Raw genomic sequence first — 112,797 nt, forward strand, 5'->3', positions numbered from 1 at the left:
CTGATGGATCGTCTTCGGTGGCTCGGCATTGACTTGTTAGGGGCTCGCAACGCAGCCTTGCGAGAACTGGTCACGCAGGTCCCGCCGCCGGTCGTAGCCGAAATGCTCGGATATAGCGATCAAGTCGTGCACAGGCATGCGAGTCTGATCGCCCAACCCTGGGGTCGATATACGCACCCAGCCGACTCGCCCCAAGGGGGTCTCAAATGACAACCTATCTCGAGATGTTGGAAGTGTAAGTGTTTATCGAACAACTGCAGGTCGAGTCAGAAGGCTCTCCAGCTCGGAAACTCGGCCATGCGTGATCTTGGGCTTGATCCCGAGTCTTTTATCGGCGTGGTTACGAGTTCTCAACAGTCCGACTATTTAGTGGTCAGGATGTCGGCTGGATTCGCCGCGAAGCTTAGCCCCGATCTGGGCATCGCCTTCCGGCGGTGTTATGTCACAGACGGTGCGATCGACCAGCGGGTGACGGAGACGGGGGCAACGAGACGCGAGATCGTCGAAGTAAAGCTCCCTGATCGCGGCTCGGTCATGGCCGGAGATTTCGGGGAAATCCTCACGTCGTTGGTGCAGGCCGTCGAAGACCATCAAAGTGAGTTACTTGACCCAAGGAAGTGGCGGCTCAAGAACGATCGCACCAAGGCAGCGCCTCGATCTGACGTGGTGCAGTTCGTCTTGCCCGAGTGGCCCGAGGCGTCCGCCAATGATCGCCTGATCTGTTCGGAGGTGAAGACCAAATCAACCAAGGGCGAGCATTCTCCGATCCTGCAGGCTATAACCGATTCCGAGAAAGACAGTGACGGCAGGTTGATCAAGACGCTGGTCTGGCTACGCGAACGAGCATTAGACACAGGTCTAGAGACGGTCTCTGTTGGCCAGCTGGACCGGTTCATCAAAGCGGTGGACTACCCGGCAGCGACCCATGAATTTCGGGCGGTCGCAGTAGTCTGCGCGGACCTAATCGAGTCTGAACTCAAAGACATCGAACTGCCCGACTTGGAAGGCCGGGCATTGATGGTGCTCGTAGTTCCCGATCTGAAAGACACCTACGAGTCTGTGTACGACTCGATTCTAGAGACTGTGGCAGACGGCTCGAGCACGCCATGAGAGACATACTCCGGCGGTGGATAGCTGATTCTGACACTCGTCTGGCCATCGACGACTTCCGACTTCGACTGCAGCTGAGCGAGATTGCCTATCTTGACGGCCGTACAAGCGATCTGTACTACGCCCTAGTCGGTGAGCTCTTCGACACTCTGCGAGCAGATGTCGCGGACCGCGACTCGTGGGCGGCGTTGGGGAGAGCTTTATCGTCGATCAGCCGCGATCTGCAACGTGAAGCGAAACGCGATGCGCTATTTTTCGGCGCCGTCGCCTTCTACTGTGGAGGTTTCCCCGCGTCGGCGACGCTAACGATGCGCCAGACCCAGCCCGCCGACTGGAACGATGACGTTCACTTAACCTGCTTTGAGCTGCTCACGCGCCGTCGTCGTCCCGCCTCGGCAAGGATCGAGGATCTGTTATCCAGTGTCCGCGCCGGCTCAATCGACGCCATTACAGAGCTAGTCGCCCAGGCTGACCAAGAAGCCCTATCCGCATTGCAGGAGGGCCCCGACGAGTGGGTTCCACACCGTCTACAGGCCGCACTACTCCGCGCATTCCAGACATCGAATCTTCGGGCAGTGTTGCCGGATGGCGCGAATTCTCAATGGAATTCACTTGTGACCTCATTCCTAGATCGAGCACAACCGGTATGGGACTTCTTTCCATCCCAGATCGAAGCCATAGAGGCAGGGCTACTCACAAGTCCAGACACCTTCACCATCCAGATGCCAACCGGAGCCGGCAAAACCGCGCTCGCGGAGACCCTCCTCTTCAGCCACCTATCCAGCAACCCGGCGTCCAAAGCCGTCTTACTCGTTCCCTATCGCGCACTTGCGCGCGAATTGCGTCATTCAGTTGGACGGCATCTAACCCAGATGGGCATGCAGACCCGGACCGTCTACGGAGGTACGGTCCCGAGTCCGGAGGAAGGCGAAGACCTTGACTCCGTTCGCGCCATCATCGCAACACCGGAAGCGCTAGTCGGTTTGCTTGGCGCACATCCCGAGATCGCCTCCGAAATATCGCTCGTAGTGTGCGACGAGGGGCACCTCCTCGCCGACGACTCGCGCGGCGTAAGTCTCGAACTCCTGTTAGCGAGGCTGCGCGCCCGAGAATCTGCACCTCGAATCGTGTTTGTGTCAGCCATCGTTCCCAACGTTGAGGAAATCAACGCCTGGCTCGGCGGCAACGACGACACCGTGGTGCGCAGTACGTACAGGCCCGCGATCGCCGAGTACGCCGTGCTGCGGCCAACCGGCAAGGGAAAAGGCCGGACCGTAGGTCTCGAGTTCCAGGAACCTACGACTTCAGTTCCGGCACACACGCTTCCAGGTTTCCTAGCCGCGACGGATTTTGAGTTCATAAACCCGTCCACACGCCGAACCAATACCTACGACTACAGCTCAAAGAAGACACAAGCGATCGCTACGGCGCGCAAAGCACTCGCTATGGGTACAGTGGCTGTCTTCGCAGCGACCAAGACCGGCAAACAAGGCGTCATCGGGCTTGCAGAAGAACTTCTGAAGCAGATCGCCAGCCAAGTGCCGCTCCCGAATCCCCTTGAAGCCATTGAGGATTCCGAAAACCTCGCCGACGCAGTCGAGTACTTCGCTCAGGAATTCGGCTCAGACTGGACAGGAACTCGAGCCCTTCAGGCCGGGGTCGTCGTCCACCACGGGGACCTCCCCCAAGAGACCCGAGAGGTGCTTGAAGAGCTGCTGGCGGAAGGGTATTCCGCAATGGTGCTCTGCACCAGCACCCTGGCGGAAGGCGTCAATCTTCCCATCCGCACCCTAGTCCTCTATTCAGTAACCCGCGGATCCGCGTCCGGAGAATCTACTCCGATGCTCGCGCGCGACATCAAAAACCTCGTGGGCCGCGCAGGACGTGCCGGAAGCTCAACAAGAGGCCTGGTCATTTGCGCTAACGATGGCCAATGGATACACATCCAACCTGTAGCACGGAACGCGCCGGGCGAGCCGGTCGCCGGAGCCCTCATCGAGCTGCTACGGCAGTTGCAGTCCGCGCTAGCCAGACAGGCCGGTGACTTGAATAATGAAGCGTTAGAAGGAACTCCCGAACTGCTCTCTGGTTGACGGAATCGACTCCGCACTAATCGAGCTAATCCACGAAGAAATCGGCGACGAAGAGTTCGCCGCCATCGCCACAACACTTGCGGCACAAACCTTCGCCGCACAACAGGCAGACCCGCTGCAGAGGGACCTGCTCAGACGTGTGTTCCAGGCGCGGGCATCCCGACTATTGGGAATGCGAGCCTCGGGGCGACTCGCGTGGATCCAGGAGACCGGGGCGAGACCGCGTTTGGTCGATTCAGTCATCGCAGATCTGTATCCGAGGTACGCGGGCTGGCTGACGGTCGGTTCGCCGCTGGATGACGGGCTGCTTGATGCGACGCTGAACTGGGCCTTTGAGCAAACAGGTTTTGAAGACATCGTCACTTCCGCGTTTGGCCAGGCAGACATTGCCGAACCCCATGACGTTCTTCGGTCCATTATCGCCGCGTGGCTGGAAGGTCGCCGCTATGTTGAGATTGCCGAGAGCTCTGCGCTCACGGTGGACCAACTACTGCGTATCCACACCCGAGTTGTGTTGTTTGACTTCGTCACATTAGTCGAACAAGCGCTCGCAGTCCTTCAGTATCACCTCGCCCAGCAGGGTGAGGTGATGTCGCCGACAGCTGCAGCGTTCGCTGATCATCTTCGGTATGGGGTGCCCACCCAAACTGCGCGAGATCTGATGGCGAGAGGATTGCGCCATCGCGTAGCGGCTGTCGCGTTAGGAGCAGAGTCCGCGTTCACGTCCAACGCCAACATCTTCGTCACGCCTGAATCGATCGCGCGAGAACTTCTTCAAGACACCGATTTGTGGTCGTCACGTCTCGGGACACTTGTTTACCAAAGAACCGTCTATGACGTGCGAACAGACCGGCCGGCGACCTAAGGTTTCACCATGTCGGCCTAGACTCCGCCGTCGAAGTCACACGTCAGGGGTCGTGACGCACGTCGGACGCGGCGTGCACAACAGGGGCGTCTATCGAAAATCGGCCCCTGACGCAGGCGGGCCGGGGATGCCTGTCCACTTCCCGGACCCGCCCTCCCGGGATTACACCCCGTACGATGTCAAGTTCTAGACTGCGCGTAGTCGACGATTCCAATCCACAAGCGAGGCAAGGTGCTTGGCATTCACGCCGAGCTTCTTCGCGACGGCGGCGACACCGCCGTTCACATCGACCAGGCGGCCGAACAGGCTGCCCGCAACCGGTTCGATCTCTCCGGGCTCGCGCTTGCGCCACTTCGACATCTGGATCTGCAGCGCTCGGTACCGTGAGTCGTCGATGTAGTCCAGTTCGTGAGCGCGATAGATGATCGCGGCAGCGGACATGCCCCACGACCCCTTTAGGCTGATGAAGTGCCTTAATGTGGGCTTGTCAACCATGGCTGCGTCGAAGTCGTCGCGCGGGAACAGCAGGGTACCCGCGAATCGGTTGGCTTCGCTCTCTGTGGTGTCGTGGCGCCGGCTGTGGAACATCAGGTGTCCGCACTCGTGGCCTACAGTGATCCTGAATCGGTCGCCGGTGACGAACGGGTCCGTGCCAATGACCGGGATACCGTTCACCCATGACGACAGTCCGTCGAGGCCGGGGAGATGGGGTATCGGCACTAGACAGACGCCCGCGCGCTCGACGGCCGCGGTGAGGTTACGTATGGGACCGTTATCCTCTTGGCCGAGCAAGGCGCGGAATTCGCCGCTCAATTCATCGATTTCGTTGAGGTCCGACGTGCTGGGGACGCGCTGTAGCAGCACGCGGGGGGCGTTCGGCGTGACATCGAGCAGTTCTCCAAACACTTCACCGGCGAGACGGAGAAGCTCTTTGGCGCGTTTCTTCGCGGCGACGGCGGTGGAGGCGCGGGCGCGGTGGATGGGCTCCGACATGTCTGGCAGGGTGAGGCGGCGTGGGTCGTATCCGATAGCGGTCAGATCGCCGTTGAATGGGCGTCGCCCGCTTTCAATCGCCGAGACCATCGGCACCGACAGGCCGACCAGGCCGGCCAGGTCGGCTTGGTTGAGCCCCTCAATGTCTCGAAATGCTCGCAGCCGGTTCACTGCGGTTCGCCACCCGCTTCGATATCGGGGTTGCCCAGGTCGTCGAACGCGTCGATCTGACCTTGGTCGAACTTTCTGGAGGCGGCCGGGAGATCTTCGAATCGCCAAAGCTGATCGCATGCATTTCGCCGCTGGGGATGAGGCGCTTCGACTTGTTGGTGTGGGTCGTGGCGGACTGCCACAGCGACAGTCCTGGCTTGTCGAACCGGTAGATCAACAGACCGACGTCGACCTTTGGCTTGATGTCGAACAGAGTCCATTCGGTGTGCGACTTCTCGATCGACACGGCCGACATACTGCGCAGCAAGAAGGTCTTCTTGATTTCGTTGTCGGTCACCTGGACCCGCCCAAACTCGACGTACTCCTTGTGGAGTTCGTAGCGCTCGGAGTCGCCGATCTGGGCCTGCACCACAGACCGTAGATGGTGTGCCTTGGCGAGCATCGTGGGCGGAATGTCCCACTCGGACTTGAACTTCCGGCTGTAATCGGCGGTAGCGAGGTACCCCGACATCATGATGTGGGCGAATTCATCGAGGTCAGAAGCCTGCATGGCCGAAATGCTACATTCGATGTAGAAATTTTACAAGGAATGTAGCAATCCGGACTCCCTCGGCGTGTCGCCATCCGGTCCGAATTTCGGAGTCTAGGGGCGGAGTCGATAACCTGCGGTCAGCTCCGGACGTTCGGACAAGAGTGTCTCAAGACGGCTGTCGGGCCAGAGTTCGATGAAGGGCATCTTGCCGTCGCGATTGTGCTTCTCAGCGACCGCCACAGCGTCAGTGGTGAATCGTCCGCTCGTGGCAAGGATTAGCGCTCTGATCGCAGGAGGTTCCCATAGAGAGAGGGTGCTCAATGTGTTTGTGATATCGGTCGGGCTGACCGACTTGGTGCTCCAGTGCTTTGCCTGGACGATGACTCGTTCAATTCGGGTCGTTCCGCCGTCATCCTTTATCACACGTTCTGCAGACAGGTCACGTCCTCGGTCCGGCGCACGCGTTTTCATCAGCCATTCAACATTCTGATAGTTCGGAAACGAGCGCAACAAGTCGTACAGGAGGCGCTCGAATCCGTCGTCATCAAGAGAATCCCACGTCAATCCAACACTCACTCCGCCGGCGGGCCTCGAGGACGCCGCTTCGCCTAGATCTACGTCGGGGACGGGCAGCGGGTCTGATTCCGACAAGTGGGCCGCTTCAATGTCTGCGCGAACGGACGGCCAGTCCATTTCGAGGATGTCGTGCCAGTCGTGGCCCTCGCCGAAGTGAATGTGCCGGTGAAGGTCGTTCCAACGTCCTTTGCGCTCGGTTGTGTCCCCAAGGAGTCGCTCGATCTCGCTGATAGAGTCCGTGATCGCCGGGATTCTGGGGTCGTTGAGTCGTCCCGTCGAATCGTGCGGTATCGATTCGGCGATCCGCGGGAGCGTCTCATTGATGGTTGATGTCAAGTCCATCAGGCGTTCATGTACGGCTTTGCGTCTTGATTGAGCCAACCGGAACCGATACTCGTCGAGTTGATTACCCGGTTCTTCCAGCCGGTTCAAGAGTGCGAAGGGGGACTCCCCAATATCGGCGTAGTCAATGAAGTCCTGGCCAACAGAATCCACGTCGGGAAGCTCTACGCTGACCGTCCAGCCGTGGATCGGCGGCAATCCCGTGCGGAGCGCAGTCCAGGTCCTCCGCAGATCCTCGTATTCCCGGCTCGACCCTCGACTCGGGCCTGAGGGGATCATTGGCTGGGCTCTCTTCCAGACCTGATCGAGTTTGACGAGATTCGCTGCGGCGCGGTCCATCACCTGCAGTAGCTCGTCAAGCGTCACACCTTTGATCGTGTCATCCTCACGGTTTCTGGAAACGTCCGGCCTTCTGGTCGCGACGGGTCCTGGTTACGCTGATCGCGCGAAATCGGAGGTCAGGAGCTACGCGGGCAGTTTTCCTAGATGCCCACGGCGCGTCTACCAGTACTGAGACGGACCGATTATGCAGGAATCGAATATCCAGGGTCACAGTAAACTACTGCGTATTGCTCTGCAGGACAACATATTTCGGCCGATCCCCTATAGGCTGGTGGCTCCTCGCGAACGGGTGGCGTGACGTATGAGTGCCCTCGGTGAGAGCGGTGATTAGCCTAAAATACAGGCGACATATAGTCGCGTCGATCACATGTTCGGGCTTGCGGATCGGCGTTGCTAGTTGCGACGACCGGATTGGCGTGCACCCGTTGGCTCAACCAGGGACCCCAGAGGTCGAACTGCGCCTAGAGCAGCGGCAAGCTCTGGCCGCATCCTGGATGCGACGTCTGCTGGGCGAGGCTGGCTTCGACGTATCACAGGCGAGTATGTCGCCCGAGCACCCGTTCATAATCGGTCCGCAAAACGGTCTGCATGTCACGGTTGCGCCAGTGGATTCGCCGCCGTGGATCGACGCGAAGTCGAGCGATCAAGAATGTCAGGCCGAGGTTGACGCAATAGTCGAGCGGAGCGCCGAGTTGTCCTTCGGCGCCCTGACGGACGAGGACGACTTCGGCGGTGTCATCTGGTATACGTGCACGCTTGCTGATGAAGAACCGAACCTGGCAGAAGCAATGTTCTTCTCCCGAATGCAGCAGATGCTGTACACGCCAGCTCGGGTCGTTGGCTGGCTACGTCTAGGCGCCGGCGTACTGCTCAATTTCCGCGAGGATGACTCAAACCTTCCTGAAGGCGCGCCGGCGGGCGGGACCGTGTTATTCCACCCGAGGGTGTTCATCGATGTCTACATTGCGGTGCCCGGACCAGCTGACGGACCCCTGACCGCGCCTATTGCACGCCAATTCGCCGAGGTGGTCGCCGCGATCTGCACATTTGCACTCGGCCGACCAATTAATCTGCCGCCAATGATAATGCCGCTCCTCGAGATTCACGGTGTGACTGTCGACGAGCTGGACGGACGCCGGAAAGACACCCAGCTCCTGACCTTGGCCCGGCAAGGCATCGCGCTCGACGCGATCTTCGACCTCCCAGTCGCAGACAAGGACAGCTGGCTGCGTATTCGTGGCGCGTTACTTAGCTATGACGCGGCGCTGCGTCAGCAACGCGAGCAAGTCGCCATCATTCTGTTCGTCGCCGCCGCCGAGTGCCTCACGAATCCCTTTCAGCCCTGGAAGAAGGATCGCCTCACGACGAGATTCGTCAAATTCTTCGGTGAGCTGATGCCGGACCATCTCGACCAGATGGTCCAACATGGCAATTTCGAGCAGGCCTTTGGTGTCACTCGCGGGTCGAAGTCGGCGAAGACGTTGCGGCGCATCCTCCTGGAGCGGGTGTACGACTTTCGATCTGAACCCGTCCACGAAGGTCTTGCGATGGCATACGAGGGCTTCGCACACTCGGCCGTGACGGGCCAGCGGCGGATGCTGGCGGCGTGGTTCGCGGAGTATGCGATTCTCTACTACCTCGAGGCGCCTCGGACGAGTCTGATAGGCCACCCTGTCACCGCGCCGAACCCGCCCACCGACTAAAGGGCGGTGTCGGCGCCGGGGGGACCTTCTAGCTGATGGGCTCCAGGGGCGATAACAAACGCGGCAAGAAGCGAAGCACGTAACTCTAGGAGTCGCATCGGCGGCGCACGGCGGACGGTTTACCCCCACGCGCGCTCCCCCGGCCCAGGTTCTCGAGGAATATGCATGAATCGAATATGCAGAGTTACCAGTAAACCACTGCATATTGCACCGCGGCCCAACGGTTCTCGCCTATCGTGCAAGGCCGAGGAATGCCATCATCGCTCGTTCGACCTCGACGACTTGCTCCGCTGTCAGCCGACCGACTCGGGCGTGGACGTTTGACCTTTTGATGGTTGTGAGCTTGTCGATCATCACGTCACTGTCGTGATCAAGTCCGGATAACCGGCCGTGTCCGCCGGCTATCCGGATGCGCATCAACGGCGCATCCAACAGCGTCCTGGACATGGGAGCAACAGTTACGGAACTCGTGGCATCAAAGAGGTCATCCTGAACAATCACCGCGGGACGCGGTTTGGTCGCGTAGACGCCCCCTGCTACGGTCCAGATCTCCCCTCTATTCACTCCTCGTCCCATGGCGTCGAGATGGCCTCAATGAAGTCCTGGTCATCGGTGCTTTCGTCCGCTCGTGCGACCAACGAAGCCTGACGATGTGCCTCGGCGGCAAAACTCTCAGTGCGCACGTCAGGCACCCAGACCTGCAGCGGCCGCAGGCCCCGCTCCCGCATCCGCCGTCGGTACTCGCCGACTCTTTCCCTCACCGCCATGCCGATATGTTACATGTAACGCCGAAGCTAGGCAGCCGGATAGTCAGATGGCGGGGACGGCAAACAAACATCCAAGCCACGGCGTCGCTCGACGGTTCGCCTGAGCTGCCTGCCAGCGCAAAATCATGGAGGCGCAAAGGCCCGGACACCAGCGGTTTTCGGAGGATTTGGTCTGGGCAGGACTCCTTGATAATGTATGACACAGCATATATGCTGTATCATACACATACCAGAAGTGTCCGACCGGCAAGCAAGGAAGCGACTATGACCACCACTGAACCCACCATCGTGACCATCCCGTGCTTCTCGGGAGCGCCGTGGGACGATCGCCAACTCAGCCCGTTCGCCGGCCACGAGGTCCTGACCATGCGGCTGCCCGAAGGGATCAACGATGTTGAGGCCTACGCTGACTTCGTCGCCGCGCAGGTGGGCGACCTCGATTCCTATGTGCTGGTGGGAGATTCCTTCGGCGCGGTGATCGCCCTGACCCTGGCCACCCGCCGGCCTATGGGGCTGGCCGCGTTGGTGTTGTCCGGCGGCTTTGCGGCCAATCCGCTGCCCCGGTGGAAGGGAGTCGCCTCCCGGGCCTCGCGCTTTGCGGGGGGCCCGCTCTACCGGCAGGGCACGCTGCGGTTCCATGCCTTCCAATTGGCCTCGAAGTTCGATGCATCTGCCGAAATCCCCCACACACAGAACGACTATCGGCAGCTGTTCATCGAAAACACCCCGCGACGCAGCTACACCGCGCGCGTCACCTCCGTGATCGACTTCGACGTCCGCGATCGACTGGACCGGGTCAACGTCCCGACGCTGCTCGTGACACCAGAAGACGACAAGCTCGTGGGCGAAGACGCCGCCAAAGACATGCTCGCCGGCATTCCCCGAGCCCGTGAGGTGATACTGCCGAACACGGGTCACATGTTCCGTTTCACCCACCCCGATCTATACGGGCACACCATCGCCGAATTCATCGATGACGCGATCGCGGCCCACGGCCACGCCGCCGAGCCGTCACTGTGACGGCGGTCGATAAGCTGCGCGGGTGAGACCTGGCGAGCACCTGCGGTATCTAGTCCTCGCCGCCCAGCGGGAGGGCAATCGAATGTTCGCTGCGGCGCTCAAGCCGCTCGGGCTCACCCCGGCGTGGGCCGAAACGATCAGCGTGCTCGACGAACGCGAACCGTTGACCATCCGGGAGCTGGGACTGCTATTGGTGTGCGAAGGTGAGCATCCCAGCCGCCTGGTGAACCGGATGGTGTCGGCCGCTCTGCTCACCACAGAGCCGTCACCCGATGATGATCGGGCCCGCTGGATAAAACTCACCCCCGCCGCTCGAGCCCTGCTTCCCAGGGTCCGCGAGATCGAAGACCAACTGCACACCGCAATCGAGACGACGGTCAACTCGACTGACCTTGAGGCGTGCCGAGCTGTCCTGGGGAACTTCGTCGACGGGCTGCCCGCCGGAGAGGCACTCCAGCGACGCGTCTCTCGCTAGCTCAGCCTCGGCCAAACAATCGATTCCCGCGCCTCGAAGTCGGGTAGTGCCGCCCCAGCGGGCTGTCCATGTGTACCCCAACGAAGAAAACCCCACGATTGTGGCGTCCGGGCCGAATTGGCCACGTTGATCGCAGCCGGGAAGCCATCCGTCGTAGTGAACACAATCTGCCCGTTCGGCGAGACAAGCGCACCGCCCGCCCGGGCGGTCGCGGCAGCCGGGAGCCACTATGTGGATCTGACCAACGAGCTGCCGCCCGTTCGGGCGGTGCTGAACCTGGATGCCGAGGCGCCACGCGCGCACGTCACGCTGGACACCGGACGGCCCGCGAGGCACTAGCAAACAATCAAGCGACGTACGCGGCCCGCGCATTCCCAACCGAACCGGCCGTAACCATGCCGGAAAACCGATATCTGACCCCTGCACCGCCCACGGTTCCACGGCGATCACATGAGCAGGAATACGGCGGAATCGAATACGGCGGGTTACCAGTAAAGTACGCCGTATTACACTGCAGCCCAACGGTTATCGCTGTCTATTCTAGGTTTAGTTGTCGGGTTTCAGATAATGATGACAACCTGTCCGGGCAGTGAACTTGCTCTATTTTGTTTCGTTCGGGTGACTGGTATGTACCTGCTCCAGGTACACCGTGCGGTCCTCGACGAAGAACCAGATGCGGGCGGTGCCCTTGAGCGTTGGCTTGTGCTGCCAGCGCTCGTGGATCTTGTCCCCGCGGGCGATCGTGCCGAGTTCGCCGCGCAGCGGGTAGTTGGTTGGTGTCTTGGCCAGAGGGGTTCGCGTCAGAAAGTCCCAGGCCTCCGCGAGGGGATTGCGGATAGTTGCGGCGAGGTCCTGCCAGCCCTTGGCTGCGTCGGCGGTAGCGTAGCGAATCTCGAACTCGAGCTTCTTCGGAGGACGAGGGACCAGTTCGCCGCGCTTGGCGGCCACGGCTACGGCCGCTCTACGACGGCGTCGTCATCGTCCAACCACTCCGGCTCGCCCCGGTTGAGTCCGGCGGCGACGGCGGTCGCGGTCTCTTTCCACGAGGTCAGTTCCGTGAGCACCAGATGAGGCTGGTCAGTGGAGAACGACGCCCGTGCGGCGTCGACGAGGTCCTGGGCGCAGGTGGCCCGGTCGTCGGGTGACAGTGCAAGCATCCACGGAAAGGCCCTGGACATCCGCTCGGCGAGCGGACCGTTGTCGTCCACCGCCACGCCGATGAGCTGCGCGGCGAATTGGAGCATGCGGTTGCGGCTTTCCGCCTCGCGCTGCGACATGAGCACGAGCGCCTCGCCGTCGCGCCGAGTCACCGTGACCGGGTGGTCCTCAGCCTCGGCGAACACCTCTGCGGAGTGCTTGCTCAGGTCCGAGGAGCGGCGCGTGGTGGCGCGGAGGGCTGTCGTGGCCATATCGATATGATATTCGGAACGTGTTCGGAAGTCCACTGTGCGGCGGACCACATCAACTCCCCGTTGATCGAGATGCAAGGCCGTCGCTCCGCTAGCAAACAAGCAACTCCCCTGGACCTCAACCTCGCCGGGGCCTATGCGTGCCGCCGTACTGGCGGTCAACTATGTGGTCGCGAACCGTTCCCACATGGCCCCCGACCCACACCGCAACGCAGGAATACGGCGGAATCGAATATGACGGGTTACCAGTAACCACTGCATATTGCATTGCGCTCCAATTATTTTCATCCGATGCGGCGACGGTAGAGCGCTCAGCGATCGAGGACGATACGCAGTGCCGCATCTACGCGGCGCATCTCGTCGAAGCTGAGGAACCCGACGCTCTTACCGAGCCGGCCCGGGTCGACCGCCGCAGCCTGCTCGGCAAGCACCCGGGTGTTCACGCCGCCGATTTCAACCTCGGGACGAAAGCTGGCGGCACGAGCCGACGTTGACGTTGGCGCAACCAGCCAGGTCGACAGCGGCAGTTGGTCTGACTGGACGACGACGGCGTAGCGGGAACCCGATTGCTCGTGACCGCGGCTCCCCCGCGGGGCATGCAACTGAAAGACCTCACCACGCACGCAGCGTCTCCATATCGCGCAGCACCTGCATGGCCTCAGCGCGATCGGACTCGTCTTCAGCAAGCCTTTCCGCCTCGGCGCGAATCGCCGCACTGGCTTTCCGTCGTGCTGCATCGATGAGAGCAGATCGAACGGCTGCGGACACAGCCGTGCCATCTTTGGTCAAGACCTCCAGCGCCTTCGATGTGTCTTCGTCCGGCCGGAAGGTAATCGTGTCAGCCATAGCAATAGTGTACGACGTTTTGTAAGACAGTCGCTGGATGGGCAAAAGTGACGTTTCGTAGAGCAGCTGCAACTCTCCAGGCGCAGGATGAGCAAGCCGGATCCGTCGCGACGCGACGCCTGCTGCGCCGATTAGGCCAAGTACCCCCGCCGAACTGACCAATCTCAATGATGCGCTCAGGCTCTATTTGGCGCTGTAACGGCGGGAATATACAGCAATCGAATACGCAGAGTTACCAGTAACCTACTGCATATCATGTTGTTGCCCAACGCTTTTCATCGCTAGTTGTCAGTTCCCTGCTGGTGGTACGGGTGGGTGACCGATCGGAGTTCCAGTCGCGGGATTCCTGCGAAGTCGGCGGGATTGCATGTGTATAGCGGCACCGCATGTGCGATTGCGCTGGCTGCGATGAGTGCGTCGTATGCTCGCGCAGCCGGCTTGCGCCCCGACGCGCGCAGTGCCGCCGCTACGCTGCCAAATGCTCGGGCGCAGTCTCCATCGAACGGAAGTACGTCAAAGTCCGCCTCGGCCTGCTGGAGGTGTTGTTGGCGGGCACTGCGCTCGGCATCGTCGCGCGTGACGTGCGGACCTACGGAAAGCTCGGCCAGCGTTATCGCGCTAATCACCGATTCGTCGGGAAGCTCGGTCGGGTCGGATATCTGGCCTAGCAGGATCACAGTGGAGGTATCCAGCATCCCCCGGTCCTGGGCTTCCGTCACAGCGACGGGTCGATCAGGTTGTCGATGTCGCGCCGGAGGGCGTCCGGGTTTACCTGTGGAAGATTCTTACGGCGACGAATCAGTTCCGCTGGGCGGGCGCTGGAACGAGGCAGAGGGCGAAGCTCTGCTACCGGCGTGCCGTCCCGGGTAATGACGATGCGCTCACCGCGCTCCACACGGCGCAGAACTTCTCCTCCGCTGTTCCGGAGTTCGCGCACCGTCACTGTATCCATACCCGCCAGTGTATCACCGGTGAGACGGTGGTGCGGAAGGCGCAACCTGCGCTTCCTCGTGCGGGCGAATATGCAGCAATCGAATAGGCAGGGTTACCAGTAACTCCGCCATGTTCATCCAATGAATCACCCCCGGGTAAAATCCCTGCTGAGCATCAATCGCCGTCCTAATTGCCGAACCGGAATCGGTGATCTAGTCGGTTCGCGGGCGGCTTTCGAGGCCCTAAACGGTCGAAACGGTCACCGCTCGATATCCATTTGGAAACGCACCCGCGTTTCGGCTGGCGCAGGTCTATCGGCAACCGCAGTCACCTCGTTAACATCGCGCGATGCACGATATGCCCCCAACGGCAAGCGATGTGCGATTGCGCACGGTTTCCCGGCGCGACGCGCTGCGTTACGCCACTGCGTTGGCCGGTCTGGGTGCCGTATCAGTAGCCTGCGGCACGCATACGGCGGCCGCCGCTTCTCCACCTCAACTGATCGACTTTGCCGCGCATCAGATTCCGGCGCAGCAGATCCGCGCTGCCGGCTATAGCGGGGTGGTCAATTACGTCTCGCTGTCACGCCCTGGCTCGTCTTTTGGCGCCAAGCCGATCACTCGGTCCTACGCCGACTCATTGAAAGCCGCGGGCTTGGTGATCGTCAGTAACTACCAATACGGCAAGCCAGGTGGGTCGGCACCGTCCGACTTCACGCGGGGCTACGCCGGCGGCATCGCGGACGCGCGCACCGCTTGGCAGCTGCACACCGCGGCGGGCGGCGGCGAGGATGCGCCGATTTTCTTCACGATCGACGAAGGCATCAACCGCGACACCTGGAATCGCGTTGCGCTGCAGTGGTTTCGGGGAATCAACTCGGTTCTCGGCGTTCAACGCACCGGAGTCTACGGGGGCATCGATGTGTGCCAGTGGGCCGCGACCGATGGCGTTATCGGGTCTTCGAGCACAGCTGGCCGCCGGTGGGCCTGGCAAACTCGCGCGTGGTCCGGCAATCGGGTCCACCCCGCCGCTGTTCTCTACCAGCGCGTCGTGAGCACCGCGTCCAATCCCGGCCCACGGGTCGGCGGACTCGAAGTCGACGTCAACGATGTCCTGGCCCCCGATTGCGGCCAGTGGAACCTCCATCGGTCGAGTTATCCGAATGGCGATGTGCGATAGGTCCGATCTCGCCATGAGATCCCGTCGAGCCTGGCACAGCGCAATATGCAGGACTTGAATATGCAGAGTTACCAGTACGCTGTATTACACTGCAACCCAACGGTTCTCGTCTATCGTGCAAGGCCGAGGAATGCCATCATCGCTCGTTCGACCTCGACGACTTGCTCCGCTGTCAGCCGACCGACTCGGGCGTGGACGTTTGACCTTTTGATGGTTGTGAGCTTGTCGATCATCACGTCACTGTCGTGATCAAGTCCGGATAACCGGCCGTGTCCGCCGGCTATCCGGATGCGCATCAACGGCGCATCCAACAGCGTGCTGGACATGGGAGCAACAGTTACGGAACTCGTGGCATCAAAGAGGTCATCCTGCAGGAAACATGGCGGACACCAGAGAGTCACCGCCAACAACGATGAGATCGGCCAGACCCGACGTAACTTCGGGCTAGTTACTCCTCGGTCTACCAGGGAATTCCCAAGCCCTCGACCACCGCCCGGAGTATCACGCCGTATTTAAAGCCGTCGTCCGTGTAGTTGGCCTCCTGCGCTTTAACATCCGCGTCAAACACGTCCCAACTGACTTTCTTGACTTTCAGAGTGGTGAGGACGACGACTACGAAGTCGCACAGCACCTTTCGTGCTTTGGCCAGTGAAGGGTCAGCGGGCACAGGCGCTCTCGGCGCGAACAGCGCGAGAAACGCCTCGTTCGCCTCGTACCACTCTTCGAAATTTGTTGGAACGTTGGGATGAACGCGATCGAACTCCTTCCGTACGTCCCTGGCGAGCTTTATGAAATGCGCGCCAGGAGTCGGTGGGTTCGACAGGTTTGACTGCTGAACGGGCTGGGCGACGGGTGTGATATCCACGTATGCGATAGCTGCAACGTGCTTCTCGATCGCCGGGATGATCCGGAATTGTCCGGAACGGAGTTCGCTGAAGCGATCTCGTGCTTGCTCCTCCGACATGCCTTTGCTTTTCGCGTAGGCCTCGACATACCCATCGTTGGATTTCGCGTTAATCAGCAGATAGGAGCTGATTGCTACGACGTGCTCGTGCTTGGAAGACTGCCGTTTGTCAACGACCTGGGGAAAGGCACCAGTGGTTGCGAGGCTACGCCCGTGCGCGAGCAGGGTGTCAATCTCCTGGTTGCTGAGTGTCAGGATCATGATTGGCTCGTCCTGGCCGGGCTTGGGTTTATCGAAAATGAAGGTGTCCAGGAGCCTTTTGCGGGTCACCTTCGCGTCAATCAGCGCGTCGATGCGGAAAGAACCCGAGTGGACGATCGCGATGTCCGCGTTGGCCTCCCGACGCACAGACTCGGCAGCCAACAGTCCGAAGTCGGTTGGGCGTTCCCGCAATTGCGTGTCGCGAGCATCCAACTGGTCGACATCGTCAGAGAAGTCACAAACGACACGATCCTCGTTCGGCTCGGTGATTTGTTTGAGCGCTCTGCGCACCGCCTTTTCGTCCCGGCGGTCGGCCGAGAGGAAGTCGTCGAATCTCAGAACATGAGATCCCACGTCATAAACGCTGGGTAGGCCTTCGAGGCGATTCACGAGTGCATCATCCGGAATATCGTCATCTCGATCGAAAGTCGATGCCGAGAAGTTGGGAAAGCCCTGGTGCCCACAGGGATCTTTTGCTTCGATCCATTTGCGGAAGACCTGCGCGTCGCAGGGGTGAAGCGGCTCGAGCAGCGCGTCGACGAAGCCCTGTTCATAAGGCGGCGGGACACCACCGTTTCTTTTCTTTAATTCCTGGTAGCTGCACCAGAGCTGATTGAACGCTGCGCCGCTGTCACCCGCCAAGAGCAGCAGGACGCGCACGGATTGAAGGTTAGAACGGTTCTTGTAGAGGATCGGCGGGAAGTCGTCCTCCTGCCAATCGATGTGGTGATCGTGACCACCCAGGAGAACTGTGCGCGGGCACTCTTCGAGCGATGGGCGCATCGCACGATCCTCCTCACGGGTTGCGTGGCTGAGCACCACGTGAAAGGGAACCTTGCTCGCTGTTTGGGCGGAGAACGCTTTAAGTGCAGCGTCTGCGTCAGTGAACGGCCAGTGTTCACCAAAGCTGCTGTGCACACTTTTTGAGACGACGCCGGTGAATGCGACGCTGGGCGACTCCGTGGTTGGCCACAGTGCAAATTCGCTCGCGTTGACCGCCGCCGGGGCGCCGACGTTACAGCAGACGAGCTCGAATTTTGCGCCGGCCACCAGTAACTGGTCTTCAAGCTTTGTTTTCGGGTCGTAGTCAAACTCGTGGTTTCCCGGCACGAAGTATCTCAGCGTGCTGCGATTGAGCATGTCGATCATCGCCGTGCCGTGATCCGCGTTACCCAGCCGGGAGGGCCCAGAAAGTCGCCGCTGTGCACGACGACGACCTTGTCCTGGCCGGTGACCGACCGAACATGCTCGCGGAGTGCTTTAACGGTGGCGATGAGCCGCGGAAACCCCGGTAAGGTCGGCGGCTGCTCATCGATTAGATACGTGTCATTGAGGTGCACAACTGCACATACGAGTCGCCCACCGTACGTCTCGATTACGTCGAAAAGAGTCTGCAATCGCTTACTGAACGACGTGCGCCGATCGCGTGACCTAGGTATACAAAACCTCATGGGGGCTGATGTTACATCCGGCTCTACACATCGCAGATAGCGAAATTCGATTCAAAACATCTAGCCTTAATGGCATTTTTCCAGATGATCTTGACAGCCCACGGCGTGTCGCCCAGTGTCCGGGAGCGTCGCAACCTCAGTAGTGATGCCGGCGGCGCTCTCTCGGCAATGGCCGAGTCTGCCTCGTCGTCCTGGTGTTCAACGTGGTATGCGACCGTTACCGATGCGCTCGGTCCCAGTGACGGCGGCCAATCTTTGGCTGCCATGTGCAGCCCCAGCAGGTCGATGCTCGTCGCCTTGGCGGCACCAGGTTTGAAATTCCGAGCTTTGGATAGACCTCAATCCAGCTGCCGCTCCTGGGCGGCCGGCACATCACGAAGGGAGCCCGACGTGGCGTTCTCACATATTGCATCGAAAACAACGGCAACAACAGCTGTGTTGGCGGCGGTCGGACTCTTCGCGGCGACACCGGCATTCGCCGATCCGCAAGTGCTGCAATTCGGCCAGATGGCAGAGATTTCCAGTATGGGCGGCACCATCGACTACACCGTGAACAATCTGCAGCCCAGCGGCCACAACGACGGCGTGTGGTACTCCGACGTCATGGCTAAAGGTGTAAGCGGTAACGCAACTCCGAACATTGCCGATTTCAACGCTCGGGCCGTCAATAGCTCCACGTTCGCGGTGATGAAGGGCAACCAGACCGACGGTCTTCCTGAGGGACCGCTCCCCCTAGGCAACGCTGTTACGGGGCGCATTTACTTCGACGTTCGCAACGGTACGAACCCCGACAGCGTCGTGTACCGAGACGCCGGAGGCACGGACAAGGTCGTCTGGAAAGGCTAGCAACTCACCTTCCCCGTCGCCGACGCGCTACTCGCCCAATATGCCACTTGATCTCGGCGCGCGGCCCCGGCGAGGTCGAACGCGACCGTCGCGAGCACCTCGTCATCGGAACCTTGCTCTAAGAGCCATTTTTGACGACCATGCCGCCTCATCGGCGAATACGGTTTCTGATCGCATGACGGGGAGGAATACGGCGGGTTACCGGTATAGTACGCCCTATTTCGTTGCACACCAATTGCTTTCATCCGATATGGCGGGTGCAGCGCTCAGAGGCTTTGGCGTCGCCGATTTCGATCGCGGGACGAAAGCTGGCGGCACGAGCCGACGTTGACGTTGGCGCAACCAGCTGGGTCGACGGAGGCAGTTGGTCTGACTGGACGACGACGTAGCGGGAACCGGACTGTTCGTGACCGCGGCTCCCCCGCGGGCCATGCAACTGAAAGACCTCACCACGCACGCAGCGTCTCCATATCGCGCAGCACCTGCATGGCCTCAGCGCGAATGGCCGCGCTGGCCTTCCGTCATGCGGCATCGATGAGAGCAGAGCGAACGGCTGCGGACACAGCCGTGCCATCTTTGGTCAAGACCTCCAGCGCCTTCGCCGTGTCTTTATCAGGTCGGAAGGTAATCGCGTCAGCCATAGCAACAGTGTGTGGCGATTTGTAAGACAGTTCTTCTTCCCGGCCAGCCAGATACACGCCCGCTTCGCGCGCCAAAACCGTCTATAGAGGGCGGTTGAGGCTTTTAGCGGACGCGACCACGGCTGGGTGGTTGAGGTTCAGATGCTCGAGTTCGACGAGCTTGGGCCGTTCCCAACTGGCAATGACTGTCCAGTTCGGCCGATGGAAAGACCACCACTGAATCGCCTGCCATTTTCGGTCGCCGATGGCAGGAGAACGCTGTGACCAGATGCGGTGCGCCCATTCCGAAGTGACGGCAAGGTTGCGGGCCACGATCTGCGTCGGCCTTAGTCCTAGCTCTACCAGGCGGCGCGGGTCATCAAGGTCACAAATGCGCAAGTCGTCGGGCAGCTCATACACCCCGAGCGTCTTGCGTGCGCCAGGTACTGCCGGAAATTCAAACATCGAGTCGGTCCAGCGCGAAAGGTTGCCGAACGCCTCGCCGCACGCGGCTTCGATTTGGCGGCCCACGTACCACACGTAGTAGTCGGGGTGATCAGCGCGGCCACCGCGTTGCGGGCGATGTTCATACAGCGGATGCCCTGGTTCGCCGCGCGAAGCGGTGTCAAGGTAAGGAAAGACGCGATATACCAGCACTCACGCCGCCCCGCCCCACATCTCCGCGTCGAGCGCTTGAAGAACTCGAGCGGGTCCGTCGGTGAGTAGGACATCAAGAGGTCGAGCTCCCCCGAGGAACGCGTTAGCGCTCTCCATCCAGATGCGTGCCGAGTCGCCTCCCCATACCAGGCGCGCGCGCGAATACACGTGTTCGAGATCGATTAGGGCTGGAGCGGCGGCTGGGCCGGGCCGCTCTTCACCTGATGCCCAACGCGACGTCTGTGATGGGCTAACGCCAATCCACTTAGCCAGCTGGGCACGTGAGAACACATCTGCCAGGAACAGAACCCGCTGTTGAGACAGGGGATCGTCCGCGGCGATACGGGCCGCAGCCCCAACTGCGGTCACCTTCCTGGCAGACGCCCTCTTCACCGGAGTTCTGACGACCGCCTTCTTCGATGCACTCTTGGTGACAGCGGTCTTCTTTGGAGTCATATCAAACACTCTACCCAATTTTTTTCGTGGGCAGTCAACGAGTTTGCGATTGGGCGGAAGGTTCCGCCCAATCAGACATCGGCGCTGGCGCTTGGGCTGCGTGCTCGTGTTGCCAGTCCCTCAGATGCTGCCTCGTTCCAACACCCATTGATGCCGGAACGACAGTACTTCGGCAGCGATCTCGAAGTCGGCGTCATAGTGGAGCAGCGTCACGTCATGGGCGTCGGCAAGGGTGGCGATCAGAAGGTCGGCCATGCCGACGGCACGGTGTCGGCCGGTGCTGGCCAACCGCCGTTGCGCGTCCAATGCGGTCTGCCAGTGTTCGTCGTTGGTTGGCAGATACTCGTACGCTAAGCGGCGATCTGACCAAAGCTGCTCGTAGTCCGCAGCGTTTCGGGCGCTGTAGAGCGCCTCGGCGTCAAGCTGAGCCGTGGTCGCGACGAATCCGGCCTCGATGAGCGGGGCAAGCCGGGCGGCGACCTCGGGGTGTGTCATGCGCGCGGCGGCACTCGTGTCGATGAGGTGCCGAGCGATTATCGCCACACTTCACCGCGTTGATCGGGATCAGCCATCTCCCCTAGGCCGCCGGCCTGCAACCATGCGACCTGGCGCACGCGAGCAGACGACGCTGCGGCCTGCTGCAATGCGATGCGGACGGTGTCCGATACCCCGGATGTCTTTAGTTCCCTCTGCGCGGCGGCCAGCAGGTCGTCATCCAGGTCAATCAAGCGCTTTGTCATGCGGCACAACCTTCATCTGTATATATATACTAAACATCGATCGAGTATATACTCACGACCGGCTATCGGCGCATTGACCCTGACGAGATCAAAGACATTCTCCTGGCCCGGCTCGACGTCGCGGGATTGCTCGACGCCCGCCTCGATCACGTTCTCTCCGACGGCAATTCGATTAGCCTCGGCGAACTGGCCGGGTGGGTGCATAGAGCATCTACCGACGCGGCCGACCGTGTCCGCACGGCATCGCTGCAGATCGGGGAGAACTTCGTCATGGAAGGAACACTTTCCTGGCACAAGTTGCCCGTCAGCTACGTCGACGAGCTCGCCCTGGGTGGCTACGAGCGACTCACAGTCCTCGATATCGAGGTTCCGCTCGCGGTGGCGATCGAACAGTCGAAGTGCCGGTGGTGGGAAGGACGACATTCTGGACTTCTGACCCACGGCATGCAGATCGGGGGCCGCTTTATCTCGGAATCGGCGCTCGCCCAGCTGTACTCGGGATCGTGCACAGCTTCAGCATGCGCCACTAACGCGCGAAACCTCTACATTGGCGCCAACGATGCCGGTATCGAATCGGAGATTTTCATCGTCAGCCGGACTGCCACCGGCGCAGAATACAAAGCTCGACTCACACCTGATGGCGACGTCCAGTCCTGGCAGGGTGCTCCACTCGGCGCCGTGTGCATCAACTGCGGAGCAGTGCTCAAGGACCCGCCCGCGCCCACAGGCCGTCGCGCCGCTGACGCTAAGCAGTTTCCTCGCGCTTCTCCCCCGGCGGGGACACGGCGCTTGCGCCCCTGATCGCAGACCGGGGCCAAGGGGTCAGGCGCGCCCGAAGAGGTGCGGTGTGACGTGGATATGACGGTTTGCGTGGCTCAATGCCGTGGCCGTCCTGCAGTTGCGGTAGGTGTGCCTGGTCAAATTCGACTGGTGCTGAGGCGATTACGATACCCAGGTCAAAGCCAACCGGTTATAGCGTTTGTCGATGACGCTGCCCGGTTCGGCGATCGGGCCGGGGTCGGTGCCGTGTGGGTAGGCAGTCACGTGCAGCCCGGCGGTGCCGGGTCGCCCCTGGGCGTTCCAATCGTGAATGTGTCCAACAAGGCGCTGCGCGAGGCGATGGCCTTCTTGGCCGAGAGGGCGGGCACCGAGTTCGAACGGTTGTCCCTCGCCGAGGCGGACCAGTGCGGCAAGCGCGCCGTTTCCGACCAGCACGGTTGTAGCGGTGCCCCGGCCGGGGTATTCGATCAGTGCGGGCACCAGTCCATGGTTTGCTGCCGCGCCGATCGCCGAGAGCCCGGCTATGGCGGGTTCGTGCAGAGCCAGCCAGAGGCCCAGGCCGCGCCGTGCGTCGTCGAGCGTGACATGCACCCCGCTGGGCACGTCCACACCTGGCTGGGCCAGCGCCGCATAAAGAGCGTCGGCGTCGACGGGACGTTGCTCGGCCAGCCCCAGTAACACCCCTTGTTCGGGGCCGAGCTGGTGGATCGATTCGGGACCGGCGAACGCGCCGCGCATACGCATGAACCCACAGAAGACCACCGAGACGCTTTCCAGATGGTTATCGATCGGTTGGAAGGCGATCGAGCGCTGCGGGCCTCGCAGGTCGAGTGGAACGACCAACCGACCCCGTGGGGCGAGCTGAGCCACCCACGCTGGTGAAATGTCCCACGCTCCAACAGTGGCAATAATGCGGTCGTAGGGGGCGTGCTCGGACCAACCCAGACCGCCGTCCCCGCAGACGACGGTGACCTGAGAAACGCCGCACGCGGCCAGGCGCTTACGGGCGTCTGTGACGAGGTCGGCGTCGATGTCCACCGATATCACCGTGCCGGTCTCGCCGACCAGATGGCCCAGCAGCGCCGCGTTGTAGCCAGTGCCCGTTCCGATCTCCAGCACACGTTGTCCGGGCTGCACGTCGAGCTGGTCCAGCATTCTGGCTATGATCGCGGGCTGTGATGAGGAGCTGATTGGAAACCCGCCGTCGTCGTATTTGATCGGAAATGCCTCATCCCGATAGACCCGCTCCGGCTCGATCCCGGGCAGGAAGACATGCCGCGGGACCGTGCGCAACGCCGCGGCCACCCGCTCGCTGGACACATGCCCCGCTAGCTCGAGCCCATCAACCAACCGATCCCGCAAGTCCTGCCAACCCGCGCGCACGCCGTCCACAGCCGCCAGTATCCCCGACCCACCTGTCCGCAGCGCAGCGTCGAACAGCGTGGCGACCGCACTGCCTGGGCATTCCCTTGCACGGGCGATCAGTGGAATACGGCGAGATCAAATATGGAGCGTTGCCGCGTTCCCTGGCTGACTGTGCGACAACAGCTTTCGAGATGCCACGCACGACGAAGTGTGCGGTGTGATTTCTAATGCGTTTCACATCAACGGATTTTGATGGTCCATCATGTGTTAATCGAACTAGTCGGTCTGGCCCGTGCGTTCGTCGGGGGTTGTGATCGGACGCCGCTGGGGCGCCGAGTCTGCGCTGGTGGCATCGAGCCTGCGTTCACGGCTGGCTTTTCCCCTCGGGCGCCGCCACCACCGCAGTCTCGACGCCCCAACGAACAGCGCCCCAGCCGGCGGGATTCGTGAGGGGAACTAGGTGCAAGGGTATTGCCCGTTGAGCACACAATTCGACGGTGGCGAGTAGGAACCGGTCAGCACGCCTCTGAAACCACCCGTGGCTGAACCACCGGGCGCGATGACGCGGTTCCAATTGGCGGGGGTGAGGACATAGTGCGTGCCAGATTGGGTAACGGTGCTATTCCACGCGTGCGAGACGGATTGTCCCATCGGCATGTTGAATTCAAGTTTCCAATCGCTTAGCGGCGCCATGCTCGCGTTGGTGATGGCGAAGTGGGCGATGAAACCGGTCTGCCACGTATGTTCCACCGACAACGTCGCCGTGGCCGCAGCCGCGTGAGCTGTGGGGGTGGTGGCGAGTCCGAGGATGGCAAGCATCAATGCCGACACCGCTACGTGAAGCGCTGTGCGCCAGCGCTTCACGTGATTGTCCAGTCCGGCCATAGCAGCCAACACTAAAGCCAAACAGGCGATATCGGCCCGCGCATCGCGGGTAAGCTGCAGTACCTTTGCTCAACTGAAACCGTCACGAAATTTTTAGCCTCCGATTTAGCCTAACCACGTATCGGCCCGGCCGAACGCGCGAACGCCAGCCGCCGCCCGTTGAGGATGTACGAATGGGCAGCTGAGCATCACAGATCGAGGACAAAGCGAAGCGCTTGGTCAATGGCCCGCATCTGGTCCGGGCCGATCGTTCCCTGGCGAGATGACAGTCGTTCGACAGAGACCACTCGCAGTTGATCGCAGCGAGCGTAGGAGATGTGCTCTAGCCCGCTGCCCTCTGGCTCCAGCTCGACATGGCTTCGCAGCCCATAACTGGCTGTCGTGATGGGGACGACGACCACCAGCCCGCCCGGTCCGTTGTTGAGAATGTCGACCGACACCACGACCGCGGGGCGTCGAAAGGCCGGCTCGTGGCCGACCGGCTGGCCGAGATCGACGTAATAGACCTCCCCGCGCCAGATCAAGCCAGGGCGTCCCACTCGTTACGCTCGGCTAGATACTGCTCCCACAGCTCCGGGTCACTGCGCAGGCGCTGGTAATCCCCGTTGAGTCCGCGGAGGAACTCCTGCCGTTCCAAGGCGTCGATGGCTGCATGAACGACGTCTATGACGGCGGTTTGGCGAGCCTTGGCCAGAGAATGGAGCCGCTCAGAATCTGGCCGGCGGACTCGGACCGTTGTGGTTTCTGCTGCCATGTACCCAGTGTAGACGAAATGTAGACACCAGGCCCATTGCGGATCGGCTCTTGTGTCCAGCAAATGAACGCCCGCCCGCAGGTTTCGGGTACGGCCACTTGCTCGACCGCGTTGGACTGGATGGCGTCCAGCTTTGTATTTGGGTGGCTCCGCCCCGCAGCCATCTCGAGTACCTCGTAGACACAACTAATGTCGTGAAGGAACTGCTCGAGCGGCTTGAGCCAGACGCCCCCGACGTTCCGGAACCTGAGTGACCAACTCTCAAGCCCGCGGGGGCAGCCGGTTTTCAACTACATTGCGATACAACAGCATCCGGCCCTTCGTACTAGCCGGCCGGCGGTAGCGCTGGCGGACGGCATACGTTGGCGCCTGGATCCCACCACCAGCCGTTGTCGCATGCCAGCGGTTGCGGCCCGACGCCGAACGGCCGGCAGACATTAGCCGTCGGGTCCCACCACTGGCCCGGGTCGCATGCCAAGGGTTGCGGCCCGACGCCGAGCGGCCGACAGACCTTGCCCGTCGGGTCCCACCACTCGCCGTCCGCGCAGTCGGCCTTGCTCACCGCCGGCGTCGCGATCGTCACCGCCGCCATCGACGCCAACGCCACCATGACGGCGGAAACAAGGCGGCAAACGAACGTCCTCATTGCGGGTCTCCCCTCGTGGATATTCGTTATCGAACCGAGCCCGGGCATGCGGGTCAAGACCCGGCCGGCGCTCTGGTGCTCCACACTTCGACACGGGCATGGGCAGGACGCACACTTATGGAATGGAGGTATGTCATTTCACCGCCCTCGCGCTGATCGCAGCGCCCCCGCGTCGGGTTCAGGCGTCGACGTCACCACGGCTGGCGTGATCGTGCACGCCGGCGGACCGGAGCCCGGGCCACGCCGCATGCTGAACGGCATCTCGGACGTGCGCGCGTTCTTTCACACCAATACCGTGCCGCTGTACTTCATCTCGCCGACCCCGTTCAACCTGCTAGGCATCGACCGCTGGATACGAAACTTCTTCTACCTCACGTACTTTGACTCTTTCGAGGGCGTACATTCGCGCGTGTTCGTGCCCCGGCGGCGCGACCGCATTGATTTCGGGTGCATGGGGGATGTATGTAACCACCTCCTGCGTGATCCCGAGACACTCGAGTTCATCGCCCAACGAGGGCCCGGCGGCAAGGCCTGCTTTGTGATGCTCGACGAGGAGACCCAGGCCCTCGCGCGCCAGGCGGGTCTTGAGGTCATGCACCCGCCGGCGGAGCTGCGCCACCGCCTGGGCTCCAAGATCGTCATGACGCGCCTTGCCGACGAGGCGGGCGTGCCGAGCGTGCCTCACGTGATCGGACGGGCCGGCTCCTACGACGAGCTGCTGGCGCTCGCGCAAGGCGCCGGGTTGGGAGATGACCTGGTCGTCGAGGCCGCGTACGGCGACGCTGGCAGCGCGACGTTCTTTGTGCGCGGTCAGGGCGACTGGGACCGGCACGCCGGTGATCTGGCCGGGCAACAGGAAGTCAAAGTCATGAAGCGCATCCGCAATGTCGAGGTGTGCCTCGAGGGCGCCGTGACCCGCCACGGCACCGTGATCGGCCCCGCGATGACGAGTCTCGTCGGTTACCCGGAGCTGACTCCCGGCAAGGGCAGCTGGTGCGGCAACGACATCTGGCGCGAGGTGCTGCCGCCGGACCAGACGCACGCCGCGCGAGAGATGGTGCGAAAGCTGGGCGACATCCTGAGCCGCGAGGGGTACCGAGGTTACTTCGAGGTGGACCTTTTGCATGACCTGGACTCCGACGAGCTCTACCTCGGCGAGGTGAACCCGCGCCTGAGCGGGGCCAGCCCGATGACGAACCTGACCACCGAGGCCTACGCCGACATGCCGCTGTTCCTCTTCCACCTGCTCGAGTACATGGACGTGGACTACGAACTCGACATCGACGAGATCAACTCGCGCTGGGAGCGCGGCTATGGCGAGGACGAGGTCTGGGGTCAGGTGATCATCACGGAGACCTCACCGGACGTCGAGCTCTTCACCGCGACGCCACGCACCGGTGTGTGGCGCATCGACGACGACGGGCGCGTAGCCTTTGCGCGCCCGGCCAACGACTGGGCCACGCTGCTCGACGGGTCCGAGGCCTTCTACATGCGTATCGCCGCGCCTGGCGACTTACGCGCCGAGGGCGCCCAACTCGGCGTGCTCGTCACCCGCGGACACCTGCAGACCGACGACTACCAGCTCACCGAGCGCTGCCGGCGCTGGGTCAAGGGCATCAAGGCGAAGTTCGCCTCAACTCCCCTGGCGCCGGCCACACCGATCGTCTCGCGGCTCGTCGCACGAGCGTGAGCGGCCCGGCCGGCATCACGCTGGACAACTGGCTGTCAGCGCCATATGCACAGTGGTCGTTCCAGCACGTCGAAGACTTCGTGCCGACCGCCGTAATCTCGCGCGGGACCGGGCCGGTCGCGGCGCTGCCCACAGCCACTTCTCCCCTGGCCGCGATCCCGGTGACCAGCACTGGCGGGGTGGCCACCACAGTGGGCGCGGTGATGGCCTCCACCGCCACCGACGGGTGGGCCGTCTGTTACCGCGGGTCGATGGTGGCCGAGGAGTACCTCGATGGCCTGGGGGCCCAGACCCGGCACCTGCTGTTCTCGGTGAGCAAGTCGCTGGTGGCAGCCGTCGTCGGCGCCCTGCACGGGGCCGGCGCGATCGAGCTTGACGCACCCGTCACGAAATACGTTGCTGCATTGGCGAATTGCGGCTACGCGGGTGCGACGGTGCGCCACCTGCTGGACATGAGGTCGGGCATCTCGTTTTCGGAAAATTACCTCGACCCCGCCGCGGAGATCCACGCCCTCGACCAGGCGATCGGGTGGGCACCCAAGCGCGGTCCGGGCGACCCCGCCACGCTGTACGACTTCCTGCTGACCCTGCGGCAGAAGTCGGCGCACGGCGGCCCGTTCGAATATCGCTCGTGTGAAACCGATGTGCTGGGCTGGGTCTGCGAGGTCGCCGGCGGCCAGCGAATGCCGGAACTAATGTCGGAATTACTGTGGGGCCGCATCGGCGCCCAGTGCGACGCCACCATCGGCGTGGACGCCGTCGGCACCGGATTTTTCGATGGCGGCGTCAATGCTTGCCTTACCGACATGATCAGGTTCGGCTCGTTGTTCTTGTGCGACGGTGTCTCGTTGACCGGGCAGCAGGTGGTGCCGCCGGCGTGGATCGCCGACACTCTCGACGGCGGACCCGATTCGCGTCAGGCGTTCGCCGCCAGCCCCGACGACACCGAATTGCCGGGCGGGATGTATCGCAACCAAGTGTGGATCCCTTACCCGGGCAGCAACGTGGTCTTGTGCCTGGGCATGTGCGGTCAGATGATCTACGTCAACCGCGCCGCAGAGATGGTCGCCGCCAAGTTATCCACCCAGCCCGACTCTCATGAGCCGCACATGCTGGACACGCTGCGCGCATTCGATGCGGTCGCACACGAACTGGCTGGAACCACCCCGCACAACGTCCCGTAACAGCTTCAGGGTTTCGATTTTGACTCTGCGCTGACCAGGGTCCCTACTCGCACTTTTGCCTGGTGGACGCAGAGTCAACAAGCCGCCCCGCGAAGAAGCAGGCCCGCTAACCTTTGAGCGCCGTACCCTGGGCTATTTCATCCCTGGCAACGGGCGTCCTGAGGGCACCTGTTTAATGCTAAGTGGCATAAATGGTTTCGTTGGTATTGGCCGGCCTAGCACTGCCCCGAGGTAAGGGGTGTGAAAGGTGGCTGTAGCGTGACGGCCGTGAAGTCCTCTATCGCCCTCGCGGCGTGTGTCGCGGCAATCGTCCTGACGCTCACCGCACCGGGCAAAGCAACCGCGGCTGGCTCGTGTCCAACCGCAGCGCCGCAGAACGGTGGAACACCAGACTGGACGCTGGCCGGGACCACCGGCAGCATCGCGGTCACCGGATCCACGGATACGACAGCCCCGCGTGTGAACGTGACGACACCGTTTAGCGTGACCCAGACCCAGGTGCATACGCTGCACGCCGGAGATGGACCGGTGGTGCCGGGCACGGCGCGGGTATCCGTGTGCTACATGGGTGTCAATGGACGTGACGGGTCCGTGTTCGACAGCAGCTATGCACGGGGCGCCCCGATTGACTTCTCGCTTGGCGGAGTCGTGCCGGGTTTCCAGAAGGCCATCACGGGGCAAACGGTCGGCTCGACGGTCGCCGTCGCAATGACCTCTGCAGATGGCTACCCCGACGGTCAGCCGAGCGCTGGAATCCGGCCGGGCGACTCGCTGATCTTCGCGATCAAGATCCTCAGCGCCTCGAGCTGAGCTGCGGCGGTGTGAGCCGTACTGTCTGAGTCGACACCCGGTCTGGCTACACCGGTTGAATACCGGCATTCGAACCAGATATCGACTGTCGGTGTGGCGCAACATGATTCGCGAGTATTGAGCTTGGTCGGGAGCTTAGCTGTCTCCATCGACTCCCGTTCATTGGCGGCGAATATTCGGTAACTCGTGGATAAGCTGTGACGCCGCAGGCCCCTTATGCGACCTTCCCAAGCCCGGCGGCTTTGAGCGCCCATTAAATGTATTGCACTTTCTCTCTAAAGTGTATTACACTACGTCCGTGCGGATCGAGATCAGGCCAAGCGCCAAAGACCACCTGATCACCGAGGCTGAGATCCGCGCCGTGATCAGCTTCCCCGCCCTCTCTCTGGAAGTCGACCCACGCATCCCTAACGCCGTACCGGTGCTGTTCATTGGCCCCGCTGTCGTGAACGAGCCGTGGATCGAGGTCATCGCAGACTTCCGTAACCCGGAGGTTGCCGACGTGTTCCACGCAATGATGCTTCGCCCGTCGGTGGTCGCCAGCTATGAACTCAACGAGTTCATCGGTCCGGAGTACGCCCCGCAGCGCGCCTAACGCCCGTGCCAACGTCTTCGAGAGGGGGTAATCCACACACAACCGCATATCCCACGCCCAACCCATACCCGAATTGGAACCCGCACATGTCCACAAAGAAGCACACGCCACCTCCACTTACTGACGCCGAAGCGGCCGCAATGGCGGCCGACTACGCGGCGAATCCGCCGCGGCCAGACGAGATCCGGTCTGTGACGATCAACCCCGCCTTCCTCCGCAAGGGTCGGCCGACCGCGAGTGACGAGAGTAGTGGCAAGACTCCGGTTTTCACAGTGCGGCTACCGCAATTGGTTCGCTCTGAGTTGAGTCGCCGCGCTGACGCGGAAGGCGTTTCGCTGTCGGATTTGATTCGGCAAGCGGTTGTCGAGTACTTGAGCAATCACCCGGTGGAATCGCGTTGAGCCCTAGCAAAGGACAGAAACTAACGGAAATACATTGGCGTTAGCATCCGTTAGGAGAGTGTGATGGGAACACGCGGCGGGGCCAAGGAAGGTCTTGTGCGGGCGGGCGACGAACTCGACAAGCTGCTCAAAGACCGCTTCGACATTACTAGCGCCGACTTCGTCGCCGCGTTGAAGTCGCTTCCTGCGTTGCGGCCGTGGGCCACCACGCTCAGCGAGGACGAGGCCCGACTGCTCGATCACCCAGCGCTGGGCACGCCGCATCGTCCAAGCGTTTCCCGCTCTGGACGGACTGCACTACAACAGTCGTTTCGCCGGTGGCCCGTGCTTGGTCCTGTTCCCGCGTGCCTCGGACGCGATGCCGTCTCGGCCGGCGCTGTCGCTACCGCTGACGCACCCAGGGCTCGCACTGCGGATCGCCTCCGCATCGCAGCGACTGGGCTACCTCGTCGTGTAAGCACGGCGTCCACTCATTCGAGAAAGGTGACGGTCTCCGACAGCGGTGCTCGTGGCATGTGCGGCCGGAGTACCGCGGGATCGGCGAACCCAATCGACATGCCGCAGTACAAGATCTCGCGCGCCGGGGGTGCAATCACGTCGGCGACGGTGCGGTGATATTCCGCCCAGGCGATCTGGGGACAGCTGTGCAATCCCTCCGAGCGCAGCAAGAGCATCACGGTTTGCAGATACATCCCCGCGTCCGCCCATTGCGGCGGAGGCATATCGCGGTCGAGATAGCAGAACAGCGCTGTGGAGGCACCGAAGCAGTTCCAGTTCTCGGTGCGGGCCCTGGCACGGGCGACGTGGTCGTCACGCGCAATACCCAAGGCGCCGTAGCGACGTCGTCCGAAGTCCGCCAGGCGTTCCTGGTACGGACTTCCGAGCGGCGCCGGGTAGAAGGCGACCTCCAACTGGTCTCCGGTATCCCCCGCTGCCACCCGTCGGGCGACTCGCCCCTTGAGTTCGGATAGCCGCTCACCAGAAAGCACATAGATGTGCCACGGCTGCAGATTTCCGCCCGAAGGAGCATGGGAGGCCGCCTCGAGCACCCGCGAAAGAACGGCGCGATCGACTGGACGGCGGGTGAACCCGCGAACCGCTTGCCTGGATTGCACCGCCTCATACACGTCCACGCCGCTCATCGTAGGGTGCTGCCCCGTCGCCGAACTTGGCTCGGGAACGAGGTCAACCTGCGCACCGACGGACGGCGCATTCCCGGAAGCCGGCCGAAGTGACGCCCGGCCTTAAATGCCTTGTGGCCCAAGATATTCGATAAACCCTAGTGGTGTTGTGGGCCAAACTCACCCGTCTGTGGGGCCCTCCGACGGCGGCCAGTGCGAGCCCGGCGACGCGTCGCCGGGCTCGGCATGCTCGCCGCGTGCCAGCGGCACCCACTGCTCGGTCGGCGCGGGCTGCTTTGACGAGGGGAAGTCGCGCAGGCTGCCCGTCGGCTTCGCGTCCCACTTGGCGAACGTCAGCGGCGTCTGCAGCCAGGAGTGCAGCAGGCTGTACGCAGCTTCCAGCGAGTCGATGTGGGTGCGCTCCCAGCCGTGGCTGCCGTCGACCCCGAAGCCGACCAGCGCGGCCCGAGTGCCGGCGCCCGCCTCGATCGCCGCGGCCGCGTCGGAGCGGTAGTAGCGAAACACGTCCCGCGCGAACGGTATTCCGCGCTCCTCGGCGAGCCGGCACAGCTTTCGGGTCAGGTGGTAGTCGAAGGGGCCGTGTAGATCGGCCATCGGGATGGTCACGCCGTCCTCGATGGAGTGCTGGCCGGGCGCGCACACCGCGTTGTCCACCGAGACCAGCTCGGCGACGTCCGCGGGCAGGCCGTGGCTGGCGCCGTGGCCGACCTCCTCGGTGATGGTGATCATGATCGTGGTGCGGTGCGGCAGCACGACCTTGCTCTCGGAGAAGTTCTTGGCCAGCGCGAGGGCGATCGCGACACCGGCCTTCCCGTCGAGGTGACGGGAGACGATGAAGCCGTCGGCGGTGAGTTCCGGGCTGGCGATCAACGCGACGAAGTCCCCGATGTTCAGGCCGAGACGTACCAGGTCCTCGCGCGAGGAAACCTTGCGGTCCACGCGGACCTCGACGTGCTCCCAGTCGGTGGGCTGGGTGTCGATCTCGTCGCCGAACGTGTGCCCACTGGCCTTGAGCGGCAACACCGTGCCGGTGATGAACTCCTCGGGGTCGTCGCTGAAGATCCGCACGCGGGCGCCCGTCGCGAAGCGGGCCGAGAAAGTACCGATCGGAATCAGCTCGAGACGGCCGTTGTCCTTGAGGCCGCGCACCATGCAGCCGATGGTGTCGGAATGAACCACCAGCGCCCGGTCGGTGGTCGCCGACTCACCCGGAAGCTCGGCGATCAGCGCCCCGCGGCGGGTCAGCGAGAACGGCACGCCGAAGTCATCGAAGATGTCGCCGATCAGCTGCATCACCGCGTCCGTGCGCCCCGCCGGGCTGGGCGTCTGCACCAGCGCGAGCAGCGTGTCGATCATCCACGCGCGGTCGGCCTCGGCCATGGCCGCGGATTGGCGCACGATGGCTCCCTCCGGTTTGTCTGGATCGCTTCAACCTACCGCGCGGCACGACCGGCCCGATCAGTCGGCGCCGCAAAACACAGCCCACGGGCTCTTAGTGTCTGGCTTCGCGCCACTCCCGCTCGAACGGCAACCGCCACGCGCTGGGCGCGATCAACTGATGAATGGCGTTGGGGCCCCATGTGCCCGGCTGGTACACCTTGGCGGACGGCGGGTCGTCGAGCAGTTCGGCCGAACGCTCCCACAGTGATTCGATGCCCTCGGCGGTGGTGAACAGCGTGTGATCGCCCCGCATCGCGTCGAGGATGAGCCGTTCGTAGGCCTCCAGCACATCGACGACGGTGTCGACCTCCTGCGACGAGAACTGCATGGACAGCTTGTCGAGCTTCATGCCGGGACCTGGCCGCTTGCCGTAGAAGGACAACGAAACCTTTGAGTTGTCAGCGAGATCGAACGTGAGGTGGTCGGGGCCCTGGGTTCCGACCCCCGAGCCCGGCGGAAACATGCTTCGGGGAGCCTCTTTGAATGCGATCGAGATGATCCGGATGCCCTCGGCCATCTTCTTGCCGGTGCGAAGATAGATCGGTACGCCGGCCCAGCGCCAGTTGTCTATGCCGACCTTGAGCGCGATGAACGTCTCGGTGTCGGAATCCTTTGCCACCCCGTCCTCTTGGCGGTAGCCGTTGTACTGGCCGCGCACCACATCTGCCGGGTCGATGGGCAGCATCGACCGGAACACCTTGTTCTTCTCTTCGCTGATGGCATACGGCTCGAGGGCCGTGGGCGGTTCCATGACGACGAACGCCATCACCTGGAACAGGTGGGTCACGACCATGTCCTTATAAGCGCCGGTGCTCTCGTAGAAGTTGGCGCGCTGATCCAGACCCAGGGCTTCGGGAATGTCGATCTGGATGTGGTCGATGAAGTTGCGGTTCCAGATCGGCTCGAATAGGCCGTTGGCGAAGCGGAACGCCAGAATGTTCTGGGCTGCCTCCTTGCCCAGGAAATGGTCGATGCGGAAAATCTGGGATTCCTCGAAGGTGTCGTGCAGGAAGTCGTTGAGCGACACCGCGCTGGCCAGGTCGGTGCCGAACGGCTTCTCCATCACCACCCGAGAGCGCTCCACGAGTTTGGCCTCGCGCAGCATGGTGATGACGTCGCGCGCCGCCTTCGGCGGGACCGACAGGTAATGCAGGCGCCGCGCGTTCGGTCCCAGGTTGGCTTCGGCCTCGACGACCGCGTTGGCGAGCGCCTCGGGTCCGGCACCCTGCGGGACGTAGGTGACAATTTTTGCGAAGTTGGCCCACTGTTCATCCGTGAGCTTGTGGATGCCGAACGAATCGATCGCGGTCTTGGCGAGTTCCCGGAACTCGTCATCGGTGAAGTCTTCCAGCGACGTCGCGACGATTTGGATATCGGGGGCGAGCTCGGACTGATCCAAGTAGGCCAGGCCGGGGATCAGCTTGCGTTTGGCCAGGTCCCCGGTGGCGCCGAACAGGACGATGACGTGGGGATCTAGCGGGTCAGAGCCGTGGCGGCGCGGGCGTGCGTCGGGTGCCGGGTAGGAGATGGTCTGCGGTTTCTTGGTGGCCACTCCTGCGATACTTCCACCGCCGCGCCGTGTCCGCAGCGCCGGAGGCACCGCGGCCGGTTGGAACGTTCGCCGGGCGGAGGTTGGCGGCCTCCTATCCCGTCCTCATAAAGGCGGCCCGAACCAGGTGGTGAGCGCGTCGGCGAGCCCAACCCGAGACTGGTCCCCGACCCAGGCGACATGGCCGTCCGGCCGGATCAACACGGCATCGGGAGCGGGGACCGCGCCGAGCGCCGGAAGCTCCCACGCACCAGCGTATTTCGCGTCGATCAATCGAACCCGATCGGCCCATGGCGCGATGTCGAGGGCGCCGGGCTCGCCGAGGTTGAGCAGCACCGGTCGGGCGTCGTGCAGCAGGGTGAATACCCGCACCGGGCCGTCGGCGGTGGCAAGGTCAAGGTCGGGCATGCGGCGCCCGAGCAGCGGGTGCCCCTCGCCGAGGTCGTACCGGATGTCCAGACCGGACATCATCGCGGCGAATCGTTTGCGAGGCTCGTCCATGCCGAGCAGTTCGGACATGATGTCGCGCAAGGCCTTTGTGCGGTCGTCTGCGCAAAGAAGTGCCATCTGGGCCATCGCGTTGCGCAGCACGCGCGCGGCGACCGGGTGTCGTTCGGAATGGTAGGTATCGAGGAGGCTGTCGGGCGATGTCCGACGGACCACCTGGGCCAGCTTCCATCCCAGATTCACCGCATCCTGCACGCCGGTGTTGAGGCCCTGCCCGCCGATCGGGTGGTGCACGTGCGCGGCGTCACCGGCCAGCAGGACGCGTCTGTCACGATAGGTCGAGGCCTGCCGTGCCATGTCGGTAAACCTGGAAATCCAGGCGGGAGTGTGGATTCCGTAATCGGTGCCGTATACGGCGATGAGCGCCTGGCTCAGATCGCGCAAGGCGGGTTCGCCGGCGGGTCCGATGTAACGCTCGGTCACCATGACCCGCACCGGTCCCCCGTCGTCCAACGTGCTGAGCGAGTGGACGCCGAGGGCGTCGTGGCGGATGCCCCACTCCGGCTCCTGGCCCGCGTCGGCGGCCATTTCGACCTTGGCGAGCAGGTAGCTCGTCGTCGGGTCCCACCCGGGGAACCCGATGCCGGCCGCTTTACGGATCACGCTGCGTCCCCCGTCGCACCCGACGAGATACTCCGCGCGCAGCAACTGGCCGCCTGCCAGCCCGACGTCGACGCCCGTGCGGCCTTGGGCGATGCCCGTCACCTGGCGTCCGCGATAGATCGGCACCGCCAGCTCGCTGACCCAGTCGGCCAAAATGCGCTCGATGTGGTTCTGCCACAGCGCCAGTCCATACGGGCGGCGGGTGGGGAAATCGCTGATTTCCAAACGAATTTGGGAGAATCCCGCGACCTGCGCCACTTGCCCTTGCGAAAGGAACCGATCGGCGATTCCGCGCTGGTCGAAGATCTCGATGGTGCGTGAATGCAGGCCGCCCGCGCGCGCGCCAATCAGGTCCTGGTTGGCGCGCCGCTCTGCCACGGCGACGTCGACTCCGGCCAATGCCAACTCGCCCGCCAGCATCAGCCCCGTGGGGCCTCCCCCGGCGATCACCACCGCATGCTCGGCCATCGGCTCGACGCCCCCGCGCGACTTGTCCGACGCCAACGAAACATCCACTTCGCAGTCCCCCGATTCGATGAGTTTTGGTTTCGGCCAGTGATTTTGCGGCATGACCCGGGTCTTGCCGCAAGCCCCCGGGTCGGCTATACATTGAGAGTGGGAGGGTCTTAGCCGCGCAGGCCCCTTCGGCCGTCGAACCACTCGCCCGTACCGGGCTGCGGGTCGTGTCGCCCGGCCGGCGCGCGGTGGGCCCTCGTGGCGTGTCAATCCCGTTTGTCACATAGGTCACTCGCCGGCCGGCATACAACGATGTGCCCGCCTACGCGCGACAACCTGTCGCTGTGAGGCGGGCAGAAGAGTGTGTGCCCGCCACGCCGGGACGCATGTGACACAAGTGACCACCATCGCCGAGAAGATGCCGGCCCCGACGCGGCCGGTTCTACGGCCCCGTCAGCGTGTCGACGCGGTAGCGGCTGGCGGTCCAGGGCGGGGCATCGGGGGTGGGTGTGAGCCTGACCGTTACGCGGTCTTTGCCCGCGGTGAGAAAGCCGGGCACAAGGTACGTGTCGTCAAGCCAACGGTGTGCGGCGTTGCTGCGTGGCTCCAACCAATTCCCGGCGGCGACACCGTCAACGGCAACGTCTGCCGATTGAAACCCGGTTGACTGGTCCGAGATGCGGTGCAGGAGGATGCCGTGGTTGTCCGGGCCGATCGCGACGTCGAATGTGATCGCGCCGTCGGTCGTGGTGCGGACCAACCCGATGACGGGGCGGGTGTCGTCGTTCCCCTCGTATTGGCTCACCAGCAGCTGGTCGGTGGCCCCGGCGTCGGTGTAGCCGTGCACGAGCCGACTGACCGGATCGCCCGCGTAGACGTCGTCGCTGGGCATGGCGGTGTCGTCGGGCTGGGTGTAGAGGAATGCCGTTGAGCTGTAATCGGGTTGAACCATGTCGCGTTTGCCGTGCTCGATGCCGAATCGGATGGCGGAGCGGTAGCCGATGGCGTCGGCGAGCATGAGCCGATAGGCGGCGACGCAGTAGTCGGCACAGCCGCCGGCGGCCGTGCGTTGATCGGGCTGGCCCGTCAGCGGGTCGCTAAAGTGCTTGCCGTTCTTGAAGTACCAGCCGCCCTCGTAGAAGTCCTCGGTGCCGGTGCCGTACCACTGGGGCGACGCGGCACCATCCGTGTACACGCGTTCGGCCCCTTCGAGAAAGTACGGGGCGTCGTCGCTGAACGACGTCTTGGTCCGGGAACCGCGGATGGTGTGGCTGACGCCGACGAATTTGCCGTGACCGTGTTCATCGGCGAACAGCCAGTCCTGGCCGAGGGTCGTCGGCCCGGCGTGCGAGCGCGCGGTGAAGTAGCCGGCGCGGCCGCTGCCGAGGGCGGCTGCCCACTCGGGGTCGGGCGCGCTCACGACATCGCTGTCGATCCCCGATACGGGATCGCCGGTCGTGTTGACGAGGGCGACGCGGGCCGTGCGCGCGAAAGGCATTGGCCACCATGCCGACAACGACAACGAATCCCCCTGCGGGATCGTGGCGAACATCAACGATCGCACGGTGTTTGCACCCAGCCCGGCGCCGAAGAACTCCCCGAGCGGCGAGTCGACCATCATCCGGCCGTCGAACTCGATCTGCAGCCGCAGCCCGGCCAGAAGTTCATCCGCCGGTTGCGGCAGCCGCAGGCGCAGCGCCGAGATGCTGCTCGGCCCAACCGATTCCGCGATCGTCACCCCAGCGCCGGCGGGGAGATCGACGGCCCGACTGTCATGCGTCGCCGCGGCGGCCGCCGGCTTGGGGTCGACGGTGCCCGCGGCGCGGAGGGTGGCGAGGACATCGAGCGCGGGGTCTGAGGGCGAGAACGTGGCCACGCCGTCGGCGGTCGAAAACTGGCGGTAGGCGACGTGGTAATACTCGAGATGCGATGCGACGCTGACCCGCATCGATTGCCGGTACGGCATCGGGACCTTGATGTAGACGCCCCCCGGTGACTGCGCGGCGTTGGCCACAAGCGGCCACACGAACGGCGCGCCCAGCGCGCCGTCGACCAACGATTGCAGCGGCGCGTCCACCACCGTCCGGCCGTCCAGCTCGACGCGGATCGTCCCGATCGCGCGCACATTGCCGCCGTCGCGGGTGAACCAGATCGAATCAACCTCTCCCGCACCGTGATCCTCGGCGATGACGCAGCCGGCACCGCCGGACGCCAGACATCCGCCGGTGCCGTTCTTGTTGCCGGTGGAGACGTCGAAGTCGCCGCCGCTTCGATCGAAGCTCGACACCTGCAGGGTCTGGGTGTCGGCGCTCAGGTACGGCAACCGATCCAATCGACGGTAGGTGTCCCAGCCGACCGCCCTGTCGCCGGGCGCTTTGGTTGTCGGCTCGGCAGGGGCTGCGCCGGCCGGGGCGAGGCCGGCAATCCCCAACAGCAGCAAGGCGAGCGTGGCAGACAACGCCCGTGCCGCCAACCGACAACAGGCCATCACCGCCCCTTAGGCTTCGGCCCACCCGCGGCGGCCCTACGCCGGATACAGGGTCATCGTATCGGCGCCGTAATCGACGTATATCGGGAACAGCGAGTAGGGCGCATACCCGGTGTTCATCACCCCGCTGGAGATGACCGTCGGGTAGTACGCGTTGGGACCCCCGGCGTAGGTGTACTCGTACAGCGGCGTGCCGTCAGTGGTAGAGATCTCGACCAGGGTCCCCGGTGCCGCATTCCCGATGATGGACGACGGGATGGTTCCCTGCACGCCGCCGGAGTCGACCATCGAGAGAACGTCGGTGTAGGTGGTGTTGCCGACCTTGACGTCCAGGTTGGTAATCGGCGCACCGGTGAGCGTGGCAATGCTAGTCCCCAGGTTTGTCGGCGGGCCACCGAACTGTAGGTAAGGCGAGGCCGCGACTTCGTTGATGAGCAGGCCCTGGTTGTAGGGCGCCGGCAGCGCCTGGGTCGCAATGCTGGGACCCGGGCCCCCCGCGTTGGGTCCGACGCCCAGAACGCCGGACACACCGTCTTGGGCGAAGTAGGACTGGAACGAGAAGCCGTTGGTCTGCAACGCGTGCAGGGACGTCGGCCACGCGAAGAGCTCGACGTCAACGGGGGTCGACGAGGTGACGAGTCCGCCCCCGAAATTCACCGGGGCGTTAAACGTGGCGTACAGGTAGTCCAATCCCCCGCTGTAGCCGCCGATGCCGAACCCGTGGGGCAGGCCGAGCTGGAGCATGCCTAGCAATCCCCCGACGTCTTGGAAGGGGATCACAAGACCCGTGGAGCCGGTGTCCACCAGCAACGGCACGGGCGATCCGCTGCCCACCGAGGCGTTCACCACCGGTTCGGTGCCGTCGACGATGGTCAGCGGCGCGGTTGCCGTCCCGCCATTCACCGCGCCGCCGAGGGACACCGACGACCCGGTGCCGATCAGCGGGCGCCCCAACAGGAACTCGGTGGGCGCGTTGATGACGTTGATGACTTGTTGCTGGACCTGGCCGAAGATGCCGGTCAACTCCTGCTCGATGGGCCCGAGCAGCCCGGTCAGGGGATCGCTGATGGCCGCCGAGCTCAGTACCGAACTCACCGGGTTGGTGGTGATCGCGGCCGATGCCTGGGCCGGCAGGCCCTGCAGCGCCGCCTCCCAGGACGATAGTTGTGCCACCGCCGCTGAGGCGCCGCCGTGGTAGCCGATCATCGCCGCCACGTCTTGGGCCCACATCTGCTCGTAGTTGGATTCCGCGGCGGCGATCGCGGGTGCGTTCTGCCCGAACAGGTTTGAGACCACCAGCTGCACCAACTCGTTGCGGTTGGCGGCGACCAACGCCGGGTGCACGGTGGCGGCCACGGTGGATTCGAACGTGCTGGCTATCACCTGGGCCTGGGCGGCCGCCGTTTGGGCTTGAGTCGCCGCCTCGGTCAAGTACCCCGCATACCGGGCGGCGGTCTGCGTCATCGCCGCCGATGCGGGCCCTTGCCAGGCCTGGCCAGTCAACCCCGAGGTGACCGACGAGAACGACTGCGCCGCCGTGCCCAGCTCGGTCGCCAGCCCGTCCCACGACGCCGCGGCGGCCAGCATCGGAGCCGAACCCGCACCGGAGAACAGCAACGACGAAATGATCTCCGGTGGCGACGTCAGAAAGCTCATCCCCGAACTGTCCTTCCCCTCTACGCCAAGCCCATGCTTCTTCCCGGGGACGGGCACCTCACGCCACAGGTCAGACGGTCGGGCGCGTCACAGGGCCGTAGGCCAGACTCTAGGAAAATTCGGCCCAAAAATCTCGGGATTCACCAAACCGTTCCCAGACCAGCAACCTCCAGACGCGTAGGCCGCGGTCATGCGGTCGAACGGGACTACGGTGGCGCTGTGACCGATCGTCAGGAACGTGCGACGTCCTTCGGAACCGTTGCGGAGAACTACGACGGGCTGCGACCGCAGCCTCCGCCGCAGGCGGTGGACTGGCTGGTGCCGCCCGGTTGCGGGGTGGCCGTCGACGTGGGCGCGGGCACCGGACTGTTCACCCGCACCCTGGTGGACAAGGCCGCACAGGTCATCGCCGTCGAACCCGACGCGCGGATGCGAAACGTGTTGACGGCGCGATCCCCGGGAGTTCGCGTTGTCGAGGGCCGTGGTGAGTCGATTCCGCTTCCGGACGCGTCCGCCGACGCGGTGTTCGTCTCGTCGGCGTGGCACTGGATGGACGACGAACGGGCCGTCCCCGAGATCGGCCGGGTGCTGCGCGACGGCGGTCGGTTCGGCCTGATCTGGACGAGCCGGGACCGCGAGGTGGACTGGGTGCGCAGCCTGGGCGACCGGCCGCCCGGCGAGGACACGCCCGAGGCCGAATCGGCCGACCGGATCCGGCGGCGGCTGGACGTCGTTCTCCCGCAGCCGTCGGTCTTCCACAACATCGCGCGCGAGACGTTCCGGTTTGTGCGCACGATGGCGGTCGAGGACGTCGTCGCGATGCTGGGCACCTACAGCCGGGTCATCGTCGCGTCTCCGGACGACCGCGCGCGCAGCCTCGCCCGGGCGCGCGCCGCCCTGGAGGCACGGTTCCCGGGGGTTGACGTGATCGACGTCCCCATGCGGGCATCGTGTTGGCGTGCCGATCGGATCGCCCGCGGCGACGAGTAGTAAGCCCGCTGGCGGCGGCACCGCATGCGACGCCGTCGCCGACGGTATGTCAGCATTTGGAAATGACCGCACGTCGCCTTGCCCGCCTCGTTGGTATTTCGCTCATGACGGCGTGGGCGGCGCTCAGCGCGCCGACCGTCACCCCGGCCGCGTCCGCCGATCCATGCTCCGACGTCGCCGTGGTTTTCGCGCGTGGCACCCATCAGGAGCCCGGCCTCGGCAACGTCGGCCAGGCCTTTGTCGACTCGCTGACCTCGCAGGTTGGCGGGCGGTCCGTCGGGGTCTACGCCGTGGATTACCCGGCGAACGACGACTACCACAACAGCGCGACCGCCGGCGCCAACGACGCGAGCGCACACATCCAGGACACCGTCGCCGGCTGCCCGAACACAAAAGTTGTGCTCGGCGGATATTCGCAGGGCTCGACCGTGATCGACCTGGCCACCGCCGCGACGCCGGCGCCGGTGGCCGATCACGTCGCCGCCGTCGCCCTTTTCGGCGAACCCTCCAGCGGGTTCTCCAGCATGCTGTGGGGCGGCCAGCCGCTGCCGACGATCAGCCCGCTGTACGCCGGCAAGACCATCAGCTTGTGCGCCCCCGACGATCCGATTTGCTCCGGGGGCGGCAACATCATGGCCCACGTGTCGTACATCCAGTCCGGCATGACCGACCAGGCCGCGACGTTCGCGGCCAACCGCCTCGGCCCGGCGTCGCCCAACACATAAGCCGTGACACCCCTGGTGAAGTTGTTCCGCGACACCGTCGCGGTCCGGATGTCGGTGGCCGTGGTGCTCGGGGTCGCCGTCGCTCTCGCGGTGGGAAACACGGTCGGCTGGCGATTCGCGCTTGCCGGCTGGGTCGTTACCGCGGGCGTGTATGTGGTGTGGACGCAGCTGATCCTGCTCGGAATGGACGCCGAGCAAACCCGCGCGTGGGCGACCCGGGAGGACCCCACCCGCTGGGTTGCCGACGTGGTCATCGTGTCGGCCAGCGTCGCGAGCCTGGGCGGCGTCGGCTACGTGGTGGCCGCCGGGTCGCACTCCGGCGCCAGAGCCGTAGAAGCCGCCCTCGTCGGCATCCTGACCGTCGCGGCGTCCTGGTTCGCGGTGCACACGCTGTTCACCGTGCACTACGCCCGGCTCTACTACTCGGACGAACCGGGTGGCATCAACTTCCACGACCCGGAGCAGCCCCGCTTCCGGGACTTCGCCTACGTGGCCTTCACCGTCGGCATGACCTACCAGGTGTCAGACACCGAGATCGGACTGACCTCGATCAGGGCGACGGTGTTGCGTCATGCGCTGCTGTCCTACCTGCTGGGCGCCGTTGTCCTGGCGGTCACGATCAACTTGATCGCGGGCCTGGGTTCCAGGCTCTAATCCGGGCAATAGGTGGATTCCGCGGCGCTGACCATCCCCGTGACGTCCGCGAACGAGTAGCCTTTCGAGCTCAGGCCGGAGTGGATGTCCGCGGCAATCGCATCCGGGGTTTTGCCAGCCATGCGGTCCGAACAGATCTGGTGTCCGATTGAGATCATGTCGGCGTCGCCCCCCGAGTTCCAACTGAAACCGAGACCGTGCAGCTTCGTGAGGTATGCGTCATCGGTGCTGTCGGCCATCGCAATCGCGGTGCCAGTGGTGAGGGCGACGCCGACCATCGCGGGGATAGTCAGTTTGGCCAGCCAGCGAGAGGGAAACATTCCAGACCTACCTTTTGTTGGCGTCGAGGGTGCCGCCAGTATATGAGCGTCAGGCGGAATCAAATATTAAAAGTAGACAAATTCGTGACGAGCTGGGTCCGTGTTCTCGGCTAGGTTGCCGCGGTGACGACGATCGACTCCTCGCCCGTGCGCCAGGCGCTCGTGAAGGTGGCGATGCTGACCCGCTCGTCGGCATGGTCGGCGCCGGGGTCGTTGAGGTGAACGATCTCCTTATTGGTGTCGATCCCGGTGACGACCAGGAAGTGGTCGGCCTTGGCGCGCTGGTCGCCGGTGTTCCAGATGATTGCGGAATTGACCCAGGCGATGACTTTGCGGTCGTTGCCGAGGTACTGCTCGAGCGCCGGCAGGCCGGTCTGGTCGGGGTGCGCGGCATACGTCATGACCGATTTGATCCCGTAGTGGTCGAGTAGCACGACCTCGTCGGCCATCTCGATGCCGCCATTGCCGTTCGAGTGGCTCGGGTCGTCCCGGGGGGCGTAGATCGGACCGGGGTTGGTTCCCGACGGCGTGTTTTCGGCCAGGGTGATCATCTGCTCCTCCGTCGGCGCGTGCCCGGTGATTTCACCGACCACGTCGGCCACGGACACCAGACCGCAGTTGTCCTCGAGCGACTGCTGCTGCCAGTACTTGGCCGCCGTCGCCGGGTCGCCGTAGACGCCGCTGGTGGCGGCCGGCGACGGTGTCGCCGCCGGCGCCGACGGCGACACCGGGCCACATCCCGACGCGACGGAAACGCCGGCCACACCGACACAGGCGCCCACCAGCGCGGCGCGCGCCGCTGTTGCGATCCGGGAATTAAACATGATGGCTCGCAAAGGCTGGCTGGAGATTCGAATTGCGTCCAAACGGTAGCACCTCGGGGCAATCCGGGACGAGGAATTAGCAGACGCGGATCGCGCATTCGCAATGGTCGGCTAGCGGCGACGGCGCCCTACCGAGAAGCAATCACAAACCGTTCCCCCGTAGGCCGTAATGCGACGCGATCGAATACGCCGCATACCAGTCAGGCGCATACCGCCATAAAAGAGTCAATTAGCAACTATTGCCCTGGTTGACAATTTGCTAGGGAGTCAATGAGCCAGCAGGCGTTTTTTCTGCTCGGTGAATTCCTCGTCGGTAAGGATTCCCGAGTCGCGCAGCGAGGCCAGTTCGCGGAGCTCGGCGGCGATGCTCGTGACCGGGCCGCCGGCCGGAACCTCCGCCGGCGCCGCCTTCTCATCAGTCTTCCCGGTAGTCGTGGGCGCCCCGATCCGCTCCCGACTGCCCGGGCCACCGCCGGTGCCGCCGGTGCCGGCCATCGCGCGCCCGGCCATGCCCGCCAGGGCCATCTGGCTGAACAGGCTTCCCGCGCCCCCGGTGGAGGCTTCCGCGGCGGCGCCCATGGTCGTCACCGGCAACGCGATCGCCAACGGTCGGATCATCGTCGTCTCGTAAGTCCAGGCCGGTGGAACCGAAAGTGTCCCAACCATGTTCGACTCGCCCAGGCCCGCCGACACCGTCGGTGCGCCGAGGTTCGTGATCACCGGGAACGGCGTTGGCGGCACCGGCTCCGTCCCCGGCCAGGCCTCTACCCCGGCCCAGCCGCTGACGATGGCATCCGTGTGGAAACCCGTCAGGGCACCGACGATGTCGTAGGGAAGAGACACGAGCGTCAACGGTGAGTCGATGCCGAGTCCGGCCAAGCTGGCTGGTGCGTCGAGGAAGATTGCGATCAGATCGCTCGCCAGGTCCAGCGCGTCGAGCGGCGTCGCCTGGGCCGGGGTCGCCGCAGCCGGAGTCGCAAGGCTGCTCAGCGCGTTGGGTACCGCGGACACGGGGTTCGATGCCACGCTGCTCTGCACATTGCCGGCGGAAGTGCCGGCGGCCTGGCCGACCGCGCCGGCTTGGCTTGCCGGCCCTCCGGAGTTGGTGTTCTGCTCCGGTCGGGAAAACGGCGTCAGCGTCGTCGCCGACGCCGCCGAACCCGCATAGCTGTACATGGCCGCGGCGTCTTGGGCCCACATCTCGGCGTACTGGGCCTCGGTGGTCGCGATCGTCGGGGTGTTCTGCCCGAAGATGTTCGTCGCGATCAGGGCCATCAGCAGGCTGCGGTTGGCGGCGATCACCGGTGGTGGCACCGTTTCTGCGAACGCCGTCTCGTAGGCGGTTGCCGCCACTTTGGCTTGGGCGGCCGTCTGGTCGGCCTGCGCAGCGGTCGTGCGCATCCACGCCACATACGGGCCGGCCGCGGCGGCCATTGACAGCGATGCCGGGCCCAGCCAGGGTCCGGCCGTCAGTCCCATGACCTCCGTCTGATACGAGCTCGCGGTCGACTGCAGCGAGGCGGCCAGTTCGTCCCACGCCGCCGCGGCGGCCAGCATCGGTCCCGACCCGGGACCGACGTACATGCGCGCGGAGTTGATCTCCGGTGGCAATGCTGCGAAGTCCATGTCGTTTCCTCCGATCGGTTGGAACGCCGCCAGGGCCCTGACGACTTCGGTGACGACGTACTGGACGGCGCAGCCAGAACCGAGCCAGCAAAAAATCGCATCGCTCCAGTACTACATCTCCCCGCGATTGCAGGTGGCCGATACCGCGCCGGACCGACCGGTCAATCCTCGCCCGCGGACGGTTCACCGTGCGACCACCGATTCGGTCGTGTAGAAGAGTCTGGTGGAGGATCCCCCACCCGCCTCGTTCGACCCATCGATGCTGCGCGAAGCGATGGCCAGTCGGTTGTATCGCCGATCGGTGGCCGAGGGCCAGATCACCGTGCCGGCCGTTCCGGGCATGATCGACGAGTACGTCCAACTGTGCGGCAACATCTGCGCCAGCCTCGGCGTCGCGTATACGCCCGAACAATCCGTTCAGCTCAGGAGGGTGCTGGAGACCGAGCTGGCGAAGGCCTTCAGCGCGTCCCAGCGTTCGGACATCGTCATCTCGTTTCACGCTCCGTTCGGGACGGGCCTGAACTACAGCGTCAAGGCCTCATGGCGGACGGTCGAGGCCGATTACGACCACTGGGTCGCCACCCGACCGCCTCCGCTGTTCGGCACCGAACCCGACGCGCGGGTGTTGACGCTGGCGTGCGAGGCGGCCGACCCCGGGGCCTATCGCGTGCTGGACATCGGCGCGGGAACCGGGCGCAACGCCCTGGCCCTGGCCCGGCGCGGCCACCCCGTCGACGCGGTCGAGATGGCCCCGAAGTTCGCCGACGTCATGCGTTCGGAGGCCGAAGGCGAATCGCTGGGCGTGCGCGTCATCCAGAGCGACGTCTTCACGGCGATGGAAGGCGTCCACGACGAATACCAACTGATGGTGCTGTCCGAGGTGGTGCCCGACTTCCGGACGACGCACGAGTTGCGCGGCGTGTTCGAACTTGCCGCCGATTGCCTTGCGCCCGGTGGACATTTGGTGTTCAACACGTTCCTGGCGCGCCCCGGCTACACGCCCGACGACGCGGCGCGCGAACTCGGGCAGCAGTGCAACACCATGATCTTCACCCGGGACGAGGTGAACGCCGCGGCGGACGAGCTCCCTCTGGAGCTCGTCGCCGACGACTCGGCCCACGAGTACGAAAAGGCCCACTTGCCCGTGGGCGCCTGGCCGCCCACGGGCTGGTTCGAGGGATGGGCCGGCGGTCTCGACGTGTTCGATGTGGCGCCCGAGGATTCCCCGATCGAGCTGCGGTGGCTCGTCTATCGGAAATTGTCGTCGTCGACGCGCGGATGACGAGTTGCCCTTTGGCGCAACGTGTTTCGTCCGGCCTGGGCGTCGCGGGTTTCCGGCAGGTGAATCGAAGGACCGCGTTCACCGCAAGTTTGTGCGTCCTCCTCCCGGAAAGTCTTGACTGATTCCAAATAAGTGCGCATATTGGCTACTGTGTCCTCAACGGCCGATTACGCGGAACGGCTGCGGATGGCCGACCTTCGTGTGACCCGGCCCCGGGTCGCGGTTCTGGAAGCCGTGCACGCCCACCCGCACGCCGACACCGAGACGATCTTCACGGCGGTGCGCGGGGGGCTGCCCGAGGTCTCCCGCCAGGCCGTCTACGACGTGCTGAACGCGCTGACCGCGGTGGGGCTCGTCCGGCGGATCCAGCCGTTGGGTTCGGTCGCCCGCTACGAGGCCCGGGTCGGCGACAACCACCACCACGTCGTGTGCCGGTCCTGCGGCGTCATCGCCGACGTCGACTGTGCGGTCGGCGAGGCGCCCTGCCTGACGCCGTCGGACGACAACAACGTTCTGGACGGCTTCGTCCTGGACGAGGCCGAGGTCATCTACTGGGGCCTGTGCCCCGACTGCTCCACCACAGATTCCGGATCACTCCCGTGATCGCAGCCCGAATCACTCACCACCGGAAAGGAATACCGTGTCATCCGATATATCCCAAAGCCACCCACCGCAACCAGACACCAAGACGGCCAGCACCAGCGAAAGCGAAAACCCGGTCATCCCCTCCCCCAAGCCGAAGTCGCACGCTCCGCTGACGATCCGCGACTGGTGGCCCGACCAGATCGACGTGTCGGCGCTGCACCCGCACGCCCCGCAGTCCAACCCGCTCGGCGATGACTTCGATTACGCCGCGGAGTTCGCCAAGCTCGATCCCGAGGCGCTCAAGAGGGACATCTTCGAGGTGATGACCACCTCGCAGGACTGGTGGCCCGCCGACTACGGCCATTACGGCGGCCTGTTCATCCGGATGAGCTGGCACGCCGCGGGCACCTACCGCATTCACGACGGCCGCGGCGGCGGCGGCCAGGGCATGCAGCGCTTCGCCCCGCTCAACAGCTGGCCCGACAACGTGAGCCTGGACAAGGCGCGCCGGTTGTTGTGGCCGGTCAAGAAGAAGTACGGCAACAAGATCTCCTGGGCCGACCTGATCATCTTCGCCGGCAACTGCGCGCTGGAGTCCATGGGCTTCAAGACCTTTGGCTTCGGCTTCGGCCGCGAAGACGTCTGGGAGCCCGAGGAAATCCTCTGGGGCGAGGAGGACGCCTGGCTGGGCACCGACAAGCGCTACTCCGGCGAGCGTGACCTCGCGCAGCCCTACGGCGCGACCACCATGGGCCTGATCTACGTCAACCCGGAGGGCCCCGAGGGCAAGCCGGACCCGGTCGCCGCGGCGATCGACATCCGCGAGACGTTCGGCCGGATGGCGATGAACGACGAGGAGACCGCCGCGCTCATCGTCGGGGGGCACAGCTTCGGCAAGACCCACGGAGCCGGCGACGCCGACCTCGTCGGCCCCGAGCCGGAGGCCGCCCCGATCGAGCAACAGGGGCTGGGCTGGAAGAGCTCCTACGGCACCGGCAAGGGCAAGGACGCCATCACCAGCGGCCTGGAGGTGGTCTGGACGCCCACCCCCACCAAGTGGGACAACACCTTCCTGGAGACCCTGTACGGCTACGAGTGGGAGCTGACCAAGAGCCCGGCCGGGGCCTGGCAGTTCGTCGCGAAGGACGGCGCCGGCGCGGGCACCATCCCCGACCCGTTCGGCGGCCCCGGCCGCGCCCCGACGATGCTGGTCACCGACATCTCGCTGCGCGAGTCGCCGATCTATCGCGACATCACGCGGCGTTGGCTGGACCACCCCGAGGAGCTGTACCAGGCCTTCGCCAAGGCCTGGTACAAGCTGCTGCACCGCGACATGGGGCCGATCAGCCGCTACCTGGGGCCGTGGATCGCCGAGCCGCAGCTGTGGCAGGACCCGGTTCCGCCCGTCGACCACGAGCTGGTCGGCGAGAAGGACGTCGCGGCGCTGAAGAGCAAAGTGCTCGAGTCCGGCCTGTCCGTTCCGCAGCTGGTCAAGACGGCCTGGTCGGCGGCGTCGAGCTTCCGCCGCACCGACAAGCGGGGCGGGGCGAACGGGGCGCGGCTGCGCCTCGAGCCGCAGCGCAGCTGGGAGGTCAACGAGCCCTCCGAGCTGGACAAGGTGTTGCCCGTGCTGGAGAAGATCCAGCAGGACTTCAACACGTCGGCGTCCGGCGGCAAGAGGATCTCGCTGGCCGACCTGATCGTGCTGGCCGGGTCCGCCGGGATCGAGAAGGCAGCCAAGGACGCCGGCTACGAGATCTCGGTGCATTTCGCGCCCGGGCGCACCGACGCGTCGCAGGAGAGCACCGACGTGGAGTCGTTCGCGGTGCTCGAGCCGCGGGCCGACGGGTTCCGCAACTACATCCGTCCCGGCGAGAAGGCGCCGCTGGAGCAGCTGCTGCTGGAGCGGGCCTACCTGCTGGGCGTGACCGGTCCGGAAATGGCGGTGCTGGTCGGTGGCCTGCGTGTCCTGGGCGCCAATCACGGCGGCACCAAGCACGGCGTTTTCACCGACAGGCCCGGCGTGTTGACCAACGACTTCTTCGTCAACCTGGTCGACATGGGTAACGAGTGGAAGGCGTCGGAGTCGGCGGAGAACGTCTACGAGGTGCTCGACCGCGCGTCGGGTCAGCGCAAGTGGACGGCCACGGCCAACGATCTGGTGTTCGGTTCCAACTCGGTGCTGCGCGCGCTGGCCGAGGTCTATGCCCAGGACGACAACGAGGGCAAGTTCGTCGAGGACTTCGTCGCGGCCTGGGTCAAGGTCATGAACAGCGACCGGTTCGACCTGAAGTGACACGACGCGACGCCCCGCGGGCCGTTCGGCTCGCGGGGCGTCGCGCGTCGGGTCAGCGCGCGAAATCCCACTGGCCGAAGTCGGGTGCCAGGACGTCGTCGACGTCGACGTTGATCCCGCCGAGCAGGGGGCCCGGGTTCGACGGGCTGTTGACCACGGCCTGATAGAGCACCGCGGCGGGCTCGCGCTCCCCGTGCGACCACGATCTCGTCTGCCACGCCCACCGGTGCCCCGGCGTGCTCGAGCTGCCTATGACGCCGTCTCGGATCGCCCACCCGCAGGCCTGGGCGTGGCCGTAGATGCCGGTGCGGCCCACGCCCAGCACCGAGTTGATTCCCCGAAACCATTGGACACCAACGGTATTCCAGACGTTGACGTCGATGTCGTCGTCGATGCTGAAGAAGATCGGGGCCGACCCGGGACCCCCGGCGGCGGCGTGCAGGCGTTGGGCCGTCTGGGCGTCGGCGACGCCGCCGTCGTAGCCGCGGGTGCAGTCCGACGGGTCGGGCCAGCCGGGTTTGCCGTACTGGAAGTTGCTGACGATCTGAAGGCCCGCGGCCCGCAGCGCGTCCGCGTACTCGCGGGTGATGGGCTTTGCCTCGAAGTTCGCGCCCGGTCGCGAGTTCGACACGTAGTTCACCACCCCGCCATAGCCCGCCGACCTGATCTCGTCCGGCGAGATCCTCCGCTCGGCGAAATCGATCAGCCGCATGTCGGCGGCCGACGCCTTAGGCGCGTTGACCGGCGCGGCCGCCGCCCCCAGGCCCAGCAGGACCGGTGCGGCGAGTTTGAGGGCGTCGCGCCGTGAGACCGATCGCACGGCGCGATGCTAACAAGCCGTCGTGCGCTGACGGCGTCGAGTGTGAGCCCAGGGCGAAAAATCCCCGAGAATCTGCGCCCTGGGCGCACACGGGAAGCCCTGGGCGCACACTCGAACCCGTTGCGTTGGGAGCGCGTTGCGTCAATTAGGTGATCGAACTATAGTCTGGACACATGTCCAGTTTGCTGTCGCGGATCCCGGCGGTCCGTTGATCGCGATGGATTGGGGGGCGGTCGCCCGCGTTCTTTCGTCGGCGGATAAGAGTTGAGTATGCGAATTGCCCTGCTGTCCTATCGCAGTAAGGACCATTGCGGCGGACAGGGCGTCTACGTGCGCCATCTCAGCCGCGGCCTGGTCGAACTCGGCCACGACGTGGAAGTGTTCTCCGGCCAGCCCTATCCGGAACTGCTGGACCCACGGGTCCGGTTGACCAAGGTGCCCAGCCTCGATCTGTATCGCGAGCCCGATCCGTTCCGGGTGCCCCGGCCGAGCGAGATCCGCGACTCCATCGACCTGCTGGAACTGCTGACGGTGTGGACCGCGGGCTTTCCCGAACCGCGAACGTTCACGCTGCGCGTCGCGCGGTTATTGGCCGACCGGGCAAAGGATTTCGACCTCGTTCACGACAACCAGAGCCTGGGAACCGGGCTGCTCACCATCGCCGACGCGGGCCTGCCGGTGGTGGCCACCGTGCACCACCCCATCACCCGCGACCGGGTGCTCGACGTCGCTGCCGCACGATGGTGGCGAAAGCCGTTGGTGCACCGCTGGTATGGCTTCTCCAAGATGCAGGAGCAGGTGGCGCGCCGAATCCCGGACCTGTTGACCGTCTCGTCGTCATCGGCCGCCGACATCGTCGCCGACTTCGGGGTCTCGCCGGATCAACTGCACGTGGTGCCGCTGGGCGTCAACACCGAGTTGTTCAAGCCGGGATCGCGGCCACGGCACCCCGGCCGGGTCATCGCGATCGCCAGCGCCGACACCCCGCTGAAGGGCGTCCGGACGCTGCTGCACGCGGTCGCCAGGCTGCGCACGAGCCGCGATCTCGAGTTGCGGCTCGTCGCCAAGGTGGAACCCAACGGCCCCACGCACAAGCTCATCGCGGAGCTGGGCATCTCCGACATCGTCCACATTGCCAGCGGGCTTTCCGATGCGGAGCTCGCGGCGCTGTTCGCCTCGGCCGAGGTCGCCTGCATTCCCTCTCTCTACGAAGGGTTTTCGCTGCCGGCGGTGGAGGCCATGGCCAGCGGGACGCCGATCGTGGCCAGCCGGGTGGGCGCGCTGCCAGAGGTCCTGGGGACCGATGGCGCCTGCGCGGAGCTGGTGCCGCCCGCCGACGTCGATGCGCTAACCCGTGCGCTCGGCGGGCTTCTCGACTCGCCGGAAAAGCGCCGCGGCATGGGCAAGGCCGGCCGCGACCGCGCGGTCAGCGTGTTCAGCTGGGAAGCCGTGGCCGCGCAGACGGTGGGCGTTTACGAGCGGGCGATCGCGCGATGCTGACCGTGGATTTCGACCGGCTCGGCATCGGGCCCTCCGTCAAGGTCATCGACGTGGGCTGCGGGGCCGGCCGGCACGCCTTCGAGGCCTATCGGCGCGGCGCCGACGTCGTCGCCTTTGATCGCGACGCGTCCGAACTGCGTTCCGTCGACGCGATCCTGCGTGCGATGGCCGAGGCCGGGGAGGCGCCCGCGACGGCATCGGCGAAAGCGGTTCTCGGTGACGCGCTGGGCCTGCCGTATGCCGACGAGACCTTCGACTGCGTCATCGCCTCGGAAATCCTGGAACACGTTCCCCAGGACGACGCCGCCGTCGTCGAGCTGGTCAGGGTCCTCAAAGTTGGTGGCACACTGGCGGTCAGCGTGCCCCGGTGGTTGCCCGAGCGGGTGTGCTGGCTGCTGTCCGACGAATACCACAGCAACGAGGGCGGCCACGTCCGCATCTACCGGGCCAGCGAGCTGCGGGACAAGATCACCGGCGGCGGAATGGAATTGACGCACGCCCACCACGCGCATGCGCTGCACTCGCCGTTCTGGTGGCTGAAATGCGCCGTCGGCGTCTCGAAATCCGAGCATCCTGCGGTGGCCGCCTATCACAAGCTCCTGGTGTGGGATCTGATGCGGCGGCCGAAGGTGACGCAGCTGGCGGAGTCGCTGCTCAATCCGCTGGTCGGCAAGAGCGTGGTCATGTATTTCACCAAGCTGGATGCGGCGGAAAACGAAGCGGCCCAGGGATATTCCGTTGCATCGGTTTAACCCCCCGGCCGTCTCGGGTGTCCTGACACCCGATCAATGCCGACAGACCGCGCGGTCGATAGCCGCCGCGCAGGAATCGTCGGGCGCCATCCCGTGGTTCGCGGGTGGTCACACCGACCCGTGGGATCACGTGGAGTGCGCGATGGCGCTCACCGCGGCCGGACTGCTGGAGCCGGCGCGGGCCGCGTTCGACTGGAGCCGCCGCACCCAACGACCCGACGGCTCCTGGCCCATCCAAACCCGCGCTGGGGCCATCGAAGACTCCAACAGCGACAGCAACTTCTGCGCGTACATCGCCACCGGCGTCTGGCACCACGTGCTGGTGACCGGCGACAGGTCGTTCGCCGCCCGGATGTGGCCGGTGGTGCACAAGGCGATCGACTTCGTCATCGACCTGCAGTTTGGCTACGGCGAGATCGCCTGGGCGCGAAGCGAAGCCGGACCCGTGCCGGAGGCGCTGCTGACCGGGTGCGCCAGCGTGTTCCACAGCATCCGCTGTGCGCTGGCGCTGGCCGCGCTCGTCGGGGACCCGCAGCCCGAGTGGGAACTCGCGCTGGGCCGGCTGGGCCACGCGGTGGCTGCGCATCCCGAGGCGTTCACCGAAAAGGACCGCTACTCGATGGACTGGTACTACCCAATCCTCGGTGGCGCGCTGCGCGGCCCGGCGGCGGCCGCGCGAATCAAGCAGCGCTGGAACGACTTCGTGGTCGGCGGGCTCGGCATCCGTTGCGTGGACGACCGGCCCTGGGTGACCGGCGCCGAGACGTGCGAACTGGTGATGGCCCTCGACGCCCTCGGCCACCGGTCCGCCGCGCACCAACAATTCGCCGCGATGCAACACCTGCGCGACGGCGACGGATCCTATTGGACGGGCCTGGTATTCGCGGACGGGAAGCGGTGGCCGGAGGAGCGCACCACCTGGACCGGGGCGGCGATGATCCTGGCGGCCGACGCGCTGTCGGACACCACCGCGGGCAGCGGCATCTTCCGCGGCGACGGGCTGCCGATGGGTCTGCAGACCGGCTTCGATTGCGGGTGCGTGGTTACCGGTCGCTGATCCGTTCCAGTACCCGGAGCGAGCCGGTGGCCGAGATCTCGCGGAAATGCCCGGAATCCATTGCGCGGCAATAGATGTAGTAGGGCGGCCGCCCGCCGTCACGAGGGTCCGGGAACACGTCGTGGATGGCCAGCGCCCCGCCGACGCTCACCCACTTCGCCCATCCCTCGAAATCCTCGGTGGCGGCCTGCGCCGAGTGGCCGCCGTCGATGAACAAGAGTTGCAGCGGCGAGCGCCACCCGTGGGCCACGATCGGCGACTTGCCCACGATGGCGACGACGTGGTCGTCGAGGCCGGCCGCGTCGAGCGTGCGACGAAACGTCGGCAGCGTGTCGAACAGCCCGGTGACGTCGTCGACCAGGGAGGCGTCGTGGTACTCCCAGCCGGCTTGGTGTTCCTCCGAGCCGTGATGATGGTCGATGGTGTAGAGCACGCTGGCGGTTTGTTGGGCCGCAGCGCCCAGCAACAGGGTGGATTTGCCGCAGTAGGTGCCGACCTCGACGCCGACGCCGCCGTTGAGGTACCGCAGCGCGGCGCCGTAAAGCGCGCGTCCCTCGTCGGGCGGCATGAAGCCCCGGACCTGCTCGGCCAGCGCGAACAAGCGTTCCGTTGAACTGGCGTCGCTCATGAGCTGAACCTATCGGTCGGCGTGGCGGCGCCGACACCATGGTCGATGTTCTTGCCGCCCGGCGACGGCGCCGCGATCGCTTTAACATCGTGCTGTGCGCTTTTCACGTACCCGTAAATCGGCTGGCATCGGCGTCGCGGCGGTCGCGATTGCGGCGGCGCTGACGCTGGTTCCCGTGCTGCTGCCGGCCGGGGCACCGGGGGCCGCGCGGTCGGCGGCCGCGGCGAATTGTCCCCAGGTCGAGGTGGTCTTTGCCCGCGGCCGAATGGAATCACCGGGGACGGGGGTCCTCGGCAACGCGTTCATCAACGCGCTCGAATCCAAGGTCAGCGGCAAGAGCTTCGGCACCTATGCCGTGAAGTACCCGGCCGACACGGAGGTCGACGTCGGCGCCAACGACATGAGCCGGCACGTCCAGTACATGGTCGACAACTGCCCCGACACCCGGCTGGTGCTTGGCGGCTACTCGCTCGGTGCGGCCGTCACCGACGTGGTACTCGCGGTGCCCTTCAACGCGTTCGGGTTCGACAACCCCCTGCCCGAAGGCACCGATCAGCACATCGCCGCCGTCGCGTTGTTCGGCAACGGAAGCCAGTGGGTGGGTCCGATCACGAACTTCAACCCGATCTACAACGACAGGACCATCGAGTTGTGTCACGGCGACGATCCGGTGTGCAACCCGGCCGACCCGAACACCTGGCACGACAACTGGCCCCAGCATCTCGCCAGCGCCTACATTCAGGCGGGCATGGCGAATCAGGCCGCCGACTTCGTCGCCGGCAAGCTTTAGGTGGGCGCCGCCGCGTTCCTCGTCCCGCGGCCTTAGTGATTGCGTTGTCCCGCAAGGTGATTCGTCGTGGGCGCGTCGTGGTGGTCACATTTGTCACTCGCGTCTCGGTTTTCGAGGCATATACCGTTGTGCCCGCCTCAGCGCGACAAAAAAGCGGTGGCTGTCGCTAGTAGGTGGGCACATCGTCGTGTGCCGGCCGGTGAGTGACCGATGTGACAAACGGGATTCACGCCCGACCCTGGCCGCCGAGCACTGGTCGCACGGGCTGTGAGGCTGGTTGTCGCCCTGCGGCACGGTCCCGTTCGCCGGTCATAGGACTGAGCTGCCGCGGCGTGCCGACGCCGGCTCTTGTGGTCGCGGCCGGGCTACTGGTGGCTTCCATTCCGCTGCTCTATGTCGGTGGTTCGGTGATGGGTGCTTTCACGATCGTGACCACCATTTCGTCGCTGTTGTTCATGTTCGTCTGGGCGGTAGATCGTCGCCAGCCCCACCGCCAGCTGCTGAGCGACCGGGTGTGGAGTCGACGTCGGACGAGCCCGTGAGCTGGATGTACTCGTGAAGAACCTAAGCCCGTGGGACTTTCGAGGGACTTTGGGCGATCGCTTCAGGGACGCGTGGCTCCGCAATCATCATAGGACCGAAAATATCCTGGTAACCAGGTTGTACATGCTTCACAGCAAACTATGGACCCTGCTACAATAGTTTAAAATGAAATTACCGATCGGTAGCACGCCGGTCCGCATTCGCCCGCACACTTACGATAGCTATCGCCGCAGCAATACATTTGTTCGCCAGGCCATACCGGAGCACTCTCGCATTTGCTAGGAGATACTGCCTCGCCGCCGATACCGACGTGGCCGGGCCGTTCTCGTCGCCGAGGCGCCGCCCAATCGTCTGCCCGCTCATCCCCCGCCACATGCAACGCCACGGTGGCTCGCGAGGCGCCTCGATCTGCGGTCCGCCTGATCTGCTGGAGCCAGGTAGCGGCGGTGACAACAACCCCTCTCGCGCCCACCGGGCCCACTGCTGCGCATTGTTTTACGATCCACCCAAGATAGGTGGTGGGGTGTGGCGTGCCCGGCCTTGCCCCAGGTGAACGCTTGTGATGACTCACCGGGCGTGATCGGTATTGGCTTGTGTCACAAGCGCCCACGGGCGCGTGTGCGCTGATGCTCCGTAGTTGCCTCCGACTCCACCGACGGTTTTCTCTCTCGTGTCGTGGTAGTGCGGACAAGCCGCACGACTGTTTCGCGATCAACGACGCCCCTCCGCTCCATTTCGATGCCGTCAATAAATGATTTTGGCGGACCATCCATTTAGTCTAAGCCCGGGGTAATAATTTCCTGTGCACTCTGAGCGGATTTGCCGCTAATTCATATCGCCACGGTTAATTGTCCGTTTTATTGCCGCAATTCGTACAACGTATTTCACGAGTACGTTTAACGCGTCGTTATCCAGAAACGCATAAAAGGAGATGGTCGTGGACCTCGCAGCCCGCCCCCACATCACCGCTGGAATCGCCCTGACCAGCGCCGCAGTCCTCACCGCCGGCCCGATCGCCCAGCACCTACCCGACCTTCACGTAGCCCAACACTTACGTGAGGTGAGCGTGTCCAACATCGCGCTCACCGACGCCGCCGACAGCATCGTCGACTTGTTCTCCGGGGCGGAAAGCGAACTCGCCTCGTTGGCCAGCGGAGCGGCCGCGGCCGCGGTGCCCGCGGCCGCCGCCAGCAACATCGTCAACCCGATCCAGACGTGGATTAACGCTTTCACGACGGCGGGCACCAATCTGCAGAACATTTTCAACACCTTCTACAAGCTTCCATTCGCGGTCGCCCAGCAGGTCGCCGCGAACTGGGTCTCGTACGCGGACACCTACGTCGGGTCATACCAAACCACCGCGGCCGCCGCGATCAGATACTTCACCACGCCTACCGGGTCGGGCTTTCAGCCGCTTATTCAGACGGCGCTCACCGATATCCAGGCGGGCAATATCAGCACCGCGGTGACCGTCTTATACCAGGCCTTCTACGAAGATCCAATCTCACTCATCTTGACGCCGCTCGAAAATATTCTGACAATCCCCACCCACATCACGCAGGAGCTCTACAACGCGACCCACTATCTGACGACCACCGGTATCGCCACCCTTGGTTTAGTCGGTCTCGAATTTCTGCCTTTGCAGCCGGTCACTGCACTCGGTACCAGTCTTCAAGCTATTGACAATGCATGGACCACTGGGGACCCGCTGGGGCTGCTGAGCAACCTGGTCAATACGCCCGGCGCGGTAACGAACGCGTTCCTCAATGGGGCGACAGGGAGCTATGGTGTGCTCAGCAATCCCATCGGTCTGCTTAACGAGCTAGCGAACGTTATGGCCCCAGCTCTCGCGAAGGCTATCGTCGCTCCCGGCGCGGTGAACGTCGCGACCGGCGGCAGCCTTTCGGGCGCATTCCAAGGATTAGTGAACCAGCTGACCAACGGCTGGCCATCCCTGACTCCTGTTGTCAACGACCTTAGTGCTGGATTAACTCAACTGTTGCAAAGCATCCCATCGGTCGTGTCGAATCTCCCGTCGATCTTGGGCAACGTCGCCGGAGCGGCTGGAGCGTTCGCAAATCAGCTGGGGACATTGTTCATCAACCTCCTCAAGTTGCTCTGAGTCCATTGATGGTCGCCGATGCGAGCCGGTGACCGCCAACGGCGATTGGCCCCCTTCCTTCCCAAGAAGGGGGCCAATCCGCTTATTGATGTGCTCCCTAGCTGGGCGGGCAACGGTCCACGGCATGACCTATGCCAGCCGGACGAATACGGCGGAACCGTGGCACAGCCTCGCCGGTCATACAGCTTCCGGAAGGGTCAGGCGGGCGTGTCGGTGCTGGAGTACACCTTGAAGTCGCGGATCACCTCGCCACCCGATGCGGCGGTGCGTCGCTGAGTCAGAGATGAGGGATGGCGGTGCATCGCTTTGCTGCGCTCCCGCGCCTGTCGCTGAGCCGCGATCCACACCGGATGTGACCGAAGGAAAATAACCGTCGCTTCCGATTCATCCGCCACGATCCCACTCCTCCCCGCGCACCCTGCAAAGCTACAAACGGTGGTTATCGGTTCTGGATTCAGAATGCCCAGCCACTTTAAGACCAAACCAGCGGCACCATGAGAATTGGCCATGAATTCGCCGCAATCCAGAGCCGCCGTCGCCCGTCGATCGTTTCGACCCCGTACAGCGTCGGCTGCTATCGTGCCTTGCTTATGCCGGAGATGGACCGCCGCCGCATGATGTTGACGGCCGGGATCGGCGTGCTGGCGGCCTCGCTGCCGGTCCCCGAGGCCCGGGCCTACCCGCGCCGACCAGGACCTCCCTCCGCGCCCAGCGGCCAGACCGGGACCTACATCTTCCAGGACGAGTTCGACGGCCCGGCCGGTTCGGCCCCCGACCCGTCGAAGTGGGCGGTGGCGAAGGCCCGCGAGCAGATCAAGGACCCGACCTACTGGGAGCGGCCCGAGAACATCGGGCAGTACCGCGACGATCGCCACAACGTGTTCCTCGACGGCAACTCCAACCTGGTGTTACGTGCCGCGAAAGACGGCCCCACGTACTACAGCGGCAAGATACAAAGCCTCTGGCGGGGCGGCGTCGGCCACACCTGGGAAGCCCGGATCAAGCTGAATTGCCTGACCGCCGGCGCCTGGCCCGCCTACTGGCTGGGCAACGAGGACCAGGGCGAGATCGACGTCATGGAGTGGTACGGCAACGGCAACTGGCCCTCGGCCACCACCGTGCACGCGAAAGCCAACGGCGGCGAGTGGAAGACCCACAACATCGCGGTCGACGGGGCCTGGCACACGTGGCGCACCCAGTGGGACGACGCCGGCATCCGCTTCTGGAAGGACTACGTCGACGGGGCGCAGCCGTACTTCGACGTGCCGGCCAGCTCCCTGCCGGATTGGCCGTTCAACGGCCCCGGCTACACCGTTTTCCCGGTCTTCAACCTCGCGGTCGCCGGCTCCGGGGGCGGCGATCCCGGATCGGGGACCTATCCCGCGGACATGCTCGTCGACTGGATACGCGTCTGGTAAGCGAACCCGGCTCAGCGGGTAAGGAGGGCTGTCGCGCTCCACGCCCTGCGGCCCGGGCGACGCGGGTCGGGCTGGGGTAGCCAGGCCGCCGGGTGCATGAACGCGGGCAGGCGATGGAACCGGTGCGCCGCCACCAGCAGCGATTCCGCCTCGACGGTGCGCCAGCCGAGGCCTTCGAAGTAGGCCAACCCGTTCTCGGGGGCGAACTTGAACGGCGCGTTCTGCAGCATGCCGGCCATCTTCTTGTTCATCATTCTCTTCAGGCCCGGGCCGGCGAAGTCGAGCATCCACCAGGCGACCTCGGGTCGCGCGATCGCTTCCGATAGCGCGACGACGTCACCGTCGTCGAGGTACATCAGCAGGCCTTCGGTCAATACCAGCGCTTTGCTGGCACCGTTCAGCGCGTCGTCGAGAAAGGCGCTTCGGGCCCGCGGATCGGCCAGGTCGACGGCCGTCCGGGTCAGCCGGCACCGCGGCGTCTGGTCGGCCAGCAGCTGCGTCTTTTCGGCGAGCAACGCCGGCAGGTCCGCCTCCACCCACGTGAACTCGGGTGGAAGCTGCAGGCGGTATGGCCGGGTGTCCAGACCGGCGGCCAGGTTCAGCACCCGGTCGCAGCCGTCGGCGATGGCCTGGGCGATGGCGTCGTCGATGATCTTCGTGCGTGCGACGAGCCACCAACCGTTGCGGGTCGACCGCGGCACCTGTGCGACGATCGCGCGGCCGTGTTCGCCGGCGAGGCGTTCGGCGAGCGGGTCGCTGAACAGCGCATCGGGACGCGCCGATTCGGTCGCCCGGTGCAATGCCGTCCACCGTGCCGTATCGGAAACATGGGTGATCGAGTGTCCCGTGCCTGCCATACGTTGCGTTATAGCATCCGCCGCTCGCGCGCCCGAGTTGGCCACCTTCGCCGTCGGGTGGAACGGCGTCGCCGGCAAAATAGGCGCGAGCCTGAAAGTAAGCAATCATGTGGTGTCCGGCAAACGCCAACGGTTCCTGACTGACGAGGACGTCACACATGTCGAACGATATCGCCGAACCCATTGGTGTCGACGCCGTCCCCCAGCTTCACCGGGGCCTGTCCAACCGGCACGTGCAGTTGATCGCGATCGGTGGCGCGATCGGCACCGGCCTGTTCATGGGATCAGGGCGAACGATCGCGCACGCCGGTCCGGCGGTGCTGGTGGTGTACGCGGTCATCGGGTTCTTCGTGTTCTTCGTGCTGCGCGCGATGGGAGAGCTTCTGCTGTCCAATCTGAACTACAGGTCGTTCGTCGACTTCACGGCGGACCTGTTGGGGCCCGCGGCAGGCTTTTTCGTGGGATGGTCGTACTGGTTCGCCTGGATCGTCACCGGTATCGCCGAAGTCGTGGCGATCTCGGGCTACTCGAAGTTTTGGTGGCCCGACGTGCCGGCGTGGCTACCGGCGCTGGTGACGGGCTGTCTGATCCTCTTGGTCAACGTGTTCAGCGTGCGCACCTTCGGGGAAATCGAGTTCTGGCTCGCGTTGATCAAGGTCGCCGCGATCCTGTGCTTCATCGTCGTGGGCGCCGTGCTTCTGGCGACCAATTTCGTTTCGCCGCACGGTGATCGCGCGACGATCGAAAACCTGTGGAACGACGGCGGATTCTTCGCGACGGGCTTCATGGGCATGGTCGGTGGATTCCAGATCGCGTTCTTCGCGTTCGTCGGCGTCGAACTCGTCGGCACCGCGGCGGCCGAAACGGCGAACCCGCGCCGCACCCTCCCCCAGGCGATCAATGCCGTGCCGCTTCGGGTGGCCATCTTCTACATCGGTGCGCTGCTGGCAATGCTGATCGTCGTCCCCTGGCGGCAGTTCCCCAGCGGCGCATCGCCGTTCGTGACGATGTTCTCCCTGGCCGGATTCGCGGCCGCGGCGTCGATCGTCAACTTCGTCGTGACCACCGCGGCCGCTTCCTCGGCCAACTCCGGTGTCTTCTCCACCGGCCGTATGCTTTTCGGCTTGGCGGACGAAGGGAGCGCTCCGGCGCGGTTTCGTCGGCTGAACCGCCGCGGTGTGCCGGCGCTGGCTCTCGTGGTCGGGGCCGCGCTACTGCTGACCTCCATCCCGCTGCTCTATGTCGACGGTTCGGTGATGGGTGCTTTCACGATCGTGACCACCATTTCGTCGCTGCTGTTCATGTTCGTCTGGGCGATGATCGTCGTCAGCTACCTGGTCTATCGCCGCCGGTACGCGCGGCGTCATGCCGATTCGTCGTACAAGATGCCTGCCGGCGTGGTGATGTGCTGGGCCGTCCTCGGCTTCTTCGCGTTCGTGATCTGGACGCTGTGCACCGAGCGCGACACCGCGGTTGCCTTGGCGTGGTTTCCCCTGTGGTTCGTGGTCCTGGCGGCCGGTTGGTTGATCGTCCGGCGCCGGCCCGGCCGGGCCGAGAGGTATCGCCAATTTCAGGCCGAGATGAACCACCCTATCGACAAGGACGCCGAGACGGCCCCAGTCGCGTCCGGATGATCGTGGACCTCGCAGCCCGCCGCACATTACCGCCGCAGTGGCCCTGAGCGAACTCTCTGGATGAGCCCGGTGAGGTGAGATCCTTGCCCGGCCGGCCGGGGGGCATGTGCACGCGGCGCGGAGTCGAACATCAGACGGCCCCCGAGCTGCGCGTACCTGTGAAGAACCTAAGCTCGTGGCACTTTCGAGAGACTTTGTTCGATCGATTCAAGACCGCGTGACTCCGCAATCCTCAAAGAGCGGGAAAATACCTGCTAGTAGGCTGAAAGCATGAGATCCAGCAAACTCTATCCTCGGTATAATAGTTAAATATGAAACTACCTATCGGTAACAGGCCAACCCGCATTCATCCTCACACTAAAGGTAGCTATTTCCGCGGCAATCTAATTGTTTGCCAGGGCATGGTGAGTGCTCTTGTGTTTGCTGAGGGACAGCGCTTATCGCCGACACCGACGCGGCCGCGCGGCGTTCATCACCACGGCGCTGCCCGCCACGATGACCTTGCGAGGCACCTCGATCTGCGGCCCCACCTGATCAGCCGCAGCCAGGTAGCCGTCGGCGAGGACAACCCCTCCGGGCCCACTGCGCTCACTGCTGCTTCGGGGTGACTGCTCTACCCCCGCCGCCACCCCCCGGTGCACCGGTTTACGGCCCCACCTCAAGAGAGGTGGTGTGCTCGGGCGTGTCCCGAGCGGAGCGCCATCGGTGAGGTGCCGGACGCGCCCGGTATTGACTTGTGCCACAAGCGCATGCCGGCGCACTCCGGTCTAGCGGGCGCTGAGCCGCCGTGGTCGTCTCCGAATCCGGCCAGGGTTACCTCCTTGTGTCCGTGGCGGTACGACACGCCGCGCGACTGGTTTTCCCCGCTCGCTCACCTGGCCCCGCTGAGGGCGCTAGGTGATGAAATCCACCGGCATGTTGAACGGGGTCACTGTCTGGGTAGGAGCGGATCGAGGCGCTCACATCGTGGCGTTGTCGACACCCGGACCGATGCCGTGTCACGTTGCTTTAGTGCCGTCAATAAATGATTTTAGCGGGCTGTCTATTAGCCTAATTCGGACAATGGCTTTTGCTGCATACGTATATCGTTGTAGGTGAATTGCCTATTCGATTATCGCGATTCGTTCGCAGTATTTCACAGCTACATTCAATTCGTCATTATCCAGAATTTACTAAGGAGATGGTCGTGGATCTCGCAGCCCGCCCCCACATCACCGCTGGAATCGCCCTGACCAGCGCCGCAGTCCTGGCCGCCGGCCCGATGGCCCAGCACCTACCCGACCTTCACGTGGCCCAACAACTACGCCAGGTGAGTGTGTCGGCCATCAATCTCACCGGTGCCGCCGATAGCGTGGTGGACTTGTTCGCCGGTGTGGAGAATGAGCTTGCCTCGCTCGCGGGCGGGGCAGCCGCGGCCGCTGTGCCGGCTAGCCTTCTCGGCGGGGTCCTTAACCCTGCTGCGGCGTTTAATGATCCGCTGGCGGTCAACCCGATCCAGACGTGGGTCAGCCTCTTCCAAAACGCGGCTTCCAATGCGCAGTATCTTGGGAATTTGTTCATGAAGGCGCCGTTCCCGGTTGCGCAGCAGGTTCTCGCGAACGGATCGTACTACGGCACCGAATACGTTTCGGCATATCAAACCGCCGCGAATGCCGCGGTGACCTGGATTTTTGGAACTAAGGCCGGTGTAAGCTTGGGGCCGGTTTTCCAGGCGGCGTGGAGTGAGTTGGCAGCGGGTCAGGTTTCTCAAGCAGTTACGTCTCTATACAACGGGCTTTGGGAGACTCCGTTCGTATCGATCGGCGAACCGCTGGAAGGCATCCTGAAGATCCTGCCGCAGGTGGCGACAAACTTGCAGAGCGGTCTTACTTACACGACTGGCGGCGCGCTTAACCTTTTTGGTATCGAGGGCTTCCTCGGGGTGCCTAATGCAGTGCAGAAAACGTTGGGCGCCAGTGGCCAGGCTATTTACAATGCGTGGGTCGCGGGGGATCCGATAGGAGTGCTGACCAATGTGGCCGACCTTCCAGGCGCGACGTTAAACGGGCTGATTAACGGCGCGCCGTCGGGTGCCACCATTACTAATGGGATACTTAGCAACGCTAGTACGAAGGGCAACGGTCCGGTTTACAGCCTGGTGAATACGATCTTGCCGACCTTGACCAAAGATATCGTCACTCCCAAGGCGCAGAATATCCTGGGCGGTGGCAGCCTGGCGGCGGCGTTCCAGAGCTTTGCGAATCAGCTGATGAATGGCTGGCCGTCGCTGAACAGCATTACTAGCGCCATCAGCAATGGGTTCACGCAGACCCTGCCTGCGCTCTTGCAGGGTATCCCCTCGCTGTTGAACCAGGCCGGAGGGTTTATCAGCAGCTTGGGAACGTTGATTATCAACCTGCTCAGGCTGCTCTGAGTCCGTCGGTGGTCGCCGATGCGAGCCGGTGACCACCGACGGCGATTGGCCCCCTTCGCCAAGACAAGAAGGGGGCCAATCGGCATGCTTAGCGCAGTTGTTGGATGCGGATCAGGTTGCCCGCGGGGTCGCGGACCGCGCAGTCGCGCAGTCCGTAGGGCTGTTCGGTTGGCTCCTGGACGATGTCGGCGTCGCTGGCTTGCAGCCGTGCGAAGGTGCCGTCGAGATCCTTGGTCGCCAAAAGGAGCATGGCGTAGGTGCCCTTGGCCATCATCTCGGCGATGATGCGGCGCTCGTCATCGGTGATGCCCGGGTTGGCCGCCGGCGGGTTCAGAACGATGGACGTGTCGGGTTGATTCGGGGGCCCGACGGTGATCCAGCGCATCGTGCCCTTTCCCACGTCGAGGCGGACCTCGAAGCCGAGGATGTCGCGATAGAACGCAAGGGAAGCTTACGGATCGTCGTGCGGAAGGAAGCTCGAGTGAATGGTGATGTCCATGGCGTCAGGCTAGGTGCGGCCCCGTGACGGGCGCTTCTCGATTCCTGATCGGTCTGCTCACCTGCTTCGCCACGCACGGCGGCATCCCCGCCGTGTCGTCCACCGCCTGGCGCCGATAGGTGCTGGGCGGCACGCCGACCAGCTCGGCGAAGCGAGTGCTGAAGGTGCCCAGCGACGAGCAGCCGACGGCGAAACAGACCTCGGTGACGCTGAGGTCGCCGCGGCGCAGCAGCGCCATCGCGCGCTCGATGCGTCGCGTCATCAGATACGAGTAGGGCGATTCGCCGTAGGCGCGCCGGAACTCGCGGCTGAGGTGCCCGGCCGACATGTGCACCCCGCGGGCCAGCGCCTCGACGTCCAGCGGCCGCGCGTACTCGCGGTCCATTCGGTCGCGGACGGATCGCAGCAGCGCGAGGTCGCGCAAGCGCTGCGCCGCGGCTCGTCTGTTGGTCACGTGGGCGTTATCGCCTTTTCCCACAACACTTTACGAGCCGACCAGCTCCGGGTGGAACTTGGTCGCCATCCGGCGAAGCCCATCGCGCCAGTCGACCGTCGTGCCGCCGATCAGCTCGCGCATCCGGGCCACGTCGGTGGGATTGCCCCGCAGCGCCTGCTCACTCTCCTCGAACACCGGCTCCCGGCCGACGAGCGAACCCAGGTAGGCGCACCACTCCTGCAGGCTGACCGCCTGCTCGCCGCACCAGTTGACCGTGGTCGCCGGGACCGACGCCGCCCCGAGCAGCTTCGGGATGGTCACGATGACGTCGTCCTCGTGGATCGGGTTGTAGCGGGCCGGTCCGCCGGGCGGGACCGGGATCGGGATGCCGGCCAGCATCATCTCCATGTGGTAGAACGGCCACCCGCCGTTGTCGCCGTACGGCACGTTGAGCCGGGCGATGGTGGTGGGCACGCCGAGGGCGCGCGCCATCGACCGGGCGACGACCTCCCCGGCGATCTTGGAGATGGAATAGGTGGGGAACAAAGACTTGTGATTGTCGCCCAGCGCGGATCGCTCGGTCCGGGGTTCGTTGTCAGGCGGGTCGTAAACGGCCGCCGAGGAGCAGTGCAGGAACGCCTTCGCGTTGCGGCAGTGGGCCATCAGCAGGCCGACCGATTCCGCGTTGGCGCCAAGGTCCTTGTCCCAGTTGCCGCTCTTGGCCACCGCCAGGTTGAGGACGTAGTCGAAATCGGTTGGCAAACCAGTGAAGTCACCGGCGGCCAGGTTGACAGTCTGGCAGTGAACCCCCGCCTTCTCGAGGCCTTCCCGCACGGCGGTATTGGTGAACCGCGCGATCCCCCACACCTCGTTGTCGGCCGCGAGGGCCTGGGCGATGGGAGTGGCGATTTGTCCGGTCGGGCCGGTGATCAGAATCTTTGAGCCGCGCATGCGCTGATGGTAGGCGACCGCTGAATTGGCGCCGCATCGCGTTGGTCGTTTCGCGGGGAACGTGCCGCCGGGATATCGGACCGCCTTGTGCGCCACGATGTCGCGAATCCATCCCACCATGGGCGGGGCGGGCTCGACGACGAACGGTGGCTCCGCGGAAGCGCGGACACGGAAATGTCAGCTGGCGCATTGACTTCCTCGGCGTTGCCGCGGCTCGGGACCGATCCCGTGGCCCCTTTAGGGCCGATGGTCCCTACCCTGCGGGGTACTCATGAAACATGATTCGAAGCATGACAGAACCCCGGTACGACGACCCCAACGAACGGCCAAGCAGGCTGGGTCAAGTCGCGGCAACAGTAGGCATCATCGCGGGTGTCGTGTTCGTGGTCGCCGTGGTCTTCTTCTCGGGAGTCCTCTTGGGTGGATACTACGGTGGCTACGGCGGTTTTGACGGGCGCTCGGTCTACCAGATGGGCCCCGGTGGGAAAGCGGGCGCCTGTCCCATGATGGGTCGGGACGGCATGATGGGGCCCCGCCAAATGTCGCCCGGCGGAATGATGGGGCCAACCGTGTTGCCGCCCACGCCAACACCCGGCATGCCCTCCCCCTAGGAGGGAGCTGGCGCCGAGTCTGCGTTCATGGCATCGAGTCTGCGCTCAGCGCTAGCTTTTTCGGCTCGTCGCCGCCGTCACCGCAGTCTCGGCGCCCCCGTTCGGTCGCAATGCCTGCCGAACAGGTCCCGCTCGGACGTTCACCGGCCAGCCCCGGACTTTCGCGCATTCTGCTCACTCGCGCGGTAGGGTCTTCTCTCATGGCCGCCAGGGGTCGCATCGACTTGCGACTCGCCACCCAGGTACTGCTGTTGCAGCTCGTCGTCGTGACGCTGACATTGATCATCTCGTTCGTATTGTTCGCGGTCTTCAATCGCCAGCGTTTGGACAGCCAGTACCACCTGCATGCGTTGGATATCGCCCGCGTCGTTGCTTCCTCGCCGACGGTCACCAACAACATCTCGCGTTACGACACTGCCGCATTGAGCCCAAGTCCCGCATTGGTCGACGAACTCGTTGCCGGCCCCATCCAGGGCATTGCCTCACGCGTTGAACGGCGCACGCATGTGTCGTTCGTGGTCGTCGCCAACATGCGCGGCATCAAGCTCGCGGCTCCCGATCGCGACACGTTGGGCCTCCACGTCCGTGCCGATGTCACGCCGGCGCTGGGCGGGCACGAGGTGACGTTCCATGAACTGACCCCTTTCGGGCGGTCGATAGTCGCCCAAGTCCCAGTGCTGGAGCCCGGTTCTGATCGTGTGCTGGGGCTGGTCCTCGTTGGGATCTCCACCAAGGCGTTCGATGAGCAGTTTTCGAAGAACCTGCGCGTGTTGGCCGCGATGGGTGGCGTTGTCCTGCTGATCGGTGTCGCCGGCTCAGCGGCGCTGGCCCGCCGGTGGCGTGGGCTGACGCTGGGTTTGCGACCGGCCGAGATCTCCGAGCTGGTCCGCAGTCAGGCGGCGGTGCTGCAGGGCATCGGCGAGGGCGTACTGGCCGCCGACACGTCGTGGAAGACCACCTTCGTCAACGACGAGGCCTGCCGGCTGCTCGAGATCGGTAACGAGCCCGGACGCCACGTCGACGAGATCGGGTTGACCCCGCGCGTGCTCGACGCGTTCAAAGCGGCCGACTCGACCCCGACATTGGCCACGGTGGGCGAACGGATCGTCGTGGTCTCGGCGCGGCCGGTGTCACGCGAGGGACGCCAGCTGGGAACGGTTTTGGTGGTGCGGGACCGGACCGACGTCGAGTCGCTGACCCGGCAGCTCGACGCGGTCCAGGTGATGAGCACGGTGCTGCGGGCCCAGCGCCACGAATTCGCCAACCGTTTGCACCTGCTGACCGGGCTGTTGCACGGCGGTCACGTCGAGGAGGGTCTGCAATACCTGGAAGAGCTTCTCGGGTCGGGCCCGCTGGGGTCCGCGCTGCCGGGCATCGACGCCATCCGCGACCCCTACCTGCAGGCGTTCCTGGCGGCCAAGGGCGCCGCCGCCCGCGAGGCCGGAGTGACGCTCACGATCGGTGAAAACACCTGGGTGCCAGGTCGACTCGTGCTGCCGGTCGACGTCACCACCGTCGTCGGGAACTTGCTCGACAACGCGATAGACGCGGTCCGGACGAGTGGCAACACGGTAAAAGAGGTGGAAGTCGAGCTGTTGCAAGCGGGTGCGACGCTGCATCTCACGGTGGCCGACAGCGGCGACGGCGTCGCGGCCGACTTCGTCGAGCACCTCTTCACCGAGGGCAGGTCGACCAAGCCGGACTCGGGCATACCGGGCGGGCGGGGCATCGGGCTTGCGTTGTCGCGCCAAATCAGTCGCGCCCTCGGCGGTGACCTGCGGCTGGCCAGCCCGGGCAATGCCGAGCAGCGGTTGCGCGGCGCGGAGTTCATCGCCCGGCTGCCGGGCGTGATGGTTGAGGAGGCGCAATGGGTGACGCAGACCTGACGGTGCTGGTGGTCGACGACGACTTCCGCGTCGCCAACATGCACGCCGAGGTGGTCAACACGCTTCCCGGCTTCACCGTGACCGCCACCGTGAACACGCTCGAGGGCGCGCGAAAGGCGCCCGCCGTCGACCTTGCCCTGGTCGACGTGTACCTGCCGGACGGGTCGGGAATCGACTTCATCCGCGAATTGCAAGGCGACAGCATGGTATTGACGGCGGCGACCGAGGCGGTCACGATCCGCGCCGCCATGTCGGCGGGCGCGGTGAGCTACCTGGTCAAGCCGTTCGCGACCACCGAGCTCGCCGCGCGGCTGTCCGGCTACGCGCGGTACCGCAAGATCCTGGCCGGCCCCAACCTCACCTCGGGCGACGTGGATGCGGCGCTGGACGCGTTGCGGCCCAGGGTCGCTCCGCCCGCACCCGCCACTGTCGCGGCATCCTCCACCAAACAGCTTGTGCTGCAAGCGCTGCGCGCATCGGAGAAGCCGATGTCGGCGGCCGAGGTGTCGGCAGCGATCGGGATATCGAGGGCAACCGCCCAGCGCTATCTGGCGGCGCTGGCCGCCGGCGGCGACGTCGGCGTCGGGTTGCGGTACGGCACCACGGGCCGGCCCGAACAGGAGTTCGCGGCGATCGCCAAGCGGCCCACCCGTCCCCCGCGCTAGTCGCGGGCCGAGCAGACGCAGACTCGCATAGCGCCGGCCGAATTCATGCGAGTCTGCGTCTGCTCGCCGCGGTTCCTGGCGGCGCTCGGCTTCGCTGTTGCCTTGGAGGGCCACCAGTTGGCCCCACCGAGCATCGCCGCCAGGGCCGGCACCGTGACGGTGCGAACCACGAAGGTGTCGATCAAAATGCCCATCCCGATGATGAATCCGGTCTGCACCATCGTCGAGAGGCTGCCGAACACCAGGCCCGACATCGAGGCGGCGAAGATGATGCCGGCCGAGGTGATGACGCCGCCCGTGGAACGGACCGCGCGAATGACGCCGGAGCGGATGCCCGAGCGTGACTCCTCACGAATCCGGGTGATCAACAGCAGGTTGTAGTCCGCCCCGACGGCGACCAGCACGATGAACGCCGTCGCCTGCACGTTCCAATAGATCGGCTGATGGAGCACGAACTGGAAGAAGATGACTCCCACGCCCATCGCCGACATGAACGAGATCACCACGGAGGCAATGAGATACAGCGGGGCCACGATCGCGCGGAGCAGCAGGATCAGGATGACGAAGACGACGAGCAGCGTCACGATCACGATCAGGCGAACGTCGTCGTCGTAGTAGCCGCGGATCGCGCTGTACATCGCCGTCGTTCCGACCAGCGATATCGACGCGTCCGAGAGCGAGGTGTTCGGCTGCGCACCACGCGCCGTGTCGAGGATCGATGCCACCTGATCCATCGCGGCCGTGCTGAACGGGTCGAATTTGGTCTCGACGAGGAAGCGCGCCGACTGCCCGTCGGGTGAGATGAACAGCTTCGCGGCGTTCTTGAAGTCGTCCGAGTTGAGCACCTGGGGCGGGACGTACATGCCCGCCATGGATTGCTGTGAAGCGCCGCGCTTCATCGACAGCAGCAGGTTGGCCGCCTGGTTCATGCCCAGGCCCATCTTCTTGGTCTGGTCGACGAGCGCCCGCACGCCGTCGGCCACGCGCCGGCTGCCGTCGGCCAGTTGGTCGGCAACCGCCTGCAGGCTCGTAATCTTCTGCCGCACACCGGCGGCGCCGCCGCCCGCGGCCCGCAGACCGTTGCCCGCCGTCGCCAACTGCGCGCTCAAACTTTGCACCCCCGCCCGCAGGCCCTGCACCGTCGGCTGGGCGGCGAGCGTCGGGACCACCGCCGGCTGTGCGGCGCCGTTCGCGAGCCCGCGCACGCCGTCCAGCAGGCCCGCCGCCGCGCCGAGCTGCTGCTGTGCCTGGGCCAGCGTCGCGGCGAGTTGGGTCACGGGTCCGGCGGCGCCATGGATTTCGTCACGCACCTGGGCCAGTGCCGCCGCCAGCCGGTCGGCGCCGTCGGTCAGCGAGTCGAGGTCGTTGGTTTTCTCGCCGATCTGTGTCGAGGCGTCTTGGAGCTTGTCGCCGACCGCCCCGGCCTGGGAGCTGAGCTTGGCCTGATCGAGCGGCTCGCCGCTGGGTCGCGTGATGCCGCGCACCACGGCGATATCGGGCAGCTGGGACACGCGTTGCGCCATCTGTTCCAGGTCGGCCAGGGACCGCGATGTCCGTAGGTCGTGGGGCGAGCGGACGTAGATGTACTGCGGCAGCAGCGCGCTGGTCGAGAAGTGTTGCTGCATCGCGGAAAAGCCGATGTTGCTGAGCGCGGTCCGCGGCAATTGCAGGCGGTCGTTGAAGGTGGGCCGGAGGAAGGCCGCGCAGCCGGCGAGCGCGATCAACACCGAAAGGCTGACCAGCAGATGCGTTTTGGGTCGGCGAACCAGGTGAACGGCGGACCGCTGCCACAGCCGGCCGGTGAGCGGCGGCCGCGGTGCCACCCACCCGCGTCGGCCGGCGAGCACGAGGATGGCGGGCAGCAGGGTGATGGCGGCAAGGAACGCGACCCCGATCGAGACCGCAAGCGCCGGGCCGATACTCGTGAACGCGGGCAGGCGGGTGAAGACCATGCCCAGGAAGGTGACGGCGACGGTGGCCGCCGAGCCCGCGATGACCTCCCCGATCGAGCTCAGCGCTTTCCGCACGGCCAGGTCGGAGTCGGCGCCGGACCGGAGGTATTCGTGGTAGCGGCTGATCAGGAAGACGGCATAGTCGGTGCCGGCGCCGAAGATCATGGCCGTCATCAACGCGATCGTCAGCGCGGACACCCCGAGCCCGAGCTGGGTCAGCCCCGAGACCACGCCCTGGGCCGATGCCACCGAGATCCCGATGGTGATCAACGGCAGCAGCACGGTCATGAGTCGCCGGTAGATCACCAGCAGGATGATCAGCACGAACAATGCGGTGACGATCTCGGTCGTGTGCATGTCGCGGGCGGTGACGATCGACATGTCGCCGACCATGGCCGCCTGTCCCGTGACGTCGGCGGTCACCGGCGTGCCCGCGGTGGAGCGCTTGACGATGTCGGTGATCCGTTGGTAGGCCGCCGAGGACTCGGGCGATCCGGCGGGCGCCCGCAGCATCACCGCCAGGTAGAACGCCTTGTTGTCGGCGCTGACCAGCAACGGACGCAGCGCGGGTGTGGTAACGACGTCCTGCACGGCGGTCACGTCGTTGGTGTCGCCGCGCAGGGTGTCGGCCAGCGTGCGGTAGGCGTTCTCATCGGCCGGTTGCAGGCCGCGATCGTCGGTGAGCACGACGATCAGGACGTTCTGGGCGGATTCGCCGAAATCCTTGGCCATCTGTTCGGTGGCCGCCATGGCCCTGGGCGGCAGCGGCTGCAGCTTCTGGCTTTCGACCACCTTCGTCAGCGGGGGGAAGGCGATGGCCAGCACGGCCACCGCGGCGGCCCAGGCGGCGATCATCAGCCACGGCGCGCGCACGACGAGGCGACCGAGCAGCCCAAACGCGCCGATGCCCATCGAGGTGTTTCGGTCTTTGGACATGATCAAACCCTTCATCGGTGCATCGGGCCGCGAATGACTTTCGCGCGGGCGGCAATTCGTTTCGGTGATGCGGTCAAGACCGAACTTATGGCGCGGCGGGCACCCGTGTCTCGCTTGTCGGCGATAGTCGGATTTAGCGACGATTCCCCGGTTGTGCGCATTGTGCTCGCGCCCGCTTCGTGCCTATCGGGGCCCGCTCACCAGCTCGGGGCACGGCCAGCCGATCGTGGCGGCAAGCGAGAAGTCGCTCAACGCCGCCGAAAGGTCCTTTTGCACATCGTCATTCGAGTTGGGGCGGCGCGGGTCGTACGCGACGACCGAGACGAACACCTGCCCGTTCGCCCTTCCCGAGAGCAAGGACAACATTCCCCCGAGCCGGTGCATGGTCGCCTTGGTGGCGTCGGGGTGGGGAGCCTTGATGGCGAAGTGGTCGGCGTGCGTGCCGTCCGGCCGGTAGGTGGCCGGGTCGACCACACCGAGGTTGGACGAGACGACGCTGGTGGCGCCGCCGGCGGCCACGCCGACCATCCGCCTGACCAGCGACCGCGGCAGCAGCGGGGCGAGGGGCAGCAATTCCCACCGCTCGTCGGGGGCGTCGTGACGGTGGATCAGCGCGTGCTTGGTCGCGGCGCGGATGTCGCGCAGGTCCGTCGTCGCGGGGTTGACCGTGATGCCGACGTTCACGACGGCGTTGGCGCGGGTGTCGTCCGCGGTGCGCTCGTTGACCGGCATCACCAGGGTGACCGAGCCGTCGGCGGTGACGCGCCCCACCCGCTGCGCGAGCCGGGCGGCCAGCCCCGCGAGCAGGCTGTTGCTGGTCCCGCCGAGCGCGTGCGCGCGGGCGTCCCACTCGTCGGCGTCGACGAAGGCCGTTGCCGTTGGGACGATGGCGTATTCGTCCGGCGCGGGTGGCCCGTCGAATGGCCGCGTCGCGGATTCCGCGCCGCCGTTGCGCCGCGCCAAGCGCGCCGCGGCGACCAACGCGCGGCCGATGCCCGGGATGTCGCGCGCGGTCTGGCGGGCGTCGTCGCGCAGCGCCTGCCACCGCCGGCGCGACCCGGCGGCGGGCCAGCTGATCGGATCACGGCGGCCGTTAGCCGCGTCGGCCAACGCCTCGCACAGCCCGATGCCGTCGGTGAGGCCGTGCGAGATGACCAGGCTCACCCCCGCGCCGCCGTCGGTGAATGGGAGCACCGCGAGGTGCCATCCGGGTCCGCGCTCGGCGTCCAACCGTGTTGCGGCTTGCTCGGTGAGCCAGGCGTCGAATTCTTCACGCGGCCGGGGTGTGGCGACGATCTCGAGGTCGGAGGCGTCGCCGGGCGAGACCCAGCGGTGGCGGCCGAACGGCAGGGGCGAGCGTTCGATGCGCCGCGACAGCCGTCCCTGCTGAAGGTGGCGGTGGAACCGGCGCAGGCCGTCGATGTCGACGGCGCGGTCGTAGACCCAGACGCACTGCAGCAGGCCCAGGACCCCGGTCGCCCGCTCCAAGCTCGAGAAGGTCTGGTCGAACAGATCGAGTGTGGTGTTCATTTCTCCGAAATCCTTGTCTGTCGGTCGACGTGCCGAGTGGTGCGGCGCGCTACGTCGAATTCGCTTGGGCCGCAGTGGTATTCTCTGGCTCGGGGCACGGCCAGCCGTCGGTCGCGTCGAGCGAGAAGTCGTCCAACGCACCCGAAAGGGCTTGACGCAATTCGTCGTTCGAGTTGGGACGTCCCGGCTGGTACGCCTGGACCGAGACGAAGACCTGTTGGTGCACCCTTCCCGACAGCAGCGCCAGCACTCCGCCGGTGCGTTCCATCGTGGCCCTGGTCATACCCGGGTAAACAGACGTCACGGCGATATAGTCGGCGTCCGTGCCGTCTGGCCGGTTGACGGCCGGGGGTGCGGCACCGAGGTTGGATGAGACGACACCGGTCGCGTTCCCGGTGGCCACGCCGACGCATCGCCTGGCGACCCGCGTAGGCAGCAGGGGAACGAGGGGCAGCAGCACCCACCGCTCGTCGGACGCTCCTTGACGGTGGATCAGCGCCTGCTTGATTGCCGCGCGGATGCCGCGCAGGTCCGTCGTCGCGGGTGCGGGGTCGACCGTGACGTCAACGTTCGAGACGGCGTTGGCGCGGGTGTCGTCCGCGGTGCGCTCGCTGACGGGTATCGCCAGGGTGACCGAGCCGTCGGCGGTGACGCGTCCCCTCCGCTGGGCGAGCCGGGCGGCCAGCCCCGCGAGCAGCGCGTTGCTGGTGCCTCCGAGCGCATCCGCGCGGGCGTCCCACTCGTCGGCGTCGATGAAGATCGTCGCCTTCGGGATGGCGACGGGCTGGTCCGGGCCGGCGGTCAGCGCGGGGGGCTGGCTGGCCTGCCCGGCGTCGCGGTGACGCCGCGCCGCGGCGGTCGCGGCGACCAGGGCGCGGCCGATGCCCGGGATGTCGCGCGCGGCCTGGCGGGCGTCGTCGCGCAGCGCCTGCCAGCGGCGGCGTGACCCGGCGGCGGGCCAGTCGATGGCGCTGTCGTAGCCGCAGGCCGCTTCCACCACCGCCAGACACCCCGCCATGCCGTCGGCGAGGCTATGGAGCAGGACCAGGCTCACCCCCGCGCCGCCGTCGGTGAACGGGAGCACCGCGAGGTGCCATCCGGGTCCGTGCTCAGCGTCCAACGGCGTCGCGGCCTGCTCGGTGAGCCAGGCGTCGAATTCTTCACGCGGCCGGGGCGTGGCGACGATCTCGAGGTCGGACTCGTCGCCGGGCCAGACCCAGCGGTGACGGCCGAACGGCAGCGGCGAGCGTTCGATGCGGCGCGACAGCCGCCCCTGCTGAAGGTGGCGGTGGAACCGGCGCAGGCCGTCGATGTCGACGGCGCGGTTGTACACCCAGACGCACTGCCCCACGCTGGTGACGCCGGTCGCCTCCTCGAAGCGGAAGAGGGCCTGGTCGAACAGATCCAATACGTTGTTCATGGTGCTGATTCCCTTCGTTGTTACAGGCTGATGACCGGTATGCCGTGGCTCGAATTCGCGTGGACCGCAACGGCATCCACCCAGTCCGAGGTGGTCTTGACGGCGCGCGCGAACGTCTGGGTCAACACCGCGATGTAGCGATGCACCGACTCACGCGCTTGCGCGTTGTCCGGAAAAGAGATGGTCACCGTGGTTTTGTCGGCCTGGCGGCTGATCCACATGTTGATCCCGCCGTGCGACAGATCGTCGGCGTAGGTGCCGAAGTTGGTCTGCTCGAACAAGGCGGCGGCGGGTATCTTGCGAAGATCCATGAACGACACCATCATTGAGCGAGGCGTGGGCGGCTTGATCCCCAACTGACGCGCCAGCTCGAGCGCTCGCTCGATGGGTGCGCCGGCAAGGTCCTTGGCGTCGTCGAACGATCTCTGCGCCGCCCGGGCCGCCTCCGAAAACGAGCCGGCGGCGACCGGCACGGTGACCGGCACCAGGTTGGCGAACCAACCCACGGTCATCGAGTCGATGCCCGGCGTCCGCGTGTCGTATGGCGCGAAACCGTGATATGTCTCGGTGCCCGTCAGCTCACGCTCGGCCAGCGCCGCGCACGCCAGAACTCCCCCGCTGAACCGGGCACCGGCGGCGTGGCACGCGGTTTCGAAAGACTCCGTTGCGGCGGCGTCCAACAAGTCGGCCGTCACGAAGTCGCCCTTGCTGCTGGCGCCCGTGTCGCCGACCGGAAGCGGGAAGCTCGGCCAGTCGCCGCGGGTGTCGCGCGCGAACTCGACCCAGCCCCTGATCTCGGGGGAAGACGGGGTCAAGGCCGCCGCCTTCTGGTGCTGCCGCGCGGCGTAGCTGCGGTAGCTCGCGACCTGCCGGGGGATGGCGGGCGCGCCCAGGGCCTGCGACAGGTGCTGGTACGTCAGGTGGATCTCGAAGAAGATCAGGCCGGCCGACATGCCGTCGATGTGGAGGTGGTCGACGCTGGCGTAGAACGTGAAGGAGTCTGTGCGCTGGACGATGCCGAACGTGAAGCAATCCCACTCCAGCGTCTCCGGCGTCGCCGTCAAGGCATGCGCGCGTATTTGTTCGGTGTTCATGTAGCCGAACTCGGTGGGAACAAAATCGATGGCTTCGGGGTCGTCGATCGCCCGGCGGACAAAGGCGCCGTTGTCGAATTCGAACCAATCGTGGTAGGCGTCGTGGCGGCGGACATGCGCATTGATCGTCGCCGTCATCGCCGGAATGTCACACACGCCGGGAATATCCCAGGCCACGACCATCAGCCGGGGTAGCTGCTTGCCCATCGCTTGGCACTCGCGGGCCGCCCGGAGGTGCCGGGCCCGCTGGTAACTCGGTGCTAGATCGCTTTTCGGCGCGTTCCGCGCGGTCTCGCGGGCCGCGGGCGAGGCCATCCATGTGGTAACTGGACCGTCGGCCGGCTGCCATCCGTTAATGCTTCCCAGTGCGACCATTTTCCCCGTCCTCGTCTGTGCGATGCCGCGGTTTTCCGGCGCGGCGCGCGGGCGGGCTATTCGATGGCTATTCGCGAATGTCTTTCGCGCTAGCGTGAATTGGCCTTTGCGCTGCGTTCGTGCGGTGTATTCGGCTATTTGCTGAAACCGAACCTACGGCGCGGTGGCACCGGTGTCGCGCTTGTGGGCGATAGTCGGTATAAGCGACGATTGCGCGGTTTTGCGCATTGTGCTCGCGCCAGGTTGGTGCGGCGAGGCCCGCCGATCGGCCCTTAGAATTGGGTCAACGTCCAGCGCGGCGGGACCCGGGGTGACATCCCGGGGGACGGCGGTACAGGAGCAGTCTGCACATGGAATCGATGTCCATTGATCCGGCCGTCGTCGCCATCGGGTCGCGATTGGTTGATGCCGCGAGCCGCGGCCTGGGCTCCGGCGCCGCCGCGCTGCCCTCGCTGACCGCGTTGGCGCCGGCCGGGGCCGAAGAGGTCTCGATGCAGGCGGCGACGGCGTTCGCGGCGGAGGCCGAGGCGATTCTGGCGCTGAACACCGCCGCGCAGGAGGAGCTTGCCCGGGCGGGCGCGGCGGTGGCGGACATCGCCCGGATGTACTCGCAGGTCGACGGCGAGGCCGCCGGCGCGTTGATGGCGGGCGGCGGCCGATTCGCCGGCCAGGCGTTCGCGGGTGGAGTGGCGAACGCCGGAGGACTGTTGCGCGCGGAGGCGCTGCCCGGGGTAGCCGGATCGGCCGCCCGCACGCCGCTGATGGCCAACCTGGTCGAGGGCGTCGCGGCCAACCCTTCGACCACGGTGCCGGCCGCCGCGAACGCCGCGTCGACCGCGCTGAGCGCGGGCACCGCCCCGTTAAGTTCGATCGGCTCGATGGCGTCAACGGGAACCACCGGACCGGGGCTCACGTCGCTCGACCGGGAGGAAGAGGGCGATGAACCCGCCGAGGGGCAGCCGGGCGAGCGCCTGCTGTAGGCGCCACCGCGATTTTGACTCTGCGCTGACCAGGCACCCTACTCGCACTTTTGCCTGGTGGCCGCAGAGTCAACAAGCCGCCCGGCGGAGAAGCTGGCTCACAGCCCCGGCTGGTCCTCGATGATGCCCAGCCATATCTGCGCGACGTCGATGGCCACCTTCTCGCTGATGAAGGCGTGCTGTGTCCCGGTGTACATGTCGCGGAAGGCCCGCTCCAGGCGGGTGCCCTCGCGGATCGAGCTGGTTCCCGCGACCAGATGGGCCCACTCGGCGCACGCCCGGGCCGTGTCGGTGGCGTAGACGGCGGCCACCCGCATATCCGCGCGCAGGGACGGCGTCAGATCTTCCCCGGCGGCGACGGTCACCTCGGCGGTGGTGAACGCGTCGAGCACCAGGAGACGGGCGGCGCGCCAGGCCGCGCGGTGATGCGCGAGCCCCTTCTGGAACGTCGGGCGGCTGGCTAGCGCTGCCATGTCACTCATCCGGAACTTCGTCGCGGCCAGTTCCTGGACGTCGTCGAGCATGCTCTTGGCGACGCCCAACGCCCACGACGCGTGACCCGCGGCGGTGACCGGCATCAGGCCCATCCGCGTGGCCGGCGACGTGCCGCGGTGCGGCTCACGAACGAACAGCTCGAAGGTGCGGCTAGACGGCACGAACACGTCCTGGGCGCTGTAGTCGTAGGACCCGGTTCCCTTGAGCCCCTGCACGTGCCACCCGTCGTCGAAGCTGATCTGGTCCCGCGGCACCACGGCGACGCGCATCTCGGGGAAACCCTCACTGATCCAGCGCATCTCGCCGTTGACCATCGGGAAAAACCCGGCCGCGATGTATTGCGAGTGGCCGATGCCCGAGCCGAAGTTCCACGACCCGTTCACCACATAACCGCCCTCCACGGCGGTCCCCTGCCCGTTGGGGAAGAACTGGCCGCCCAGGGTGACGCGGTTGTCGTGCGCCGTGAACACCTCGGCGAAACCCTCGTCGGGCAGGTAGGCCGCGGCGGCGAAGGACGACGGGAGGTTGGCGATTCCGATCCATCCGAATGAGCCGTCCTGCCAAGCCATTTCGATCCAGGCTTCGATCATCTCGGCGAACGACGGCTCGACACCCCCGGCGACGACGGGGTTGAACGCGGACATCAGCCCGGAGGCCCACATCTCGTCGACGATCGCCGGGGTGAGGGTGCGCGCCCGCTCGGATTCGGCGGCTTCGGCCGCGACGAGATCCCGCATGCCGCGGGCCAGCGAAACGACCAGGTCATCCGTGTCGGCTAGCGACGTCATTGGCGCATTCCCCTCATCGAGTGGCGGATTCGATAACTCTACGGTCGCGTGCCTCTGGGTGAAGCCGATCGGGCTCCCGGAGCGTCCTTCTCGGTAATGAAGCCCCACCGTTTCGTTTCGAGAGAGGAGAATGGTCTGATGACTCAGCGCCGCCACGTAATGAGGAAAGTACTGGTCAGCGCCGCCATCGCCGCCGGCTTTTGTGCCGGCGGAGCGGCATCGGCGAGCGCCGACCCGGACGATACCGAGCCGGATCCCTTCGGCACCCTGTCCTGCGGCTGCCAAGAGGCAGCTCCAGCCGGCAGCCCGGGCCTGAGGGACGAGATAGATCGGGGAATCCGCGAGGGCCACTCCGCCTGGCTGCCGGGATTACCGCCACCAGGATCCACCGATTGAGTCGTTCGGGCGGGCGCCTTCTGGGTCGAGTGGCCAGCGCCCTACCGTGTGTTTGTGCGGTGGATCGTCGATGGCATGAACGTGATCGGGAGTCGTCCCGACGGGTGGTGGAAGGACCGCGGCCGCGCCATGGCATCGCTGGTGGAAAGCCTCGACCGGTGGGCATCAACTCAAGGGGGCCACGTGACCGTGGTGTTCGAGCGGCCGCCGGCAACGGCCCTCACCTCGTCGGTGATCGAGGTCGCGTATGCGCCCAGGGCGGCCGCGAACTCGGCCGACGACGAGATCGTCCGGCTGGTGCAGGCCAACGCCCGCCCGCACGAAATCCGGGTCGTGACGTCGGACAAAGAACTGACCAATCGGGTCGCCGGCCTGGGCGCGGCCGTCCACCCCGCCGCAAGCTTCCGCGACCTGATCGACCCGCGCGGCTGATGGCCGGCACCGCGCCCAACCGGGTCTGCGAACTCGCGAAGGTCGACATCCCGATCATTCAGGCGCCGATGACCTACATCGCGGGCGCCCAGCTCGCCGCGGCGGTGTCCAACGCCGGCGCGCTGGGCATCGTCGAGACCACCTCCGAGCAGGGCCGAGCCGACCTGCGGCGCGTGCGCGACCTCACCGACGGTTCCGTCGGCGCGAACATCGCGCTGCTTTTCAACCGCGACCCGGCCGTCGTGGATCTCCTGGTCGCCAACGGCATTCGTTTCGTGACCACCTCGGCCGGCGACCCGGCGCTGTTCACCGGCCGGCTGCACGACGCGGGCATCACCGTGTTTCACGTGGTGGGCACCCTGGCCGCGGCCAAGAAGGCCGTCGACGCGGGCGTCGACGGGCTCGTGGTCGAGGGCGTCGAGGGAGGCGGGTTCAAGAACCGGTTCGGCGCCTCGACGATGGTGCTGCTGCCGTTGGTGGCGGCGCATGTCGAGGTGCCGATCGTGGCGGCGGGAGGCATTTGCGACGCGCGGTCCATGGCCGCCGCTTTCGTTCTCGGCGCCGAGGGCGTGCAGATGGGCACGCGGCTGCTCGCCTCGGCGGAGTCGCCGGTGCACAGCAACCTCAAGCAGGCGGTGGTGCGCGCCGACGAGACGTCGACGGTGCTACTCCCCCTCGACGGTAAGCGGATGATGCGGGTGATCCGCACCTCTGCCGCCGAAAAACTGGACCGCTCAAGGTCTTTCGAAGAGGGCGGTGAGGCGTTGCAACGCGTGCAGCGACTCTACTTCGACGGCGACATGGACGCCAGCGTCGCCAACACCGGCCAGGTGGCCGGCCGGATCGACGACCTCCCGCCGGCCGCCGACATCATCAAACGGATGTGGACCGGGTGCCGCGAGGTGCTGGCCGCCACGGCGGATCGACTGGGGCCGGCGAGGTAGGCAATCGCCGTGCGCGCTAGCCCGCGAGCGTGCGCAGTTGTACGTCCGCGCGCGGCGTGTCGTGTGCAAACACGCACGCTCGCGGCTAAGGGGGCTCGCGGCTAGAGCGCGGCTAAGGGGGTCAGCCCACTGCGGCCAGGGCCGCGTCGTAGTCGGGCTCCTGCGCGATCTCGGGCACCAGCTCGGTGTACGCGACGTTGCCGTCGGCGCCGACCACCACGACGGCCCGGGCGAGCAGCCCGGCCATCGGGCCGTCGGTGATGCCGACGCCGTAGTCCTCGCCGAAGCTGTCCCGGAACGCCGACGCCGTTTTGACGTTCTCGATGCCCTCGGCGCCGCAGAATCGCGCCTGCGCGAACGGCAGGTCCTTCGACACGCACAGCACGGATGCCCCGCTCGCGGCGGCGCGCTCGTTGAATTTCCGCACGCTCGTCGCGCATACCGGAGTGTCGATGGACGGAAAGATGTTCAACACCACGGGCTTACCGCTGAACTGGTCGTCGCTGACCGAACCCAGGTCGGCGCCGGTCAAGGCGAAGGCCGGGGCTTTGGATCCGACGGCAGGAAGCTCGCCGACGGTGTTGATCGGATTTCCACGCAAGGTTATCTGTGCCATGGCCACAGTCTGCCAAGGCCGGCGCGGACGCCTTGGGGCAGGTCGGCATGTCCTAAATCGTGGGGCCCCCGGCGTAGACGACATGCACCCGTCTGCCCAACACTGAGTTCATGACCCGCAGGGTGGTGATCGTCGGCTTTCCGGGCGTGCAGGCGCTGGACGTGGTGGGGCCGCACGACGTGTTTACCAGCGCGTCGCTGCTGACCGGCGGCGGATACGACGTCGTCGTGGCCTCCGCCGGCGGGCGACCGGTGACCACCGCCACCGGCCTGGCCTTCGTGGCGTCGCCGCTGCCGGACCCGGGCGACCCGATCGACACCGTCATGCTGCCCGGCGGCGGTGGCGTCGACGCCGCACGGTCGAATGCCGAGCTGGTGGCCTGGATCCAGGCGGCCACCGGACAAGCCCGCCGCACCGTCACCGTCTGCACGGGGGCGTTCCTCGCCGCCGAAGCGGGGCTGCTGGACGGCTGCCGGGTGACCACCCACTGGGCCTTCGCCGAGCGTTTGGCCCGCGAGTTCCCTTCCCTCGACGTCGATCCCGACCCGATCTTCGTCCGCAGCTCCGACACCCTATGGACGGCCGCGGGCGTCACCGCGGGAATCGACCTCGCTCTCTCGCTGGTCGAGGACGACCACGGCACCGAGGTTGCGCAGACGGTCGCCCGCTGGCTCGTGCTGCATCTGCGCCGCCCCGGTGGGCAGACGCAGTTCGCGGCGCCGGTGTGGATGCCGCGCGCCAAGCGGACGCCGATCCGCCGGGTGCAGGAGGCCGTCGAGGCCGAACCGGGCGGCCCGCACAGCATCGGCGAGCTGGCCCGCCGGGCGGCGATGAGCCCGCGGCATTTCACGCGGGTGTTCACCGACGAGGTCGGCGAGGCGCCCGGCCACTACGTGGAACGGATTCGCACGGAAGCCGCGCGCCGGCAGTTGGAGGAGACCGACGACACCGTCGTCGCGATCGCGGCGCGGTGCGGCTTCGGCACCGCGGAGACCATGCGGCGCAATTTCATTCGCCGCGTTGGCATTTCGCCGGACCAGTACCGCAAGGCCTTCGCGTAACCAGAAAGGACGACGCCGATGACCCAGATCGCCTTCGCGGCCTACCCCGGATTCACCGCGCTGGACATGATCGGCCCGTACGAGGTGCTGCGGAACCTGCCGGGGGCCGAGGTGCGGTTCGTGTGGCACGAACCCGGGCCGATCACCGCCGACTCGGGTGTGCTGGTCATCGGGGCCACCCACTCGCTGGCCGAAACCCCATCGCCCGACGTGATTCTCGTGCCCGGCGGCCTCTCGACCCTGGTGCACGCGCGCGACGAGACGCTGCTCGAGTGGCTGCGACAGGCCCACCGGACCGCCACCTGGACGACGTCGGTGTGTTCGGGCTCGGTGATCCTGGCGGCCGCCGGCCTGCTCGAGGGCCGGCGCGCCACGTCGCACTGGCTGACCCTTCCCGCGCTGAAGGCATTCGGCGCGATCCCGGTCGCCGACGAGCGGGTCGTGCGCGAGGGCGACCTGGTCACGAGCGCGGGCGTGTCCGCCGGGCTCGACCTCGCGCTGTGGCTGGCCGGGCAGATCGGCGGCGAAGGCCGCGCGAAGGCGATCCAGCTCGCGATCGAATACGACCCGCACCCACCGTTCGACTCCGGCCACATGTCGAAGGCCTCGGCGGCCACGAAAGCCGCCGCCACGGCGTTGCTTTCCAGGGACGGCGTCACGTCGGCCAATCTGACGGCCACGACCCTGCTCGCCTGGGACCAGGCGCTGGCGGCGGTCCGTTCGCGCGGGCGAAATCGCGTGGGCCGCAAGCGCTGACGCCCCGGGGTTAGGTGTTGGGCTGCAGGATCTCGGTCGAGGCGAGCTGGCCGCCGGCCTGCATCCAGGCGGCGATCACGCCGGGCGCGTCCCGGTTGGGGTTGTAGATGTCCTCCTCGCTGGAGAACAGGCCGTCGCCGGCGTAGACGAGCCGGGTCCAGTTGGGGAACCAGAACGGCTCGCCGCCCGGGTCGGTGGGATGGTCCAGCAGGTTCTTGATCATGACGACGACGGCGTCATTGTCGTCGTCGTAGGCGATCCAGTCGTTGGGAAAGCGCATGTGTGGGAACGGCGCCATGACTGCGACGATCCAGTCCCGCACCGCCTCCCGCCCGCGAAAGACGCCGTAATGATGCTCGGTGTAGACGACATCCTCGGTGAAGAGATCCGCGAAAGGCCGCCAGTCGCCCGAAGCGCTGCACCCCTCGACGACGGTCGTGTAGTTCCCGACTGCTTGCTCGATCTCGGTCCTGCTGAATTTGCCCATGACCGACACACTAGAGGGCCGGCTCCGACATTGCGATCGACGGCCGGACACCTCCTACCCATGAGGCCGGCTAGCCTTGCGGCTCAAGGGATTACGAGCCGCCGATAGTCCACTGTCGGGCTTGCTCGACCTGACCGGCGGGGAAATGGCGGATCTCGGCCGACACAAAGTGTGACCCCAGACGCTCGGCCACATCCCCGAGGTGCGAGTCGGTGACCACCGCGACCTTAATAAGAGGACAAAGTCACCCACCCTCAACGCGGCCCCGATGCGTGCACACCCAATGTCCCGCTGAGGTATTCGGCGCGGCAGGCTCGGCGGGCCAGTTTGCCGCTGGTGGTGCGCGGGATGGCGCCCGCCGGCAGGAGGCGTACGTCGGAGACGGCCACGCCGTGTCGGTGCGACACCGCCTGGCGGATCGCCTCGATCGCCGGTTGCGGGTCGTCGCGGCTGGTGCCCGCGGCACGTTCGGCGACGATCACCAGTCGTTGGTCGGTGTCGTGGGCCGGTATGGAGAACGCGGTCACGTATCCACGACGCACCATCGGTGCGGCGTCCGCCACGGTGGCCTCGATGTCTTGCGGGTAGTGGTTGCGGCCCCCGATCGTTATCAGATCCACGATCCGGCCCGTGACGTAGAGCTCGCCGTCGAGATACACGCCCAGGTCCCCGGTGCGCAGCCAGGTGCCCCCGGCGCCCGAGCCTTCGGCGTGGCTGCCCTCGTCGAGCCGCGATCGCAGCGTGGCGCCGAACGCTCGCCGGGTTTCGTCGGGCAGGCCCCAGTAGCCCCGGCCAATGTTGTTTCCCCGCAACCAGATTTCGCCGACCTCGCCGTCGGGCAGCTCGGTCTCGGTATCGGGGCCGACGATGACCGCCCATTGGCTGCGCGCGATCTGACCGCACGACACCTGCGGCACGGCGCCGGGCGCATCCGCCGTGACGCGCACCGCGTGGCCGGCGCCCAGTTGTTCGCGGTCGAGATAGACGACCGAGGCCTCGGCGGCGGGATCGATGGTCGCGACGAAGAGCGTCGCCTCCGCGATGCCGTACGACGGTTTGAACGCTGTGCGCGGTAATCCGTAGGGCGCGAACGCTTTATTGAAGGTTCTGATCGCGTCGATGCTGACCGGTTCGGAGCCGATGATCATCACCACGTTGCTGAGGTCGACGTCGTCGCCCGGCGCGGGCAGGCCGCGCTGCGCGGTCCACTCGTAGGCGAAGTTCGGCGCGGCGGTGACCGCCCGGCCCTGCCGCGACCCGGCGGCCAAGGCATGGATCCAGCGCAGCGGCCTCCGGACAAACGCGGCGGGCGACATCAGCGTGGAGTGCCCGCCGTACACGGCGGGAAAGCCGATCATCGACAGGCCCATGTCGTGGTAGAGCGGTAACCAGCTGACGCCGTGGGTGTTTCGGTCCAGCAGGTCGATCGAGAGGATCATCTGCACCAGGTTGGTGCCGACCGCCCGGTGGGTGATCTCCACGCCGACCGGGGGCCGCGTCGAGCCCGAGGTGTACTGCAGATGCGAGACGTCGTTCATGCCGAGTTCGGTGGGGACGAACAGCTCCCCCGCCGAGTCGGGTATCTGATCGATGACGAGGACCCGCGGCCTTCTCAGGTGTGGGAGGCCGACCAGAAAGTTCTCGACCGCGTCTTTGGCCGCCGTTGTGGTCAGCACCACCGTCGGCTCCGAATCCCGAAGCGCCGTGTCGAGACGTTCGGCGTGGCCGGGCAGTTCGGGCGCGAACAGCGGCACCGCTATGGTCCCGGCCTTGATCGCCGCGTAGAAACCCGCGACGTAGTCGATGCCCTGCGGCGCGAGGACGGCGACCCGCTCACCGCGGCCCGCGACCTGTTGCACGCGCGCGCCGATGGCCTGCAGTCGGATGCCGAGTTGGGTCCACGTCACCTCGACGGCCTGCCCTTCGGCGCGGCTGTAATCGAGGTAGCGGTAGGCGACGGCGTCACCGACGTTCGCGACGTTGCGGTCGATCAGGGATATCAGCGTGACGCCCGGCGGCAACGCGACGCCGCCCCGGGCGTCCAGGCAGTCCTCGATCTGCAGCAGGCCGGGCACACCCGCGGCGTTGTGCTGCCCGGAACCGCGATCCATAAGCGCAGTCTAGGTGCCGTAGGGTACCCGGCAGCAGCAGCCAATCGGGCCGGTCTGCGGTCGTCACCAGGGAGTCGGGCATGTCGGGTCGTCAGTTCTCGTTCGAAATCAACCGGACCAGTAGCGCTCCCGCCGAGACGTTGTTCCGGCTGGTGACCGACGGCGCCAACTGGTCGACGTGGGCCAAGCCGATCGTCCTTCAGTCGAGCTGGGCGCGGCAGGGTGATCCGGCACCGGGCGGCGTCGGCGCCATCCGCAAGGTGGGAATGTGGCCCTTCCTGGTGCAGGAGGAGACCGTCGAGTACGAGCAGGATCGCCGCCACGCCTACAAGCTGGTTGGGCCGGCGAGCCCCGCCAAGGATTACCGCGGCGAGGTGGTCCTCACCCCGAATCCGGCGGGCGGCACCGACATCCGCTGGACCGGCTCGTTTGTGGAAGGGATCCGCGGGACGGGCCCGGTGATGCGGGCCGCGCTGGGCGGTGCGGTGCGGTTTTTTGCCGGCCGGCTGGTGAGGGCGGCCGAGCGCGAGCCGGGCGGCGCGCGGTAGCGTTTACCCTTGCGGCCCAACGGGTTTGGAAACGCGTGACGGCCGCCTCACGCGGCCGCCACGTCTGGACACGGGTCTACGGGTTGTTGGCTTGCTGCTCGTCCATCTGAGCCTGCTGCATGCCTTGTTCGAATTGCTGCTCGGCCTGTTCGTTTTGTTCCTCGGCCTGCTGCTGGGCCTGTTGCATCTCTTGCAGGGCCAGCTGTTCCTGTTGCTGGGCCTGGTCGTCGCTGTCATCGGCGGCGAAGCCGCCCGAAAGGCCCGGCGGGGTCTGGGGCAATTGCCGGCCGACATCGGCCAGGCGGACGCCGCCCGATCCGAGCACCGCGCCCGGGGTGTCGGGCCGCGCCACGTCGAACAGCGCGAGCATCGCGAGGGCCGTGGCGCCGGCGACAAGCAGTCGCACCATTCGCAACCGTGCGCCGCTCGCAGGGGTTTTACCGCATTGCCGGTGAGGGGTGGTGGTCATCCTTCAGGTTTGCGCCTCTTGGCTAGCCGCACGCTGGGAAGCGGCTATCGCCCGGTTATGAGAACACGCGCCCCCGAGCCGTTACGTCGAACCGACCTCGTCCTGATACTTCTTGGTCATGTGCTCGATCGCCTGCAGCTGCGTCTGCGCGAGGTCGTCGCGCACCTGACCGGCGCGCGCGGCGGCGTCCAGCGTCGGTTGCGCCTGGCCTTGAAAGTGCGGCATGACTTCGGCGGCGAACAATTCGGCGGAGCGTTTGGTTGCGGCCGGATTGGCCCACTCGTGGCCCATCTGCAGCATGCAGCCGAAGCCGCCGGACTGGTCCCACAGCCGCTGCACCTGCGCCCGCGCCCGCTCCGGGGTGCCGATGACTCCGGCGCCGTTGTCGTTGATGATGTCGATCATCTCGTCGAGCCGCTCACCCGGCATGGTCATCTGCGGGAAGGCGGCCACCTTCTGGAAGTACCGGAACCACGGCTCGATGCCGAATTTCACGTCGGCGCGCGCCTGTTCGTCGGTCTCGGCGATGTGGAACGGCCCGACCAGGCTCCAGTCCTTGCGGTCGACCTGCGTGCCGAAGGCCGCCGCCCGTTCTTCGACGATGCCCCAGTGGTAGGCGAGCGCGTCGAAGCCCTCAACGATCAGCGTCGCCCCGATCGAGAGCAGGCCGATGCCGTGCTTGCCGGCCAACCGGGCACCCGTGGGCGAGGCGACCGCGGCGACCGCCAGCGGTATTCCGCCGTCGGAGTAGGGGGCGAGCTGCAACCGGGCGTCGAATAGCTGGTGCGTGGCGGTTTTGGCGCTCACCGTCTCCCCCGCCAGCAACCGGACGACGATGTCGAGGTTGGTTTCGAGAAGCTCGCGCGTGTCGGTGGGGGTGAGTCCGATCATGGCGGAGTCGGTGGGCAGTGAGCCCGGCCCCACCCCGCCGATCACGCGGCCATGGGTGAGGTGGTCCAGCAGCATCAGCCGGTCCGCGACCCAGAGCGGGTTGTGGTAGGCGAGCGAAATGACCCCGGTACCAAACCGAATGCGCTTGGCGCGCTCGGCGGCGGCGGCGATGAAGATCTCCGGGGAGCTGATGATTTCGCTGCCGGCGGAGTGGTGCTCGCCCAACCACACTTCGTCGAAGCCGAGGGCGTCGAGATGCTCGACGAAGTCCAGGTCGCGCTGGAGGGCCAGGGTCGGATTGGTGCCGGCGCGATGGAATGGGGCGATGAAATAACCGAACCTCAGCCTGGACATTGCGGTCCCCTTGCAGTCGAGTTGCGCAGAACCATAACTCAACGTGCCCGCGCCGGGCGAGGAGTCGCGAGCGGTGCCTTAGGGGCTGCCGCCGCAGACGTTGCCGATGCAGCCGCCGCCGCCACCCGGTCCCCCGCCGCCGCCACCGACGCCGGGAATGCTGCCGCCCCCACCGCCGGGTCCGCCGCCACCGGTGGGGCCGCCAGGAATGCTGCCGCCGCCCCCGCCCGGCCCGCCACCGCCGGTCGGGCCGCCGGGAACGCCGCCTCCGCCCCCGCCCGGTCCGCCGCCGCCTGGTGCTGTGGACGGCGCAGGCGCCACGCTGGACGAAGGAGTGGTCGTCGGCGTCGTACTGTTACTTGGTCCCTTGTTGCCGCCGCCACATCCGACCGCCAACACGAGCATGGCCGCGCCGCCGAAAAGAGCGGCCGCGGTTCGAACGCCAGTCCTCATCAGGTTCCCCACTCTCCACTCACGCCACACTTCTGCAGTCCACCTGTCCGTACCCCGGCAGGCCTCGGCGCAAACGGGATTGGGGCGCCCGGCACTTAGCAGTTGGTAGCCCGACGGAGCCCCCTACCCTTCCTTGGTGATCAGCTTCCGCAGCGCCACGCGGTCGGGCGTGAGCAGCTCCTCGATGCGGGGGTGATTCACCTCGGCGACGATGATCTCGCCGACCTCCTGGTTGACCTCGCTGAAGATGCCGTGGGACTTCATCTTTGAGGTCTGGTACAGGTTGTCCTCGGTCGGCGTGACGTAGTACACCGCGTCGGCCTTGAACCGGTGGACGAGCCACAGGTGAATCAGGGTCATCAGCCGCTTCTGGCGCAGCTTCTCGGCGAAGGTGTTCTGATCGCGCACGGTGAGGATGCTGCGGCCGTGGCGGTCCTTGATGGGATCGAACACGACGTTGGCCAGCTGCTCGTCCCCGTCGCCGTAGATCCCGAGCACGAGCACGTCCGAGCCGGCGCGCCGGGGCCGCAGCTGCACGCGCAGCTTCTCGCCGAGCTGGTAGTGCTCGCTCCACAACGTCAGCCATTCCTCCAGCAGTTTCTTCGGCACCTCGGTCTGCACCAGGTGCTGGTGCTGGGTCGAGCCCTTCCCCATGGCCTTGGTGGTCGCCGTGCGGCCCGAGGAGGCGGCCAGCGCGGCGTCGCTGCGCGGCCCGCCGACCAGGGTCTGCGGCGTGCGGTAGGGGGACTCGACGAGGCGCATCTTGCGCTGCAGGCGAGCCAGCGCCAGCATGCCGTCCTGCCGCAGCGCGGTGGCGAACTCCTCGGCGGCGACGCCGTCGATCTGGTGCCCGCCGTAGGTGATGAAGTTGAAGACGAAGCCCATCTTGCCGAGCTCCTCGGGGAAGCGCTTCATCTCCTCGTCGGTCATGCCGGTGGTGTCCCAATTGAACGACGGCGACAGGTTGTAGGCCAGCATCTGGTCGGGGAACTCGGCGTGGATGGCCTCGGCGAACTGCCGGGCGTCGGCGAGATCGGCGGTCTTGGTCTCCATCCACAGGATGTCGGCGAACGGCGCCGCCGCCAGCGACTTGGCGATCGCATAGGGAATGCCGCCGCGGATCTGGTAGTAGCCCTCCGGGGTCTTCGCCAGCTCGCAGTCCCACGGGGAGTCGACGCCCAGTTCCTTCGCCTTGTCCTTCGCCTCGTACAGCGACGCACGCTGGGCGAATTGGCGCCACTCGTCGGGAGTCATGCTCGCCGGCTCGTCTTCGCTCTCTCCGAAGGCGAGCACCTCCGCGATGGCTTCGCCGTAGCTCATCAGCCCGGCGTCGTCCTCCCAGGCGGCGACGAACCGCGACTCGACCTGGTCGAAGAGGTCGTCGATCGATTGCTTGCCGTTCTCCCGCCAGGCGTTGACGGCGTCGGAGATCAGGCCCTGGATGCCTTGGCGCTCAAGCCAGGCGGTGGCGCCGGCGTACTCGGAGTCGGCCATCGCGTAGAGGAGATGCCCATTCAGTTCCTTGACGCCCAGCTCGTAGAAGCGCCGGACGAGCGCCAGGAAGCAGGCCTTGTAGGAGGGGATGTTCAGGTTGGTCGCGCCGAGGAGGAACGGCTGGTCGCGTTCGTCGGCGCGGCTGTCCAGCAGGTTGGCCGCCTCGGCGTCGGTGCGCGCGACGATGATCCCGGGCACCCGCATGACGTCGAGCTGGAACCGGGCGGCGTTGAGGCGCTTGATCTGTTCGTCGGAGGGCACCAGGACCTTGCCGCCCTGATGGCCGCATTTCTTGGTGCCCGGGCGCTGGTCCTCGATGTGGTATCCCGGCACCCCGACCTCGACGAAACGGCGGATCAGATTGCGCACGTGCGGGTCGCCGCCGTGGCCGGTGTCGGCGTCGGCGATGATGAACGGCCGATAGTCATAGGCCGGGGCCGTGTCGCGCTGCTGCTCGCTCATGTGCAGGCGCTGGTACTGCTGATTTCGGTCGGCGGTGAGGAGGGCGCGCACCAGCACCGCGGCGTCGTCGGGCACCTGGCTCAGCGGGTAGCTGGCGAGGTCTGGACCGGGATCCTCGGTGGTGGAGCCCTTGGCCGAGGTCGCCCAGCCGCCGAGGTAGATCGCCTCGATCCCTATCCGCTTCATGCTTACCGCCTGGCCGGGCGAGTAGGGACCGAACGTCGTAATGCTCTTCTTCGCCGCGAAGAGTTCGCGCAGCCGGTCATAGAAGGGCCCGGCCGCTTCGCGCGCGACGGTGTAGTCGGTCGCGATCGTGCCGCGCTGCTCCGCGACTTGCCGGGCCGTGTAGAGGCGGGTGATCCCCTTGAAACGCGAGCCGTCAAAGTATCGTTGCGTGGCCTCGACGTCCTGTTCGAACGGCGTGCGGACCTGGGTGTCCGAGTCGATGATGGCCATGGGTTGCGCTCCTCTTCAGCATGATTCCGCTGAACGTGAGTTTATCCCCGGAAGCGGCGGTTCAATCAGGGGTGACAGCCCCGAGCCGCGCTTCCCGAGTCGCGGTTCGGGAGCGACACTGTCCCTATGGAATCGACACTGGCGAGCACATTTCACCGAATCGCATCGGTCATCGGCGGGCTGGCACTCCTGGGTGCGCTGGTCGGCTGCGACGGCCGCGGTGGCAGCCACATGGCGGTCCCGCTGACGCCGAAGGTGACGACCCTCGGTCGGACCATCGCGGAGGCGCCCGCCGGCGGGCCACTGACGATCAGCAGTCCCGCGTTTCCCGACGGCGCGCCGATCCCCGCGCAGTACACGTGCAAGGGCGCCAACGTAGCGCCGCCGTTGACGTGGTCGGCGCCGTTGGGGGCGGCGCTGGTGATCGACGACCCGGACGCCCCGCGCGGGCCCTACATCCACTGGATCGTGGTCGGAATCCCGCCCGGCCCCGGAAACACCGGGGACGGCCAGACTCCCGCCGGGGGAAGCAGCCTGCCGAACTCGGCCGGCCAGGCCGGCTACAGCGGGCCCTGCCCGCCCGCGGGCTCCGGGGTGCACCACTACCGGTTCACCCTCTACCAGCTTCCCGCCACGTTCCAGCTCCCCCCGGGACTCGTTGGGGCGCCAGCGGCACAGGCGATCGCGCAGGCCACGGCGGGGCAGGCGCAATTCACCGGAACGTTTGGAGGCTGACGCTCAGGCGATGTCGTCGAGCGCCCGATAGGCTGCGTTATAGCCGGGAGTGAACGTGATGCCCGGTCCGCCATGGCATCCCGCGCCGCCGAGGTAGAGGCCGGCGATCGGGATCGGACAATCGAGGAAGCCCGTGGGCCCGGGGCGATTGGGCCCCATCAGGTCCGGGTGCAACAGCCCGTGGCAGAAATCGCCGGCGGGAGCGCCGAACATGGTGTTCATGTGGTACGGCGCAAAGGTGATATGGCGGATCACGATGTCCTTGAAGTTCGGGGCGAACCTGGTGATCTTGTCGATAACGCGTTGTGCCATCTCGTTTTTCAGGTGGCCATGCTGGTCGCGGCCGGCCTCGACCGGGAAGGCGTAGGCGAAGGCGCTCGCGGCGTGTTTGCCGGGCGGCGCGAGGCCCGGATCGTGCACGGACGGGATCTGCAGGCCCATCGACGGGTTGCCCGGGACGACGCCCCGGCGGCAGGTCTCCCACTGCAGCTGCTGCTCTTCCGGCGAGCCGAAGATGCCGACCGACTGTTGCATGCCGGCCTCGTTCAGCAGCTCGTGGGGCGGGGCGAATTCGGGCAGCCCGTCGAGGGCGAAGTGGATCTGCACGAAGGAGGCCCGGTGATCGCGGCCCGACACCCGTGAGACCAGTTCCGCCGGAACGTGTTCCGGCGCGATCAACTCGGTGAGGGTGACGTCGGGCGAAAGGTTGGACACCACGATCGGAGCGGTGATCGTCGACCCGTCACGCAGTCGTACGCCGGTCACCGCGTCGCGGTCGACGAGAATCTGCTCCGCCTTCGCGCGGAATCGGATCTCGCCGCCGTGGGCGATGAACAGCTCGCGCAGGTGCTCGGTGAGCGCGCCGATGCCGCCCTTGAGCTTGGTCATCATCGCCGCGCCGTCCTGGGGGACCGCCAGGGCGAACGCCAGGCAGGCGGCGCTGCCCGGCGTGTAGGGACCGCGGTAGGTGGAGTTGACGGCCAGAAACGCGAGCATCCCCCGCATGACCGCGTGCTTGTCCTTGTCGGGCAGGAATCGGTCGATCACATCCATCGCCGAGCCGAACAGCATTTCGTGAATCGCCCGGCGTTCGGCCTCGTTGGCCGCGCAGGCATACATCTCGTCGAGCGTCTTGGGCGGCTGGCGCACATCGAAGCGGCCCAACGCTTTTGCGGGCCCCTGGCTCCAGCCGATCAGCTCGGCCATGCCGGTGACGGCCTCGACGCCGTGCTTTTCGCCGAGGTGCGTCATCAGTTGGATCGGGTCGCGGTAGAAGACCATCGGCTCCTCGCCCGCTTCGCCGATGTTGGTGGACATCACCTCCGGCTCCACCGTGGGCAGCGTGTCGAGGCCGAGCTCCTTGGTGATCTGGCTCGCCGTCGGGAACTGCACCGAACCGGCGATCTCGTACCGGAAGCCGTCGATCAATTCGACGGTCGCGGCCATGCCCCCCGCGTAGGTGTTGGCTTCCAGGCACAGCGTGCGCAGGCCCGCGCGCTGTAGGACCGCGGCGGCGGTCAGTCCGTTGTGTCCGGCCCCGACGACGATCGCGTCATAGTCCGTCTTGCCCATGATCCTGGTTCGTCCTCCCTCGGGCGAGCGCGTGCCAAGAATATGTCAGTACTGACATAATTGAAAGGTGTCAGTGCTGACGGGTCGCGGAGGGCTGGGATACGATCGCGGCGACATGGCAGTGCTCGTTGGTAAGCCGACAAACCGTCACCAACAACGCCGGCGCTCGACGCACGAGGCGCTCCGCCAAGCGGCGTTGAAGAGCTTCGCCCGCAAGGGATTCGCGAACGTGACCGTGACCGAGCTGGCCCGCGAGGCCGGCGTCACCGAACGCACCTTCTTCCGCCATTTCCCGACCAAGGAGGCGGTGCTGTTCCAGGACTACGAGACGCACCTGGAATGGCTGGCCGAGGCGCTCGCGCGGCGTCCGGCCGCCGAGTCACTCTTCGACGCGGTGCTGGCGAGCGTCGCGGCGTTCCCGCACGACCTCGAAGTGGTGCGCCAGGCGGCGACGGCCCGCGCGGAGTTGATCAGCGCGGACCGCATCGCGAGCCACCTTCGGGTGGTGCAATCGTCGTTCGCCCGAGTGCTGACCGGCTTCGTCAGGGACCGCAATTCGGACGTCCCGGGCATCGACCTCGGCGCAGAGGTCGCTGGCTCCGCTTTGGCCGCCGCCCTCGTTGTGGCAGTGGAGAATTGGGGCCGCAACGGCTGCGCGGGCGACCTGGGCGAGCTGGTGACCGCGAGCCTGGATCTGCTTCGTTCGGGCCTGGCGCCGCTCGCCTGAACCGCGGCTAATGCAGGGGGGACCACTCCGACGTCCGCAGCAACCGGGTGGTCCACTGATCGCGCAGGTCGAGCGCGTCGTGCAACCAGGTCCCGGGGGCGCGGTACTCGGCGGGGATGTGGGTCCGGAGCAGATCCAGCAGCGCCTCGGGCCGGCTGATCCGCTGCATCAGGATCACCTCGCGGCGCACGTGGCTGCCGAGGGCGGGCTGGAATGCGGCGTGTATTGACAGCATGGACGACGGCTCTTCGAGGCTCTTGGCGTATACCTCACCGCATCTGACGATGTATTCCTCGAACTTGTCCTCGTAGGGCCACATGGTGTCTTCCATGTAGAGGCTCATCTCGTGCTCTCGCCCGTCGACCGGAACCTCGTCGAGCGAGACCTCCCTCAGCGGCGACCACGGGAGCGGCACCAGCAGCTTCGCGTCGACCTCATGGCGCAGCGCGTCGAGGTTGCGCATCCATTCCTGCAGGTCGCCCTTCTGGACCCGCTTGGTCAGTCGTTCCCATGCCGCGCCGTCGCGAACCGCGGTCACCGTGATCACGGTGTAGGCGGGGCCGCTGCCGTGCGCCTGGTTGGTGTACCACAGCAACCGGGCGTCGTCGCCCTCGGCGAGCATGGGCATCCAGCCCTCCCGAAATGCGGCCTCGAAGTCGTCTTCGGCGCGCCCGCGGACCTTGTGGACCTCGTGCATGAACAGCACGCCCGTGACCTCCCACACCGGGCGCTGCCCGTCTGAACGCCCTTCGCCTCACGGACGGTATAACGAGGTCCGGATATGCACAATTACGCACGGTGGGTGACCTAGACATTCGCGCCGAGAATCTGGTTTCCTCGGAGCGGTACTGGTCTTCACGGTCGAGCGGAAGGACCGGATGGACATCGCAGCGGTCGACGAATTGCTGACCACGACGCGCGCGGTGCGCAAACGCCTCGACCTGACCCGGCCGGTCCGTCGCGACGTGATACTCGAGTGCACCTATTGGGACGGCTGGGGAGAACGCTGATGCGGTCCTACACCGTGCGATTCCACGTCGATGCGCCGCCGAAGAAGGTCTGGCGCGTCCTGCACCCGCCGGCGCCGCCGAACGCCCCGCGGCCCCGGGTCCTCACGTGGCCCACCGGCAGCATGGAAATCCTCAACGAAGGCAACGAAGCCGGCGAGGGCCTGGTCCGCACCTGCATCTTCGAGGTGCCCAAGTACCTTCGCGCGACAACCTCGAAACGTACGAGCACGCGCTGGGCTACGCCGGCAAGGTACGCCGGCTGACCTAGGCCAGCTTTCGGGCCAGGCTTCGTTATCCCCCGACATCGCAACCGGTCTCGCCGCGGGTAGGTGCGCCGCGGCCGTCGTCGTCCCATCAATGTCAGACCCCCCGTGCATCGTGGCGGTAAGCACGATGAAAGGGGACTTGCAATGTGCTGGATGTGTGACCACCCGGACAGCACCGTGGACGACTACCTCGACCTGATCCGCGGGAAGATCCGCGGCCGAGGCTGGACGGTGCAGTACGTCGAGGACGATCGGGTTCCGTACGCATACACCATCGGCCTCACCCGTCACGAGTTGCCCGAGTTCTTGATGACCGGCGTCTCGCCGCAGCGGGCGCTCGACCTGTTGGGCGGCATCGCCGACGCGGCGGCCGAGGTGGCCTGGGACGTCGACGCGCCCAAACCCGGCGCCCGGCTCACCCTCCCGGGCCCGACCCTTATCGAAGTCGTCGAGGTCGAACACCCCGACGTGCACATGAACGCCGCGATCGCCCTCTATGGCGGCGACGTGCGGGGTCTGCAACTGGTGTGGGCCGACTGGCGTGGACGCTGGCCGTGGTCGCCGGGCTTCAACAACGGTCGAGGCAGGCAACCGGTGCTCGGGGTGCGGATGGCGCCACCGGCGTGAAATGGGCTGCTCACCCCGGTAGGCTTCTGCTCTATGGGGTTTAGGGCGGGAACACCCGTCGCGGCACGATTGGCCGCCGCCGGCCTGCTGCTGGCGGGCTGGGCCGCGTCCGCGGCTGTCGCCGGCGCCGACCCGGAGCCGACGCCGCCGCCCGCACCGAAGACGACCATCGACCACGACGGCACGTACGCGGTGGGGACCGACATCGCGCCGGGCATATACAGCTCCGCGGGGCCCGTCGGCAACGGCACCTGCTACTGGAAGCGGCAGGGCAACCCCGACGGCAACCTCATCGATAACGCCCTGAGCAAAAAGCCACAGGTCGTGCAGATCGATCCGACCGACAAATCGTTCAAGACGTCGGGCTGCCAGCCCTGGCAGCTGACTCCCGATGCCACTCCGCCCGCCAACACACCGCCTCCCGGTGTGCAGGGCACCCTCGGCATCCTCAACGGGCTGCTCGGCGGCCAGAATGGCCAGCAAGCCCCCCATCCCTGACGGGAGCTTGCCGACGTGGCGGGTGACCCGCAACAGATCGTCGTCGTCGGTGCCGGCGTCAGCGGATTGACGTCGGCCATACGCCTGGCCGAGGCGGGCTGGCCGGTGCGGGTGTGGGCGGCGGCGATGCCGCGGCAGACGACCTCGGCCGTGGCCGGTGCGGTGTGGGCGCCGCCGCGGCCGGCCGAACGGGCCGCCACGACGCTGGGCTGGACCGAACACTCCCTACGGGTGTTTCGGGACCTGGCCAACGACCCCGGCACCGGGGTGCGGATGGCGCCGGCGCTGATCGTCGGCGAATTCATCGAGGCGACGTCGCCCGCGACCGGCCTGGTCCCCGACCTGCGGCCGGCCGACCCCGCCGACGTCCCGGAGGGCTACGGCACCGGCTTCCGCGCGACCTTGCCGATGATCGACATGCCGCGCTACCTCGCTTACCTGACACGGCGGCTGGCCGCCGCCGGCTGCCCAATCGAGGAGCGCCCGGTGCGGTCGCTGGCCGAGGCCGCCGACACCGCGCCGATAGTCGTCAACTGCGCCGGCCTCGCGGCCGGCGCGCTGGCGGGCGACGACACGGTGCGGCCGCTGTTCGGCCAGCACGTCGTCCTCACCAATCCCGGCCTGCGGCAACTGTTTCTGGAGATCAACGCTGGCCCGGAATGGACCTGCTACTTTCCCCACCCCGAGCGCGTGGTGTGCGGCGGCATCAGCATCCCCGGCCGCTGGGACACCACCCCGGACCCCGAGGTGAGCGATCGCATCCTGCGGCGCTGCCGCCTCGTCGAGCCCCGGCTCGGGGAGGCCGACGTGATCGAGACGATCACCGGGCTGCGCCCCGACCGCCCGTCGGTGCGCGTGGAGGTTGAGCCGCTCGGGCGGGCGCGGTGCGTCCACAACTACGGCCACAGCAGCAACGGCGTGACCTTGTCCTGGGGTTGCGCGCGCGACGTGGTGCGGCTGGTCGCGGACGATCGCTAGCCCTGTCGCGTGCTTCGGCGGCTATCCTCGCAAAGATAGCAACCGGTGAGCAGACGCAGACTCGCACAAACCGGCGCGGAAGAGTGCGATTCCGCGTCTGCTCGCCGTCCAGAGCGGGAGCTACGCGGTGAGCATCGACTACGCGCTGCGCGCCCACATCGCCACCATCACGATCAACCGCCCCGAGACGCGCAACTCGCTGGACATGGAACACTTCCGCGATCTGGCCCACGCGTGGGCGGCGTTCCGCGACGAAACCCGCGCCTGGGTCGCGGTGGTCACCGGCGTCGGCCACGACTTCTGCACCGGGGCCGACCTCAAGAAATTCATCCCGGAACTGACCGGCGAGCTGCCCAGGCCCGAGGGGTGGAACAAGGACGACGCCATCCACGCCGTTCTGCATCGCTTCCCGGTGTACAAGCCGATCGTCGCGGCCGTGAACGGCACCTGCGTCGCGGGCGGCTTCGAGATGTTGAGCTCCACCGACATCCGCGTCGCCGTGCCCGGGGCGCGGTTCGCGGTCATGGAGCCGAAGCGCGGCCTGTTCGCCGGCGGCGGAACCACCGTGCGGCTGCCGCGCCAGCTGCCCTACGCGTGGGCGATGGAGCTGCTGTTGACCGCCGACATGGTGGACGCGGAGCGGGCCCTGGCCATGGGGCTGATCAACCGCGTGGTCCCGGCGGACCGGCTGATGGACACCGCGTACGACTACGCCGAACGCATCGCGGCCAACGCCCCGCTGGCGATCTCCGCGACGAAGCAGTCGGCCGTCGAGGGTTTGGCGCTCGACCTCGACGCGGCCTACGACAACGAAACCCGGCACAGCGACCGGGTTTTCGCCACCGAGGACGCTAAAGAGGGGCCGCGCGCCTTCGCCGAGAAGCGACCGCCGCGGTGGCGGGCCCGCTGAGCCGTCAGACCCGGGCGCGGCGGCCGGCGTCGCGAACCACCAGCGACAGCACCCAGCTCACGATCGACAACACGATGGCGGCCCAGATCGCCGTCCACCAGAAGTGGTCGATCTGCAGCCCCCAGTGCGTGGTGTGTTCGGTGATCCAGGCCGTGATCCACAACATCAACGCGTTGATGACGATGTGGATCAGGCCGAGGGTCAGGATGTACAGCGGGATCGACAGGAACTGGACGATCGGCTTGATGAATGCGTTGACCAGACCGAAGATCACCGCGACGACGAAGATGATGCCGACCCGCTCCAGCCTCGTGTCACCGCCGACGAAGCTGATCCCGTGCACGAAGAGCGTGACGATCCATAACGCGAATCCGGTCAATGCGGCGCGAAGCAGAAAAGGGCCCATGCGGGAGATCCTGCCACCGGTCCGGCCAAGAAGTAAGCCGGTCAGTTCAGGTTGTAGAAGCGCTGCGCGTTGCGGCCGCCGATCTTTTCGCGCGCCTCCTCGCTGATGTCGGCGCGGGTGCGCAGGTGCTTGGTGCTCTCCGGCCATTCGCCGTCCCAGTGCGGGTAATCGCTGGCGAACATGATGAAGTCGGCGCCGAGCACGTCGATCACGCCCGGCAAGATCGGTTCCTCGGGCTCACAGGTCACAAAGATGTTGCCCGCCTTGAGATATTCGTGCGGATCGCGGCGCCAGCCGCGCTCGACCCAATCCCCGCGCTTCTCGTAATGCTCGTGCAGGCGGTCGACGAAGAACGGCACCCAGCCCGCCCCCGCCTCGAGGAAGGCGACCCGCAACCGCGGATGGCGCTCGAAGACGCCGCCGGAAACCAGCGCGGTCATCGCCGTCATCTGGTCGAACGGAAAGCTGATGCAGTGCACCTGGATGTAGTTGGTGAACCGGTCCACGCCGATCTTCGGCAGGTGGATGCCCGGGGCGCCGTGAATACCCAGCGGCATCTCGAGGTCGACGGCCGCGGCGTAGAACGGATCCAGATCGGGGTGGTCGAGGTTGCGTGTCTTGAGCGCCGGCGGGACGAGGGTGGCCACCAGCCCGAGGTCCTTGGCCTCGGTCATGACGTCGATGGCCGCCCGGCCGTGCTCGATCGGGGCGACGGCGACGCCGCGCAACCGGCCACCCGACGAGGCGCAGTAATCCGCGATCCACTGGTTGTAGAGCCGCGAGAATCCCGCGGCGAATTCGGGGTCCTCCAGGCTGGGCGCGCACAGCCCCATGCTCGGGTACAGCACCATCGTGTCGATGTGGTCGCGGTCGGCGTCGACCAGCACGCCCTCGGGCGAGCGGCAATTGATGTCGGGTGCCTTGCTGAGGCCGTGCTCGGGCGGGCAGCCGGCTCCGGGGCCCTGGTCCTCCGGGTAGTTGCGGCCCTCGAGCGTCAGCCGCAACCGCCCGTCGGTGCTGGGTTTGACGTGTTCCGGCCAGCGTTTGATCGCTTCGATCGCCAGCGAGGAGTTCTCGGCGACGTGTCCATCGGCGTCGATGATGCGCATGTATCGGCAACTTACTCTCGCGGAATGCCGCCCGGTACTGCACGATGCTGACGTGACTTTGCAGCGTCCTCAAAGAAAATTGACCGCCGACCAGAGAAATTCGTTCATCGCGGCGTTGCTGGGCTGGACGATGGACGCCTTCGACTACTTCATCGTCGTGCTCGTCTACGCCGACATCGCCAAGACGTTCCACCACAGCAAGGCCGAGGTCGCGTTCGTCACCACGGCCACCCTGATCATGCGGCCCGTCGGCGCGCTGCTGTTCGGGCTGTGGGCCGACCGCGTCGGCCGGCGGCTCCCGCTGATCGTGGACGTGATGTTCTACTCGGTGGTCGGATTCCTGTGCGCGTTCGCGCCCAATTTCACCGTGCTGGTGATCCTGCGGCTGCTGTACGGCATCGGCATGGGCGGCGAGTGGGGGCTGGGCGCCGCGCTGGCCATGGAGAAGGTTCCCGTCGAGCGCCGCGGGTTCTTCTCCGGCCTGCTGCAGGAGGGGTACGCCTTCGGCTATCTGCTGGCGAGCGTCGCCTCGCTGGTGGTGATGAATTGGCTGGGGCTGTCGTGGCGGTGGCTGTTCGCCCTGAGCATCATCCCGGCGCTGATCAGCCTGATCGTCCGCTATCGCGTGGAGGAGTCCGAGGTGTGGGAGGCCGCGCAGGACCGAATGCGGCTCACCAGCACCAGGATCCGCGACGTGCTGCGCGACGCCGCGATCATCCGCCGATTCGGCTACCTGGTGCTGCTGATGACCGCGTTCAACTGGATGAGCCACGGCACCCAGGACGTCTACCCGACCTTCCTGACCGCGACCGCCAACCACGGCGCCGGGCTGTCCAGCGTGACCGTCAAGTGGATCGTGGTGGTCTACAACGTCGGCGCCATCATCGGCGGCCTGTTCTTCGGCACGCTCTCGCAGCGGGTCAGCCGCCGCTCCACGGTCGTGTTCTGCGCGCTGCTGGGGCTGCCGATCGTGCCCCTGTTCGCCTATTCGCGCACCGCGGCGATGTTGTGCCTCGGTTCGTTCCTGATGCAGCTCTGCGTGCAGGGCGCCTGGGGCGTGATCCCCGCCCACCTGACCGAGATGTCGCCGGACGCCATCCGGGGCCTCTACCCCGGCGTCACCTACCAGCTCGGCAACCTGCTGGCGGCGTTCAACCTGCCCATCCAGGAACGCCTGGCCGAGTCGCACGGCTATCCGTTTGCGCTGGCCGCGACGATCGTGCCGGTGCTCATCGCGGTGACGTTGCTGACGCTGATCGGCAAGGACGCCACCGGAATCCGCTTCGGCACCGCCGAAAGCTCTTTTCTCCCAAGCGAGATGGCGTGAGCCGGCTGGCCACGCCGCCGAGCGTCACGCCAGCGTGGCGCCGGGCCGCGGCTGCCACGCTGGCGTGACGCTCGGCGTCAGCTGTCGCCGAGCAGGCGCCGCAGCAGGTGCATCGCGACCGTCGTCGAGCGCTCGCGGACGTCGGACCGGTTGCCGGGGAGCCGCAGCGTCCGGGTGTCGGTGCGGCCCTCGGGGCCGGGAGGGCCAAGCGCCACCGTGAAACAGACCGTCCCGACGGGCTTTTCGGGCGTGCCGCCGCCCGGGCCGGCGATTCCGGTGATCGCGACGGCGGTGTCGGCGCCGAAGCGCCGCAGCGCCCCCGCCGCCATCGCCTCGGCCACCGGCTCGGACACCGCGCCGTGCGCCTCGATCAGCGCCGGGTCGACGCCGAGCAGCTGCGTCTTCGCCTCGTTGGAATAGGCCACCACGCCGCCGGCCACATAGTCGGACGACCCCGGCCGGTCGGTCAGCCGCGCCGCCAAGAGCCCCGCGGTGCAGGATTCCGCCGTCGCTATCCGGTGGCCGGACAGCAATCGCGCGACCAGGTCGTCGACCCGGGAGCCGTCCTCGGAATAGATCTGCTCTCCGTGCCGCTCGCGCAGCAACCGGGTCAGCTGCGCGTACGCCTCCGCGGCGTCGGGCTCGTAGCGCGTGACCATCTCGATCTCGCCGCGCCGCAGGCAGGTGGTGATCTCCAGCGACGCGAAACCGGGGATGGCCGCCTGCGCGCCGCGAAGCGTCTCGGCCAGCCCCGACTCCGGCAACCCGAACATCCGAATCGTCTTCTGCCGGTAGATTGTTCGGCCCGCGATCGCCTCCCGCGCGGCGGGCGTTTCGATGGCCCGGGCCCACATCGGCTGCAGCTCCCGCGGCGGCCCGGGAAGCACGATCACCGTCGGCTTGCCGGGCACCACCACACCCGGCGCGGTGCCCTCCGGATCGAGCACCTGCGCGCCGACGGGAATCATGGCCTGCTTGCGGTTGCCCGCGAGCACCGCGTCGAAGTCGACGCCATCGAAGCGCGCCATAAAGGATCTGAGGATGGCGGCGATCCGTTTCTCGGTCTCGGCGTCCAGCACCAGCTCGCGGCCGCAGAACCGCGCCACCACCTCGACGGTTATGTCGTCGGCCGTGGGCCCCAGCCCGCCGCTGGTGATGATCAGGTCCACGCCCTGTTCGGCCATGAAGCGCAGCTGCGCCTCGATGTCGGCGGGGCGGTCACCGCAGATCGTGATGTGCGCCAGCTCGACGCCCAGTTCCAGGAGGCGATCGGCGATCCAGGGCCCGTTCGCATCCTGGACTCGCCCGGTGAGGACCTCGGTTCCGGTGACGACGATGCCTGCGCGTGCGCTCACCGGCATGAGCCTACTGGCGGGACCGCGAGACAACGGGCCGACGGGCTAACCGCCGGACAGGTAGCGCTCGACGGACGCGACCTTCCGCGTCATCGCATCGTGGGCGCCCGTCCGCCAGTCGGCCTTGATCACCGTGCTGACCCGGGGCGCGCGGGCCGCGACGGCCTCGACCGCGCGCTGCACGACGGCCATCACCTCGTCCCAGGTATCGCCCTCGATCACGGTGAACATCGAATCGGTCTCGTTGCGCAGGCCGGACTCGCGCACCACCCGAACCGCCTCGGCGACGATCTCGCCGACACCCTCGCCCACGCCTAGCGGGGTGACGGAAAACGCGACGAGCACGGACACGTGACGAGCCTACCCAACCTTTTCGGGGCCGGCCTGGCAGCATCGAGGGCCATGCGGGTTCTGGTGCAACGGGTCTCATCGGCGGCGGTGTCGGTCGATGGCCGGGTGGTGGGGGCCATCCGGCCGGATGGCCAGGGCCTGCTCGCGTTCGTCGGCGTCACGCATACCGACGATGCCGACACGGCGCGGCGGCTGGCCGAAAAGCTGTGGAATCTGCGCATTCTCGCCGACGAACGGTCCGCGGCCGACGTCGACGCGCCGATCCTGGTCGTCAGCCAGTTCACCCTGTACGCCGACACCGCGAAGGGGCGCCGGCCATCCTGGAACGCGGCCGCCCCCGGCGGCGTCGCCGAGCCGTTGGTAGCCGCCTTCGCCGAGGCGTTGCGAGGGCTGGGCGCCCACGTGCAGACCGGCGTGTTCGGCGCGAACATGCAGGTCGAATTGGTCAATGACGGCCCGGTGACGGTGTTTCTGGAGCTCTGACGGCGCCACCGCAGGTACCTTGGTTCTGTGGGCACGACGCCTGAATTCGGTTCGCTCCGTTCCGACGACGACCAGTGGGACATCGTCAGCAGCGTGGGCTACACCGCGCTGCTCGTCGCGGGATGGCGGGCGCTGCACGCGCTGAGCCCGCGGCCGCTGGTGCGCGACGAGTACGCAAAGGTCTTCATCGCCGCGTCGCGGGACCCGTACCTGGCGGGCGTGCTCGCGAATCCGGGAACCTCCGAGGACGAGACGGCCTTTCCGCGCCTGTACGGCGTGCAGACCCGGTTCTTCGACGACTTCTTCGCCTCCGCCGGCGACGCGGGCATACGGCAGGCGGTGATCGTCGCGGCGGGGCTGGATTCCCGGGCGTATCGGCTTGATTGGCCGGATGGCACAACGGTTTTCGAGGTGGACCTGCCGAAGGTCCTGGAATTCAAGGCGCGGGTGCTGGGCGAGCACGGCGCCGCGCCCAGGGCCCGCAGGGTCGAGGTCGCCGCCGACCTGCGCACCGACTGGTCGCGGACGCTGGAAGCGGCCGGCTTCGACACGGAAAGCCCCAGCGCCTGGTCGGTCGAGGGCGTGCTGCCCTACCTGACCGACGAGGCCCAAGCCGCGCTCTTCACCCGGATCAGCGGGCTCAGCGCGCCGGGCAGCCGAATCGCCATCGGCGCCCTGGGGACACGCCTGGACCATGACCGGCTCGCCGCGCTGGAAGCGGATCACCCCGGGGTCAACATGTCGGGCGACGTGGACTTCTCGGCCCTCACCTACGAGCCCACCACCGACCCGGCGGAATCGCTGGCCGCGCACGGCTGGGCGGTCGAACCGGTGCGCAACACGCTCGAGCTGCAGGCCGGCTACGGGATGACCCCACCGGAGGTGGACGTCAAGATCGACGGGTTCATGCGCTCGCAATACATCACGGCGATCCGGTCGGGGTGAGCCGAGATGGTGACGATCACGAGACTCTCCCCCGCCGACGCCATCGCGGAGATCGGCGCCAGTGCGCCCGGCCCCGGGATCGGGGCGTTCTTCGACCTGGACGGCACGTTGATCGACGGCTTCACCGCCGCGGTACACGTCGGCGACCGGATCCGGCGTCGCCAGGCCGGGATCGGCGAGCTGCTCGGGGTGTTCGAGGCCGCGCTGCGGTATCGGTTCGGCCGCTTGGAGTTTGAGCACCTCATCGTGCGGGCCGCGGGTTATCTGCGCGGCGAATCGCTCGCCGAGCTTGACGCGCTGGGCGACCGGCTGTTCGTCGAACGCGTTGCCACGCGGCTGCATTCGCGCATGCACGAGATCGTGCAGGCGCACCAGGGCCGCGGCCACACGATCGTGCTGAGCTCCTCGGCGCTCTCCATCCAGGCGCTGCCCGTCGCACGCTTTCTCGGCATTTCCAACGTGCAGTGCAATCATTTCGAGCTCGACGACCACGGGCGGCTGACCGGCGGGATCGTCAAACCCATCGTGTGGGGGGCCAGCAAGGCCGCCGCGGTCCAACAATTCTGCGCCGACAATGGCGTTGCGGTGCAACGCAGTTACTTCTACGCCGACGGCGATGAGGACGCCGCGTCGATGTCACTCGTCGGCTGCCCGCGACCGGTGAACCCCCGCTCGGGGCTTGCCGCGGCGGCCGCGGCGCACGGCTGGCCGGTGATGAGCCTCGCCTCGGGCCGCCGCGGGCCGGTACGGAGATTGCGGTACCTGGCCAAGCACGTCCGCCGCGACAGAGATTAGGGCGTCAGCAGGACCTTCACGTCGTCGCCGGAACGCGACTCCGCGGTCGCGTAGCCCTTGGCCGCCTCGTCCAACGGCAGGGTCGTGGTGACGATGCCGTCGACATCGAGCCGGCCGGACCGCAGCAGCGGGATCAGCTCCGGCCAGGTGCGCTGCACCGGCGCGGTGGTCATCCGCAGCGTGATGCTGCGGATCAGGCAGCCGAGGGCGTTGAGCGGAAACGGATTCATATCGTGCACACCGACCACCGAGACGGTGCCGCCGGGCCGTACCGCGTTGAGCGCGTCGGTGATCGACGCGTCCGTGCCGACCGCGTCGATCACCGCGTCCGCGCCGCGCCCGCCGGTGGCCGCGAGGATGGCGTCGGTTGCCGGCGACGTGATCGGCGTGGCGCCCCACCGCGCCGCGCGCCGCAGGCGGCCGTCGACCCGATCGACCGCGAAAACCGTTGCGGCGCCCTGAAAAAGCACACAGCGCAGAGCGCATAGCCCCACCGCCCCCAGGCCGATCACCGCCACCGTGCCGCCGAAGGGGATGTCGGCGCGCCGGGCCGCCGCCCAGCCGGTGGCCAGGTTGTCGGTCAGCAGCACCGCCTGCTCGGTGCTGATCCCCTCCGGCACCCTGAGGAGCTGGAAGTCGGCGGCCGGCACGGCGAGCAGATCGGCCTGTGCGCCGGGAAGCACTCCGCCGCCGAAGATCTGAAAGCCGGAGAAGCACATCACCGGGTCTCGGGTGGCGCAGCCCGGGCAGGCGCCGCAACCGGTGACCGACGACACCATGACCTGGTCGCCGACTTTGACGGTGCGCACCTCGGGTCCGGCCTCGACGACGGTGCCGACCGCCTCGTGGCCGAGCGTCATCGGCTCGACGAGCGGATAGTCGCCCTCGTAGAAATGGAGGTCGGATCCGCAGATGCCGGCGGCGGTGACGGAGACGATCGCTCCGTCGGGACCGGGCAGCGCGGGATCGGGGCGGGTGTCGACCCCGACGTTCCGGGGCCCGTCGAGGACTACCGTGCGCATGCTGGGGTGCTCACTTTCCCTGTCGCAGAACGAATTGTGACCAGTCGGGCTCACGCACCGCCGCCCAGTACTCGTTGAGCCGCCACGGGCTGACCGTGTGGATCTCGCCGTCGGCGTTCTTGAAGTAGGAGTGTGTGACCGCCGGGTGCGACCACACCATCTTCTTGATCCGGGCCTGCGTCCGTCGGTGCCACTCGGTGGCGGCGCCGGCCTTCGCTTCCAGCGAGTGCAGCCGGTCCCGTGCCAGCCGGTTGAGGCACTGGTCGATGTAACGCATCTGGAGTTCGGACTGGAAGATGAGGCTGCCCCCGTGGGCGAGATGGGTCCCGGGTCCGTAGATGAGGAAAAGGTTCGGGAATCCCGGAACGGTGATCCCGAGGTAAGCGTACGGGCGGCTCCCCCACATCTCGTGCAGGTCAATCCCGTTGCGTCCGGTCACCTTTAGCGGCCACAGCACGTCGGTGTGCCGGAATCCGGTGGCGTAGACGATGACGTCGGCGTCGTGCTGCACGCCGTCCTCGGTGACGACGCCGGTCGGGGTGATCTCCCGGATCGGCGTGCGCACCAATTCGACGTTGTCCCGTTGCAGCGTCCGCAGCCAGCTGCCGTTGTCCTGCAGGGTCCGTTTGCCGGTGGCGGGATAGTCGGGCAACACCTTGGCCAACAGCTCGTCACCCTCGCCGACCTGGCTGGTGATCCACTGGGAGAACATCATTCGGGCCGCGGCGTTGATGTCGCTGACGGCATAGTCCTGATCGGCGTAATTCGGGTCGCCCTCCGCGGCGTCAAGGCCCTTGTCGGCGCCGGGCCAGAGCACGAGAAACCGGTACCACCTTCCGTAGAACGGGAGGTGGCGCATCGCCCAGCGCACGCCGTCGCCGACCTCGTCGTGGTACATCGCGTTCGGGAACATCCACTGGGCGGTCCGTTGGAACACGGTCAGCCGCTCGACTCGGTCGGCGATCGCCGGCGCGATTTGGAAGCCGCTGGCGCCCGCCCCGATGAGCGCGACCCGCTTGCCGGTCAGGTCGACGGAGTGATCCCACGCCGCGGAGTGAAACGACGGGCCCCCGAAGGTGTCGGCGCCGTCGAATTCCGGGATGTGGGGCCGATTGAGCTGACCGACCGCGGTGATGAGGGCGCGTGCGTTGAGCGTGCTGGTCTGCCCGTCGGCGCGGCGTAGCGAGACGCTCCACACGCCGTCGTCGTCGTTCCATTCGGCCGCGAGAACCTCGGTGTTCCACCGCACGTGCTCGGCCAGGCCGTGCTTGGCCATCACCCGGGTGAAGTAGTCCCGCAGCTCGCGTTGCTCGGCGAAGAAGTGGGTCCAGTCGTTGTTGGGTTCGAAGCTGTAGCAATAGAAATGGTTTGCGACGTCGACGCGGGCGCCGGGATAGCTGTTCTCCCACCATGTTCCGCCGGGGCCGGCGTTCTTCTCGATGATGGTGAACGGGACGTTGGCCTGTTGGAGGCGGATCCCGGCCAGGATGCCGGATTCGCCGCACCCCACCACCAGCACCGGGAGCTCGGCGGCCGACCCGGTCGGCAGGGCGGCCGGGTGCCGCGGGTCGACGCCGTCGAGATCCATCTCCTCGAGGACCAGGGGCAGGTAGTCGTCGGTCACGTGTTCGCAGGCGGCCCAGTCCAGCATTTCCCTGATGAGCTCGGGGCTCAGCGGTTCGGGCTCGGGGCAGCCGCGGTCGCGGTAGTCGGCGAGCACCGGCAGCGCCGCCGCGCGGGCCCGGGCCTTGTCGTCCTCCGACATGAACCCCTGGACCTCGTTGAGGAAGATGCCCATGGGCTTGAAGTCACGAATGAACCGGGGGTCGCCGGTGATGTGGACGAGCGAGAGCAGCAGCGTCGGGATGCTGACGTCTTCGAGCGCGACCGCGATCTCGGCCGTCGCGGTGGTGAAGGGATTGCCGGCGTAACGGCTGCGCATCAAGCCGATCCTTCCGGTAGCGGGACCTGCCAATTACGCTACTAAGCGTTTCGTAATTGGCGGCACTACGCTACCTCGTGGCGCCGCAGCGGATCAAGGGCGGCCGCTACGGGTCGTCGTCATCTTCGTCCGCCAGGATTTTTTCCGGGTGGTGGAAGGCGTTGGTCCGTGGCTGGCCGTAGTCCAGGTGCGGCGGCGGTATCCACTCGGTGTCGCCGTGGGCGTTCTTTCGGGTGGTCCAGCCGCCGGGCTCGACCAGGGGGTGGTCGGATCCACAGGTCAGGGTCAGCGTGTTGATGCCGGTGGTGTGGGTGGCGGCCCACTCCTCGACATGATGGACCTCACACCAGTATCCGGGCGCATCGCAACCGGGGCGGGTGCAGCCACGTTCCTTCGCGTACAACACAATTCGCTGCGCGGGGGAGGCCAGCCTTCTCGTGTGATACAGCGCGAGGGCTTTGCCCTTGTCGAAGATCGCCAAATAGTGCCTGGCGTGGCGGGCCAGGCGGATCACGTCGCTCATGGGCAGCAAGGTGCCCCCGCCGGTGAGGCCCCTGCCGGCGGCGGCCTCCAGCTCGGCCAGGGTGGTGGTGACGATGATGGAGGCCGGTAAACCATTGTGCTGGCCCAGTTTTCCCGACGCGAGGACCGCTCGTAGCGCGGCGTTGAGCCCGTCGTGATTGCGTTGCGCGGGGCTGCGGGTGTCCCGCTGGGCGGCGTCCTCGCCGGGCGGGCCGTCCACCACGGGAGTGTCGTCCTCGGGATTGCAGATCCCGGGGGCGGCGGTCTTGGCCAGCACGGCTTCCAGGGTGGCGCGGGCTTCGGGGGTCAGCCAGCCGCGCAGCGCCGACATGCCGTCGAGGCCTTGCTTGCCCAGGGTGAGCTCGCGGCGGCGGGCGCGGTCGTTGTCGGTGTAGGTGCCGTCGGGATTGAGGTAGCCGGCGAGCCGGTAGGCCAGCGTGGCGAGCTGGTCGGGGCGATGCTGGGTGGCCAGCTGGGCCAGGTGGGCTTCGGCCTTTTCTCGAGTCCCGGGATCGACGCCGCCGGGCAGCTCGTCGAAGAACTGCCGGATCACCCGCACGTGGCCGGTGCCGATGGCGCCGTCGCGTTGGGCGGCGGCGGTGGCGGGCAGCACCGGCGCCAGGGGTTCGCCGGTGAGCGCGCGGCGTGGTCCCAGGTCGGCGGCCTCGATCACCCGCCGACGCGCGTCGCCGCGGGTGATGCGCAGCCGGTCGGCCAGCGCGTGGGTCAATACGCCGCCCAGCTCGTCGCGGCCGGCCTGCGCGGCAAGCTGGTTGATCAACGCGTGGCCGGGCACCGGTAGCCGGCGTGCGATCTTTTCCAGGCGCGCCAGGATCCGCAATCGTTCCGGGGTGGTGAGCGCCTCGAACGACAGCTCGCAGGCGCGGTCCACGTCGGCATCGAGCGCGTCGAGGACCCCGCCGATCGACTCCCGGCTATCCGAATGCATGTTCGAATACTACGGAGGGCCGCCGACAGGAATCGTCGGTGTGAAACCACTGAAACGAAAGTGGCGCAAGTGGTTTCCGAACCGATCGGCGGGCCCGACCGCCGCGCCCCGCCCAAGCGGCTATGGCGTGCCGTTGGTGCCTGGCGTGCCGCCCAACGATCCGGCGAGGCCACCGGTGCCGCCAGCCCCGCCGTTCACACCGTTGCCGCCGTTTCCGCCGTCGCCAAGGATCGACCCGGTGTAGGAGCCGTCCATCGTGAGTCCGGCATTGCCGCCGTTGCCGCCGCTGGCGGGCGCGATGCCCGCGCCGGCGTTGCCGCCGTTTCCGCCCGCGCCGAGGAACCCGAGGCCGCCGCCCCCGGCACCGCCATTGCCGCCGATGCCGGCGGTCGTGTCGCCGCCGTGCCCGCCGCTACCGCCAATGGCGGCCTGGAGGCTGGCGGCCAAGCCGCCGCCGCCACCATCGCCGCCGGTGCCGGTGGTTGCAGCCCCGCCGTACCCGCCGGCGCCACCGCCGGCGATGCCTACGAGCGCCGCGGCTTCGCCGCCGCCACCGCCGGTCCCACCGATGCCACCGATGCCGCTGGCGGCCCCGCCGGCGCCACCGACGCCGCCGACGGCGGCGCCCCACCCGACGAGTTCGGGGGCGGCGGCGAGTCCGCCGCCGCCCCCGGCCCCGGCGAGTCCGGTGGTAGCGCCGCCGCCCACGCCGCCGATGCCCGCTTGGGTCAAGTCGATTCCGACGAAGCCCGCAGCGACGCCGGCACCGCCCGCGCCGCCGGCGCCGGCGAGTCCGCTGGTGGCGTCGCCGCCGTGCCCGCCGGCCCCGCCGAGGCTCAAGTCGATCCCGAAGGGGCTGCGTGCGAAGCCGTCGCCGCCGGCCCCGCCGACCCCGCCAGTACCAATGGTGGCGTCGCCGCCGTGCCCGCCGGCCCCGCCGAAGCCAAGGAAGAGGCCGTGTCCGTTGCCGCCCGCGCCGCCGGCCCGCCGGTCCCGGTCGTCGCGTCGCCACCGGTCCCGCCCGCCCCGCCGATGCCCGCGAGGAAGCCGGCGGCTCCGCCGGCCCCGCCTGCGCCCCCGGAGACGCCGGACGCGCCGGGCCCGCCGGCGCCACCGAAGCCGAACAGCAGCGCCCTGCCGCCCGCCCCGCCGGCCCCGCCGCCCGTCCCACCGCCGCCGCCGGCTCCGCCATTACCCCACAGCCACCCACCGGTGCCGCCGTTGCCGCCCGCCGCGCCGGAGCCCCCGGCCCCGCCGGTCCCGCCGAAGCCGATCAGGCCGGCCGCCCCGCCGGCACCGCCGGCCTGCCCGGCACCACCCGAGCCGCCGCTGCCACCGCTGCCCCACAACAACCCGCCAGGTCCACCGGCTTGCCCGGTATTCGCGGCCCCGTTGGTGCCATTGCCGATCAGCGGGCGCCTCAACAGCAGCTGGGTCGGGGCATTGATCGCCCCCAACACGTCCTGCCCGAGGGTCTGCAATGACGAGGCACCGGCCGCCTCGGCGTCCGCGTAGGCGCCGCCGGCGCCGGCCAGGGCCTGGACGAATTGGGCGTGGAAAGCCGCCGCCCGCGCGCTGAGCGCCTGGTATTGCTGGGCGTGGCTGGAAAATACGGACGCGATCGCCGTCGACACCTCATCATCGGCGGCGGCCAGCAGCATGGTGGTCGGCGCCGCGGCCGCCGCGTTGACCTCGCTCAGCGACGACCCGATACCCGCCACATTCTCCGCCACCGCCGCCACAACGTCCGGCACCGCAACCAGAAACGACATCTGACAACCTCCAATAACCCGCCCGATGGGCCATCACGCGATCGGCGATAGGCGGATGCTAACGCTCCCGGCAGCTACTTCGACACGCTTACAACAATTGGTAGCAGCTTCCCAGGAGCCGCGCAGCTTGGCCGCGACCGGCAAAGTTTGATCTGGACCGAAACCCAAGCCCAAGAAAACAATTCGCTGCCGACGGCCGCGATGGGCGAGGAATTGCCCGAGCCCGTGCTCGCTGCCCTCGCGCACGACTCGTAGTGCCGACGCCCCGGCCAGGGGCGGCTGGCCACGTCAACGGCCGCCGTACTAAACTAGAACACGTTTCAGTTCTTTTAGCCTCGGTCAAGCTTTTCAGGAGTAGGCATGCACACCGCGATTTGCGACGAGCTCGGCATCGAGTTTCCCATTTTCGCCTTCACCCACTGCCGCGATGTCGTGGTCGCGGTCAGCAAGGCCGGTGGTTTCGGCGTGCTCGGCGCCGTCGGCTTCACGCCCGAGCAGCTCGAGATCGAGCTCAACTGGATCGACGACAACATCGGCGATCACCCGTACGGGGTAGACATCGTCATCCCGAACAAGTACGAGGGCATGGACTCACACCTGTCGGCCGAGGAGCTGGCCGAGACGCTGCGCAAGATGGTGCCCCACGAGCACCTGGACTTCGCGAAGAAGATCCTGGCGGACCACGGCGTGCCCGTCGACAACGCCGATGAGGACACCCTGCAGCTGCTCGGCTGGACGGAGGCAACGGCCACCCCGCAGGTCGAGGTGGCGCTGAAGCACCCGAAGGTCAAGATGATCGCCAACGCGCTGGGCACTCCCCCGGCGGAGATGATCAAGCACGTTCACGAATCCGGTCGCAAGGTGGCCGCGCTATGCGGCTCGCCGTCGCAGGCGCGCAAGCACGCGGACGCCGGGGTCGACGTCATCATCGCCCAGGGCGGCGAGGCCGGCGGCCACTGCGGCGAGGTCGGCTCAATCGTGTTGTGGCCGCAGGTCGTCAAGGAGGTCGCGCCGGTACCCGTGCTGGCCGCCGGAGGCATCGGCAGCGGCCAGCAGATCGCCGCGGCCCTGGCGCTCGGTGCCCAGGGCGCCTGGACCGGCTCCCAGTGGCTGATGGTCGAGGAGGCCTCCAACACCCCGGTTCAGCAAGCGGCATACGCCAAGGCGTCCAGCCGCGACACCGTGCGCAGCCGGTCGTTCACCGGCAAGCCGGCGCGGATGCTGCGCAACGACTGGACCGAGGCGTGGGAGCGGCCGGACAACCCGAAGCCGCTCGGTATGCCCTTGCAGTACATGGTCTCCGGCATGGCCGTGCGCGCCACGAACAGATACCCGAACGAGACCGTCGACGTCGCCTTCAACCCGGTGGGCCAGGTCGTCGGCCAGTTCAACAAGGTGGAAAAGACATCGGCGGTCATCGAGCGCTGGGTGCAGGAGTACCTCGAGGCGACGGCCAGGCTGGACGAACTGAACGAGGCCGCCGCCGTCTAACCGCGACTACTCGTCGTCGAGTTCATCCCTGCCGGTGAAGACCTCTTTGGCCCGGTCCACCGCGTACGTGCCGATGTCGATCGAGTTCTGAACGATGCCGCTGGCACCGCCGGAGATGTCGCCCCGGATGATGTCGCTGGCGTGTTCGACGATGTCCGAGGCCTTTTCGACGGCATTGGTCGCGATGTCCCTGGCCGCGTCGACAGCGTCTTTGGGATTGAAGCCCATCGGAGTCTCCTTTCGTTGCAAGGCCTTTGATACGACTCTAGACGCGACGCGGTTGTCGGCAGGTCATCCGGCGGGCGGGAAGAACCCCGCCCCGGTGAACCAACCTTCCTGCCATCCTTGGTTTCCCAGGCAGAGCATGGGAAGCCCGGCC

At 66.3% G+C, this 112,797-nt stretch carries 109 protein-coding genes and 8 pseudogenes (2 of these 117 only partly in view); 53 read left to right on the forward strand and 64 right to left on the reverse strand.

From position 1 onward, the window contains the following. From G6N25_RS20285 to G6N25_RS20300, 4 genes are all read left to right on the forward strand, one after another. A protein-coding gene (locus G6N25_RS20285; RefSeq protein ID WP_179961685.1) for a recombinase XerD crosses the window boundary here: on the forward strand, positions 1 to 210 show its 3' end. 1,302 nt of this gene lie to the left of the window's left edge; only the last 210 of its 1,512 coding nucleotides appear in the window; its start codon lies off the left edge, out of view; the stop codon is at positions 208 to 210. Between the two features lie 87 nt (positions 211 to 297). Then, complete coding sequence (locus G6N25_RS20290) at positions 298 to 1,110, forward strand: hypothetical protein (RefSeq protein ID WP_083072492.1); 813 nt, start codon at positions 298 to 300, stop codon at positions 1,108 to 1,110. Then, the gene (locus G6N25_RS20295) at positions 1,107 to 3,203 is read left to right on the forward strand and encodes a DEAD/DEAH box helicase (RefSeq protein ID WP_163672507.1); all 2,097 of its coding nucleotides are present in this window, start codon (positions 1,107 to 1,109) and stop codon (positions 3,201 to 3,203) included. Before G6N25_RS20290 ends, G6N25_RS20295 begins: the two co-directional genes overlap by 4 nt. A gap of 226 nt (positions 3,204 to 3,429) precedes the next feature. Next, positions 3,430 to 4,068 carry a hypothetical protein gene (locus tag G6N25_RS20300; RefSeq protein WP_163672509.1) on the forward strand — a complete coding sequence of 213 codons (639 nt, stop codon included), beginning with the start codon at positions 3,430 to 3,432 and terminating at the stop codon, positions 4,066 to 4,068. A 186-nt stretch (positions 4,069 to 4,254) separates the two neighbouring features. Here the strand turns inward: G6N25_RS20300 and G6N25_RS20305 are convergent, their stop codons facing one another. From G6N25_RS20305 to G6N25_RS20315, 3 genes are all read right to left on the reverse strand, one after another. Next, positions 4,255 to 5,232, reverse strand: coding sequence for an XRE family transcriptional regulator (locus tag G6N25_RS20305; protein ID WP_083072494.1), 978 nt, complete (start codon positions 5,230 to 5,232; stop codon positions 4,255 to 4,257). After that, positions 5,201 to 5,782, reverse strand: coding sequence for a hypothetical protein (locus tag G6N25_RS20310; protein ID WP_163672511.1), 582 nt, complete (start codon positions 5,780 to 5,782; stop codon positions 5,201 to 5,203). The genes G6N25_RS20305 and G6N25_RS20310 overlap by 32 nt, the downstream gene beginning before the upstream one ends. Positions 5,783 to 5,875: 93 nt before the next feature. Continuing rightward, complete coding sequence (locus tag G6N25_RS20315) at positions 5,876 to 7,048, reverse strand: restriction endonuclease (RefSeq protein ID WP_232065865.1); 1,173 nt, start codon at positions 7,046 to 7,048, stop codon at positions 5,876 to 5,878. Positions 7,049 to 7,401: 353 nt separating this feature from the next. On the opposite strand from G6N25_RS20315, the gene G6N25_RS20320 reads away from it, so the two are divergent. Then, positions 7,402 to 8,727 (forward strand): hypothetical protein, encoded by a 1,326-nt coding sequence (locus tag G6N25_RS20320; RefSeq protein ID WP_142272473.1) that lies wholly within the window; start codon positions 7,402 to 7,404, stop codon positions 8,725 to 8,727. Positions 8,728 to 8,958: 231 nt separating this feature from the next. On the opposite strand, the gene G6N25_RS20325 is transcribed toward G6N25_RS20320, so the two are convergent. Continuing rightward, positions 8,959 to 9,291 (reverse strand): type II toxin-antitoxin system PemK/MazF family toxin, encoded by a 333-nt coding sequence (locus G6N25_RS20325; protein ID WP_083072497.1) that lies wholly within the window; start codon positions 9,289 to 9,291, stop codon positions 8,959 to 8,961. Beyond that, positions 9,288 to 9,494: an antitoxin MazE family protein gene (locus G6N25_RS20330; RefSeq protein ID WP_083072498.1), complete on the reverse strand. Its 207-nt coding sequence runs from the start codon at positions 9,492 to 9,494 to the stop codon at positions 9,288 to 9,290. Before G6N25_RS20330 ends, G6N25_RS20325 begins: the two co-directional genes overlap by 4 nt. 264 nt (positions 9,495 to 9,758) lie before the next feature. On the opposite strand from G6N25_RS20330, the gene G6N25_RS20335 reads away from it, so the two are divergent. Continuing rightward, complete coding sequence (locus G6N25_RS20335; RefSeq protein ID WP_083072499.1) at positions 9,759 to 10,514, forward strand: alpha/beta fold hydrolase; 756 nt, start codon at positions 9,759 to 9,761, stop codon at positions 10,512 to 10,514. Positions 10,515 to 10,536: 22 nt separating this feature from the next. Beyond that, positions 10,537 to 10,989 carry a MarR family winged helix-turn-helix transcriptional regulator gene (locus tag G6N25_RS20340; protein ID WP_232065867.1) on the forward strand — a complete coding sequence of 151 codons (453 nt, stop codon included), beginning with the start codon at positions 10,537 to 10,539 and terminating at the stop codon, positions 10,987 to 10,989. Between the two features lie 600 nt (positions 10,990 to 11,589). Here G6N25_RS20340 and G6N25_RS20350 read toward each other — a convergent pair. The 6 genes from G6N25_RS20350 to G6N25_RS20375 all read right to left on the reverse strand — a co-directional run bounded on the left by G6N25_RS20350 (position 11,590) and on the right by G6N25_RS20375 (position 14,196). After that, positions 11,590 to 11,937 carry a hypothetical protein gene (locus G6N25_RS20350; protein WP_083072500.1) on the reverse strand — a complete coding sequence of 116 codons (348 nt, stop codon included), beginning with the start codon at positions 11,935 to 11,937 and terminating at the stop codon, positions 11,590 to 11,592. A 2-nt stretch (positions 11,938 to 11,939) separates the two neighbouring features. Further along, a complete protein-coding gene (locus G6N25_RS20355; RefSeq protein ID WP_083072501.1) occupies positions 11,940 to 12,398 on the reverse strand; it encodes a prevent-host-death protein in 459 nt (152 codons plus the stop codon). A 311-nt stretch (positions 12,399 to 12,709) separates the two neighbouring features. Further along, positions 12,710 to 13,021 (reverse strand): type II toxin-antitoxin system PemK/MazF family toxin, encoded by a 312-nt coding sequence (locus G6N25_RS20360; RefSeq protein ID WP_083072502.1) that lies wholly within the window; start codon positions 13,019 to 13,021, stop codon positions 12,710 to 12,712. Beyond that, positions 13,011 to 13,244 carry a hypothetical protein gene (locus G6N25_RS20365; protein ID WP_071510754.1) on the reverse strand — a complete coding sequence of 78 codons (234 nt, stop codon included), beginning with the start codon at positions 13,242 to 13,244 and terminating at the stop codon, positions 13,011 to 13,013. Before G6N25_RS20365 ends, G6N25_RS20360 begins: the two co-directional genes overlap by 11 nt. 281 nt (positions 13,245 to 13,525) lie before the next feature. Further along, positions 13,526 to 13,963, reverse strand: coding sequence for a type II toxin-antitoxin system VapC family toxin (locus G6N25_RS20370; protein WP_308204518.1), 438 nt, complete (start codon positions 13,961 to 13,963; stop codon positions 13,526 to 13,528). Continuing rightward, on the reverse strand, positions 13,960 to 14,196 hold the full coding sequence (locus tag G6N25_RS20375) for a type II toxin-antitoxin system Phd/YefM family antitoxin (RefSeq protein WP_083072503.1): 237 nt from the start codon (positions 14,194 to 14,196) through the stop codon (positions 13,960 to 13,962). The genes G6N25_RS20370 and G6N25_RS20375 overlap by 4 nt, the downstream gene beginning before the upstream one ends. A gap of 329 nt (positions 14,197 to 14,525) precedes the next feature. Here G6N25_RS20375 and G6N25_RS20380 point away from each other — a divergent pair, with 329 nt between their 5' ends. Next, complete coding sequence (locus tag G6N25_RS20380; protein WP_083072504.1) at positions 14,526 to 15,356, forward strand: DUF1906 domain-containing protein; 831 nt, start codon at positions 14,526 to 14,528, stop codon at positions 15,354 to 15,356. 110 nt (positions 15,357 to 15,466) lie between these two features. On the opposite strand, the gene G6N25_RS20385 is transcribed toward G6N25_RS20380, so the two are convergent. Then, on the reverse strand, positions 15,467 to 15,757 hold the full coding sequence (locus tag G6N25_RS20385) for a type II toxin-antitoxin system PemK/MazF family toxin (RefSeq protein WP_269473877.1): 291 nt from the start codon (positions 15,755 to 15,757) through the stop codon (positions 15,467 to 15,469). A 59-nt stretch (positions 15,758 to 15,816) separates the two neighbouring features. Next, on the reverse strand, positions 15,817 to 17,670 hold the full coding sequence (locus tag G6N25_RS20390; protein WP_083072506.1) for a 5'-nucleotidase C-terminal domain-containing protein: 1,854 nt from the start codon (positions 17,668 to 17,670) through the stop codon (positions 15,817 to 15,819). A gap of 692 nt (positions 17,671 to 18,362) precedes the next feature. Between G6N25_RS20390 and G6N25_RS20395 the strand changes: the two genes are divergently transcribed. Then, positions 18,363 to 18,818, forward strand: a complete 456-nt coding sequence (locus G6N25_RS20395; RefSeq protein WP_083072508.1) for a DUF1942 domain-containing protein — start codon at positions 18,363 to 18,365, stop codon at positions 18,816 to 18,818. Positions 18,819 to 19,264: 446 nt separating this feature from the next. On the opposite strand, the pseudogene G6N25_RS24350 reads toward G6N25_RS20395, so the two are convergent. The 5 genes and pseudogenes from G6N25_RS24350 to G6N25_RS20425 all read right to left on the reverse strand — a co-directional run bounded on the left by G6N25_RS24350 (position 19,265) and on the right by G6N25_RS20425 (position 21,291). Then, positions 19,265 to 19,459 (reverse strand): annotated as a pseudogene (locus G6N25_RS24350) (hypothetical protein). A gap of 81 nt (positions 19,460 to 19,540) precedes the next feature. Beyond that, complete coding sequence (locus tag G6N25_RS20410; RefSeq protein WP_083072509.1) at positions 19,541 to 20,095, reverse strand: RES family NAD+ phosphorylase; 555 nt, start codon at positions 20,093 to 20,095, stop codon at positions 19,541 to 19,543. Then, complete coding sequence (locus tag G6N25_RS24245; RefSeq protein WP_264055581.1) at positions 20,096 to 20,551, reverse strand: MbcA/ParS/Xre antitoxin family protein; 456 nt, start codon at positions 20,549 to 20,551, stop codon at positions 20,096 to 20,098. A gap of 120 nt (positions 20,552 to 20,671) precedes the next feature. Further along, positions 20,672 to 21,094, reverse strand: a complete 423-nt coding sequence (locus tag G6N25_RS20420) for a PIN domain-containing protein (RefSeq protein ID WP_083072510.1) — start codon at positions 21,092 to 21,094, stop codon at positions 20,672 to 20,674. Further along, positions 21,085 to 21,291, reverse strand: coding sequence for a DUF2191 domain-containing protein (locus G6N25_RS20425; RefSeq protein ID WP_083072587.1), 207 nt, complete (start codon positions 21,289 to 21,291; stop codon positions 21,085 to 21,087). The genes G6N25_RS20420 and G6N25_RS20425 overlap by 10 nt, the downstream gene beginning before the upstream one ends. A 126-nt stretch (positions 21,292 to 21,417) precedes the next feature. Here G6N25_RS20425 and G6N25_RS20430 point away from each other — a divergent pair, with 126 nt between their 5' ends. Then, positions 21,418 to 22,092 (forward strand): hypothetical protein, encoded by a 675-nt coding sequence (locus tag G6N25_RS20430; protein WP_083072511.1) that lies wholly within the window; start codon positions 21,418 to 21,420, stop codon positions 22,090 to 22,092. 141 nt (positions 22,093 to 22,233) lie between these two features. Here the strand turns inward: G6N25_RS20430 and fxlM are convergent, their stop codons facing one another. The 5 genes from fxlM to G6N25_RS20455 all read right to left on the reverse strand — a co-directional run bounded on the left by fxlM (position 22,234) and on the right by G6N25_RS20455 (position 25,721). After that, positions 22,234 to 23,463 carry a methyltransferase, FxLD system gene (fxlM, locus tag G6N25_RS20435; RefSeq protein WP_158084849.1) on the reverse strand — a complete coding sequence of 410 codons (1,230 nt, stop codon included), beginning with the start codon at positions 23,461 to 23,463 and terminating at the stop codon, positions 22,234 to 22,236. A gap of 429 nt (positions 23,464 to 23,892) precedes the next feature. Continuing rightward, positions 23,893 to 24,321 (reverse strand): cellulose-binding domain-containing protein, encoded by a 429-nt coding sequence (locus G6N25_RS20440; RefSeq protein WP_083072513.1) that lies wholly within the window; start codon positions 24,319 to 24,321, stop codon positions 23,893 to 23,895. A 188-nt stretch (positions 24,322 to 24,509) separates the two neighbouring features. Further along, positions 24,510 to 24,845 carry a type II toxin-antitoxin system PemK/MazF family toxin gene (locus G6N25_RS20445; RefSeq protein ID WP_083072514.1) on the reverse strand — a complete coding sequence of 112 codons (336 nt, stop codon included), beginning with the start codon at positions 24,843 to 24,845 and terminating at the stop codon, positions 24,510 to 24,512. Further along, positions 24,842 to 25,075: a hypothetical protein gene (locus G6N25_RS20450; RefSeq protein ID WP_083072515.1), complete on the reverse strand. Its 234-nt coding sequence runs from the start codon at positions 25,073 to 25,075 to the stop codon at positions 24,842 to 24,844. Before G6N25_RS20450 ends, G6N25_RS20445 begins: the two co-directional genes overlap by 4 nt. A gap of 325 nt (positions 25,076 to 25,400) precedes the next feature. Then, positions 25,401 to 25,721, reverse strand: coding sequence for a hypothetical protein (locus G6N25_RS20455; RefSeq protein WP_083072516.1), 321 nt, complete (start codon positions 25,719 to 25,721; stop codon positions 25,401 to 25,403). A gap of 205 nt (positions 25,722 to 25,926) precedes the next feature. Here G6N25_RS20455 and G6N25_RS20460 point away from each other — a divergent pair, with 205 nt between their 5' ends. The 6 genes and pseudogenes from G6N25_RS20460 to G6N25_RS20485 form a co-directional block, all read left to right on the forward strand. Further along, positions 25,927 to 27,411, forward strand: coding sequence for a biotin carboxylase (locus tag G6N25_RS20460; protein ID WP_142272483.1), 1,485 nt, complete (start codon positions 25,927 to 25,929; stop codon positions 27,409 to 27,411). Further along, complete coding sequence (locus G6N25_RS20465) at positions 27,408 to 28,595, forward strand: serine hydrolase domain-containing protein (protein WP_083072517.1); 1,188 nt, start codon at positions 27,408 to 27,410, stop codon at positions 28,593 to 28,595. Before G6N25_RS20460 ends, G6N25_RS20465 begins: the two co-directional genes overlap by 4 nt. Before the next feature lie 258 nt (positions 28,596 to 28,853). Next, positions 28,854 to 29,405 carry an FKBP-type peptidyl-prolyl cis-trans isomerase gene (locus tag G6N25_RS20470; RefSeq protein WP_083072589.1) on the forward strand — a complete coding sequence of 184 codons (552 nt, stop codon included), beginning with the start codon at positions 28,854 to 28,856 and terminating at the stop codon, positions 29,403 to 29,405. 298 nt (positions 29,406 to 29,703) lie between these two features. Further along, entirely contained in the window at positions 29,704 to 30,000 is a 297-nt protein-coding gene (locus tag G6N25_RS20475; RefSeq protein WP_142272475.1) for a hypothetical protein, read from the forward strand. A 140-nt stretch (positions 30,001 to 30,140) separates the two neighbouring features. Further along, a complete protein-coding gene (locus G6N25_RS24525; protein WP_083072519.1) occupies positions 30,141 to 30,401 on the forward strand; it encodes a ribbon-helix-helix domain-containing protein in 261 nt (86 codons plus the stop codon). Between the two features lie 235 nt (positions 30,402 to 30,636). Beyond that, positions 30,637 to 30,858: pseudogene (locus G6N25_RS20485) on the forward strand (RES domain-containing protein); the annotation flags it as partial. A gap of 13 nt (positions 30,859 to 30,871) precedes the next feature. Here G6N25_RS20485 and G6N25_RS20490 read toward each other — a convergent pair. The 6 genes from G6N25_RS20490 to G6N25_RS20515 all read right to left on the reverse strand — a co-directional run bounded on the left by G6N25_RS20490 (position 30,872) and on the right by G6N25_RS20515 (position 40,242). Then, complete coding sequence (locus G6N25_RS20490) at positions 30,872 to 31,534, reverse strand: nitroreductase (RefSeq protein WP_083072590.1); 663 nt, start codon at positions 31,532 to 31,534, stop codon at positions 30,872 to 30,874. Positions 31,535 to 31,702: 168 nt separating this feature from the next. Continuing rightward, entirely contained in the window at positions 31,703 to 32,941 is a 1,239-nt protein-coding gene (locus tag G6N25_RS20495; protein ID WP_083072520.1) for an osmoprotectant NAGGN system M42 family peptidase, read from the reverse strand. A gap of 94 nt (positions 32,942 to 33,035) precedes the next feature. Beyond that, complete coding sequence (gene zwf, locus G6N25_RS20500) at positions 33,036 to 34,535, reverse strand: glucose-6-phosphate dehydrogenase (protein WP_083072521.1); 1,500 nt, start codon at positions 34,533 to 34,535, stop codon at positions 33,036 to 33,038. Between the two features lie 102 nt (positions 34,536 to 34,637). Continuing rightward, a complete protein-coding gene (locus tag G6N25_RS20505) occupies positions 34,638 to 36,110 on the reverse strand; it encodes an FAD-dependent monooxygenase (RefSeq protein WP_083072591.1) in 1,473 nt (490 codons plus the stop codon). A gap of 430 nt (positions 36,111 to 36,540) precedes the next feature. Beyond that, entirely contained in the window at positions 36,541 to 38,586 is a 2,046-nt protein-coding gene (locus tag G6N25_RS20510; protein ID WP_083072522.1) for a glycoside hydrolase family 172 protein, read from the reverse strand. 36 nt (positions 38,587 to 38,622) lie between these two features. After that, positions 38,623 to 40,242, reverse strand: coding sequence for a PecA family PE domain-processing aspartic protease (locus G6N25_RS20515; protein ID WP_083072523.1), 1,620 nt, complete (start codon positions 40,240 to 40,242; stop codon positions 38,623 to 38,625). A 219-nt stretch (positions 40,243 to 40,461) separates the two neighbouring features. On the opposite strand from G6N25_RS20515, the gene G6N25_RS20520 reads away from it, so the two are divergent. From G6N25_RS20520 to G6N25_RS20530, 3 genes are all read left to right on the forward strand, one after another. Next, on the forward strand, positions 40,462 to 41,232 hold the full coding sequence (locus G6N25_RS20520) for a class I SAM-dependent methyltransferase (protein WP_083072524.1): 771 nt from the start codon (positions 40,462 to 40,464) through the stop codon (positions 41,230 to 41,232). 62 nt (positions 41,233 to 41,294) lie between these two features. Next, on the forward strand, positions 41,295 to 41,957 hold the full coding sequence (locus G6N25_RS20525; protein ID WP_142272476.1) for a cutinase family protein: 663 nt from the start codon (positions 41,295 to 41,297) through the stop codon (positions 41,955 to 41,957). A 48-nt stretch (positions 41,958 to 42,005) separates the two neighbouring features. Continuing rightward, entirely contained in the window at positions 42,006 to 42,611 is a 606-nt protein-coding gene (locus tag G6N25_RS20530) for a DUF1345 domain-containing protein (RefSeq protein ID WP_142272485.1), read from the forward strand. Here the strand turns inward: G6N25_RS20530 and G6N25_RS20535 are convergent. The 3 genes from G6N25_RS20535 to G6N25_RS20545 form a co-directional block, all read right to left on the reverse strand. Beyond that, positions 42,608 to 42,889 carry a DUF732 domain-containing protein gene (locus G6N25_RS20535; protein ID WP_142272477.1) on the reverse strand — a complete coding sequence of 94 codons (282 nt, stop codon included), beginning with the start codon at positions 42,887 to 42,889 and terminating at the stop codon, positions 42,608 to 42,610. The two genes, G6N25_RS20530 and G6N25_RS20535, sit on opposite strands and share 4 nt — an antisense overlap. Positions 42,890 to 43,041: 152 nt before the next feature. After that, positions 43,042 to 43,755, reverse strand: coding sequence for a C39 family peptidase (locus G6N25_RS20540; RefSeq protein WP_083072528.1), 714 nt, complete (start codon positions 43,753 to 43,755; stop codon positions 43,042 to 43,044). A gap of 267 nt (positions 43,756 to 44,022) precedes the next feature. Then, positions 44,023 to 45,381 (reverse strand): PPE family protein, SVP subgroup, encoded by a 1,359-nt coding sequence (locus G6N25_RS20545; protein WP_083072529.1) that lies wholly within the window; start codon positions 45,379 to 45,381, stop codon positions 44,023 to 44,025. A gap of 223 nt (positions 45,382 to 45,604) precedes the next feature. Here G6N25_RS20545 and G6N25_RS20550 point away from each other — a divergent pair, with 223 nt between their 5' ends. The 3 genes from G6N25_RS20550 (at position 45,605) to katG (ending at position 49,544) form a co-directional block, all read left to right on the forward strand. After that, positions 45,605 to 46,663: a class I SAM-dependent methyltransferase gene (locus G6N25_RS20550; protein WP_083072531.1), complete on the forward strand. Its 1,059-nt coding sequence runs from the start codon at positions 45,605 to 45,607 to the stop codon at positions 46,661 to 46,663. A gap of 150 nt (positions 46,664 to 46,813) precedes the next feature. Further along, positions 46,814 to 47,266, forward strand: a complete 453-nt coding sequence (locus G6N25_RS20555) for a Fur family transcriptional regulator (protein WP_083072532.1) — start codon at positions 46,814 to 46,816, stop codon at positions 47,264 to 47,266. A gap of 37 nt (positions 47,267 to 47,303) precedes the next feature. Next, a complete protein-coding gene (gene katG, locus G6N25_RS20560; protein ID WP_083072533.1) occupies positions 47,304 to 49,544 on the forward strand; it encodes a catalase/peroxidase HPI in 2,241 nt (746 codons plus the stop codon). A gap of 52 nt (positions 49,545 to 49,596) precedes the next feature. Here katG and G6N25_RS20565 read toward each other — a convergent pair whose 3' ends face one another. After that, on the reverse strand, positions 49,597 to 50,364 hold the full coding sequence (locus G6N25_RS20565; protein WP_083072534.1) for a DUF1906 domain-containing protein: 768 nt from the start codon (positions 50,362 to 50,364) through the stop codon (positions 49,597 to 49,599). A 270-nt stretch (positions 50,365 to 50,634) separates the two neighbouring features. On the opposite strand from G6N25_RS20565, the gene G6N25_RS20570 reads away from it, so the two are divergent. The 3 genes from G6N25_RS20570 to G6N25_RS20580 are packed head-to-tail and all read left to right on the forward strand — an operon-like array spanning position 50,635 to position 53,673. Next, positions 50,635 to 51,864 carry a glycosyltransferase family 4 protein gene (locus tag G6N25_RS20570; protein ID WP_083072535.1) on the forward strand — a complete coding sequence of 410 codons (1,230 nt, stop codon included), beginning with the start codon at positions 50,635 to 50,637 and terminating at the stop codon, positions 51,862 to 51,864. Then, positions 51,804 to 52,616: a class I SAM-dependent methyltransferase gene (locus G6N25_RS20575; RefSeq protein ID WP_372506703.1), complete on the forward strand. Its 813-nt coding sequence runs from the start codon at positions 51,804 to 51,806 to the stop codon at positions 52,614 to 52,616. The genes G6N25_RS20570 and G6N25_RS20575 overlap by 61 nt, the downstream gene beginning before the upstream one ends. Next, a complete protein-coding gene (locus G6N25_RS20580; RefSeq protein ID WP_083072537.1) occupies positions 52,603 to 53,673 on the forward strand; it encodes a prenyltransferase in 1,071 nt (356 codons plus the stop codon). The genes G6N25_RS20575 and G6N25_RS20580 overlap by 14 nt, the downstream gene beginning before the upstream one ends. Here G6N25_RS20580 and G6N25_RS20585 read toward each other — a convergent pair. After that, positions 53,660 to 54,301: a class I SAM-dependent methyltransferase gene (locus tag G6N25_RS20585; protein WP_083072538.1), complete on the reverse strand. Its 642-nt coding sequence runs from the start codon at positions 54,299 to 54,301 to the stop codon at positions 53,660 to 53,662. The two genes, G6N25_RS20580 and G6N25_RS20585, sit on opposite strands and share 14 nt — an antisense overlap. A 94-nt stretch (positions 54,302 to 54,395) precedes the next feature. Here G6N25_RS20585 and G6N25_RS20590 point away from each other — a divergent pair, with 94 nt between their 5' ends. From G6N25_RS20590 to G6N25_RS20600, 3 genes and pseudogenes are all read left to right on the forward strand, one after another. Beyond that, positions 54,396 to 55,091, forward strand: a complete 696-nt coding sequence (locus tag G6N25_RS20590) for a cutinase family protein (RefSeq protein ID WP_083072539.1) — start codon at positions 54,396 to 54,398, stop codon at positions 55,089 to 55,091. Between the two features lie 329 nt (positions 55,092 to 55,420). After that, positions 55,421 to 55,585 (forward strand): annotated as a pseudogene (locus G6N25_RS24000) (D-serine/D-alanine/glycine transporter); the annotation flags it as partial. A 986-nt stretch (positions 55,586 to 56,571) separates the two neighbouring features. Continuing rightward, complete coding sequence (locus G6N25_RS20600) at positions 56,572 to 57,756, forward strand: hypothetical protein (protein ID WP_142272478.1); 1,185 nt, start codon at positions 56,572 to 56,574, stop codon at positions 57,754 to 57,756. 197 nt (positions 57,757 to 57,953) lie between these two features. Here the strand turns inward: G6N25_RS20600 and G6N25_RS20605 are convergent, their stop codons facing one another. Further along, positions 57,954 to 58,151, reverse strand: coding sequence for a hypothetical protein (locus G6N25_RS20605; protein ID WP_083072542.1), 198 nt, complete (start codon positions 58,149 to 58,151; stop codon positions 57,954 to 57,956). A gap of 195 nt (positions 58,152 to 58,346) precedes the next feature. On the opposite strand from G6N25_RS20605, the gene G6N25_RS20610 reads away from it, so the two are divergent. Next, positions 58,347 to 59,174: a glycoside hydrolase family 16 protein gene (locus tag G6N25_RS20610; protein ID WP_083072543.1), complete on the forward strand. Its 828-nt coding sequence runs from the start codon at positions 58,347 to 58,349 to the stop codon at positions 59,172 to 59,174. 11 nt (positions 59,175 to 59,185) lie between these two features. Here G6N25_RS20610 and G6N25_RS20615 read toward each other — a convergent pair whose 3' ends face one another. Then, positions 59,186 to 60,031, reverse strand: a complete 846-nt coding sequence (locus G6N25_RS20615; RefSeq protein ID WP_083072544.1) for a class I SAM-dependent methyltransferase — start codon at positions 60,029 to 60,031, stop codon at positions 59,186 to 59,188. 158 nt (positions 60,032 to 60,189) lie between these two features. On the opposite strand from G6N25_RS20615, the gene G6N25_RS20620 reads away from it, so the two are divergent. Next, a complete protein-coding gene (locus G6N25_RS20620) occupies positions 60,190 to 61,665 on the forward strand; it encodes an amino acid permease (protein WP_083072545.1) in 1,476 nt (491 codons plus the stop codon). Between the two features lie 1,186 nt (positions 61,666 to 62,851). After that, on the forward strand, positions 62,852 to 64,078 hold the full coding sequence (locus G6N25_RS20625; RefSeq protein WP_142272479.1) for a hypothetical protein: 1,227 nt from the start codon (positions 62,852 to 62,854) through the stop codon (positions 64,076 to 64,078). A gap of 88 nt (positions 64,079 to 64,166) precedes the next feature. Here the strand turns inward: G6N25_RS20625 and G6N25_RS20630 are convergent. From G6N25_RS20630 to G6N25_RS20640, 3 genes and pseudogenes are all read right to left on the reverse strand, one after another. Next, positions 64,167 to 64,577 (reverse strand): annotated as a pseudogene (locus G6N25_RS20630) (VOC family protein). Positions 64,578 to 64,581: 4 nt separating this feature from the next. Further along, positions 64,582 to 65,031 carry a helix-turn-helix transcriptional regulator gene (locus G6N25_RS20635; RefSeq protein ID WP_083072592.1) on the reverse strand — a complete coding sequence of 150 codons (450 nt, stop codon included), beginning with the start codon at positions 65,029 to 65,031 and terminating at the stop codon, positions 64,582 to 64,584. 30 nt (positions 65,032 to 65,061) lie between these two features. Further along, complete coding sequence (locus G6N25_RS20640) at positions 65,062 to 65,964, reverse strand: NAD-dependent epimerase/dehydratase family protein (protein ID WP_083072593.1); 903 nt, start codon at positions 65,962 to 65,964, stop codon at positions 65,062 to 65,064. Positions 65,965 to 66,254: 290 nt separating this feature from the next. Here G6N25_RS20640 and G6N25_RS20645 point away from each other — a divergent pair, with 290 nt between their 5' ends. The 3 genes from G6N25_RS20645 to G6N25_RS20655 all read left to right on the forward strand — a co-directional run bounded on the left by G6N25_RS20645 (position 66,255) and on the right by G6N25_RS20655 (position 69,126). Further along, on the forward strand, positions 66,255 to 66,575 hold the full coding sequence (locus tag G6N25_RS20645) for a hypothetical protein (protein WP_163672322.1): 321 nt from the start codon (positions 66,255 to 66,257) through the stop codon (positions 66,573 to 66,575). A gap of 200 nt (positions 66,576 to 66,775) precedes the next feature. Continuing rightward, positions 66,776 to 68,461, forward strand: coding sequence for a sensor histidine kinase (locus tag G6N25_RS20650; protein WP_179961686.1), 1,686 nt, complete (start codon positions 66,776 to 66,778; stop codon positions 68,459 to 68,461). Further along, complete coding sequence (locus tag G6N25_RS20655) at positions 68,443 to 69,126, forward strand: response regulator (protein ID WP_083072548.1); 684 nt, start codon at positions 68,443 to 68,445, stop codon at positions 69,124 to 69,126. The genes G6N25_RS20650 and G6N25_RS20655 overlap by 19 nt, the downstream gene beginning before the upstream one ends. On the opposite strand, the gene G6N25_RS20660 is transcribed toward G6N25_RS20655, so the two are convergent. From G6N25_RS20660 to G6N25_RS20675, 4 genes are all read right to left on the reverse strand, one after another. Further along, entirely contained in the window at positions 69,123 to 72,014 is a 2,892-nt protein-coding gene (locus G6N25_RS20660; protein WP_083072595.1) for an MMPL/RND family transporter, read from the reverse strand. The two genes, G6N25_RS20655 and G6N25_RS20660, sit on opposite strands and share 4 nt — an antisense overlap. Before the next feature lie 183 nt (positions 72,015 to 72,197). Further along, complete coding sequence (locus G6N25_RS20665) at positions 72,198 to 73,544, reverse strand: condensation domain-containing protein (protein WP_083072549.1); 1,347 nt, start codon at positions 73,542 to 73,544, stop codon at positions 72,198 to 72,200. Positions 73,545 to 73,593: 49 nt separating this feature from the next. After that, positions 73,594 to 74,964 carry a hypothetical protein gene (locus tag G6N25_RS20670; RefSeq protein WP_083072550.1) on the reverse strand — a complete coding sequence of 457 codons (1,371 nt, stop codon included), beginning with the start codon at positions 74,962 to 74,964 and terminating at the stop codon, positions 73,594 to 73,596. A gap of 20 nt (positions 74,965 to 74,984) precedes the next feature. After that, positions 74,985 to 76,433 (reverse strand): condensation domain-containing protein, encoded by a 1,449-nt coding sequence (locus tag G6N25_RS20675; protein WP_083072551.1) that lies wholly within the window; start codon positions 76,431 to 76,433, stop codon positions 74,985 to 74,987. Between the two features lie 350 nt (positions 76,434 to 76,783). Here G6N25_RS20675 and G6N25_RS24530 point away from each other — a divergent pair. Continuing rightward, positions 76,784 to 77,077 (forward strand): annotated as a pseudogene (locus tag G6N25_RS24530) (PE domain-containing protein); the annotation flags it as partial. A gap of 434 nt (positions 77,078 to 77,511) precedes the next feature. Here G6N25_RS24530 and G6N25_RS20685 read toward each other — a convergent pair. Then, positions 77,512 to 78,696: an acyl-CoA dehydrogenase family protein gene (locus tag G6N25_RS20685; protein WP_083072553.1), complete on the reverse strand. Its 1,185-nt coding sequence runs from the start codon at positions 78,694 to 78,696 to the stop codon at positions 77,512 to 77,514. A 450-nt stretch (positions 78,697 to 79,146) separates the two neighbouring features. Between G6N25_RS20685 and G6N25_RS20690 the strand changes: the two genes are divergently transcribed. Continuing rightward, entirely contained in the window at positions 79,147 to 79,524 is a 378-nt protein-coding gene (locus G6N25_RS20690) for an NYN domain-containing protein (RefSeq protein ID WP_083072596.1), read from the forward strand. Continuing rightward, positions 79,524 to 80,468: an NAD(P)H-dependent flavin oxidoreductase gene (locus tag G6N25_RS20695; protein ID WP_083072555.1), complete on the forward strand. Its 945-nt coding sequence runs from the start codon at positions 79,524 to 79,526 to the stop codon at positions 80,466 to 80,468. The genes G6N25_RS20690 and G6N25_RS20695 overlap by 1 nt, the downstream gene beginning before the upstream one ends. A 121-nt stretch (positions 80,469 to 80,589) precedes the next feature. On the opposite strand, the gene tpx is transcribed toward G6N25_RS20695, so the two are convergent. After that, positions 80,590 to 81,084, reverse strand: coding sequence for a thiol peroxidase (tpx, locus tag G6N25_RS20700; protein WP_083072556.1), 495 nt, complete (start codon positions 81,082 to 81,084; stop codon positions 80,590 to 80,592). Positions 81,085 to 81,194: 110 nt separating this feature from the next. Between tpx and G6N25_RS20705 the strand changes: the two genes are divergently transcribed. Then, positions 81,195 to 82,145 (forward strand): GlxA family transcriptional regulator, encoded by a 951-nt coding sequence (locus G6N25_RS20705; protein WP_083072557.1) that lies wholly within the window; start codon positions 81,195 to 81,197, stop codon positions 82,143 to 82,145. A gap of 18 nt (positions 82,146 to 82,163) precedes the next feature. Beyond that, positions 82,164 to 82,901: a DJ-1/PfpI family protein gene (locus G6N25_RS20710; protein ID WP_083072558.1), complete on the forward strand. Its 738-nt coding sequence runs from the start codon at positions 82,164 to 82,166 to the stop codon at positions 82,899 to 82,901. A gap of 10 nt (positions 82,902 to 82,911) precedes the next feature. On the opposite strand, the gene G6N25_RS20715 is transcribed toward G6N25_RS20710, so the two are convergent. The 3 genes from G6N25_RS20715 to G6N25_RS20725 all read right to left on the reverse strand — a co-directional run bounded on the left by G6N25_RS20715 (position 82,912) and on the right by G6N25_RS20725 (position 85,499). After that, complete coding sequence (locus tag G6N25_RS20715; RefSeq protein ID WP_083072597.1) at positions 82,912 to 83,388, reverse strand: nuclear transport factor 2 family protein; 477 nt, start codon at positions 83,386 to 83,388, stop codon at positions 82,912 to 82,914. Between the two features lie 91 nt (positions 83,389 to 83,479). Beyond that, entirely contained in the window at positions 83,480 to 83,608 is a 129-nt protein-coding gene (locus G6N25_RS20720; protein WP_264055709.1) for a SpoIIAA family protein, read from the reverse strand. Between the two features lie 34 nt (positions 83,609 to 83,642). Next, on the reverse strand, positions 83,643 to 85,499 hold the full coding sequence (locus tag G6N25_RS20725) for a fatty acyl-AMP ligase (protein ID WP_083072559.1): 1,857 nt from the start codon (positions 85,497 to 85,499) through the stop codon (positions 83,643 to 83,645). An 80-nt stretch (positions 85,500 to 85,579) separates the two neighbouring features. Here G6N25_RS20725 and G6N25_RS20730 point away from each other — a divergent pair, with 80 nt between their 5' ends. Next, positions 85,580 to 86,047 carry an SRPBCC family protein gene (locus tag G6N25_RS20730; RefSeq protein ID WP_083072560.1) on the forward strand — a complete coding sequence of 156 codons (468 nt, stop codon included), beginning with the start codon at positions 85,580 to 85,582 and terminating at the stop codon, positions 86,045 to 86,047. 76 nt (positions 86,048 to 86,123) lie between these two features. On the opposite strand, the gene G6N25_RS20735 is transcribed toward G6N25_RS20730, so the two are convergent. The 4 genes from G6N25_RS20735 to aceA form a co-directional block, all read right to left on the reverse strand. Beyond that, on the reverse strand, positions 86,124 to 86,516 hold the full coding sequence (locus tag G6N25_RS20735; protein ID WP_142272480.1) for a hypothetical protein: 393 nt from the start codon (positions 86,514 to 86,516) through the stop codon (positions 86,124 to 86,126). Positions 86,517 to 86,597: 81 nt separating this feature from the next. After that, entirely contained in the window at positions 86,598 to 87,761 is a 1,164-nt protein-coding gene (locus tag G6N25_RS20740; protein WP_083072562.1) for an LLM class flavin-dependent oxidoreductase, read from the reverse strand. A 78-nt stretch (positions 87,762 to 87,839) separates the two neighbouring features. Then, a complete protein-coding gene (locus G6N25_RS20745; RefSeq protein WP_163672513.1) occupies positions 87,840 to 88,214 on the reverse strand; it encodes a hypothetical protein in 375 nt (124 codons plus the stop codon). Positions 88,215 to 88,337: 123 nt separating this feature from the next. Continuing rightward, positions 88,338 to 90,626, reverse strand: a complete 2,289-nt coding sequence (aceA, locus tag G6N25_RS20750; protein ID WP_083077264.1) for an isocitrate lyase ICL2 — start codon at positions 90,624 to 90,626, stop codon at positions 88,338 to 88,340. 126 nt (positions 90,627 to 90,752) lie between these two features. Between aceA and G6N25_RS20755 the strand changes: the two genes are divergently transcribed. Next, positions 90,753 to 91,361 carry a YbhB/YbcL family Raf kinase inhibitor-like protein gene (locus tag G6N25_RS20755; RefSeq protein WP_083077266.1) on the forward strand — a complete coding sequence of 203 codons (609 nt, stop codon included), beginning with the start codon at positions 90,753 to 90,755 and terminating at the stop codon, positions 91,359 to 91,361. A gap of 3 nt (positions 91,362 to 91,364) precedes the next feature. On the opposite strand, the gene G6N25_RS20760 is transcribed toward G6N25_RS20755, so the two are convergent. Beyond that, positions 91,365 to 92,933 (reverse strand): phytoene desaturase family protein, encoded by a 1,569-nt coding sequence (locus tag G6N25_RS20760; RefSeq protein WP_083077267.1) that lies wholly within the window; start codon positions 92,931 to 92,933, stop codon positions 91,365 to 91,367. Positions 92,934 to 93,048: 115 nt separating this feature from the next. Between G6N25_RS20760 and G6N25_RS20765 the strand changes: the two genes are divergently transcribed. Beyond that, the gene (locus tag G6N25_RS20765) at positions 93,049 to 93,660 is read left to right on the forward strand and encodes a TetR/AcrR family transcriptional regulator (RefSeq protein WP_083077289.1); all 612 of its coding nucleotides are present in this window, start codon (positions 93,049 to 93,051) and stop codon (positions 93,658 to 93,660) included. Between the two features lie 7 nt (positions 93,661 to 93,667). On the opposite strand, the gene G6N25_RS20770 is transcribed toward G6N25_RS20765, so the two are convergent. Next, positions 93,668 to 94,384, reverse strand: coding sequence for a hypothetical protein (locus tag G6N25_RS20770; protein ID WP_232065871.1), 717 nt, complete (start codon positions 94,382 to 94,384; stop codon positions 93,668 to 93,670). Between the two features lie 154 nt (positions 94,385 to 94,538). Here G6N25_RS20770 and G6N25_RS20775 point away from each other — a divergent pair. From G6N25_RS20775 to G6N25_RS20800, 6 genes and pseudogenes are all read left to right on the forward strand, one after another. After that, positions 94,539 to 94,640 (forward strand): annotated as a pseudogene (locus tag G6N25_RS20775) (nitroreductase family protein); the annotation flags it as partial. A 29-nt stretch (positions 94,641 to 94,669) separates the two neighbouring features. Next, positions 94,670 to 94,870 (forward strand): annotated as a pseudogene (locus G6N25_RS20780) (SRPBCC family protein); the annotation flags it as partial. 219 nt (positions 94,871 to 95,089) lie between these two features. Next, entirely contained in the window at positions 95,090 to 95,563 is a 474-nt protein-coding gene (locus tag G6N25_RS20785; RefSeq protein ID WP_142272871.1) for a DUF4262 domain-containing protein, read from the forward strand. A gap of 33 nt (positions 95,564 to 95,596) precedes the next feature. After that, positions 95,597 to 96,061 (forward strand): hypothetical protein, encoded by a 465-nt coding sequence (locus G6N25_RS20790; RefSeq protein ID WP_083077270.1) that lies wholly within the window; start codon positions 95,597 to 95,599, stop codon positions 96,059 to 96,061. A 15-nt stretch (positions 96,062 to 96,076) separates the two neighbouring features. Continuing rightward, complete coding sequence (locus G6N25_RS20795) at positions 96,077 to 97,039, forward strand: FAD-dependent oxidoreductase (protein WP_083077272.1); 963 nt, start codon at positions 96,077 to 96,079, stop codon at positions 97,037 to 97,039. Positions 97,040 to 97,166: 127 nt separating this feature from the next. Then, positions 97,167 to 97,949, forward strand: a complete 783-nt coding sequence (locus tag G6N25_RS20800) for an enoyl-CoA hydratase/isomerase family protein (RefSeq protein ID WP_083077273.1) — start codon at positions 97,167 to 97,169, stop codon at positions 97,947 to 97,949. Between the two features lie 4 nt (positions 97,950 to 97,953). Here G6N25_RS20800 and G6N25_RS20805 read toward each other — a convergent pair whose 3' ends face one another. Further along, entirely contained in the window at positions 97,954 to 98,355 is a 402-nt protein-coding gene (locus tag G6N25_RS20805) for a phage holin family protein (RefSeq protein WP_083011129.1), read from the reverse strand. 41 nt (positions 98,356 to 98,396) lie between these two features. Continuing rightward, the gene (locus G6N25_RS20810; protein ID WP_083077275.1) at positions 98,397 to 99,464 is read right to left on the reverse strand and encodes an amidohydrolase family protein; all 1,068 of its coding nucleotides are present in this window, start codon (positions 99,462 to 99,464) and stop codon (positions 98,397 to 98,399) included. Here G6N25_RS20810 and G6N25_RS20815 point away from each other — a divergent pair. After that, entirely contained in the window at positions 99,454 to 100,791 is a 1,338-nt protein-coding gene (locus G6N25_RS20815; RefSeq protein ID WP_372506739.1) for a sialate:H+ symport family MFS transporter, read from the forward strand. The genes G6N25_RS20810 and G6N25_RS20815 overlap by 11 nt on opposite strands. 77 nt (positions 100,792 to 100,868) lie before the next feature. Here the strand turns inward: G6N25_RS20815 and G6N25_RS20820 are convergent, their stop codons facing one another. Together G6N25_RS20820 and G6N25_RS20825 are read right to left on the reverse strand one after the other, a co-directional pair. Beyond that, positions 100,869 to 102,146, reverse strand: a complete 1,278-nt coding sequence (locus G6N25_RS20820; RefSeq protein ID WP_456299217.1) for a competence/damage-inducible protein A — start codon at positions 102,144 to 102,146, stop codon at positions 100,869 to 100,871. Positions 102,147 to 102,191: 45 nt separating this feature from the next. Beyond that, the gene (locus G6N25_RS20825; RefSeq protein WP_083077279.1) at positions 102,192 to 102,497 is read right to left on the reverse strand and encodes an MTH1187 family thiamine-binding protein; all 306 of its coding nucleotides are present in this window, start codon (positions 102,495 to 102,497) and stop codon (positions 102,192 to 102,194) included. A 51-nt stretch (positions 102,498 to 102,548) separates the two neighbouring features. Between G6N25_RS20825 and dtd the strand changes: the two genes are divergently transcribed. From dtd to G6N25_RS20840, 3 genes are read left to right on the forward strand one after another with little or no spacing between them, the layout of a single operon-like run. Then, complete coding sequence (gene dtd / locus G6N25_RS20830; protein ID WP_083077280.1) at positions 102,549 to 102,980, forward strand: D-aminoacyl-tRNA deacylase; 432 nt, start codon at positions 102,549 to 102,551, stop codon at positions 102,978 to 102,980. A 27-nt stretch (positions 102,981 to 103,007) separates the two neighbouring features. Further along, the gene (locus G6N25_RS20835; RefSeq protein ID WP_083077282.1) at positions 103,008 to 103,925 is read left to right on the forward strand and encodes a class I SAM-dependent methyltransferase; all 918 of its coding nucleotides are present in this window, start codon (positions 103,008 to 103,010) and stop codon (positions 103,923 to 103,925) included. Positions 103,926 to 103,931: 6 nt separating this feature from the next. Beyond that, a complete protein-coding gene (locus G6N25_RS20840) occupies positions 103,932 to 104,720 on the forward strand; it encodes an HAD-IB family hydrolase (protein WP_083077283.1) in 789 nt (262 codons plus the stop codon). On the opposite strand, the gene G6N25_RS20845 is transcribed toward G6N25_RS20840, so the two are convergent. The 4 genes and pseudogenes from G6N25_RS20845 to G6N25_RS24250 all read right to left on the reverse strand — a co-directional run bounded on the left by G6N25_RS20845 (position 104,717) and on the right by G6N25_RS24250 (position 110,927). Then, entirely contained in the window at positions 104,717 to 105,742 is a 1,026-nt protein-coding gene (locus tag G6N25_RS20845) for an alcohol dehydrogenase catalytic domain-containing protein (RefSeq protein WP_083077285.1), read from the reverse strand. The two genes, G6N25_RS20840 and G6N25_RS20845, sit on opposite strands and share 4 nt — an antisense overlap. A gap of 10 nt (positions 105,743 to 105,752) precedes the next feature. Beyond that, on the reverse strand, positions 105,753 to 107,684 hold the full coding sequence (locus G6N25_RS20850) for a flavin-containing monooxygenase (RefSeq protein WP_083077286.1): 1,932 nt from the start codon (positions 107,682 to 107,684) through the stop codon (positions 105,753 to 105,755). A 106-nt stretch (positions 107,685 to 107,790) separates the two neighbouring features. Beyond that, the gene (locus G6N25_RS20855) at positions 107,791 to 109,155 is read right to left on the reverse strand and encodes an HNH endonuclease signature motif containing protein (RefSeq protein WP_083077288.1); all 1,365 of its coding nucleotides are present in this window, start codon (positions 109,153 to 109,155) and stop codon (positions 107,791 to 107,793) included. Between the two features lie 120 nt (positions 109,156 to 109,275). Further along, positions 109,276 to 110,927 (reverse strand): annotated as a pseudogene (locus G6N25_RS24250) (PE family protein). Positions 110,928 to 111,287: 360 nt separating this feature from the next. On the opposite strand from G6N25_RS24250, the gene G6N25_RS20870 reads away from it, so the two are divergent. Beyond that, positions 111,288 to 112,418: a nitronate monooxygenase gene (locus G6N25_RS20870; protein WP_083075710.1), complete on the forward strand. Its 1,131-nt coding sequence runs from the start codon at positions 111,288 to 111,290 to the stop codon at positions 112,416 to 112,418. 6 nt (positions 112,419 to 112,424) lie between these two features. On the opposite strand, the gene G6N25_RS20875 is transcribed toward G6N25_RS20870, so the two are convergent. Then, positions 112,425 to 112,646, reverse strand: coding sequence for an Rv1893 family protein (locus tag G6N25_RS20875; RefSeq protein ID WP_083075709.1), 222 nt, complete (start codon positions 112,644 to 112,646; stop codon positions 112,425 to 112,427). A gap of 63 nt (positions 112,647 to 112,709) precedes the next feature. Next, positions 112,710 to 112,797: the final stretch of a hypothetical protein gene (locus tag G6N25_RS20880; protein WP_083075723.1), read on the reverse strand. The gene runs 317 nt beyond the window's last position; the window shows 88 of its 405 coding nt (coding positions 318–405); the start codon falls outside the window, past its right edge; it ends in the stop codon at positions 112,710 to 112,712.

Source organism: Mycobacterium heidelbergense (genome assembly GCF_010730745.1).
Lineage (GTDB): Bacteria > Actinomycetota > Actinomycetes > Mycobacteriales > Mycobacteriaceae > Mycobacterium > Mycobacterium heidelbergense.

Excerpts from the sequence above, each read along its gene's own strand:
- G6N25_RS20290 (WP_083072492.1), top strand. The coding sequence starts at position 298 with ATGCGTGATCTTGGGCTTGATCCCGAGTCTTTTATCGGCGTGGTTACG.
- G6N25_RS20295 (WP_163672507.1), top strand. The coding sequence starts at position 1,107 with ATGAGAGACATACTCCGGCGGTGGATAGCTGATTCTGACACTCGTCTG.
- G6N25_RS20310 (WP_163672511.1), bottom strand. The coding sequence starts at position 5,782 with ATGCAGGCTTCTGACCTCGATGAATTCGCCCACATCATGATGTCGGGG.
- G6N25_RS20330 (WP_083072498.1), bottom strand. The coding sequence starts at position 9,494 with ATGGCGGTGAGGGAAAGAGTCGGCGAGTACCGACGGCGGATGCGGGAG.
- G6N25_RS20335 (WP_083072499.1), top strand. The coding sequence starts at position 9,759 with ATGACCACCACTGAACCCACCATCGTGACCATCCCGTGCTTCTCGGGA.
- G6N25_RS20355 (WP_083072501.1), bottom strand. The coding sequence starts at position 12,398 with ATGGCCACGACAGCCCTCCGCGCCACCACGCGCCGCTCCTCGGACCTG.
- G6N25_RS20365 (WP_071510754.1), bottom strand. The coding sequence starts at position 13,244 with ATGGCTGACACGATTACCTTCCGGCCGGACGAAGACACATCGAAGGCG.
- G6N25_RS20375 (WP_083072503.1), bottom strand. The coding sequence starts at position 14,196 with ATGGATACAGTGACGGTGCGCGAACTCCGGAACAGCGGAGGAGAAGTT.
- G6N25_RS20380 (WP_083072504.1), top strand. The coding sequence starts at position 14,526 with ATGCACGATATGCCCCCAACGGCAAGCGATGTGCGATTGCGCACGGTT.
- G6N25_RS20390 (WP_083072506.1), bottom strand. The coding sequence starts at position 17,670 with ATGATCGACATGCTCAATCGCAGCACGCTGAGATACTTCGTGCCGGGA.
- G6N25_RS24245 (WP_264055581.1), bottom strand. The coding sequence starts at position 20,551 with ATGACTCCAAAGAAGACCGCTGTCACCAAGAGTGCATCGAAGAAGGCG.
- G6N25_RS20425 (WP_083072587.1), bottom strand. The coding sequence starts at position 21,291 with ATGACAAAGCGCTTGATTGACCTGGATGACGACCTGCTGGCCGCCGCG.
- G6N25_RS20440 (WP_083072513.1), bottom strand. The coding sequence starts at position 24,321 with ATGGCCGGACTGGACAATCACGTGAAGCGCTGGCGCACAGCGCTTCAC.
- G6N25_RS20450 (WP_083072515.1), bottom strand. The coding sequence starts at position 25,075 with ATGGCAGCAGAAACCACAACGGTCCGAGTCCGCCGGCCAGATTCTGAG.
- G6N25_RS20455 (WP_083072516.1), bottom strand. The coding sequence starts at position 25,721 with ATGAGGACGTTCGTTTGCCGCCTTGTTTCCGCCGTCATGGTGGCGTTG.
- G6N25_RS24525 (WP_083072519.1), top strand. The coding sequence starts at position 30,141 with ATGGCGGCCGACTACGCGGCGAATCCGCCGCGGCCAGACGAGATCCGG.
- G6N25_RS20505 (WP_083072591.1), bottom strand. The coding sequence starts at position 36,110 with ATGGCCGAGCATGCGGTGGTGATCGCCGGGGGAGGCCCCACGGGGCTG.
- G6N25_RS20510 (WP_083072522.1), bottom strand. The coding sequence starts at position 38,586 with ATGGCCTGTTGTCGGTTGGCGGCACGGGCGTTGTCTGCCACGCTCGCC.
- G6N25_RS20515 (WP_083072523.1), bottom strand. The coding sequence starts at position 40,242 with ATGAGCTTTCTGACGTCGCCACCGGAGATCATTTCGTCGTTGCTGTTC.
- G6N25_RS20525 (WP_142272476.1), top strand. The coding sequence starts at position 41,295 with ATGACCGCACGTCGCCTTGCCCGCCTCGTTGGTATTTCGCTCATGACG.
- G6N25_RS20530 (WP_142272485.1), top strand. The coding sequence starts at position 42,006 with ATGTCGGTGGCCGTGGTGCTCGGGGTCGCCGTCGCTCTCGCGGTGGGA.
- G6N25_RS20535 (WP_142272477.1), bottom strand. The coding sequence starts at position 42,889 with ATGGTCGGCGTCGCCCTCACCACTGGCACCGCGATTGCGATGGCCGAC.
- G6N25_RS20540 (WP_083072528.1), bottom strand. The coding sequence starts at position 43,755 with ATGTTTAATTCCCGGATCGCAACAGCGGCGCGCGCCGCGCTGGTGGGC.
- G6N25_RS20545 (WP_083072529.1), bottom strand. The coding sequence starts at position 45,381 with ATGGACTTCGCAGCATTGCCACCGGAGATCAACTCCGCGCGCATGTAC.
- G6N25_RS20570 (WP_083072535.1), top strand. The coding sequence starts at position 50,635 with ATGCGAATTGCCCTGCTGTCCTATCGCAGTAAGGACCATTGCGGCGGA.
- G6N25_RS20585 (WP_083072538.1), bottom strand. The coding sequence starts at position 54,301 with ATGAGCGACGCCAGTTCAACGGAACGCTTGTTCGCGCTGGCCGAGCAG.
- G6N25_RS20610 (WP_083072543.1), top strand. The coding sequence starts at position 58,347 with ATGCCGGAGATGGACCGCCGCCGCATGATGTTGACGGCCGGGATCGGC.
- G6N25_RS20615 (WP_083072544.1), bottom strand. The coding sequence starts at position 60,031 with ATGGCAGGCACGGGACACTCGATCACCCATGTTTCCGATACGGCACGG.
- G6N25_RS20620 (WP_083072545.1), top strand. The coding sequence starts at position 60,190 with ATGTCGAACGATATCGCCGAACCCATTGGTGTCGACGCCGTCCCCCAG.
- G6N25_RS20640 (WP_083072593.1), bottom strand. The coding sequence starts at position 65,964 with ATGCGCGGCTCAAAGATTCTGATCACCGGCCCGACCGGACAAATCGCC.
- G6N25_RS20645 (WP_163672322.1), top strand. The coding sequence starts at position 66,255 with ATGACAGAACCCCGGTACGACGACCCCAACGAACGGCCAAGCAGGCTG.
- G6N25_RS20650 (WP_179961686.1), top strand. The coding sequence starts at position 66,776 with ATGGCCGCCAGGGGTCGCATCGACTTGCGACTCGCCACCCAGGTACTG.
- G6N25_RS20655 (WP_083072548.1), top strand. The coding sequence starts at position 68,443 with ATGGGTGACGCAGACCTGACGGTGCTGGTGGTCGACGACGACTTCCGC.
- G6N25_RS20660 (WP_083072595.1), bottom strand. The coding sequence starts at position 72,014 with ATGTCCAAAGACCGAAACACCTCGATGGGCATCGGCGCGTTTGGGCTG.
- G6N25_RS20665 (WP_083072549.1), bottom strand. The coding sequence starts at position 73,544 with ATGAACACCACACTCGATCTGTTCGACCAGACCTTCTCGAGCTTGGAG.
- G6N25_RS20670 (WP_083072550.1), bottom strand. The coding sequence starts at position 74,964 with ATGAACAACGTATTGGATCTGTTCGACCAGGCCCTCTTCCGCTTCGAG.
- G6N25_RS20675 (WP_083072551.1), bottom strand. The coding sequence starts at position 76,433 with ATGGTCGCACTGGGAAGCATTAACGGATGGCAGCCGGCCGACGGTCCA.
- G6N25_RS20685 (WP_083072553.1), bottom strand. The coding sequence starts at position 78,696 with ATGACGTCGCTAGCCGACACGGATGACCTGGTCGTTTCGCTGGCCCGC.
- G6N25_RS20695 (WP_083072555.1), top strand. The coding sequence starts at position 79,524 with ATGGCCGGCACCGCGCCCAACCGGGTCTGCGAACTCGCGAAGGTCGAC.
- tpx (WP_083072556.1), bottom strand. The coding sequence starts at position 81,084 with ATGGCACAGATAACCTTGCGTGGAAATCCGATCAACACCGTCGGCGAG.
- G6N25_RS20705 (WP_083072557.1), top strand. The coding sequence starts at position 81,195 with ATGACCCGCAGGGTGGTGATCGTCGGCTTTCCGGGCGTGCAGGCGCTG.
- G6N25_RS20710 (WP_083072558.1), top strand. The coding sequence starts at position 82,164 with ATGACCCAGATCGCCTTCGCGGCCTACCCCGGATTCACCGCGCTGGAC.
- G6N25_RS20715 (WP_083072597.1), bottom strand. The coding sequence starts at position 83,388 with ATGGGCAAATTCAGCAGGACCGAGATCGAGCAAGCAGTCGGGAACTAC.
- G6N25_RS20725 (WP_083072559.1), bottom strand. The coding sequence starts at position 85,499 with ATGGATCGCGGTTCCGGGCAGCACAACGCCGCGGGTGTGCCCGGCCTG.
- G6N25_RS20730 (WP_083072560.1), top strand. The coding sequence starts at position 85,580 with ATGTCGGGTCGTCAGTTCTCGTTCGAAATCAACCGGACCAGTAGCGCT.
- G6N25_RS20735 (WP_142272480.1), bottom strand. The coding sequence starts at position 86,516 with ATGACCACCACCCCTCACCGGCAATGCGGTAAAACCCCTGCGAGCGGC.
- G6N25_RS20740 (WP_083072562.1), bottom strand. The coding sequence starts at position 87,761 with ATGTCCAGGCTGAGGTTCGGTTATTTCATCGCCCCATTCCATCGCGCC.
- G6N25_RS20745 (WP_163672513.1), bottom strand. The coding sequence starts at position 88,214 with ATGAGGACTGGCGTTCGAACCGCGGCCGCTCTTTTCGGCGGCGCGGCC.
- aceA (WP_083077264.1), bottom strand. The coding sequence starts at position 90,626 with ATGGCCATCATCGACTCGGACACCCAGGTCCGCACGCCGTTCGAACAG.
- G6N25_RS20755 (WP_083077266.1), top strand. The coding sequence starts at position 90,753 with ATGGAATCGACACTGGCGAGCACATTTCACCGAATCGCATCGGTCATC.
- G6N25_RS20760 (WP_083077267.1), bottom strand. The coding sequence starts at position 92,933 with ATGGGCAAGACGGACTATGACGCGATCGTCGTCGGGGCCGGACACAAC.
- G6N25_RS20765 (WP_083077289.1), top strand. The coding sequence starts at position 93,049 with ATGGCAGTGCTCGTTGGTAAGCCGACAAACCGTCACCAACAACGCCGG.
- G6N25_RS20785 (WP_142272871.1), top strand. The coding sequence starts at position 95,090 with ATGTGTGACCACCCGGACAGCACCGTGGACGACTACCTCGACCTGATC.
- G6N25_RS20790 (WP_083077270.1), top strand. The coding sequence starts at position 95,597 with ATGGGGTTTAGGGCGGGAACACCCGTCGCGGCACGATTGGCCGCCGCC.
- G6N25_RS20805 (WP_083011129.1), bottom strand. The coding sequence starts at position 98,355 with ATGGGCCCTTTTCTGCTTCGCGCCGCATTGACCGGATTCGCGTTATGG.
- G6N25_RS20815 (WP_372506739.1), top strand. The coding sequence starts at position 99,454 with ATGATGCGCATGTATCGGCAACTTACTCTCGCGGAATGCCGCCCGGTA.
- G6N25_RS20810 (WP_083077275.1), bottom strand. The coding sequence starts at position 99,464 with ATGCGCATCATCGACGCCGATGGACACGTCGCCGAGAACTCCTCGCTG.
- dtd (WP_083077280.1), top strand. The coding sequence starts at position 102,549 with ATGCGGGTTCTGGTGCAACGGGTCTCATCGGCGGCGGTGTCGGTCGAT.
- G6N25_RS20840 (WP_083077283.1), top strand. The coding sequence starts at position 103,932 with ATGGTGACGATCACGAGACTCTCCCCCGCCGACGCCATCGCGGAGATC.
- G6N25_RS20845 (WP_083077285.1), bottom strand. The coding sequence starts at position 105,742 with ATGCGCACGGTAGTCCTCGACGGGCCCCGGAACGTCGGGGTCGACACC.
- G6N25_RS20850 (WP_083077286.1), bottom strand. The coding sequence starts at position 107,684 with ATGCGCAGCCGTTACGCCGGCAATCCCTTCACCACCGCGACGGCCGAG.
- G6N25_RS20855 (WP_083077288.1), bottom strand. The coding sequence starts at position 109,155 with ATGCATTCGGATAGCCGGGAGTCGATCGGCGGGGTCCTCGACGCGCTC.
- G6N25_RS20870 (WP_083075710.1), top strand. The coding sequence starts at position 111,288 with ATGCACACCGCGATTTGCGACGAGCTCGGCATCGAGTTTCCCATTTTC.
- G6N25_RS20875 (WP_083075709.1), bottom strand. The coding sequence starts at position 112,646 with ATGGGCTTCAATCCCAAAGACGCTGTCGACGCGGCCAGGGACATCGCG.